Below are 115,343 nucleotides of genomic sequence, written 5' to 3' on the forward strand. Positions count from 1 at the left end.
GTTCCCATTACACCAGTTCCTTCTGGTGAATTAATCCCATATATTTCACTTATTAAACCTAAAGTTGGCTCTCTACATATACTTACTGTAGCTCCAACTGCCTCACGTTTCATGCCTAGCAGCATAGCTATAGGAAGCCCTATGATCATAGTACCTAGATTACCAAACTCTTGTAATATCAAAGCTGGACCTGCAGCAATAAGCTTATCAATATTAGGACCTGCAGATGTTCCTAATTTAACCCCCAATATTAGAAGAATTATCATTATGATATTCTCTGCTAATTTAACCTCTTCTTCACTTACAAGTTTCTTAAGAGATTTAATCTTCTTTCCTAATGCATCCGGTGTTAATAATACTGCTAATATCATAGCAAATATCATAGGTAATATAATGAAATTACCTGGCCCTACTGGGAAGGAAACTGTGCCAATAGTTTCCCCAATAGCACATACCACCCCTAGCAAAGCAAACAGCTTAATGAAAACTGGCCATCTATTTTTCGTACTTAAAACCTGATTAACTTCTGTAGACATAAATCTTCCTCCTATTTTATATGTTTTATATAGTATTATTTTTCAATAATGAATAAACATCTTTTCTTCTGTGAGCTAATAGTGGTAATTCATTTCTAACTCTATCTACGTAATCAAGATCTAACTCAACTATTCTATATCCCTCTTTTTCATCCATATGACAGATCGTATCTCCCCAAGGTGAAACTGCCATAGAATTCCCATAGGATGTATAACATGAACTTTCATCTCTTGCTGGTGCAGTTCCTATTGTATAAACTTGATTATCTAAGGCTCTTGTTCTGAATAAAATGTCCCAGTGTGCTGGCCCAGTAGTCATATTAAAGGCTGCTGGAACTACTATAACCTTCGCTCCCGCTTCTACCATTAAACGAGATAGCTCTGGAAAACGGAAATCATAACAAATAGCAAGTCCCATTTTTCCAAACTCAGTGTCAAATACAGTCACATCTTTGCCAGCTGATAAAGTATCCGATTCCTTAAAACATTGACCGCCTTCAACATTGATATCAAATAAATGCATTTTTCTATGCTTGCCAATTTTGTTTCCTTCACGGTCAAACACATAAGAAGTGTTAAAAACTCTTCCCTCTTCATCTTTTTCTGGAACTGAACCCGCCACTAAATAGATTCCGTGCTCTTTAGCAATACTTGAAAGCATTCTATAGCATGGCCCTCCTTCTGGCTCTCCATATATAGGAAAGTTCTCAGTTTTATAAGGGCAGCAGAACATTTCTGGAAGTACTACCATATCTACATTTTCAGTAACAATTTCATTTATATACTCAGCAGCGATTTCTATATTTCTAAGCTTATCTTCTACAACTCTCATTTGAATCATTGCAACTTTCATCTTACTCATGTATACCCCCCCCTTATTTTAATTGTCCTCTACACTCTATATTTAACTCTTCAAGCACTTCACCATTTGATACTAAATAAGCTTTATCATATAAATTACATACAGGACATATGTGATTTGGAATAATCTCAACCTTATCTCCTATTCTCACTGTATCTCTAAATTCTTTATTATATATAATTGTATGTTCATCATAAACATCATGGATATAAACCTCATTGTAATCCTTGATATATCCTAATCCTCTTGTGGCGCATATTCCCCTGTTTCTTGTTTGTGCTGTTATTCCTTTAGCTCCAACATCTGTAATTACCCTTTCTGAAGTTGGTCTGCTTATTACTGTAGTTAATACTGTAGCTGCACAACGTTCATAACTTCCAATAGCATTTCCTTGTGATGCATCCATTAGAATATATGTTCCAGGTCTTATTTCAGTAACCCCTTCCATTATTCCAAAATCATGCATAAGTGATGGAGTAGAGCCAATGCTTACTACTTCAGCCTTACACCCTAATTCTTCAGCTATTTTAGCAAACCCTAAAGTTCTCTTTACGCTAATTTCATATAAGTCTTTGCACGCTTCTATACTCTCTGCAGCGTATGAGTGCCCATCATGTGAAAATATCCCTTTAAAGTGAACATTCTTGCAATCTTTTATACAGTTTAAAAGAATTTCAAAATCTTTTTCCTCTATAATTCCTGAACGCTCTTCTCCGACTTCAATTTCAACAAGAACTTGAGCTTTTTTAGATGCCCCTTCAAATACCTTCTCGATAACTTCAATCTGCTCTGGGCTATCAACACCAAAAGAAATATTTATAGTTTCAGACAATTTTCTTATGCGCTGAATTTTAGATTCTCCTACTATTTCATTTGCTATAAATATATCATTAATACCATTTTGGGCCATTACCTCTGCTTCTCCAACTTTTGCAACAGCAATTCCTTTTGCTCCGCACTCTTCTTGGATCTTAGCTAGTCTTGGCATTTTATGAGTTTTAGTATGAGGTCGTAATGAAACCCCATACTTATTAGCATGCTCCTGCATAAATTTTATATTATTCATCATAATTTCTTTATTAATAATTAATGATGGTGTATCTAATTCCGTATACTTCATTTTATCCTCCTACTACTTCGCTGCTGCTACTGCTTCTATCTCAACTAAGCATCCAGCATATAGGTTATTTGATGGTACAACCACTCTAGCTGGTTTATGATCTCCAAAGAACTCAGAGTATACTTCATTTAAATCTGGCCAGTACTTTACATCCGGTACATATACTCTACACATGATAACATCTGTTCTTTCTAAACCTGCTGCCTTTAAAACTGTATTTAAATTCTCTAGTGATTGTCTAGCTTCTGCTTTAACTCCACCTTCTGGAATCTTTCCTGTTTCTGGATTAATTGATAATTGTCCAGATATATAAAGTACACCATTGTGCTCCATAGCTGGCACATAGTGACCCCCGTCTCTAGTTGAATAAAGTGTTTCAATTTTTCTCATAATAAATTTCCTCCTAATAGTTATATAAATTTCTTTTACGCTAAATATATATAGCAATAACCGTGCCAACTTTAAAATTACGTAAAAACAAGCTTTTCTGATAGTTTTTTACCATATAAAAGGGATTTTTAATTGTATTGTTCATTTTTAATCCCATTAACCTGAACCCCTTATAATCACTATACTCTCAACAATTACTTCAAATGTAAAATAACTTATTTTTCCTTCACCAGATTGATAATTTATTGATTTTTCTAACTTTTTCAACTATACTTTCTTTATTGGGTTTAAAAAATTATAACTTCGTATAAAATCCCATAAAACTATTAAGGAGGCTATATATTGAAATATAAACTAAGTATAATTTCTAAAAACTACTGGAGTAGTGACTTTTTAAAAATTCAAATTAATGAGATCTTTAATAACCTCTTTCATATAACCTGTCACTCTCCTGATACAACACCAATAATACCTATATATGATGCTGACATGATTCTACTTCATGAGCCATCAGTGCTAATAGAAATGCAAGATTATATAAAGTGTGATTGCCCTGTACTTCTTATGCGAAGAACAATTACCTCAAAAGCATTACAAAAACTAAAAGAAATCCCAGCTGGTTCAACTGCTATAGTTGTAAACTTAAATGACTATATGGCCAAAGAAACCCTTACAAATATTTATCAACTCGGTATAAAAAATATCTCAATGTCAACTTGGAATCCATCTCAAGGTGAAATTCCAAAAACAGATTACATCATAACTCCAAGAGTCTATGACTTTTTGCCAACTTCATCTGTTCCAACCATTGTCCTTGGAAGCAGAATTCTTACAGCAGATATAATTATGGATGTACTTTCATACTTCAATATTGATATTGACATTGCAGATAGCATAATTAAAAACCATATGATAAAAGCTCCAAGCTTTTTCCACGGAGTTAATTATCTTCTAGAGAATAATCGATTCATGTCAATCCAATGGGATATATTATTTAATAAAATAAATAAAGGGATAGCTGTGGTAAATAAGGACAACTCTATAAGTTCGATGAATAAGCTATTTTCACAATACATAGATTCAAATGAAAAACTTTCACTTGAAGATTTATCTTCACTTCACAAAGACTTATCTATAGTTCTGCAAAGTGACAAGCTTACTAATGAACTAGTTTATATTAATAATAAAAAATTTGTTTTAAACACAAATAACATGAAAAACAAATCTCATTATCTTGGAAAAATAATTACAATTGAACCTTATAATCAAATTCAAAGTATTCAACAGTCGGTTCATAAAAAGATAGTTGGAAATGAAAATGTGGCTAAATATCATTTTGATGATATAATTTCAAAAGATAAGAGTATGCAGAAGTGTATAACAATTGGGAAACGTATAGCCAATTCCTCATCACCTATATTAATTTATGGTGAAAGTGGAACTGGAAAAGAGCTAATGGCTAGTTCAATTCACAATTTTTCTGACAGAGCTAGTAAACCTTATGTAGCAGTTAACTGTGCTGGAATACCTAACGAACTCCTTGAATCAGAGTTTTTTGGATATCAGGATGGTGCTTTTACAGGAGCAAAACGTGGAGGAAGCATTGGACTTTTCGAAAAAGCTAATGGTGGAACTATCTTCTTAGATGAAATTTCAGAAATCCCTTATACTCTTCAAGCTCGCTTACTTAGAGTTTTACAAGAAAAAGAAATTCGAAAAGTAGGTTCAAATTACAACATTAGCATAGATGTTAGAATAATCGCAGCTTCAAATAAAAACTTATATGAAATGGTTGAAGAAAATTTATTTAGACGTGATTTATATTACAGACTTAATACATTTCAACTAACTCTTCCTCCACTCAAAAAAAGAACAGAAGATATTCCTATATTATGTGATTATTATCTAAATCAAATCAGTCCTGGCAGAAAAATTACAAAAGAATTTTATGCTTTTGCTTCTAAATATCCATGGCCAGGAAATATTAGAGAATTAAAAAATATAATAGAATTTATGAGTATAATTTCTGACTCAGACATACAAGTAAAAAATCTTCCTGATTACATAAAAAATTTAAAACTTTTGGATACGATGAACTATAATAAAGATATGCCATTTAAAGAAATCTTAATGCTTAAATCAATTTATTCATGCATTAATGATAATCTAAATACAGGAAGAAGAAGCCTTGCAGAATACTTCTCTGAAAACTATTATTCAATCTCAGAAATGGAAACAAGAAAACTTCTTCATACTTTAGAAGAAAAAGAATTTATTATTATCCAAAAAGGAAGAAGTGGTTGTGCACTAACCGAAAAAGGACTATCCTTAATCTCATAATTACAAACCACTTCTTTAATATTATTTTTGATCAATTTATTTTTATTCTTTAAACAAAAAGTGGATTCCTTGAATCCACTTTTTAAAGACTGTTTTATATTACAATATTATACTTTTAATTTTAATTATTTTATTCCGTTAGCTTCCATATACTCTTTCTCATATTGAGTTACATATTCAGTAGCTGTTTTAGAATCCATGTAGTTACTAATTAACTTATTCTTCTCTAAGTAATCATTTTTCCACATATCTGTTTCAGACACTTTACCTAAAACCTCACTCCAGAAAGCTACTGCTTCATCGCTCATTTCAGCTGGTGCAGCAACGCCTCTCCAAATTGGCACTTCAACATCTTCATAGTCTCCAATTTCACTTAACTTAGGAGCATCTGCAAGGTTTCCAGTATATCTTTCAGTTGAAAGAGCTAAAACTGGTATTAAAGATCCAGCTTCAACGTACTCAGTTGCAGCTGCTGGCTTAGATATAACGAAATCTACATGTCCACCAAGTCCTGCTGTAATAGCGTCTCCTGTTGAATCATAAGTTATATATGCCATATTATCCTTTGAAACTCCAATTTCTTCTATCATTGCCTCATAGGTAGCAATATCATCACCTTTAGAACCACCAATAACTACTTTCTTACCACCTTCAGCTGCTTTAATTGCTGCTGCAAAGTCTGCATAGGAAGTATCCTTGCTCTTGAATATAAGCTGCTTATCTACAGCCATTACTGCTATAATTTTAAAGTTTGAAGAACGATTTTTAGTATTTTTAACCATTGGCATTAAGTCACCACTATTAAAAGTTAATAAAGTACAATCAGCCTTATTTCCTTTAGTCATTGCAACTTCATTTCTTCCAATCTCTCCACTACCGTCTGTCTTGTTTGTAACAACAATAGTTTGACCATTTACTAAATCTTCCTTAGTCATTATATCTGAAATCATTCTAGTATAAATGTCACTTCCACCACCTGGACTACTTGTTACTGTCCAGTTTACAGTATCCTTTGGTACAAAGGTACCATCACCACTATCACTGTCCTTTTTTCCACAACCTGTAAAAATCATTGACATTGCTAAAACCCCTGTTAGCATAAGAGCTATCTTTTTTTTCATTTTAAATTCCCCCATTTTCTTATATTAAAAATTAATTTTAATCCTATCAAATTTTAAAATGTTAACCCTTTATCGTCTGTTCCTTAGCTGCCTTTTTTCTCTTAAGAACTGATTTAATCATCGGTGTAGCTACAAGTGCTAAGAAAACTATCATTAACACACAAGTTATTGGTCTTGTGAAGAATATATTCAAGCTTCCACCTGATATAATGAAGGCTTTTCTCATATTAGACTCAAGAAGTGGTGCTAATACAAAAGCTAATAACATTGGTGCTGTCGGATAATCATTTTTACTTAAGAAATATCCTAGTATACCAGATAAAAACATAATTAGTACACCATACATTGAGTTGCTTGAACTATAAGAACCAACAATACATACTATTGTTATACATGGAATCATATATTTTATTGGTACAGATAATATCTTAAGTAAAAAAGGAATTACTAAAATAGCTATAACTAAAGTTAATATATTAGCTAGGAAAAGTGATGCAATAAGTCCCCAAGTAAATTCTGGCTCATTCGTAAATAGTAGTGGTCCTGGACTCAATCCCCACATCATAAGTCCTCCAAGTAGTACAGCTCCTGTACCTGAACCTGGAATTCCAAGTGCTAAAAGTGGTGCAAATGCTCCTGCTGCTGCCGCATTATTTGCAGACTCACAAGCTGCTATCCCCTCAATAGCTCCGCTTCCTAGTGGCTCCTCACTTTTAAATTTCTTTTGCACTGCGTACCCCATAAAAGAACCAGTGGTTGCTCCAGCTCCTGGTAATACTCCAACAAAAGTTCCGAGTACTCCTGAACGTAGTGCTGGAGGTAATAATCTTTTAAAATCATGTTTCGTCAACAAACTTCCTTTAATACTTAACTTCATATCTGAATTCTTCTTAACTTCACTATTTCGATCAAGTACTTGCTTAATAACCTGTGAGAATCCAACTGTACCAATGACAAAAGGAGTAAAAGGTATTCCTCCTAAAAGGTGCATACTTCCAAAATCATATCTTGGTGCACCTGATAATGTATCCATCCCCATACAAGCTAATAAAATACCAAGCATTGTAACAACGACACCCTTAGTAGGGTTTTCTCCAACCAGCCAGCTGATAGACGTCATAGCAATCAATAATAATGCTGTCATTTCAGATGGTCCAAATTTTAAACCTAAGTCAGCAAGAGCTGGACCAGTGAATGTAAGTATAATTATTCCAATAGTTCCACCTATAAAAGATGACATATTAGCAGTAAATAATGCTTGCCCTGGTCTCTTTTTATTAATTGCCATCGGATATCCATCTATAGCCGTCATTATAGCAGGTGAATCGCCAGGAATATTAAGTAATATTGCACTAAAGCTTCCACCATACATATTGGAATAATAAAGAGCACCAAGCATGATAATTGCAGTTGTTGGATTAAATTTATAAGTAAGTGGTAACAGTAACGCAACTCCAGCTAAACTTCCTATACCGGGCATAGCTCCAACAATTAGTCCTAAAATAGCTCCAAGTGCTGCTGCCCCAATATTTTGAATTGATAATGCAACCTGAAAACCGTCTAATAATAGTCCTATATTTTCCATTATATAATTCTCCTTTCTACATCATTGCTTCAAAAATTCCCATAGGGAATTGAATGCCTAGCCATAAGTGAAAAACCCCTATCACTATCACCATAATAACGGCTGTAACTGTTAATGTAGATTTCCATGGGGTCTTTTCAAAAACTTTTAGCCAAACTATTACATATACAAAACAACTCGGTAATAATCCAATAATAAAAGTGGCTGCAATTATTCCTGCAGCTGCTGCTATAACCATAAGTTCATCTTTGTGAAACTTTGGTTTATCAACTTCCTTTAAGGATTGAACAAAGGATAAAATACTTGTAAGAAACATTACTATCGCCATAATAAATGGGAAGAATCCTGGCTGTGGTCCATCGACTTCATGCCAAAAACCTAGCTGAGTAAACCCTATGTATGCAAATACTATGGCAATACCTGCAAGTATAAGAGGCAATATTTGTTTAATTCCAATCTTTTTCATATTTTTAACCCCTCCAAAATTAAAACACTACTCTGCACTTCTAATATGTGAAGCCATTTTAGCTGCCATCTTAACTGCATTTTCAAAAGCAGAAGTTTTAACTATTCCTTTTCCTGCAATGTCATAAGCAGTTCCATGAGCACAGGTTACAATTGGTGCTGGAAACCCACCAGCAATAGTAATTCCCTGATCAAAACCTTTAAGTTTTAAAGCTATCTGACCTTGGTCATGATACATAGTTACAACTCCATCAAAAGCTCCATCAAAAGCTTTAATGAAAAGAATATCCGATGGGTATGGCCCCTTAACATCAATTCCTTCTGCTACAGCTCTCTCTATTGCTGGTGTAATAATATCAATTTCTTCCCTTCCACATTTACCACCTTCACCACAGTGTGGGTTTAAAGCCGCAAGTCCCAGCCTTGGTTTAGCTATTCCAGAATTCTTTAGAGTTGTGTTAGCTAATGTAATAGCTCTCATTATTGTATTTACTGATAAGTTATCACTTACCTTACTTATTGGAATATGACTTGTAGTTCTTGTTGTCCATAAGTCACCTAGCACGTTTATTTCTCCAAATGGTGCTGTATGATTGAAAAGGTTTGCCATATAATGATGTTCACTTTCGAATTTACAGCCTGCCTGTATCATTGCAGCCTTATTTAAAGGCCCAAAGCAGAACCCATCAATTTCTTTATTTTCAAACAATTCAACACCTAGCTTCAATAAATCTAAACAAGCTTTACCACTTTCTAAGCTTATTTTTCCATAAGGAACATCTTCAGGATTTAAATTTTGCTGATCTAATACTGGAATACCATCCTTCCATGTTGCTTCATCAATCTTATTAATTACTTGTACTGGAATATCAAGACCACAAGTCTTTGCTCCTCTTTCAAACACTCTTAAATCGCCTAATATAACTGGCCTGCAGTGTTCTTCATAAAATCCATCTGCAGCTAACTTTGAAATAATTTCAGGACCTACCCCTGCAGCATCTCCTAATATAATTCCTAAAATTGGTTTTGCATTCACTTTATCCATCTCCCTTTACTTTCTAGTTGAAAATTTTCATCTGCAAATATAATAAAGCAAGAACAATGCCAACCTTATCTAAAATCCTCTTCACCCCCTTTTTTTCAACATTCGACTTAATTTCACCTTCTTTTCTGTATACAATTTCATGTTTTTATTTTCAATTCTTTACCTAGTCATGCCATTCTAAATTTTCTTCCAAATTATAAAGCAATTAAATGAAACACTTTAGTTTCACTTTGTTTCATTTAATCATTTTTGTTTCAAAACACAAAATATGTTTCACCCTGTTTATTTTAACAATCTCCCCTTAAAACATTTCTATAAATGTAAAATAATTGTATAATATTCATATAATCATAATATCTTGAGAAAGGATGTGCAGCCTAAGTGAGAAAACTTAGACCAAGCAACTACTGGAATATAGGAAAGATAGAAAGCTGGCTATCGGACATGGCCTTAGAAGGCTATTTTCTTCAAACCATGGACAAAAATTTTTGCGAATTTGAAAAAAGTGCTCCCAAAACCCTTTCTTATCGAATAGAAATCGCTGAAGATGGTAAGGATTTATCTCGCGATCAGCACCTAAAGTACATGAGAGACATTTGGACTAATACAACAAACTTTAATAAGTTTCATGTATTCAGTTGTCCCTATGAATTTGTGAGCCCAGAGCCAAATCCCTATCCTGAAGAATTAGCAAAATCTCTAAAGCCAATTTTCAGAAAGAACCTTTTAGCTTTATTTGGAATAATCTTAGGGTCACTAGCTGCAATATGGTTCTTTCCATACCTTCTTAACGAAATGCTCATTGTTAAAACTTTAAATGGTTCAACGGCAGATATGGTGACACTGCTCATTGTTCTATATGCTGTTTTCACTTTATTAAGGGAACTTTATTTTCAAGGACGATTAATAAGAAAACTCTCTAAAGGAATTCCAATTAATCATCATACACCATGGAGAAAAACCTATTGGACTGCTTATTCCTTCTGGCTTGGCAGAAACCTTCTTATAATAGGTATTTTTCTCTCAAGTTTTTTCCTTTTATTTGCTGATGAAAATGCACTACCTAAGGGTGACTCTAAACTTCCTATCGTGAGACTTGAAACCATTGAAACTGCCGATGGTTCTTCCTTTGATTATTCAAAGCTTGGGACTGCAACCTACTATAAAAGCTTTAGTTTAATTGCTCCTTTGCAATATTCCTCTAAAGAATATTTAGGTACAGATCCATATAAAGTAACCAGTCTTGAAACCGCTACCTATAAATTAGCAATACCTTCTATGAATAAATTTATAGGTACTGCTTTAGTTTCTAATTATGATAGGTATTATGACGAAATATATAGGGATAAACTTACCTTCCCTGAACCTATTACCAATGAATTTTTTGATATCCTAGTTGTACGGGATAACAGCTATGCAAATGAAATTTTTGCTGCTAAAGGCAGATGGGTTATTCATTTAACCTATATCGGTGATAAATCAACCGATGATATGATTAAAGCTGCAGCAGATTTATTAAATAAAATCAAGAAAACTTAACCATGGATAAATACCTTAGTATATCACCGCCTAAACTTATTGATGTCGATAAATCTCAATAATACTAATCCAAAAATTCTTTGAGTATTGTTGAAAAATTTCATAAATAAAAAGACTGCTTAACTTAACAACCATCTGTGAAAACAACAGATGACTGATGAAAATTAAACAGTCTTTTATAATTTCTATATCTTTATTTTAAGCACATGTTTCAGCTTCAGCTTTTACTTCTATATTTTCTGCACCAAGCGTCTTCATTTCAGCAGTAAAAATAATGTGTGTAATTATTACTGAAAGGAAGTCGCTCACCGGACCAGCAAGCCAAACCCCTGTTAATCCTAAAACCTCTCCTGATGGAAGTGGTATTCTTGGAAGAATTAAAAGACATGGTATTAATAAAATAACTTGTCTTAAAAGACTTAACACCATAGATTTTTTTGCTTTTCCTATACAAGAGAAGTAGTTCGTTCTTATGATTTGTGAAGCTACTAGCGGAATCATGAATAAGAAAATTCTCATTCCATGTTCAGTTATCTCAAGAAGAGCTGGATCAGTATTAAAGAATTTAACCAATACATCCGGTACAAACATTATTAACAGGAATCCTGTAGCCGCAATGATAGTTGCGAAAATCTGAGGATATTTTATTGCTTCTCTCACTCTGTCATACTTCTTAGCCCCATAGTTATATCCAACAATAGGCTGTACACCTTGGTTCAATCCAAAAATCGGCATACATATAAACGTGTTTACACTGCTTATAATGGTCATGGCTCCTATTGCCAAATCTCCACCATATGCTTTAAGTGCATTGTTTGATATTACCTGTACTACACTGGCTGCAACCTGCATAGCAAATGGTGACATACCAATAGCAAAAATTGCTAATACAAATTCTTTCTTTAATTTAAAGTTTTTAGCTTTAACTCTTAAATTCGCATTTCCTCTTAAGAAAAAGCTTATTCCCCAGATTGCTGAAGCAATTTGAGCAATAACCGTTGCAATAGCTCCACCCTTTACTCCTAGACCTAACCAGAATATAAAAATTGGATCAAGAACGATATTAGTAATAGCTCCTATGAGCATTGATGCCATTGCAATGTTAGGACTTCCACTTGCTCTTATAGTGTGGTTTAATCCAAAACTAAGCATATTGAAAATTGTTCCAACAAAGATTATCTTCATATAATCTTGCGCGTACACTAAAGTGCTATCACTTGCGCCAAATAATGTTAAAATATTTTTTCCCCATATTAATCCTATGGCTGTAATTATTAAACTTATTATGATAATTAAGGTGAACGCATTTCCTAATATTTTTTCTGCTTCATCCTTTTTATTCTGTCCTAGTCTAATAGATATAGTTGCTGCTGTACCAACTCCCACAAGCATACCAAAGCCTAAAATTATAGTTGATATAGGCATTGTAACTCCTATACCTGTTATTGCTAAATTTCCTACCTTAGGAATATGTCCAATAAACATTCTATCGATAATGTTATACAGAGCGTTAACTAGCATACCAACAATAGCTGGTATAGAAAACTTAAGTAATAACTTCGATATTTTTTCTTCTCCAAGTGCATTTTGTACTCCCATGAAGCTACCCCCTTCTTAAACTCAAAAATATTTTTCCCATAAAAAAACTCTATAGAAACTATAGATTTTATATACTAATCTTCTTATATTAAATATAAACTTACACGAATCAAATAATGCCCATAGAAGAAATTATACTCTATCCTCATAATTTTTTCAAATAAATATTTCGTTCTCCTAAAAGATTTTCCTTGGATAAACCTCATGCAATTCCCACATTTAAAAATTAACTTACTTATTTAAAATATCATATTATTTTGAATAAAATTGAATATTTTTCTATATTTTGACATAAATCTATTGTATAATTAATTCGTCACTTCAAGTTAATTTTTTCCATATTATTATTTTTAGAATTTAACTGTAAGGGGGTAAAGTTATGTTAGAATCAAAAATAAAATCCTTTGACGGCAGAGAATTATATTTAGTAAAAAGTCCTATAGAAACTCCAAAAGCTGTAGTAGTATTTGTCCATGGCTTAGGTGAACACCTTGGAAGATATAATTACTTAACTAAAAAATTTAACGAAGCAGGTTTCTCTGTTTATCGCTTTGACCATAGAGGACATGGTCATTCTGATGGTGCTAGAGCCTTCTATGAGGATTATAATGAATCAATTGATGATGTTAATCATATAGTTGACCTGGCTAAAAAAGAAAATCCAGATTATCCACTCTTTGTTCTTGGTCACAGTATGGGTGGATATGCCGTTGCCTGCTACGGAGTAAAATATCCTGATAAGGTTAATGGAATCATCATATCTGGAGGCTTAACCCGTGATAAGGCAGGCTTGATCACCAGTCTTTCAAGAGACTTAAATCCAATTATGTATCTACCTAATACATTGGGAAGTGTTGTCAGCAGAGATCCTGATGTTGTAAAGTCCTATGGGGAAGATCCATTAGTTTTAAAAGAAATCTCTGTGGGACTTTATTATGCATTATCCGACGGACTTCAATGGCTGCTAGATAACACTGCTAATTTCAATTATCCAGTATTAATCCTTCATGGTGGAGATGACAGAATAGTTTCCTGTGAAGATTCTATCGAATTCTATGATGCCATAAGCTCAGCTGATAAAGAATTAAAGGTATATGATATTCTATTCCATGAAATTCTTAATGAACCTGAAAAGGATGCAGTTATTGGCGATATTCTTAACTGGCTTAATAAAAGGTTATAACTTTTATTAATATAAATTTATTAATATAAATTTATTAATATATAAAAGGCTGTCTATTATTAGACAGCCTTTTATGTGCATATGATAATCTATGATATTTTATATTCTTCTTCAACATCGGTGTTATTTTTCAACTTATTCCAAACCTTTAAAGACATTAATCCTGATGCAATAATTGTTAAAACTATAAATACCGTATTCCAAATTGAATCTTGAAAACTTTCACCTATAAAGCTGTATAAAAATACTGCAGGCAAATTAGATAAAATAAAAGTTGAAATATATTTAAAATAACCAATACCTAAATATGCAGAAAAATAACAAATTGCATCCGTTGGTGCCACTGGACACAAAACTCCTAATGCCAAAAACTTATAATTATATTTCTCAACTAAATTCATAACATCTCCATGTTTTTTTGTGAGTTTCTCTCTAAAGCTCTTAAATAAGCCACTCCTCCCCACTAAAAACACTAAAGAATCACTTAATACTAATCCCATTAGTGACAGCACAACAGCCTCTGCTGGGGAGTACATTAACCCACCCAAAATCGTTAAAGTTACCCCGGGAATAGCTGCAACTAATCTTATCAGCCACAGTAAAATAAATACTGATGGTTTGATAATCCTAGCGTCGATACCGTCCCTTAAATTATTTATATTAGATTCAATTGAAATTCCATCACTAAATACAATGAACAGTAATATTACGGCTGCTAAAATACTAATTCCATATAAAAATTTCTTTCTCATTATTTCTACTATCTCCTTCGTTTAAAACAAAACACCTATTAATACCTGTAATAACTTTAATCAACAAATATAGCCACCTATATATTTACAACTACACTAAAACAACTATAGTAACATATTACCTTTTTATTGTTAATAATTTATATATAAATATATTAAGTTTTCTAAAACTCTTAAACCTATTTTACATTTATATCCATCGCATATATAAAAGAGCTGATAGTTTCTCCTATCAGCTCTTAACTTTATATTCTAAATAGATCTTCAAGCTCATCTTGATTCATTGAAGACAGTGCTAAATCCACATGCTCTTCCCCATCTAAAACCTGTTCAATGATTTCCTTTTTCTTCTCTTGAATGTTATAAATTTTTTCTTCTATAGTTCCTTTGGCAATAAGTTTAATAACTTCTACCGTATTTTTCTGTCCTATTCTATGAGCTCTATCAACGGCCTGTTCTTCTACCGCTGGATTCCACCATGGGTCAAAATGTATAACCATATCAGCAGAAGTTAAGTTAAGTCCAGTACCTCCTGCTTTTAAGGAAATTAAAAATACTCCCGGTTCTCCTTCATTAAACTCTTTTACAAGGTCCATTCTGCTCTTTGATGGTACAGAACCATCCAGATACATGGTCTTGATTCCATTTCTTCTAAGGTTTTCTCTTATGCTTCCAAGAATAGTTGTGAACTGTGAAAATACCAGTACCTTACGATTATTCTCTAGAGCTTCTTCTAAAATATCATAAAGAGCCATATACTTTCCGCTGTCTCCATCATAATTTTCAATAAATGAACCTGGGTCACAGCAAATTTGTCTAAGTCTTGTGATAAGCGATAAGATTTTCATCCTGCTCTTATTAAAGCCTTTTTCCTTAATCTCCTCATCCATTTCCTTCTTAAAGGATTCCACATAGGAATAATATAACTTCTTCTGCTCTGTGGTCATATCCACCACGATTTTATGTTCAATCTTTGGTGGAAGTTCCAAGGCAACATCCTTTTTAAATCTTCTTAGGATAAATGGTCTGATTAGCTTTAAAAGCTCCTGAAGCGCTCTTTCATCCTTTTCCCTTACAATAGTTCTTTCAAAATCCTTTGTGAACTTACCGTGAGTTTTAAGGTATCCAGGCATTATAAAGTCAAAGATTGACCAAAGCTCCGTTAAAGAGTTTTCTATCGGAGTTCCTGTCATTGCAAATTTATTTCTTGCTTTAATATCCTTAACGGATTGAGCATTTAAAGATGTTGGATTCTTGATATATTGAGCTTCGTCAATAATACATAAATCAAAGTTCTGTTTTTCATAAAACTCTATATCTCTTCTTATTAAAGCATAGGAAGTTATGATAACATCATACTCCTCAATGCCCTCCATTAAAGCTTCTCTTTCCTGCTTTCCACCACTTACGGCAATAACCTTTAAGTCTTTAGAGAATTTTTCAAACTCCATTACCCAGTTATACACCAAAGATGTTGGGCAAACTATTAAAGCTTTGTTTGTAAGATTTCCTTCTTCTTTTTCTGAAGTTATAAAGGTTATAGCTTGAAAGGTTTTTCCAAGCCCCATCTCATCTCCAAGAATTCCACCAAAGCCACAAGCTGAAAGAGTTTTAAACCACTTGAATCCTGTAACCTGATAAGGTCTTAACATATCCCTTTGTCCTGATGGTGGTATATATTCATTACTGTTAATATCCTTAATGGTATCTACTAGGTTTTTAAATTTTCTATTCCTACTTACAAAACCAAGACTGCCTCCATTAATTTTTTCATCAATATATAAAGATGCATATTTAGGTATAATAACCTCTCCACCGGCTAGCTTATTACCTGAAATATCAAATTGATCCATTATGGAACTAAGGTCATCTATTTCATTATTCGCTAAAGGAAGAATTGAACCATTTTTAAGCTTATGGAACTTTCTTCTTTGCTTAACTGACATTAGAACGTCCTTTAATTCTTCCTTGGTAACTCCTTCTATTGAGAAATCAAAAGCAAGAAGGTCTGCTTCATTTAGTCTAATAGACGATTTAAACATCTTAGAGTTTAATATTTTAATGCCCTTAAAAGCCTCCGAATAATAAACTTCTCCAAGCTCCATTAGCTCTTCAACTCCATAGGTCATAAACTCAACTAAATCATCTTCATCTTCAATGACAAGAAGATTTCCTTTAACCACAAAGCTTAAATCCCTTACTCTGTTTAAAATAGCAGTCTCTTTAGGGACATTTCTAATAACAACATCCGCTGCCGCTTCATCTTCAGTAAGATTGTTTCTATATTTATTATAGGATTCATCCTTAAATTTACCTGTATCTTCATTTGGAGAATGCTCAAACACCTTATCTCCGTATGTAAATTTGATTTCACAGGAAATTCCTTCTCTATCCTTATCAAGATAGAATTCTGCCCTTAAAGGCTCATCCCTAATTATCTCTTTTACCTTCTCATCCTTCATGACTAAAGGACTTAGCTGATTAAGCTTAGGAAGAAGAAAATTTGCCACATCGCTTATGTCCTTTTTCTTAAAGGATATGGTACTATCATGAGTCTTTTTAAAAGCCTTATATAAAGGTAAAAAGTCTTCCTTTTCTTTATCTGAAAGCATATATATCTTATTATTTAAATAAAATAATCCTGCATTTTCTGCAATAGCCTTTGGTGTATCTCCATTCATATCAATGCTTAGATTATCTCCATTCATAAACATGTAAAAGCTCATTGGCATACTTCCGCAGACAACCTCCACATCCTTAAGGGTTTCATCTACATAGTCCACGTTTATAGTTTTACCATTCTTTATGGTAAGAATCTTTCTCAGCTGTCCCTCCGTAAGAAATACTCTCTTACCACTGAAAAACACAGCTTTATTAGTATAAACCTTATTCATTACCTCTAAATTAAGATCATAAATTTCCTTAACTAAATTAAGAATGTCTAAATCATCTTTCCTAAAGGTATACTTGCTACTCACATACTGCAGTTCTTTTCCAAAGTTAAGAGTTCCACCACTTTTGAACATACACTCAATAAACTCTTTAATGTTTTTTACAACATAATATCTTGAAGCTCCAACCTTAAGCTCCATATGGTATGTATTGGTCTTCTGACCATGACCTACTTCATCTATGATTAAATTAACCTCAAGATTAAGGATTTGCTTATGAAAGCCCTTGGACTCCTTATCAAAGGAAGCTCTATACATATCTAACAGCTCTTCCTCACTAGATTTTTGAATATTTATCCCTCTTCCTCTAATTCCTTCTCTATTAAGCTTAATAAGTACTGCTCCAATATGCTTACACATTTTGTGCTCATGAAAAGCCTCACAGGTACAATTAGGATACAACTTATAATTCTTATTATTAATTAAAAGTGTTACCTTATAATTTTTCACATCATAAGCAGATTCTACAATGGATGTCACTGATAAAACAGTAGCAGAATTCTCATTAACCTTCATGGTTCTAACCTTATTTCTAAGATACATATCCATTGCTCTATTGTAGATTAAATTACCGCAAATCTCCTTAATCTCACTTAACTCTAAATCAAAACTCATAACTTCTCTCCTATATATCTCATGCATATTCCTGTTGTTGAAAAAATACTCTACCTTATATTATATACCTATTTTGCCTTTTAAATAAGCTATTTAATTAATTTGATTAATAATAAGTAATAAGCAAGTTAATAATTAATTTACTTATTATTACCTTGACTTTTTTTATTGCTATGGTAGTATTACCTTAAGAGTAATTAATAACAGTTATTACTAGCTATTAATTATCGATCACGAGATGAATTAAGGAGAAACAAATGAAGAAAAAATTTTTATCAGCAATTATCTGCTCAATGTTAGCAACAAGCATTGTTTTAACTGGTTGTGGCAATGATAGCCCAAATTATGAAGGAACATATACAGGCACAGCCTGGAAAGGACAAGCTGAGGGTGTAACCCTTGAAGAAGCAAAAGATAAAATTACTTCAACAATCACTGTAGACTCAAAAGGTAAAATTACTGATGCAAAGTTCGATTTCTTAGTTAATAAAGACGGAACTTGGATTACAAGAAACAATCCAGAGGCTACAGTTACAGTTGACTTTTCTGTAGACCCAACTGCTGCTACTTTAAATGGTGAGGAATCCACAAAAGGTGCATCAATGTTTGATGTTAAAGCTAATGATGCAATGTCTTTATATTCTGTAGCTGTGAATGAAGATGGAACAGTTTCTGTTATGTTAGTTGATGCTACAACTCGTTATCGATATGAAGCAAAGCTTTCAAAGGATTTCAACTTTGAAACAAAGCTTGCTGATGCAAAAATCGGTGAAACTTGGATTCCAACTGTAAGGGAATCAAGCGGTGGTGCAATGAAAATCACTGATTGGTCTGAAGTAAATGGAAAAACTATATTTGGACTAAGTCCATTCAACCATGTTATGACACGTCGTGGAGTTTTAGAAGGCTTAAGCGACGCTTCAACAATGAAGGAATTAGTTGAAGCTCTTGGAGTTACCTTTGAAAATGGTGTAGCTAAGCCAATGGAAGCTACCTATGGATATCACTCAAATGGTGGATGGGAAGGAAACTATACTGCTATATGTGAATTCTTAGTTGGAAAGAACATCGAAGAAGTAACAGGACTCGTAGATTACTCAGAAGAAAAATTTGCTAAAGCTATCAATGAAGATAACTTTTTTGGTATAGACGTTCCATCTGGTGCAACTAAAACTGTTCAGGATTCCTTTGATACAATCTCTGGAGCAACAGTTCGTATGTCTAGAGAAAACGAAGCTTACCAAAGAGCTTTAGTTGATGCTGGTATACTAAAAGAAGAAGACATTATAAAAGGACGTTTCTAAGAAACTATAAAATTAACTAAAGATAAAGTATAACTAAAGATAAAGTATAACTAAAGATAAAGTATAACTAAAGATAAAGTATAACTAAAGATAAAGTATAACTAAAGATAAAGTATAACTAAAGATAAAGTATAACTAAAGATAAAGTATAACTAAAGATAAAGTATAACTAAAGATAAAAATAAGCTATCCGCAATTAAGCGAGATAGCTTATTTTTATCTTTATAATTGAAGGAATCTAATTTACATTAAGAATCCGAATAAGATACTTCCGATTACAAGAACGATTCCTCCACCAAGTCTTGATGAAAGCTGTGCGTAAGCGATAAGTCCCATTCTGTCCGCAGCTCCAAGAACTGCAAGGTCTCCTGAACCACCTCTGTTAGCCATACAAAGACCAGCAGTGATAGCAGCGTCAACTGGGTAAAATCCTACGAAGTATCCAACAATAGCTGAACCAAGAATAGCTCCGATAACGATAGCTAATGCAATTACAACGTTTGCTGGTGTGATTGCTGCCATTAATTCTCCAAGATCAGTAGATACCCCTACTCCAACCATAATTATTAATATGATGTTTGAAGTAAAGAAAGATTGAAGCTTTTTAGCTCCTGCTCTAACTGGCGCTGGGATTATTCCTAGTGCTGCAGCTATAGCAACAAAGATAATCATATATGCAAATGAGTGTATTGCAACTCCACCGATTGTTGGAAGCAGATATTTACCAAATAAAGTTCCTAATGCATAGAAACCTAATGCTGTGAATAAAGCTGCTCCAAGGTCTTTCATTGAAGTTTTAACTTTTTCATCCTCTTTAGCAAGCTCTGCACTGTTTCTTATTAACGTCTTTCCGTCTCCAGTTAAGCTTGTCTTAACTTCTCCGATTTTCTTTAATATTGCAGCTGTAATTATTGCAAAGATATTAGCAATTGTAAGTACTGCTATAGCAAATGAGTAATAACCTTCTTTTGGAAGACCAGTTACTTGCTCATAGATCTGACTTAAAGGTACAGCTCCAGCTCCGTTACCACCACCCATAATAGGTAGAACATATTTTAAAGCTACTTCAGCTGGGTTTATTCCAAATAATAAACCTGTTAAGCATCCTAAAAGGAATGCTCCAGCAAGACCTCCAAGAATTGCAGGAATGTATCCTACAAATGATTTTATCATTAGCTTTCTATCAAGAGCTAATATAGATCCAGTGATTAATATTACGATGAATAATGTTAAGAAATCAATGTCATCCATTATTACATTAATAGCTCCAACATATTTTTCTGGTAATATGTTAAAGTAAACTAATGCAGCAGTTCCAAGGAAGGCTAATACTATACCCCCTCCAATGTATGAGTTCCAAAATGGAATTCTTTCTCCAATCTCATCAAAAACTATACCGATTGAAAGCATAAGTGCAAAAGTTCCAGCAAAGTCTGTTGGTAAAGCGCCTACAAATGCAGCAAAAATAATTATAACCATGAATCCAAGGCAGATTTTCCAATCAAGACCGAAAGGTTTAAAACTTCTCTTTTCTTCTAACATAATAATCCTCCTAAATGTATTATTTAACGTTTAGTAAAATGTTTACATAATCGTTATAAATTCATTATAAGTTACACCTTGTCCAACGTCTAATACCATATTTTCATGACCTATAACTAAAAAGTTATATTGTATACAATTTGCATGTATATGTATCTAAACTTTCAAAATGAATACAAAAGAACAACTTAAATATAAGCTGCTCTTTCACTATTCTTTATATCATTTATAGTTTCTAAAAACTTTTTTGCTGCTTCACTGGTATATCCATCTTTTCTATACCCTACGCCAGTTTGTATGTCGTATTTCTTTGGGAGATAGTAAAAATCAGGCTTTATGTGATAATCCATACTATCCTTTATACTTTCGTTCACAATGGCTAAACCTACACCTTCAGCACAAAGCTTAATGATTGCATTAATATTTCTCATTTCAAATTTAATTTTTGGATCTAATTCATAATCCTCAAAAATTCCATCTACAATATGTCTCATCTTTTGACCTTGATGCTGTATAATAAATTCTTCATCATTTAAATTATACTTCATATATATATTGTCAAAGGTTTTCTCCTTCCCCTGTAGGTTAAAGTAACCCGGTTGTGTAACTAAATAAAGCTTCTCCTGTTTAATTGGCATAAATTTTATTTTTTTATTTTCAACAGGGCCATTTAATAAAATCAAATCCAAATTTCCTTTAATTAAAGTCTCTTCTAACAAGCTTGTACTTTCTTCAATTATCTCCATTTCAATATTAGGATGCTCTTCAATAAACTTCGGCAAAATATGTGGCAGTTTTTGAGAAGCACCTGTGAAAGTTGTTCCAATTCTTAATAGTCCAGTATCTACATTTTTTATATCTGAAATTCTTCTAATTAAATCATCATTTAAATTTAAGATTTGCTGTGCAGTTTCTATATACGCTTTTCCAAAAGGCGTAAGCTCAATAGGAACAACACTTCTGTCAAAAATTTTCATCCCCAATTGTTTTTCTAAACTTATAACACACTTGCTAAGAGATGGCTGGCTGATAAATAGCTTTTCTGCTGCTTTACTTATTCCACCCTCTTCATATATGGCAAGTATATATTGTAATTGCTTAAAATCCATCTATGTCCTCCCCATATAACTCAATGAATAATTAGCTAAATCATTGCTACAACTAAAATCCTTATGTTCTAAAATTAAATCTTAACAATAAATACATATGTAATTGTATACATAATTCCATATTATTGTACTTATGTATACATTTAATTATATTATAAATTTCTAATATTTCCAATATTATTTTAAGAATTTTTAAAAAGCTACCCCCATGGATTGAGATAGCTTTTTAAATACTTTATTTATTTCTTCTAAAATTCAAATTCTTTAACTTTACGAACCACATCAATGATTGTCCCATCTCTATATTCAACCATGGCAACTACTTTATCCTCAAATTGAACTTCTTCTGGCCTTCCAACCAATCTGTATGCTTCTTCCTTTAGCTTTTCAATTGTCCATACTGGCACATCGATATCCTTTAAAGAATCAATTAAATCTTGTCTTCTAGGATTTATTGCAATACCATATTCCGTTACAACGATATCTACGCTCTCACCCGGTGTTGTAACACTTGTAACTCTATCACAAATAGTTGGTATTCTGCTTCTGAGTAACGGTGCAACGATGATTGTACACTTAGCTCCAGCTGCTGTATCCACATGTCCGCCCGGTGCTCCTCTTAAAACACCATCAGAACCAACAACTACATTTACATTGAAGTCAGTATCAACCTCTAACGCTCCAAGGATAACAAAGTCTAGTTTATTAACAAAGGCACCTTTGTTTAATGGATTTGCATATTGAGAAGTAGAAATCTCAAAGTGTCTTGGATTTGTATTTACAGATGCAATGGAATCCAAATCAAAGTCCTGTGCATCTACAATAGTTTTTATTAAGCCTTCCTTCATCAGTTCTACCATTGGTCTTGTGATTCCACCAATAGCAAACCCCATCTTAATATCTTTTTCCACCATGAATGGCTTTAAGAATCTTGTTACTGCAAGAGATGGACCACCACCTCCTGTTTGGAAGGAGAAGCCGTCTACAAAATATTTTGTATTTGCTAAAGCCTTTGCAGCATATTCTGCAATCATCAGCTCCCTTGGATTTTCAGTAAATCTTAAAAGAGCATTTGCAATCTTCTTAGGATTTCCAACTTCATCAACCACAACCACGTAATCAACATCTACCTGCTGAATACTTGGTGGGAAATTAGGAAAATCCACAAGAGTATCTGTAATAACCACAACTTTATCTGCATATTTTGAATCTACCATAGAATAAGATAAAACTCCGCAGTCAGATTTTCCACCTTTTCCCCTTGCATTTCCATAAGCATCAGAGGTTGGTGCTCCGATAAATGCCACATCTATGTGCACATCTCCAGTTTCAATAGCTCTAACTCTTCCACCATGAGAACGAATAATTGCAGGATTCTTAAGTTTTCCATGAGATATTGTCTCCCCAATTCTGCCTCTTACTCCACTTGTCTGAATTCCTGTTATAACGCCACTTTCAATATGTTTAACAATTGGATTATGTGCATCGCCTAAGGAACTTGCACAAATTGTTATATCTTTTATCCCCATTTCAGCAATAGTCTCAACCACCATGTTAACCACATAGTCTCCATCCCTAAAATGATGGTGGAAAGAAATTGTCATTCCATCCTTAAGTCCACTTTTCTCAATAGCTTCTCTTAAGGTTGGCACAAGCTTTTCTTCCTCTGGCTTCATTATAGCTCTTACAGTTGGACTTGCTTTTGTATAAACCTTGTCATGATAATAATACTGGCCTTGAAATACTTCTTTGCCATTAACTAATAACTCTTCTGGTATATCTCTACCTGCTTTATTTATCATTATAAATCCCCCTTATAAATGCCACATGCCTTTGCCGTAGCTATTACACGCTGAGCACCTTCAAGCATTGCTATATCAACCATTTGTCCATCAATAGTAAACACACCCTTGCCTTCTTCTTTAAACTCTCCAAGAGAAATAATTGTCTTTTCTGCAGTTCTTATTTCTTGCTCAGTTGGTGCAAAAACCTCATGTACTATTGGAATTTGTTTAGGACTTATAACGGATTTTCCATCAAAGCCAAGCTGCTTAATAAGTTCTACTTCTCTTCTGAACCCTTCCCAATCACTTAAATCTGTGTTAACTGTATCAAAACACATAATTCCTGCAGCTCTTGCAGCGATAATAAGCTGAGATCTCGCTCCAAACATCTCCATTCCATCTGGGTATCTTCTTGTCTGAAGAGTTCTCATTAAATCTCCTGCACCCACAGCAACTCCCATCATTCTTTCACTGCTTGAACAAATTTCATAGGCATTTATAATTCCTATTGGACTCTCAATAGCAGCCATTATCATAGTAGTTCCAACTTCTACTCCAAATTCTCTTTCAGCTTCTTCAATTAATTTTTCAGCTCTTTGAACATCTTCTCTTCTCTCACATTTTGGTACTCTTATAACCTCAATGCCGCAGGCAACAGCAACTCTGATATCTTCCTTTATATGTGGAGAATCTAATCCGTTAACACGAACTACTAATTCTATGCCTTTATAATCTATATTTTTTAAGGTATGAAATAAAGTGAATCTTGCTGCATCCTTCTGATTTTCAGCAACCGCATCCTCTAAATCAAAAATAATACAGTCTGGTTTATAGATGTATGCATCCTTTAAAAGGCTTGCATTTTGGGCTGGAAGAAACATCATGGTACGTCTTATTCTTTTTTTCTTCATTATTTTAAACCTCCCCATGGATAATTTTCTTTAACTCCAGCCGCTCTGAAAACAGCACACTGTACTCTAGCTTTTATAATACAATCTAATGCTCCTTTATCAGTAACTGTAACCTTAGCATTTTCAACCTTCATACTTCTTAAAGTTTCTACTACCGTTGCCTTTATCTGCTTTCCATATTGGTTCAATACGCTGCTCGTTATCGAAAGCTCCAATCCATCTTCATTTGGTTCAATAATAATTTGAACATCACTAGACTCTAAGGTACCAGCTGACGCTACATTTTTTAACTCCATTTATACCCCTCCATTTGAATAAACTCAGCCTGCATGAATTTCTGCATCACTCTAATAAAATTATAGGCATAGGAGGTGACTTTAGTCTAATACCCTATTTTCATAGGGGTATACCTTTTAAGCTATAGCCTGCATATTTCTTATTTAAATAAAAATAAAGCTGAAGGAAAAAAGATATTTTTCCCTTCAGCCTTATCACTAATTGCTTAATTTTCTATTTGTTTAACTCAATAAATTTTTTAGCAGCTTCACAAGTATATCCATTCTTCCTGTAAGCAATACCACTTACAATACTATACCTTGATGGCAATTCATAAAAATCTGGCTTAATTACATAATCCATATTTTCCTTAACACTTTCATGAACAATAGTCATTGCAACACCTTCTGCACATAGCTTAACTGCTCCATCTATACTTCTCATTTCCAGCTTGATATTTGGTGTCATATCATAATCCTGAAATACCTTCTCCGTTAAACGTCTGAGCTTCTGTCCATGTCTAAGCACTATAAAATCTTCATTTTTTAAATCATATTTTTCACACAGCTCTTCAAAAGATTTTTCACAGCCCTCAAGATTGTACTTTCCTGGCGGCGTTACTAAATACAGATGATCACTTTTTATTGGAACAAATTTAATTTTCTCCTCATCCACAGGTCCATTTAGAACCAATAAATCCAAATGACCTTTGAGGAGTTCTTCCTCCAAAACCTTGCCCCTTTCTTCAATTAAAGCAATTTCAATACCAGGATACTTTTTCATAAACTCTGGAAGCATCCTCGGAAGTCTTTGTGAGGCTCCGAAAAAGGTTACTCCCAGCCTCAAAAGTCCAGTATCTCCATTTTTCATATCCTGAGATTTTTGAATTACACCTTTGTTTATACTCAAAATCTGCTCAGCAGCTTCAATGTAAGTTTTCCCAAAGGGGGTCAGCCCAATTGGAGCTGTGCTTCTATCAAAAATTTTCATCCCTAGATGTTTTTCTAAATTAATCACACATTTGCTAAGAGATGGCTGACTTATAAACAGTTTTTCTGCTGCTTTGTTAATTCCGCCTTCTTCATAAATTGTAATAACATATTGTAACTGCTTAAACTCCATTATACTCCACCTGCTTATCCATAATATATAATTATAATATAGCCGTTAAGCAATTCCAACTTTTTCACCTTAAACTTTTCAAGGTCGTTACACAACCATTTTCAAGTCTATTTTGTAACGAAATCTACGGTAGTATTATCATTTACCATTGCATTATCAACTTCAACTAATACTGCCCATTCTGCCATATCTGCAGTTCCAAACTCGGGTACAGTTACTTTTATTTGAACAGTTATCTGATCACCATTTTTAACAACCTTGGTTACTTCATGCCTTATAGATCCGCTACCTTCTCTAAGCTGAATTACAATTAGTGACTTTTTCTTAAAAAATTCCTCATCATATTTTGATCCATAATCAATAGTATCAATGGAACCTAAGTCCTTAACACTTCTAAAGAGCCCTATAGTAGGAAACTCCTTTCCACTTGTATAGCTGCCAGTCTTTATAACTCTTGCTTCAAAAGGAATATCTTCACCTTTAATATCACCAATATAGATGCCTTTCCCCTTCAAGCTTTCCTTAAATTTATCCTTAATCATTTTATCCCCCTCTCCCGGAACAACCGTATCCGCTTCACCCTGTGAAGGATTATCATACACTCATCCAGAAGTTTCACATACCCCTGTAGTTTCATTTGCTATAGTTGGTAACTCCTCCTGTGCATTATCTCCCCTTTTATCACTGCACCCTGCACAACCTAGTGTTAATGCTAGAATCAAAGCTGACCAAGTAAACCTTAGTATTGTACCTTTCATTACTTCTCCCTCCTTTTTAAGTGCTTATCATGTCTTTATAAGTATTACGTTCTTATTCTATTATTTGCCATTGAGAACTTTAAAATTCTTTTTTTTAAATAAAATATGAATATATTGCAAATACTATATATTAACTTATAACTAGAAACTTTACTTTACTTATTCCTATTATCACGTAAGGTTTAGTTTTTTATTTAAAATATAAATTAAGGAGGTAAATATGAAAAATAAAATTCTTTTATTTTTAATGAGTGTTTTTCTTATCGTTTTGTCTGTTCAAATAACAGCCTTTGCAGATGAAAGTGACGATTTTATATGGAGAGTTCCCGTAATGTCTGAAGAAACAGAAGAAGTTTATGAAGCTTTAGAAGCAGAACGCTCTTGCCACGAAAGCTATAAAACTTTAGTTGACGCTATGATGAAGGTTAAAGACCAAGGGGGCTTCACTAAAGCTGAAATTAACGCTGTACATAAGTTCTATGAAAGCCAGGTTTCATCTAATTCTCAACTACCTACTGACAGCAAAGAATTATTGAACTTGCTTTATAAAAATAACATCATAACTAAGACTCAACATGATCAAACTTTAGCAGCATTACAATAAAAATAATTAAAGGTACTCTTGAGAGTACCTTTAATTATTTTTTACGATTTTTCTATTGCTAATATTTCAATTCTGAACTTTACTTACCTAAGTATCTAAATTCAACTTTACCTATACAGCCTATTATACAATTTCACACTTTGAAACAACCGCTGCTATTTTTTCTGCTGCAAACTTCAGCTCTTCCTTGCTATGAGAAGCCATTATTGTTATTCGCAGTCTTGCCTTGCCTTTTTCCACCGTTGGATATCTTATTGCTGAAACAAAAATTCCTTCCTTCAGTAATTCTTCAGCTGCTGATAACGCTTTATTTTCATCCCCCATGATTATTGGAATAATTGCACTTTCAGAAGAAACCTCAATACCCATTTGATTTAATAGGTGACAAAAATATTTTATATTCTCCTGAAGATCACTAATCTTCCTATTATCCACTCTTAATATTTCGAGAGCCTTAAGTGATGCTGCAATAGTTGCAGGACTCAAAGCAGTGGAGAAAATGAAACTACGAGCACTGTTTTTTAGATATTCAATCATAACCCTTGAACCACAAACAAAGCCCCCTTCACTGCCAATAGCTTTACTTAAGGTTCCCATATAAATATCAATAAGTCCTTCTACACCATGGTATTCTGCTGTACCTCTTCCATGTCTTCCAAGAACCCCAGTACCGTGAGCATCGTCCACCATAGTTAATACCCTATACTTTTTACTAAGCTTTATTATCTCTGGAAGGTTTGCAATGTCACCATCCATACTAAAAACTCCATCGGTAACAATTAAACCTTTTTTATATGTATTTTCTTTTAACTTCTTTTCTAAATCTACCATATCATTATGCCTATAAATTATAGTTTTAGCTTTAGATAATCTGCAGCCATCAATTATGCTTGCATGGTTTAATTCATCACTAAAAATAATATAGTCCTCATCACAAATTGCTGATATAACTCCAACATTAGCCATATATCCCGTATTAAATACCAAGGCCGCTTCTGTATGTTTCATTTCTGCAAGGATTTCTTCTAGCTTTGAATGAAGATTATAGGAGCCCGTTGTAAGTCTGGAACCACCAGCTCCCGTACCATAAGTATAAATAATCTCCTTAACAAAGTCCTTAACTCTTTTATCACTACTCATATCAAGATAGCTATTAGAACACAGCATAAGCTTTATATTACCATCCACAACAGCTGATGAAGTCTGCTCACTGGAAATTACTTTTAAGTTCCTATATAGACTTCTTTCTTTTAACAAATTTAGTTTTTCTTTCATTTCTAATAGTTCGTTCATACTGTACCTCATCTTGAATTTAATTCAATATTATTTTTAACTAATACATGTTTTTTTTGGATATAATCTATACACCCCTGAACTTGTTCTTCCAACCCATTGAATAAAAATATCCTACCGCCTCTTTCATCCCCTAGGTCCTTTAAATTAGTTATTCTTACATATCCAAATTCCTTTGATGCTATATATCCGGTAGTGTATTCAGGGTCATCAGAAACACATATTTCAGCTAATATATTAGGATGTGATACAACCTTTGTAGCCAGAACCAAAGCTTCCTTGAAATGAATATTAGCACCAATCTCCTTATTTAAACTGTCAATCCTCATATCTTCAAAATCCATATTGGTTGCCCTTATGCCTCTCTTCTTATCTGGTTCAAGCCTCATCATTGTTTTTACATCAAGAAGCATTGCTCCCCTCATATTAAAGGTATACTGAAAATTTTTTAAAATATCTTGTCCTATCTTAACGCCTAATTTACTTAGAATATTTTCAATAACTAACCATCCTTCTTCCTTGCTCTTCGAATCAATGGTTGTAACCTTTAAAGGATTAAGAATGCTTATTTCCTCTTTATTTATCTTTTCTATTTTTATATTTATGAAATCAGGATTACCCTTAGAATGAGTTTGAGCTCTTTTAACTAAACCTGAAATACATACTTCAAGATTTTCTTCACTAACAATTTTCTCTGCTCCTGAAATATGTGTTTCTCCTTCACTTGCTCTCATCTTTACGCTATATAACTTATCCAAAGCAGTTCCATTCCTTTCTTCCTATTTCAACATATAAGACTTTGATTTACTTCCTATTAACACTTTTTTCTCCTCCCAAAGATACTCTTTAAAAGGTGTTTGCTGGATTATTTTTCTAAGAACTACACTTAAAATGTAAGATGACACTGCAGTGTACAACATCCCAGGTAATGCCGCCGCTAATAAAGCTGAAACCTCTGCACCAGTGATTCCAGCTAAAACAAACCGTGCTCCTGCCGTTCCAATTGGTCCTGCTGCTGTTAGCCCAATAGCTCCATTTCCAATAACCATGGCAACTCCACCTGCCACAATTCTGAAGCTCATTGCTGTTACTACATTTAAAACTGTATGAATTCCTGTTATAAAGGTTATTCCACTAGCAACAATTCCAGCCAAAATATATCTTTTAAATCCAAAACATCCCAAAATTGCTACAGCAATCGGTGCTGATAACTGAAATTCTGTCCCGGGAAATATTCCTGGTAATTTAAATAAGCCAGAAACTGCTATAATAGCTGCTAAAATCCCTATTAATGTTAATTCATTTGTTTTAAACCTCATAATTTTACTCTCCCAAAACTTCTATGATACATTCTAAACAAACTTCTACAACATGTTCCATCTCTTTCTCAGTTATAATTAATGGTGGATTAAAATAGATAACATCTCCTAAAGGTCTTAATACAACACCCTTTTCTAAGGCTTTCTTATATACTTCATATCCAACTCTTCTCTTTGAATCAAAGCCTTTCATATATTCCTTATCTTCAACTAACTCAATTGCATTAATAAGACCTAGGCTTCTAATCTCTCCAACATTCTTATGATTTAATAGCTTATCCTTTATGATCTTATTAAAGAAGGGTGCTCTTTCATTAGCTCTTTCAATTATCTTTTCATCATTTAAGATTTTAAGGACTTCCACTGCCGCAGAACAAGCCAAAGGATTTCCACTATAGGTATGGCTATGCATAAAAGCCTTTCCTTCGCTATAATCTGCATAAAAGCCCTTATAAATTTCATCAGTTGTTACTGCTACAGCCATTGGCATATATCCGCCTGTAATCCCCTTTGAAAGACACATAATATCCGGACTTATTCCAGCATGGTCGCAGGCAAACATTTTCCCTGTTCTTCCATAACCTGTTGCAATCTCATCTGCAATAAGATGTACATTATATTCATCACAAGCTGCTCTTAATTTTTTCAAGTAAACTGGAGGATAAATCCTCATTCCTGCAGCTCCTTGAATAAGCGGTTCAACCATAAAGGCACAAACCTCATTTCCAAACTCCTCGAAGCTTTTTTCTGCCGCCTCAAAACACTCTGCATTACAGTTTTCTCTACACTTTCCGTATTTACATCTGAAACAATCCGGTGCCTCAACTCTGACGATTTCCATAAGCATTGGTTTATAGATCTGTGAATACAAATCAACTCCACCTACTGAAAGGGCTCCCACGGTTTCTCCATGATATGCATCTGATAATGCCATAAACCTTTTTTTCTGAGGATTACCAGTTTGATAATGGTACTGAAAACTCATTTTCATTGCTGCTTCGATAGCAGAGGATCCATTATCCGTAAAACAAAATCTAGTTAATCCCCTTGGTAGCACTTTAGAAAGACCTTCACAAAGCTCTATGGCTGGTCTATGGGTAAAATTTGCAAAAATAACATGTTCCAAGTTATCCAGCTGCTTCTTAACAGCTCCGTTAATTCTTTCATTACAGTGACCTAATAAATTACACCACCAGGAACTAACCACATCTACATAAGCTTTGCCATTAACATCATAAAGATTAATTCCTCTTCCTTTTTCTATAACAATTGGTGGAAGCTCCTCATAATCCTTCATTTGGGAGCATGGATGCCATATATGGTTTAAATCCATTTCCACTAAATTTCTTACCTCTATACTTTTATCTTGTGTTTTCTTTAATTCTTTTAGCTTTTCATTACAGATTTGTTGTTCATCGTTCTTCTTTACACTCATTATGTACACTTCCCATCATTAATTATCAATAACACTCATCGTAAACTATTATAATTAACTTAGTTTACAATTGTCAACTTAATTTCACAAATCAGTTTACAATATTAAAAAATAAAAGCCGGCATTACTGCCAGCTTTCTAGATATACCTTTATAAATATTTATTTAAACTTCACAGCTGTTCCGTAACATATTACCTCTGATGTACCATTAAGTATAGAACTTGTAGCATATCTAATATTTACTACTGCATCTGCTCCAAGACTTTCTGCCTCTTGTGACATTCTCTTAGTTGAAATAGCTCTCGCTTCATTCATCATTTCTGTGTAACCTGTGATTTCTCCACCTACAAAAGTTTTTAACCCACTCATGATATCCTTACCAACATTTTTAGACCAAACAACTGACCCCTTAACCATTCCTAACATTTCAAATTCTTTACCTGAAATATAATCAGTATTTACTAATATCATCTTCTTCTCCTCCTTTAATCTCTTTTATTCTTTCTATCATGTTGTAAATTATTGCTCCGCCAACAAATATAACTACACCCATTAATATTATTCCTATTATTTTAGCGGTCATTACTGATTCTGCCGCCAAAATCATTGCAGTCAAAAAGTAAGCCACAGCAACTATCAATAAAAGTCCTGTAATAACAATGGTTAATATTATTTTCCCCAGCTTTCTCATCTCCTTCTATGTATTTATACAACATATATTTAAATTTTATCACGATTTCCATGTTATTTAATCTTAATTTTCTAATTTAATTAAATTAATTTATTTAACTAAAAACTATAAAAATTTCTAATAATCATGTCTGTATCTGCATATACAGAATTTTTATTTTTTTGAGTATATAATCTGCTTAGAGATAACTATATCTTTTTAAAGGAGGATGAACAAATGATTAAATTAATAGGTATCTTAATTGTTATTATTGGATTTACTTTAAAATTAGATACAATCGCTGTTGTACTTTCAGCTGGTGTTTTAACTGGTCTAGTTGCTGGTCTTGACATCAATGAAATATTAACTACTCTTGGATCTACCTTCGTGGCTCAAAGAGCAATCACACTTTTCATCTTAACACTTCCTGTTATCGGAATGTGTGAAAGGTTCGGACTTAAAGAGAGAGCCGCTACACTTATAGGTAAAGCAAAATCTCTTTCAGCTGGAAAACTGTTAACAGTTTATGCTTTAGTTAGACAAATTGCTGCTGCTCTATCAATAAGAATGAGTGGCCATCCTCAATTTGTTAGACCATTAGTTAACCCAATGGCACAAGGTGCTGCTACAAACAGCCTTGGTGAAATAGAAAAGAAAGATCAAGATAAAATTAGTGCTGCTGCAGCTGCTATGGACAACTACGGGAACTTCTTTGGTCAAAACCTATTTATGGCAAGTTCTGGAGTTCTTCTTATTGCAAGCACCCTAAGCGAGCAAGGGTATGCAGTTGAAGGTATGGATGTAGCTATGGCATCAATTCCTGTTGCTGTTATTTTATTCATAATGGTTATAGTTCAAAACCATATGCTAGATAAATCTCTTATAAAAAAATATTCAAAGAAAGATAAATAGAGGAGGAATCATTTATGAATATGCAAGTATTATCTGATTTTTTACTAGATGTATTCTACGCGCTAATAGGATTCTTAATGATTGCCCTTGCAGCTTATACTTTTACAAATAAAGAACATCAAGCTAGAATTGGTACATCTATTTTCTGGACAATCCTTGGTGTAGTATTTGCCTTTGGCGAATTAATCCCTGCAAACCTTGTTGGTGTACTTTTAATTGTTCTTGGATGCTTAACAGCTTCTAAAAAGGTTAAAATGCTTCCAGCTAAGCCTTTAGATGGTGAATTTGCAAAAAATCAAGCTGAAAAGCTAAAAAATAAAGTGTTTATACCACCTGTAGTAATTGCCGTAGTAGCTTTAGCTGTTGCACAATTCACTACAATCAGCGGAACTGCTGCTATCGGTATTGCTGCTGTTATCGCAATATTAATAACTTTAGTTGTTCTAAAAGCTAATCCAAAATATATCATTGAAGATGGAGTTAGAATGGTTGACTCTGTTGGACCTGTAAGTATATTGCCTCAATTATTAACGGCTCTTGGCGCTGTATTCACAGCTGCTGGTGTTGGTGAAGTTATCGCTTCAGGAATTTCTACTGTTATTCCTGCTGGAAACTTATTAATCGGTTCTGCAGCTTACTGCATTGGAATGGCTGTATTCACAATGATAATGGGTAATGCTTTTGCAGCCTTTGCTGTAATAACAGCTGGTGTTGGTGTTCCTTTCGTATTTGCCCAAGGGGCTAACCCTGCCATTGCTGGTGCTTTAGCTCTGACTGCTGGATACTGCGGAACTCTTATGTCTCCAATGGGAGCTAATTTCAACATCATGCCTGCAGCACTTTTAGAGATTGACGATAAAAATGCTATAATTAAGCATCAATTTCCTATTGCTATAATTCTTTTAGTAGTACACATATTCTTAATGTACTTCTTAGCATTCTAATCGCAGTTCAATAAACTTAAATATTAACTTTATTCCATAGAATTTGGTTTTTCTAATTGTTTTTATTAACGAAACAATAGTCTTCTTTAATATTTTGGACATGTTGGAATTGAACTCCTATAGGACAAGTTAAATTTATATAGTATAATTGTATTACCGATAGCATCTACTCTTATCTGCAGACTTTTAAGTTATTTATAGCTTTTTAAATTTGTAGATAAGAGTATTTCTACTTTATTTTCAATAAACATAACTCAAAATTTATTATAGAATGATTATATTTTTAAGGAGGTGAACTTTAATGAAGGTAAATCCTTCATTAAAGGAATACATGAAAGTTTTAATAAGTGGTTTTGATCCATTCGGTGGAGAATCAATAAATCCAGCTCTAGAGGCTGTAAAATTACTTCCTGACACAATTGCTGGTGCTGAAATTATAAAGGTAGAAATTCCTACTGTGTTCAATAAATCTGCTGAAGTCATGGAAAAATTCATAAGTGAACATAGCCCTGATGCAGTAATTTGTGTTGGGCAAGCTGGTGGAAGATTCACTGTAACTCCAGAAAGAGTAGCAATAAACATTGATGATGCAAGAATTAAAGATAATGATGGAAATCAGCCAATCGATATTCCTATAAAGGAAGATGGTTCTCCTGCATACTTCACAACTCTTCCAATAAAAGCTATGGTTAAAAACATGATTGATAATGGATATCCAGCAGCAGTTTCAAACACTGCAGGAACCTTTGTATGTAATCACATGATGTATAACGTGCTTTATCTGGCTGACAAAAAATATCCTGGAATGAAGGGTGGATTTATTCACGTTCCATATATTCCAAACCAAGTTGTGGCAAAGCCAAACATGCCATTCATGAGCCTTCAAGATATATCAAAATGTCTTGAGCTTTGTATTGAAGCACTAGTAAATAATACTGAAGATATTAAAACAGTAGGAGGTACAATCTGCTAATGATAAAACCAACAGAAGAAAAAAAGATATTTGTATATGGAAGCTTAAGAGAAGGCTTTTTCAACTACGACAAATATTTAAATGGTAAAGTTTCAAAGCCGACCTTAGCCAAGGTTCAAGGTAAGCTTTATCACCTGTCTCACAAGGGTTACCCTGCTCTTCTTGATGGTGATGATGAAGTTATCGGTGAAATTATGGAAATGAATGATTTCTATAAAGATATAGTACCTATGGATAAGATGGAAGGTTACCACTCTGCTGAAGATACATCTTTAAATGAATATACTAGAACTGTTATGACAGTTAAAAACTTAGAAACTAATGAAGATGAAGAATGTTATGTATACAAATATGAACAACATACTCATAATGAATTTAACAACCATGCAATTTATCTTCCAATGGGTGACTGGAAAGAATACATGCTAAGTATTTCTCCTAAGCTTACTTCTAAATAATAAATTAGTTTTAAACCCTATCATTCTAAGCAATGGTAGGGTTTTTAGTCTGTTTTTCTTCTAACAAGTGCGCTGATGTTTATTTTTAACTTCATTACATAACATATACACAACAAAGTCTATATAATATTTTATTTTAACTTAAAGGATGATTTATATATGTACGAAGAATATTTTAACCATACACCTCAAACCAAAATGAAAGATTTTTATTTAAATGAAATTGCACCTCTCGGAAATCAAAAAAGCTATAAAAAAAATGATCAGATTGACTACTTTCCTAATTCTAAACTCGCCATTGTTACAGAGGGAAGATTAAAGATTTGCATCTATACTAAAAGTGGTCTTGAAAAAATATTATTTTTCTTAAATCCTGGTGAAATTTATGGAGAAGAGAGTTTATTTTATCCTCATATTGATATAACTCCAGTTCCTCTAGAAGCAACTACAATTTCTTTTATTGATAATGAGGTACTTCAAAACTATTTAATCTCTCATCCAATGGACTATAGATATCTTTTCCAAAGTATCTTAAGAAAGTATCAAATATCTCTTTTTCAAATGGGAGACCTTTTAAAACGATCACCTAAAGCTCAGATTTGTTCTGCCCTTTCAAGATTAATGGCTCAAAGAAGCACCACTAATTCATCTATAGACTTCTATGAACTTGATGTATATCTTACCCATGAAGTCCTAGGTAATATAATTGGCTGTTCTCGAGTAACCGTAACTCGAGTTCTGAACGAATTAAAAGCTGAAGGTATAATTGATACCTCAAATAGACGCATAAAAATATTAGATATTGAAGCTTTAAAAAATTTATCGGAATAACTTCAATTGGAAAAATTTAAACTACATATTTTTTTTACCATAACACAAACTAAGGACGAGTTTTACTAGACTTTATTGAAGCTACGCTTCCAAAGACTTTAAAAATTATTAAAGTCTATTTGTGACATCTAAAAATACCTTTTAGAGTCACATCCCCCTATTTACATAAGGTGGAATTCATATTTATATGCAAAGGATGTGTTATGATGAAAAAATCTTTACTAGTATTAGCTTTAGCTAGTACTCTTGCAGCTTCATCTACATTAGCTTTCGGAATGAACAATAATAATACCTTCTTACCAGAAGAAGTTATTACTGATGCTCCGCAAAAGGAAGATAAACAAAAGAATTGGAACTATCCTAAAGCTAATGAGGAAGGCCAAACTGAACAAAGAAACGATAACCAGCAAAATAAAAAAGGAACTACTAACCAACCTGAAGGTGGTCAGCAACAAAAACCTGGTGAACAAAAACCAGAACAAAAACAACAAAATATAGAACAGAAATCTAAGCAACAGGAAAAACAACCTGGTGGCGGCCAACAACAAGGTGAAACAAAAGGTAAAATGCTAGAAGAAAAATCTAAAAAAATTGAAAAACAATCTGAAGTAAAAGAAGAGAAAAAACTTGAAATTAAAGAAAATAAACAAGAACAAAAATCAAAAGAATCTCAAAAACAACCTGAAAATAAATTAGAACAAAAAGTTCAGCCTAAGGTTGAAGAAAAACAAACTCCTGATAAGGAACAAGTTCCAGCTAAAGAACAAACACCAGCTAAAACTGTAGAACCTAAGCAAGAACAAAAACCTCAGCCAAAAACTGAGCAAAAAGCTCAACCAAAGACTGAAGAAAAAGTAGCTCCACAAACTAAAGAGAAAAAAGGCCCATTCAAATTCTTCCAAAAAACAGAAGTTGAAGAAATTGAAATTAAAGAATATGAACAAGAAAAAACACCATCAAAAGGCAAAGAAAACAAAAAAACTGAATCTGAAAATAAAGAACATAAATCCGAAAATTATCATGATGAAAAGCATCATGACAAAGATCATCATGATAAAAAACATGATGACAAACATCACGACAAACACCATAAACATCATGATAAATCTGATTCAGAAGACTGCGATTAAAACTAATTAAATTTTACTTTTTATAATAATTTAATTATTAACTAATAAAACTCCTTCTACTACTTTGAAGGAATAACTATAAAATTGTACAGTAATTATTCATGTATTGCCTAAATCAATTAAAAATTGATTCCTGCAAACAGAGGTCACACTTTAAGTGACCTCCTTTTTTATTTTAAATTTTATTTCATATTAATTTCTCATGCCATCTTTAAGTTCTATAAATAATATTATCCAAATTTGTTAAGACTAACAGTATAAAGTTGAACGGAGGAATAATATGAAAAATAAATATATTGATGCCATATTCATGGTCGTTCTATTATGTATTCTAACGAGCCTTTCTTTTCTAGGTCCATCATTAGTAAATAAAATGTCTTCAACAGAAAAAACCTCCTTTGAATCACCAACCTTTATGGAGGCAGATGAAGCATCAACTAAAAAATCACTCTTTGAAGAACTTGATACAATGACACAGCAGGAAAAAAATATGATAGCAAGAGAAGCTCATTCAAAATATCCTCACTTAGTTGATGCCATGCTTAATTTAAGAAGTAAAGGATTTTTAACTTATGAAGATATCATGAGCATTCATACCGCTATTGATGATTATGAAGTAGATCAGACAACAGAAGTTCCTTATACCGACAAAGATTTATTAGATTATCTATATGATAATAATATTATTACTAAGGCCCAGCTTGAACAAATATTAGATTTTATGGATGAAGAAGATTGATAAACTTACTTAAATTTTACTCCAAATTTTTTCTATTAAAAGATTTGCAAATCTATTGCAAATCTTTTTTTATATGTATATACTTAAAACATAGTTATTTAGCTAATTAGCTAAATATATAATTTAGGAGTGATTTTATGAATAATTCAAAATTCAAACTTAATAAATCTAATTTAATCCAGTTTACGGCAATTATCAGTACCTTAGTAATTAATCTAGTTTCTTATCCATTTCTTCCTGATAAGGTTGGCATCCAAGTAAATGCTAGTGGAATTTCAAATTCTGCACCAAAACTTCTTTATCTATCTATATCATTTTTAGCTATCAGTCTCTTGGCTTACTTAGGTTCAAAGCCTATAGGACAAAAGAAGAATCAATATACTGGTGTTGCAATTTTATTAGTTGTCTTTAACTTAATTATAATAATATTAAATATTATTTTTCTAACCTAAATATATAACCAGTGAAAGGAGAATAACCTTGAGTAAAGTTTTTAAAGCAATCAGCGATGCCACTAGAAGAGAAATTCTTAGTCTCCTGTCTAAAGGTGATATGACAGCTGGAGAGATTGCTGATAAGTTTAATATGTCAAAGCCATCTATCTCAAAGCACTTAGATATCTTAAGAGAAGCCGAGCTGGTTACTTCAGAAAAAAAGGGCCAATTTGTCATCTATTCAATAAATACCACTGTACTACAACAAGTTCTAGGTGGCTTTCTAGATTTAATTAATGGAGGTAAAAATGATGAAAGTTAAAAATCTTGACTTTACGCGATGTTTCTTTTTAATTGCAAGTTTGACCATCATTATATTAAGTTTCTTTATTTCTGATGCAAAAACCTCAAAGGCTATTTTTATAGGACTACTAATTATAACTTTACTATTACTAGATTTAAATATGCCTAAAGTAGCAAAACTTTCAGAAGATAACCCTAAGGTAAGAACTATGCGTTCCATGAACAGATTGATTATAGCTATATTCATTATTCTTGGAACATACTATCTTATTTCACCTTCTGTTACTATTGCTGCTGAAACTTCTGACAAGTTTCTTATTATATGACTTGCAATTTTTATTATGATTTTTGGTAATATTTCTCCTAAAATTCCTTTTAACAGATATATGGGTTTAAGATTACCTTGGACAATACGAGATGAGGATACTTGGAGAATTGCTCATAGAATTACAGGATATTTAGCTTTTCCAATAGGTATTTTAATGATTATCAGTTCATTTTTCTTCGAATCACAATATGTGGCTGGTGTTGGAATTATTTCTTGGGTACTCATCCCAAGCTTGTATTCCCTATGGTTTTATTACAAAAAGTATAAGATGTAGCTTTTGCTGCATCTATTTTTTTGAATATAAAACTCTTAACTACACAAAATATCTATAACCCTAATTTTTTATAATAAGGAGGTTACATAATGAAATCTAAAAAATTAGCATTAACACTTGTTATATCTGCAATGTGTCTTTTAACCGCCTGTGGTTCTAATCCAGATACAAACACTACAGACAAAACTGCTACTAATAATGGCACCACTACAAATGAAACTACAGGTAAAGATACCATCAATGATGGATCTACAGTATTAGGCACAGATTATGAGAATGGAACGTATAGAGGCTCATATGTTGATGGTGACGTCAACCAAATCTCCATTGAATTCGTTCTAAAGGACCAAAAATTTGAGTCAATCAAATACCGTGCTTTATCTTACAAAGGCGAAAACTACCTTGATGAAGCCGCAACTGGTGTAGTTAAAGCAATCAGAGAACAATATCAACAGGCTGCAGATGCTTTAATTGGCAAAACTATATCTGATATAAATATTCTTTACAAACCTGCTGATGTAGTTAAGGATGTAGATACAGTAACAGGTGCAACCTTAAGAACCGGTAAATTAATTTCAGCTTTATGGGATGGTCTAAACCGTCACCCTTATAAACTACCTTAATCCCTATTTTAAACTGATTAACAATTATTAATTTAAAATAAAAAAGAACTGATTTCAGTTCTTTTTTATTATGTATTTTTAATTATTCACAAATCAATTATTCTTTATGACTCTTTCCCCTCTGCTTCAAGCTTCTTAATATTGGCATTGCTTTTAATAAATATAACTGCATAAATTCCACTTACAATAAAATTAGCTATTGCCAATCTTACATTTTCTGCCGCCATACCCAAACCAGCAATAGCAAATAAAACTGTTGCAGCCATCCACATGGTTCTTCGCTTTTTTAATTTTTCTAAATTCATAACCTTCCCCCCATAAACTCATATACCTATTATAATATATATTAACAACTCTTCCCATATAGTTTTATCTTAAACTAAAAAAAGAAATCCAGCAAAGCTGGATTTCCTCATTAATTCTTCATTATCATTATTCATTTTTCATCATCATGCTTCGATCACTTTATACAGCTTCCTCATGAGAATCCTCAAACTGACTATTATAAAGATTAGAATAGAATCCACCTGCAGCAAGTAAGTCTGTATGAGTACCTTGCTCAACGATATCTCCATCCTTCATTACAAGGATTAAGTCTGCATCTCTGATAGTAGATAATCTATGAGCTATAACGAAGCTTGTTCTGCCCTTCATTAAGTTATCCATAGCCTTTTGGATTAGAACCTCTGTACGAGTATCAACAGAGCTTGTTGCCTCGTCTAAGATAAGAATCTTAGGATCTGCTAAGATTGCACGAGCAATAGTTAAAAGCTGCTTTTGACCAGCTGATACGTTACTTGCTTCTTCGTTTAATATCATGTTATATCCATCTGGTAAAGTTTTTACAAAGTGATGAACGTTAGCTGCTTTCGCTGCTGCTATTACTTCTTCATCTGTTGCATTAAGTCTACCATATCTGATATTTTCTTTTATTGAACCATTAAATAACCATGTATCTTGAAGAACCATACCAAAGATACTTCTTAAGTCATGTCTGTTGAAATCTTGAATATTGTGGCCGTCTATTAAGATTGCTCCACTATTAACATCATAGAATCTCATTAAAAGCTTAATCATTGTAGTCTTACCAGCACCTGTAGGCCCAACAATTGCAACCTTCTGACCTGGTTTAACGTTAGCTGTAAAGTCATTAATGATAATTTTATCTTCTGAATATCCGAAGTGAACATTTTCAAACTGTACACTTCCTTCTATTTCAATAATCTCATCTTCATTAACCACCGCTACTTCTCTTTCTGCTTCTTTATGGTGATGAGACTTCTTGTTACTTTCTTCTTGGAATTCTCTTCCTACAACGCCTGCCATTGGATTATTAATCTTAACAGGGTTTTCAGCAAATTGATCCTCTTCTTCCTCATCAAGGAATTCAAAAACTCTCTCTGCCGCTGCCATAGTAGATTGAACTAAGTTTGCAATCTGAGCAGTTTGTGCTATTGGTTGGTTGAAACTTCTTACATATTGAATGAAAGACTGAATATCTCCAACTGTAATTGAACCTTTAATTGCAAGGTATCCCCCCAGGATTGAAACCATAACATAACCTAAGTTACCTATAAATGTCATGATAGGCATCATCATTCCTGAAAGGAACTGAGATTTCCATGCTGAGTTATATAGTTGGTCATTTAGTTTATTAAATTCACGAATGGCATCTTCTTCACCATTGAAGGCCTTAACTATATTGTGGCCTCCATAAATCTCCTCTACCTGACCATTTACATGTCCTAAGAATTCCTGTTGAGTCTTGAAGAATTTTTGTGATCTTTTAACAACAAATGATATTAACACTGCTGATAAAGGAAGCATTAATATAGTTGCCACAGTCATAACTCCACTTATGGAGATCATCATTATAAGTACCCCGATAAGAGTAGTTACTGATGTGATAAATTGAGTCATGATTTGGTTTAAGCTCTGGCTCATCATATCTACATCATTTGTAACTCTAGATAAAACTTCACCGTGAGTTTTTGTATCAAAATATTTTAAAGGCATTAGATTTATTTTTTCAGAAATTTGTTTTCTTAATCTATATGAAACCTTTTGAGAAACTCCTGACATTACAAAGCTTTGTACAAAGGAGAAGGCTGCACTTACTATATATAATCCTAGTAAGAAAATTAATATCTTACTTACATAAGTGAAATCAATTCCTACGCCTGAACCTGTAACCTTTCCAACTAATCCTTCAAATATAGTTGTTGTTGCTTCTCCTAATATTTTAGGTCCAACAATTGAGAAGGCTGCACTTCCAATTGCAAATAATATTACTGCAAATATCGATATACTATATGGTTTTAGGTACACTAAAAGCTTTTTCATAGTACCTTTAAAGTTCTTGGCTTTTTGTCCACCGCCCATCATTCCATGAGGACCGCCTCCGCCCATTGGGCCTTTTCCCATACCTGGTTTACTCATTATCTAACTCCTCCTTTGAAAGCTGAGAAAGTGCAATCTGCTTATATACTTCACAATTTTTCATAAGCTCTTTATGAGTTCCAATACCAGCTACTTTACCTTCTTCAAGTACAATAATCTGGTCTGCATGAAGAATTGTACTAATTCTCTGAGCAACAATAAGAACTGTACTGTTCTTAGTTTCTTTATTTAGTGCCTTACGTAAAGCTGCATCTGTTTTATAGTCTAAAGCAGAGAAGCTGTCATCGAAAATATAAACTTCTGGAGATTTAGCAATGGCTCTTGCTATTGAAAGTCTTTGTCTTTGACCTCCAGATACGTTTGTTCCACCTTGAGCTATTGATGTTTCATATCCTTGTGGAGTTCCTTCAATAAAATCTTTAGCTTGAGCAATTTCAGCCGCTTTTTTCATGGCTTCATCTGAAAGTTCTTCTTTACCATATTTAATATTACTTTCAATATCTCCAGAGAATAACATACCCTTTTGAGGCACATATCCTATCTTAGATCTTAGCTCATGCTGGCTTACATCTTTGATATTAACTCCATCTAAGATTATTTCACCTTCAGTTACATCATAGAATCTTGGTATTAAGTTTATTAATGTAGATTTACCACTTCCAGTACTTCCTATAAAGGCTGTTGTCTCACCTGGTCTTGCAGTAAAGTTTATATCACTTAATACATCTTCATCCGCATTAGGGTATCTGAATGAAACCCCTTTGAATTTAAGGATACCTTTTTCAGTTTCCTTAAATTTAACTGGTTCTACTGGATCATTAATTGCTAGTTCAGTGTTTAATATTTCATCAACACGTCCTGCTGAAACTGCAGCTCTTGGAAGCATTATTGAAACCATAGAAATCATTAAAAATGCCATGATAATCTGCATTGTATATTGGATAAATGCCATCATATCTCCAACCTGCATTGTTCCTGCATCTACCGCATGGGAACCGTTCCAAACTATTAATATTGTAATAGCGTTCATAATAAGCATCATGATAGGCATCATCATTGACATAGTTCTATTAACAAATAGATTTGTTTTAGTTAAATCTTTATTAGCTTTATCAAATCTCTTTTCTTCATGCTTTTCAGTACTAAACGCACGGATTACAAGCATACCAGTAAGAATTTCACGAGTTACAAGGTTAACTTTATCAATTAAAGACTGAACTCTTTTAAACCTTGGCATTACAACACTAAATAGTACAATTACTACTGCAGATATCGCAACTACTGCTACTGCAATAATCCATGCCATTGAAGTTTCTGTATTTAAAACTTTAATTATACCACCAACTCCTAATATTGGAGCATAGAATACAACCCTTAGAAGCATAACCATTAAGTTTTGTATCTGTTGAATATCATTTGTACTACGAGTAATTAATGAAGCTGTTGAGAATTTATCAAGCTCATTATTTGAAAAACTAATAACCTTGGCAAATACCTGCTGTCTTAATCTTCTTCCTAGACTTGCTGCAACCCTTGCACCTAGGAAGCTTACACTAATTGTAGCTGCCATACTTAGTAATGCTATACCAAGCATTTTAGCACCTGAAGTTAAGATATAATTAGTTTGTAATTTATCAGTATTTACTCCAATACCCTCATACTCATTTTTTACAAAAGTTGTAGCAGCCTGCCCAATCATAGATTCCGGAAGCTGTTCGAATCCCTTATTGAATTCATCCTTCATTGCCACAAGCTGTTCCTTAGGCATAATCTTAATTAAATCTATAAGAGGAGTATTAGGATCAATATTTGCCTGAGGCGGCATTTGAGCTAACATTTTCTCTTTTAGTGCTTGAGTCTTTTCATTAGTTTCATCCTCAAACATTGAAATGATAAGCATTGGTTTTCCAAAGATACCATTTAATTTTGTTATAGTGTCTTCATCTGTAACACTAAGTTCATATAGAGTTTCATTTGCTAAAGAAGGATATTTCTTTAAATATTTATCATATTCCTCTTTTGAAAGACTTGCCTTCTCTAATTTAGAGTAACTAGCTGAAATTTCTTCTATATCAGCATCGCTCATAAACAATTTCAAATTTTCCAGTGAACTTTCTCTTATTACCTTTGGAGCAACCTCCTCAACTCCGCCTTGTTGTATACCAACATTGACGATGTTTGAAGTGTACTCAGGTAAAGAAAGATCACAAGTTGCTTGAATTACTAGTAATCCAACTATCATCATAATTGGTACTATAGACTTTTTTAAGTATTTTATTAACTTAAACATGATTTCCTCCACTCCCTTTAAGTAAGCTAAAGTTATAAAATTAATCATTAAGTAAGCCTCCAAATCTTTGATTTGGTTAAGGCAAACTTACTCCTTTGAATGAATATTGAAAGGAGTTCCCTATTATAATTTCCTAGTCATAGCAAATAATACTCTTGCCAAATTATCTTAGGATTAAGGGTTGATATTTTACCGTTATTATTATAGAATAATTATATATTTATAACTATTCTAAGTCAATAATTATTTTATATAAAACTAATTAATAATATATTAACTAATTGTTTTATTAAATTTGCTTGAATAAGTCGTTGTATGTTATTTTATAGTTAAGGAAATCATCTAAATTAGATAATCTAATTAAACTTTTATTACAACTAATAACCAATCTATGCAATTCCTTTTGCATAGTGCCTATGGCTTTTTTATTTATCCTAAATTGATATAGTTTACATAAGTGAAGAAGTACTTCTTACTAATTTTCAGAAGTGGTACTAAAAAATCTAAATTATAAATTGGATATATTCTTAGTCTTGATTCAACTTAAGCACCTGCATTTTTTCACAATAATTATGTATTAATATATATTTACTCATTCCTTCTAATGAGTAAGCTTGAGAACCTAAATCTAAGATTTTAGTTCTTGCTAAAAATTTTCCACTAATTATACCTTTAGTGGAGTAAGTTCGTGTTTTCAAATCAATAAGTTTGACACTAACTTAAAACACTTTTACGTAAAGGAGACTTCGTTATGGATGAAAAAAATCTAACAAAAGTATCTGAACAATTCTTTGGGTTAGTAATGCTATTGCATAAAAAAATTCTTAAACCTGAAGAGTTTATGAAGGGATTCCCTATTCCACCATCCCATGCCAAGGTAATATTCTTTCTTTCACAAAAAGGACCTAGTCCTGTATCTGCTATTGGAAAAGAGCTCTGCATTTCCAAATCAAATATGACTCCAATAATAGATAAACTCCTTGAAGATGGTTATGTTAATAGGTATGAAGATCCTAAAGATAGAAGAATTTTAAGAATTGAAGTAACTGAAAAAGCTAGAGAAACCTTTAAACTTAAGAGAGATTTTGCAATAAAAGCTTTAATAAATAAACTCTCTGAGCTAAATGATGAAGATATTGCCAATTTAGGTGATGCTCTAGAAACCTTTCATCATATTCTTGATAAATTAAGTTAAAAAAGAGGTATGAAACAAATTCTGTTGTTTCATACCTCTTTAATTTACTCTTGAAAATAGATAGCTTAAATAAAGATTTAAGGATAGGACCCGACCCAGATAATTTTGATTTTTAATTTAGAATAAATTTAATCCTCCCCTTAAATTCAACTTTCATGAAAAATTATAATAGAACCCTAGGCACAGATTACACTTCCTAGGGTTCTATTTTATTGATTACTTTTGCAAAAAATTCTCTAAATCCCTTGCCAATCATATCACTTTCTGTTTCTTCATTCTTAATATCCATGTAATATTCACCAGTATTTTCATCTATAGATATTGAGTCTAGCGGAAAACCTTTAATTCTAACTGGATGTGGCTTATCAGTTAAAATAAATCTTTCTGAACTAATATCCTCATCCATAGATTCATAACTTTTACTATTACTCATTACCAAACAAATAGCATTTTTATACTGTGCTGTCACCTTACCACCAAACTCTTTAGCAATCCCAGCATAATATTTAATCATTTCATCATCGGATAAAGTCTTACCTTTTACACGTCTTGCATAAACCCCTGGCTGTCTTTCCTCATCCAAGCCGTCAATATATAACCCAGAATCACATGAAAATACAGGTTCTTTTAAGACAGAGTAATAAGCTTCAGCCTTAAGCCTTGCATTATCTAAGGGAGAATTTCCACTTTCCTCTACCTCCCCTATTTCAACAGATAATTCATTTAATCCAACCACCTCTATAGGAAGCTCTTTCAGTATCCTCCTCATAGATTCCAACTTAGCTGGATTTTTTGTACCATATATCAGCTTCATATCATCATTCCTCTTTTAAAATATTTTTTCAAAAGCTACTCTTTCGCTTTTATCTTCTAAATAAATAATTCCACAATACTTGTATCCATTTTTAATAAGAGATTTTTGCATTGAAATATTCTCTCTATGAGTATCAATTTTAATACTATGTACATTTCTATCAACACATAAGCTTTCAGCTGAATCCAAAATTTGTGAAGCTAATCCAAGTCCTTTATATTCATTATCAACACATATTCTATGAATTACAGCATATTCCCCAGAACTAAGCCATTCCCCGTTGTAAATTTCATCATAAGTTGGTTCTCCATCAAAAGAAATAGCTGCTGTTGCGACAATTTTATCTTTTTCTTTCCAAACATAACTCCAACCACTTTGAATATCTGCTTTTATTACCTCTTTTTCAGGATATCCATTCTGCCATTGGTCAATGTTTCTTGCCTTAAAATATTCTTGTGCTTGTTTTATAATCTCCATTACTCTAATAACATCTTCATCTCTTGTTCTTCTTAACTTACACTCCATAACCTACTCCTTAACAAACCACATTAATTTCTCTTATGTTTTAATAATATAATTATACCTTCAATTGAATAAATTTACATTACTACTTATAAAAAAATAAAAAGACCAAGGCTTCACCCTAGGTCTTTCTTTAAAACCAATTATATTCTTGAGTTTTTACATCATAAATTATATGAACTGTATTATATTCATCCTTTGCTACAGTTATTTCATAGGTGAGAAACTCATAGTCCTCTGACTTTCCAGTCTCAGGAGCAAAGGTTTCGAATTTTGGTGATGTCTCCCCCGGTAATACACTATCATAAACAGCTAAATAAGTCTTTTCATTTTTATCATTCAATAAAACCGTTATACTTAATCCTTTTATCGGATATTTGGAATCATTTTTATAGGTAGCTTCCATATATCGTGTTCCGATTGAATCTGGTTCTAAAATCTTAACCTCCAGAGGAAGCTCCTCAATTTTAACAATGGGCTCTTTAGATGACTTATCAGGCTTATTTTCAGTAACTTCCTTAACTTCTTCTGGTACAGTTTCAGTTTCGTTTTTATTTTTCTTATTTGAGCTACAAGCTGATAAGCAAAATATTATTATTGCAGTTAATAATAAACATATAAATTTTTTCATATAAAATATTACCTCCCTACAAATATTATCTCCGTTTAACAACATTATTATCTAAAAAATAATAGCTTAAACTCCCTTTAAATAAAAAAGGACAGCTTTCAAAGCTATCCTTATAAATCTATTGAAGTTGTTCCACTTGATCTAATATCGATTTTTCTAACGAAGTATACTCAAGGCCAAGTATCTCTTCACTCTTAGTTGTGTTAACCTTTATTGGACACCCAACATTTCTTTTGACATATTCTTTTGAAACACCTGCTCTTGAAGCACTAAAAGAAACCATCCACTTCGGAATGTTTTTCTTAGGTAATTTAAATTTCTTTGGATATTTTCCTTCTATTATCTTAGCAATATTTAAGAAGGTAGCAATCCCTCCCGAAACAATAAATCGTCCTTTAGCCTCTTCCTTAAAAGCAGCTGAAATATGAGCTTTTGCTGCATCTCTAACATCTACAAAGGCATCAAAAATTTCTGGAGTCCCTGCACCCAATGCACCATTAACCATGTTTCTAACAATAACCGCACTAGGGAACTCTGGTGTATTAGTAACTGACGGTCCTATCAAAATTCCAGTATTTATAACTACAACTTCATATTTATGCTGCTCTTGACATTCATATTCGTCCCAAATAGCCTTTTCTGATAAAGTCTTAGCATAGCTTAATGGCTGATAATCTAATGTACTTGCAGTATTCCAACACTTTTCATCAAAGGGAACATTTCCTCTTTCAGTAAACTCTAATCTATCACAATAAATGGAATCCATTCTTCCTGTTACCACAACTTTTTTTACTGAAGAACTTTTGTTTATAGCTTCAAAAACATTTTTAACACCCTTCACTGCTGGCTGAACTACTTCCTTTTCAGCGTCAACAAAATTACTGAAGGTTTGATAATCAGTATGAATTACTATTTCAGCACCTTCAACAGCTTCATCAAAACTTCCCTCATTCATTAAGTTCCCATCATAAGCTTCAATAGTACCAGTTGTCTGCTCCGATAATTCTAAAAGATATTTATAACTTTCAACTTCTTCTTTATTTTCAACTGTAATTCTTACCTGATGACCATCCTCTAGCAGATACTTAACTATCCATGCCCCTACATAACTGGTCCCATTAGTAACTAAAACAACCTTTTTATCCATACCAAATTTCATCCTTCCTTCATATATCTTCAAAAATTTCTTTGATATAATATATAATTTTACTACATTACAGCCTTAACAAAAATGAATTCTTATTTAACAAATTAAATTTCTTATATCTTATAAGCCATAAGACTACGCCTTCCATGCATGTTACATTAATTGAAAAATGTGGTATAATCCTTTTGAGAACTAATATCTTAGGGGGCCATATTATGGATTTTTATTCAGAGCTATATAATAACTTTAATAAATCAAATACATACACAGCAAAAGTTATTTCCGGAAAACACTTTGGTGGAAAATTGCTATTTCATAATGAAGAGTTAATTTATACAAACCTAAAACCTTTAGATCTTGGATATATTGCTGCTATTAAAGAAGTAACTCAAAATAACAAAGGCCAAGTAATCTCCTACGAAGACTCACGAATCTTCTGTGAACCAATTACCAAGAAACCTGCCATAGTAATTTGTGGAGCAGGACACATCTCTATTGCTTTAATTAAAATTTGCAAACTCATTGGACTTGAAGTAACTGTTATTGATGATAGACCATCCTTTGTAAATGACGGAAGACAGGCTGGTGCAGATCATAGTATCTGTGAACCATTCATATCAGCATTAAGTAAAATTCACAGTGATAGCAGCACCTTTTTTGTAATAGTTACAAGAGGACATCGTTATGACACTGACTGTTTGAGAGAAATCCTTCAAAAGGAAAATGCTTATATTGGTATGATTGGCAGCAAGGTAAGAGTTAAAAGAATAAAAGATACCCTATTAGCAGAAGGTTATAATGAAGAAGTACTTAATAACATCTATACACCTATCGGTCTTAAAATTGGAGCTGAAACCCCAGAGGAAATCGCAGTTTCAATTATGGCAGAAGTAATAGAAGTAAAAAATAGAAGCCTAAAGTGTTCTGAATTTCCTAAAGAAATACTAAATGAAATTATAGGCGAAAGCTTTGAAAATAACCCAACTTCCTTAGCTACAATCATAAGCAGAAAAGGCTCTGCTCCAAGGAAAGTTGGAACCAAAATGCTGATTTGTAATGATGGAAGAACCATCGGCACTATCGGTGGTGGATGTGTAGAAGCAGAGGTTAAACTCTTAGCTCTAGATGTAATAAACACTAAAACACCTTTATTGAAAACCGTGGATATGACTGGCATTGATGCCGAAGCTGACGGAATGGTTTGTGGCGGAGTTGTGGAAGTATTTATAGAACCAATCTTTTAAATACTATTTAAGAGGTATCTGCAATGTCTTACTGTGAGTTACAACTTCCTATAAAGTTTGATGTGGATAATGACTTCAGTGACTCATATACATATCCTCACTGTGGTAAAAAAATAAAATAATAAAAAGGAACTCCTAAAGGAGTTCCAAACATCATTCTAAATTCTTAATAAAAACTATCTTTGATGAGCATATAACAGCTCTATATCAAGCTTTTCTCCTGGTTCAAGATTATATCCTCGAACTTCTAAGATTCCATCAAGAATATTAATTTCTCTTTCAATTCTTTCATATGCCTCTTGTAAAACACTTCTGCTAGTTGCAATATTTAATCGTACAAAGTTAGCTCCTGCCTTACCAAAGCTTTCTCCATTATTAAACCAAACCTTACATTTCTTTATAAAGAAATCATTTAAATCCTCATTAGTCATGTGTAAAGCTGAACAATCGAGCCACAATAAATAAGTTCCTTCTGGTCTTGTAATTTTTATTTTGGGAATTCTTGTTTTAAAGAAATCCATGGTATACTCCAGATTTCCAGTTACATACTCCATCATTTCTTCATACCATTGTTCCCCATGCGTATATGCAGCAGTTTGTGCAATATCCCCTAATACAGTAGGTCCCTCTAGGAAAGCTCTTTCAAATTGAAGCTCATACTGACTTCTTAATTTAGGATTCTTTATTATTATATTTGCTGTTTTAAGTCCAGCAATATTAAATGTCTTATTTGGAGCTGTACAAATAATCGAATTATCTGCAAACTCTTCACTGATTGAAGCAAATACGTTATGAACATTAGGCTTATATGCTAAATCCCCATGAATTTCATCTGCTACAACAAGTATATCATTTTCTAATGCAATATTTCCAAGCTGCATTAATTCATCTTTCGTCCAAACTCTTCCTACTGGATTATGTGGACTACATAAAATTATCATTCTGGTTTTCTTTGTAATGCTCTTTTTCAAATTATCAAAATCCATTTCGTATCTTCCTTTTGCATACTTCAATGGATTTTCAACTATCTGGCAGCCATTATTTTTTATTATACTATAAAATGGATGATATACAGGTGTTTGAATTATAATTTCATCCCCTGGTTTTGTGTATGCCTGCACAATTATATTAAGCCCTGGTACAACCCCTGGTGCAAACTTAATCCATTCTCTTTTAACATCCCAATTATATCTTTTCTTCATCCAGCCTATTACAGACTTATACGATTCCTGTGAACGTCTAGTATATCCAAAAACTCCATGTTCAGCTCTTTCCTTTATTGCATCAACAACCTCCTGCGGAGCCTTAAAGTCCATATCTGCTATCCATAGAGGAATTATATCCTTATCTCCATATGATCTCTCAGCAGTATCCCATTTTATACAATTTGTATTTCTTCTTTCAACTCTTTCATCAAAATTATACTTCATTTTATCCCTTCTCTCTGATTGATTAACCCAAACAATTATATATTAAACCTATTATATTCCATTTTTTGTTATTAAACAATTGAAACTTTCTGATTTTTGATATAATATTATTAACACAAAATAATCTAATTTTCGGAGATGATTTAATGCATAAACAATATATTAACTATTCAGCAGATATGCCACTATATATTTCCTATGAAACTATAAAAAATATACCCATACACTGGCACTACTGTATAGAAATTCTTTTTGTAGTTAAGGGAACTATAAATCTTTTCATTAACACAGAAAAATTTGTCATAAGGGAAAACCAAGTAGAAATTATAAATATAGACGAAGTCCATAGCATAGAAAGTGATGACCCTGATAATAAAGTACTGATCTTTCAAATAGACCCATACTTCTTTCAAAAATATTATAGTGATATTGAGAATATGTTCTTTTATACAAAATCCACTGGAGAAAACTCTCAGCTTGGAGATGAATATGAAGACTTAAGGGTTTTCCTTTCTCAACTTTTATGTGAAACTGTTCAGCATCAAGATAATTATGATGAAGAAATTGAAAATATCCTAATTAAACTTCTTTATCACCTTATCAATAACTTTAACTATCTTATTTATGAACAGGAAGAACTAAGAAATAACAAAGAACAGCTTCAACGTTACCATAGTATTTATAAATATATTTATAATAACTACCAAAACAACATTACTCTTTCAGACATATCAAATAAGGAGTACCTAAGTACTCATTATCTTTCAAAAGAAATAAAATATGCCACTGGGTACTCTTTCACAGAGTTTGTTAACCTTGTCCGTGTTGAAGAAGCAATAAAGCTTCTCCTTGATTCCGATTTAACACTTTCGGAAATCTCTGAAGAAATTGGTTTTTCACATACCCGATATTTTAATAAACACTTTAAACTTCACTATACTTTAACTCCACTTCAATTTAGAAAAAAATATAAATCTACTGAAGCAGAGCTAAAGAAATCTACTAAAGTAAAGGAGCTTACTTTAAAAGACAGTCTTGAAGAATTAATTTATTATATTGATGACTATGATAGATTTAACTATGAAGATAAAATACATCAGCTAAACTTTAATATGGATTTAGATTTAGGTGCCTTTAATAAAGATTTTAACAAAATCATTACCATTGGTGATGCCTTTGACCTGCTTATAGAGGATAATAAAGATACCCTTGAAGAGCTTCAATTGGAAATGGACTTTGAATACGGGCGAATATTAAATTTATTCAGCCCCGATATGGCAATCTTCCCTGGTTCAAGATTTCATAACTGGAATAGAGCAAAAGATGTACTGGAGTTTATTGACTCCTTAGACATACTACCTATAATAGTTATCCACCTGCAGGATGAATTGCTTGAAGAGGATGGCGAAGGAAATACTTTACCAATTCCAGTTGCAAATGCCAGCTCACTTTACAGAAAAGATATGCTGGATACTCTTCACTCCTTCCTAGATTACTTTGATTCTTTAGAAAGCATCGATTATAGAAAGTTTAAATTTCAATTTGACTCCAGCTTTCCTGAAGATTTAAAAGCTGATGTCATAGCACTTCTTGATGAATATAATCTAGAACCTCTTGAGGATAACTTTACAATCAATAATGATATTAATAATATTTATGATACACCTTATATGATTCCTTATATCATTGATAATGTTGTAAATGGCCGTAATGACCTTTCCTTTATTAGAGCTTTTGACGTTCTTGACAAACAGGTGAACTTAACTAACGAAGTATTTTTTGGATATCCGGGTCTTATCAATGACAAGGGAATAAAAAAACCAGCCTTTTATGCTTACTCCCTTTTAAATAAAATGGGAGATACTCTCGTAAGCAAAGGTGATGGATATTTGGTAACAAAAACCCATGACCAATACCAGATTCTTTTGTATACCTACCATGATAAAATTAATAATCTCATATCTATGAGAGAATTTGCAAAGCTAAGAGGTGCAAAAAACGGTATATCTAAAAAGTTATCTTTAAACATTATAAATGTACATTCAGACACCAACATTACAACCTATGAAATTAATGAATCTATAGGTTCATCCTATAATTACTGGGTTGATATGGGAAGACCTACTAGACTTAACAAGGAGGAAAACGGAATCCTGCATAAGGCATCTTATCCAAATATTAAGTTTAAATATTCAAGAAAAAGTACCGTTATAAATATTTTAACTACACTTAAAACTCACGGTGCAGTTCTTATTATTATCAACAAGGTTCAAAAGCCAGTACGTTAAATTCTGAAAATGCATTAACTAAATATTAAATCACTTATTTTTATCATAATTTATTAAAATATTAGTCATTTTTTAATGTGTGAAGCACAAAGGTATACTATTTTAAGTACTTTTGTGCTTTTTGTTATTTTCTTGAAAACCTAAAGTAAACATAAAAGTACTTTTTGATGAACCTCAAAGTGGATGTTTTAATCACTTAATTAGCATATAATAGTATCATAGAAAGAAAATAATCTAAAACATAAATAAAAATTTGATATTCTCTGTAATAAGGAGTGATTAAATTTCAAATCCATAATGTGAATATGCAAATAAGAAAAAGTTTAATATACAGAATTTTCAGAAAAAGAGGTGACGAAAATGGGAATTAACCCTAAAATTTTTTCAGATGAAAAAACATATAGAGTATTGCTTAGGTTTGCAATCCCAGCAATATTTTCATTACTTGTAGCAGAATTATATAACATGGTTGATACAGTATTCGTTGGACAGTGCATTGGACCTAATGCCATTGGAGCATTAACTGTTGCATTCCCAATTCAACGTTTCCTTATAGCTCTAGCATTTCTAATCGCAGTAGGTGCTTCTACCTATGTATCTAGATATTCTGGAGAAAATGAACCTAAAAAAGTAAAACAAACTATAATAAACTCAATAATATTAACAATAATAACTTTAACAATAATACCAGCTATCCTATTCTTATTTAGAGGAACCCTTCTTTATAAATTAGGTGCCAGCGAAGTTACTTTCGGATTAACAAATGACTATATATCAATAATATTTATTGGTGCTATATTCCAAGGTATAACTATCGTATGTTCATACATTATGACAGCTCTTGGAAACTCTAAGATTGGGCTTTACGCAAACTCTTTAGGTGCCTTCCTTAATATTATCGTTGACTACATCCTTGTAGCAGAGCTTAACGTTGGTATCTCTGGAGCAGCAATTGCTACAGTTGGTTCACAGTTTGTTGCAATGTTATTTGTACTTTATAAGTTTAGAGACGTAATTAAACACTTTGAATTAAAATTATCTTTAAAAGACAATATTCCAAAATTAGATACAGCTTTAATTAAAGGAATTGTTGCCGTTGGTTTCTCTACTTTCGTTATAGAAATTTCAGATGCCATCGTTGCCGTAGTTTTAAATAACCTTTTAATTACACGAGGTGGAGATGCAGCCATAATCATTGTAGGGGTTATTACTAAAATCTCTATGTTCATGTTTATAGCAATAATAGGTATCAGTTCAGCAATGCAGCCAATAGTTGCCTTTAACTATGGAGCAAGAAACTTTGACAGAGTTAAGAAAACAGTAAAAGCTTCAATAAAAACTGTTACAATAGTTTCATTAGCCTTCGGAGTATTCTTAATGTACTTTGCTCCGCAAATGATAAGCTTATTCTTAACTGATGCAAATCTTCTTCCTGAAGCCGTAAGTGCTTTAAGAATTGTTATATCCTTATTACCACTAGTTGGTTTCTACTATGTTGGAATCTACTACTATCAAGCTATTAACGAAGCTAAAAAGGGCTTCAGATTATCTTTATTCAGACAGCTGATAGTGTTCATTCCTCTAGCAATTGTCTTTGTTCAAGTATTCGGAATCGTTGGTGCATGGATCGCTTATCCTGTGTCTGATTTAATATCTGCTATAGTAGCATACACTTTATTAAACAGCACATGGAAGGACAAAACAGATATCATTACATCACCAGCCTAACACTTCAAAATTAGAACTTTAAAACTCAAGAATATAAAATATTTTTGACGTATATTTAATACTCATAATCAAAAACCTGAAGCAGTAAAATCCTGCTTCAGGTTTTTTTATCCTTAATCCCTCTTTAAGACTTCCTTTAATACTTCAATAAACTCCATTGCAGACTTAGATAACTCCTTATTCTTCTTAAATGCTACAACAAGTTTTCTCTTCGCTTCGTCATCCTTTATTGAATAATACACAGGATTATGAGCTAAATTTCCATATCTTATTATACTATCAGGGATAATAGAAACTCCAAGTCCTGCTATAACCATTGCAATTGTTGAATCAATAGTTTTATTTTCGATTTGAATTTTAGGATTAAAGCCTGCCTTTTTACACAGTTTTACCGCCATTTTGTGCAAATTCTGCTCTGGTCTTAAAAGTACAAAAGGCTCTTCCTCAACACTCTTTAAATCAATAACAGTGTCTTCTATTAAACACTTTGATGATGGCTTAGATTTTTTCATATACTTTTTATTCATTGAATGATTCGGTGGAACCGCAAGTAATAACCTCTCCTCATCAACAACTTCGTAGGAAAAACTATCACCTATGGGAAGTGAACCAATAAATATATCTATGTTTCCATTTATTGTTTCTACCTCTAACTCTGCAATTGATCCTTCCTTTAATTCAAGGTTAACTCCAGGAAATCGCTCTTTAAACTTAGGCAGAACTTGAGGCATTAGACTTGAGTTTCTAAGATGAGATACTCCCACTATAAGTCTTCCACTTTTTAAGTCCGCCATATCTGCCATAGAATCATCTAGCTGCTTTTTTAACTTTAAAATTTCCTTTGCAGATTTTACAAATAGTTCTCCTGCATAAGTAAGCTTTATAGGATTTACACTTCTATCAAAAAGTTGAACTCCTATATTTTTTTCTATACTGATTATATATTGGCTAAGAGATGGCTGCGCTATATATAGTTTTTTTGCCGCCTTTGAAAAGCTTCTTTCTTCCGCTACAACTAATACATATTCTAATTGTTGAAATGTCATCTTGATATTCCTCCAACTTATAGGCTTTTACCTATATCTCTCATTGTAATATTAATATTGTACCATATTAAACTAATGTGTTAAACTATATATATCGATAAGTGCTAATAAATATAATTTAATAAGCTATTTAGTAGCTCATTAAGTTATATCATTAAACATTAAAGCAAAACTTTCCTTACAAAATTATTCATTCAAAAAAGAGGTTATAGATCCTAAGCTATAACCTCTTTTTTATGTTTAATGGAACCTATTTTGCTAAATGGTATTTTTTATAATTCAAATAATAATTTGGATTTTCACTTAAAATCTCTCTAATAAGCTTCTATTTCTTATTTTCGTTATTAGTATAATATACACCCCTGTTAAATGCATCATGAATCGCTGATATTATCTTTCCTATCTCCACTGAATCATCAACTGTCTTTGGAAGCAAATCTGCTGAATATAAATCACTTAAAGAGGTTCTAATGTCTTTCCCCTCTAAGTGCTTAATAACAGCTTCATACTTTGCTTTTATTTCCTTGAAAACCTCATCACTAAGATAATCCTTATCCTCTAATCCAAGCTTTAAATATTCTAGATTTGAAATTACATTTCCATTAATGGTAAATTGCACTGTAACTTCATTAGGAAAAATATATGCTCCTCGATAAACTCCATCTTTTAAAGTGTTGGATTCAAAGTTAAATCCCCACCAAAATTCATTCATATAATTTGTGTCACTCACACCTTTAGTACTACTTTCCACAACTGTACCTTCTGAACCAGACTCTATATTATTTCTAGTAGTTTGATTGTCGATATTCGTCCCGTTGGAGCTACATCCAGCTAACAAAGTGATTATTAATAAACTCACTAATAAAATGGCTGTTTTCTTCATAATTAACCTCCTACTTATATAAAACTACTATTATACCCATGGTATATTCATAGTATATTCATAGGAATGGTTATTTACCCATCTTAAAACTTGTTATATTGTGCTAAATATACCATAACAGCCATTATTGAAAAAATAACAAAGCATACCGACCCTAGAATAAAACTACCTTTCTTCTTCTTCTGTATACTAAGAAACATATATACTGCTGAAATAACTATAAATATTATCATAAATACTAAATCCAATTTTAACTCCACCTTTTCTAAAAGTTTAATTTTTCTAACCCCTTAATACACTTACGGTTATTCTAACACAATTAAATAAATTTTCATAAAAATTTTACAATAATCATAGTTTCTTTTTATATTTATTATTTGTTTTCCTTATTATTATAACTATTTTATATCATTATTTCTCTTAAGATATGAATGAATCTAAGTGCATAAGCAGGAAGGTAAATCCCTTTTTTATAGGTTACAACACAATCCACAAACACTTTATCATCTACAATAAAATATTTTACTGGATTCTCATAATGAAAATACTTTGCATAGCTCTCCAACGTGAAAGATACCCCATACCCTACAGATGCAAGTTGAGCACACGTTTCTATATTTCTAATCCTCATTATTTCTTCTGGTTTTATGTTTAGATTATCTAAAACCTTATTAATAAAAAACTGTATACTTTGATCTTGATGAGGTAAAATAAATAATTCATCTTTAAACTTATTTAAATTTATCCATGGATAATTATATCCTTCTATGTTAATACCTGAATCTGCCATAGGATGACTTTCAGCTACTGTTAAAAGTAATGTATCTTGACATATAGGTATATATTCAAATTCAGACATATTAACGGTTCTATTACATATTAATAAGTCTATCTCATTTTTAAGTAATAACTCTCCAAGCTTTCCTGCAGCGCCTTCATGAATTATTACTTCAATATGTGGATACTCCTCCTTAAACCTCTTAAGAATAGCAGGCACGACATGCGGACTCTTTCTAATTGGAACTCCTACCCTAAGTCTACCTTTACATCCCGTCCTAATATCGTTTAGTTCCATATTAAAGTTATTTCCTAAAAGCATTATCTTTTTAGCACTTTCAATATATTTCTCACCTGCATAGGTAGGAATAAGTTTTTTACCTATCCTATTAAACAGCTTTACGCCTAATGTATTTTCTAAATTACTAATGTATATACTAAGTGCCGGCTGAGATATATTTAATCTAGAAGCCGCTTTTGTAATACTTTCACATTCTGCTAAAGCTAGTACATACTTTTGTTCCCTTAACTCCATATCATTTCCCCCATTTAGATAAAAATAATAATTTAAACTTATTATAATAATTAAATTAATTAATTTTACAAATCTTTTTTTGTTTATTATAATTGAAAACGTCACCGGTGGTCAATGAGTATCCTAAGTGAACTTAAATATTCCGTTCACTTTAAATTGAAAATAATGAATAAGGAAAAGGAAGGTTTTATTATGTTTTTTAATAAAAATAAAGCTGCTACTACTGGTAAGCAGAAGAGAAAAATGCCTCATACTTATGTAATCATATTTATAATAATTCTATTAGCGGTTGCTCTAACATGGATAGTACCTGCTGGAGAATATTTTAGATTTGAAAATGAACAAGGAATTAAAGTCATAGATCCTCAACAGTTTAGCTACATTGCTTCCTCACCAGTAAATCCATTTTCAATTGGAAGTCATATAGTTGAAGGGTTTATATCAAATATTGATTTATTATTAGTAATATTATTTGCCGGTGGAGCCTTCCACTTAATAACTTTAAGCGGTGCTGTTCAAGCCTCTATAGCTAAAGTGGCTAAAAAGTTCTCTTCAAAACTTGGGGTATTTATACCAATACTCACTACTGTATTTGCCTTAATTTGTACAATGCAAGGTGTTAACTTATTTATTGCTTTTGCACCAATAACGGTAATGATATCGATGGCCTTAGGTCTCGACTCAATAGTAGGAGCTGCCATAATTCTTCTAGGAGGAGCTGTTGGATTTAGTACCGGTACTCTTCAAATTAGTACCACAGTACTTAGCCAAAAAATCGCTGGTCTTCCTTTATACTCAGGTATAGGCTTCAGATGGGTTTGCTTCTTTATCTTCCTAGTTGTTACCAATATATATCTAGTTAGATATGCAAAAAGAATAAAAGAAAATCCAATGCTAAGCCCTATGTATGACTTAGATAAAGATAATGAATTTAGCAAAGAATTATCTTTAGATGATTTTGGTCAAATGACTATTAGACGATGGTTAGTTCTTGCGGCTCTAATTGTAACTGTTATAGCAATCGTTTACGGTGGAATCGCACTTGAGTGGGAACTTGCTGATAATGCAGCTGCATTTATCTGGCTTTCTATTGCTGTAGGTTTCTTAGCAGGCTTCAGTCCTTCTGAAATAGCAAAAGAATTCACTGTTGGATGTAAAAAAATGCTTTCTGCAGCTATAATCATAGGTCTTGCTAGGTCTATCGGCTCTATATTAACAGAAGGCCATATAATTGACACAATAGTTCATTTCTTAGCCACAGCATTAAATTATGTACCATCATTCCTTCAAGGAACTGCAATGTTTATTTCTAACATAATAATAAACTGCTTTATAACTTCAGGAAGTGGTCAAGCATCAGTTGTTATGCCAATCATGGTTCCAATTGCTGATTTAATTGGAATGACAAGACAAACTGCTGTTTTAGCATTTAACTTTGGTGATGGATTCTGTAACTATATTCTTCCAACCTCGACTGCATTAATGGGTATTTTAGGTGCAGCTAACGTCCCATATGACAGATGGATGAAGTTTATGTGGAAGTTATTTGTAATATGGCTTGTATTAGGCTCAATTATGCTAATGATAGCTCAAGCTATCCAATTAGGGCCAATGTAATTTATGTAAATTTTCATTATAGCATTGAAATGTAGCTTATGCTTGTACCATTTATTTTCTTCGATAAGTGTACATATATAATTGGGTTTATATTGCAAGGATTATAAACCCAATTTGCTATGGTAATACATTTACCGTATTACCATAGCAAAACTTACTATCAGGAGGTATTTAATTTGAAAACTAAACTTTTTAATGAAGTTAATATTTTAAATAAAGATCTGCATGCTATGGCAGATTATATATTTGATAATCCAGAGCTAGGAAACGTTGAATTCAAAGCTGCAAAATTATTAACTGACTACTTAGAGGCCAATGGATTTGAAGTTGAAAGAGGAATTGCGAATCTTGAAACTGCCTTCAGAGCTACCTACAAATACGGTGAAGGTGGTCCTTCCATAGGTCTTCTTTGTGAGTATGATGCTCTAGAAAAATTAGGTCACGCTTGCGGACACCACATGCAGGGCCCTGCAATACTAGGTGCAGCTGTTGCCGTTAAAAATATAATGAAGGATAAACCTTATACTCTTGTTGTTTACGGAACACCTGCTGAGGAAACTACCCACGGAAAATTGAGAATGATAGAGCAAAACTACTTTAACGATATTGATATAGCTTTAATGATGCACGGTTCTCCAACTACAACTACAGATGTTAAATCTCTTGCTATGTCTAACTTTGTTGTTACTTTCAATGGTAAAAAAGCTCACGCAGCCTTAATGCCTGAAGAAGGAAGAAGTGCCCTTGATGCTCTTTTACTTTCTTTCAATGGAATAGAGTTCTTAAGAGAGCACGTACGTGATGATGTACGCATGATGTACACTATATTAGAAACTCCAGGACCAGCTAATGTGGTTCCTGACAGAGCTATAGGAAAGTTCTCTCTACGTTCTTATTCAAGAGCTGCTTTAAACGAAGTTGTAGATAGATTTAAGAAACTAATCGAAGGTGCTTCATTAATGGCTGATGTATCTTATCATATCCATGCCGAAGACAGCCTCGATAACAAAATTCCGGTTCTAAAATTAAATGAACTATTAATGAAAAATGCAGAGCTTACTGGTGCACCAAGACTTAGTCCTCCACGTGAGAAAACTGGTTCTTCAGACTTTAGTAACGTAATGTACCTAGTTCCAGGATCATGTATCCGTGTTGCTTTTGTTGAAGTTGGAACATCCTCTCACTCTGATGAGTATATTCAAGCTGGTAAAAGTGAAGCAGCTCATAATGCAGTAACTTATGCAGCTCAAATCTTGGCTGGAGTTACTTATGACTTAATAACCGATGAAAAAAGATTTGAAGAAATAAAAGAAGAGTTTAAAACAAATAAAGCTATCCATAAATAAAAAGTAATTTTGATTAATCTAAGAGGTATTTCTTATGAGTGATAAAAATAGTTTGTTACAAACTATAAAAAATAATTTTATTGAATATTTAATTCTAACAGTCAGTACTCTTATTCTAGTATTAGGCGTATATTTATTTAAATTTCCTAATAACTTCTCCTTTGGAGGAGTTACAGGTCTTGCCGTTGTACTTGCAGAAGTATCACCAATATCTCCAAGTACAGTAACGCTAATAATTAACATGTCTTTATTAGTACTTGGTTTTATCTTTCTAGGAAAAGATTTTGGAGTTAAAACCATATATGTGAGCATATTAACCTCTGTAGCTTTATCAGCTATGGAATTTATATATCCAATGAGCGGCCCTCTAACTAGTGAGCCTCTCTTAGACCTTTTATTTGCAGTGTTTTTGCCAGCTCTTGGTTCTGCCATGCTTTTTCAAAGAGGAGCATCCAGTGGTGGTACAGATATTATTGCAATGATAATGAAAAAATATACAAGTATCAATATAGGTACTGGACTATTTCTAAGTGACATTGCCATTGCTGTGGCAGCCTGCTTTGTATTTGGTATGGAAATAGGGTTATTCTCTTTCCTTGGTTTATCTTTAAAATCCCTTGTGGTTGATAAAGTAATAGAAAGCATGAACCTATGTAAGTACTTTAACGTTGTATGTGATGATCCTAAACCTATATGTGAGTATATAACTAATGAACTACATAGAGGGGCTACTGTGTGCAGAGGAGAAGGTGCATATTCCAATGATACTAAATCAGTTATCATTACAGCCTTAAAAAGAAAGCAAGCAGTTCAACTTAGAAACTTTGTTAAAAGTATTGAACCTAATGCCTTCATGTTGATTTCCAGCACTAGTGAAATTGTTGGAAATGGTTTTCAAAGCTAGTTTCATTTTCTAACAAAATAGATTCCTAAATAAAAGAGCGGATGTTTCCTATCAAAACATCCGCTCTTTTTTACACAAATATATCCGTAATAATTTTAATTGTTCCAGGAAATAAAGCTATAACACTTATTAACCTTGTAACTTGGAACAATGCTACCTGGGAACCTGTAGCTCCTATGTCACTTGCAATCAGTGCCATATCTGAGGCCCCTGCAGGTGTACATGCAAATAACGCTGTAATTAAATCAATATTAAACAACTTGCTTATTAAATACCCTAAGGACATACATAAAACTGTATACAAAATAAGTACTACTATTATAGGTAATACCACAAACCTCAATCCAAGAACAACCTCAAGGGTAATACTACCACCAATAAATGCTCCTGCAAAAACCTGTGCACTCTGTTTCAAAATTAATGGAACATCCCCTTTATCAGTAATAAGCTTAAGCATTGTAACTGCTATCAAAGAAAATAACATTGCTCCTGCTGGTACTCCACTCCATTTCCCTATAGCTCCTGACACAAATGCAACAGCTAAGGTAAGGATAATTTCTCTTACTTTATTTGCATCAATATTCATTGAGCTTTTAAAGTATCCCTTTTTATTACTAATATTATTATTTTCACCCTCTACTTCCACTAAATCAGCAGTAACTTCATCACTGCTCATCTCAAATTTATCTTTATTTATCTTCTTGTTAACAGCTTTTATTATTAATGGAAAAAAGGTTACAACTCCAATTAGTCTAGCTAGCTGAAAAATAGCTGTTCTAGCAGTATCTGCTCCCATGTCCTGACTAATAATACTCACATCTGTCATTCCTCCAGGAACTGTTGAAAATAAAGAAGTCATCAAATCCATGTTAGTCATAAAGTATACAAGTACCCCTAAGGAAATATTAATAAATAAAAGACCTAACACCATAACGATTGCAGGCTTTATTATGCTCTTAAGCTGCTTTACCTTTTCCTTATCCATTGCCATTCCAACATAAGCTCCTGCAATAACTTGTACAAAAAACTTAAGGTATTGTGGTATAGAAACTATTCCCGTAAATATATTTAGTATTCCAGCTGCTAACATGGCTCCCACCATAAGTCCTGCTGGAAACTTCATTTTTTTTAAGAGTAGTCCACCTGCTAATGCAACAATAATAGCTATAAACAAATTCAACGTCATATCTTCCCCCCATTATTTCCTATTGATACTCATTAAACTACAACCATCAATTATATTTTAAGAATGCAGTCACATAACTAATTTCCTTTTTAATTATAGCACACTGTCAATAATCTTTGAATTTATTGTATACAATGTTTTTTATTAAGTACTTTGTACATTATTAATTAAAATAAAAAACAGAGCAGTTCCCACCGCCCTGTTTTCTTCTTTATTGAACTCTGGATAAATCCACTGCAAAGCTTTCACCTTTATACTTCACAATATGACCTGATTCATAATTTCCACCATCTAATGTCATGTAAACATTATTAACGCCATAGTATCTTCCTATGGTATTAACTAAATCATATATTGCAAAGTATTCACCAGCTGTTCCATTTGCCATTTCTGGAACAAAATTTTTAGTTACATCTAGATAAACCATTCCATCATCATTTAAATATAAACTATTAATTCCCACATTGCCCTTTAACATACCATATTCTTCAAACCTATTTTGTAATGTTAAACGAGTTATATCATTAGTTGCGAAAGAAATTGTTACATCCTCATATTTCATGTACTCTGCATTTTCATCTGGAGAGTAAAAACGAATTACTTGATTAAATCTTACGTCCTTTTCAATACTTGATAAAGTGGAAATAACCTTCATATTTTCTGTATCATTGACTTCCTTTACAAGACCTATATTAGGTGCATAATACTTCAAATCCTTTTGACCTGAAACATTTTCTGTAGTAACTTCTACACATTGAAATTCACCTATACTTGTTGATACTACTGTATCGATTGAGGATATATATCTTTTAGCCCCATCTGATAATTTCCATTCAGTTCCTTTTTTAATTGGAGCCTTTAATAAAACTTCACTTTCATTTGAAGGTTTTTTCAAGAAATTTTCCCTATAATCACAACCTCCTCTTCTAAAAACAATTTTTAATTCATTATCAGTTCCTTCTAAAACCATAACTGTTTCTGTTGCACCATTATTTGTTCTTATTTGAAATTTATCTCCTTCAATATATTCTACATATCTAAAATACTCTGCATACTCTGAGTTTTCACCCGAATAATTATATTTCTCATTTGCATTAATTCCAATATAATCACTTATACTATACTTTGAAACTGGAGCTTCAGCTTCATCTTGCTTTTCATTTTCTTTAGCTTTATCCTCAGCCTCTTTAAAAGTATTTTCTGTTTTGTCTTTCTCATCCTGATTTTCTATTATACTACTATCAGCCACCTGATTGTCATTGTCTTTTGCTGTGTCCTCACCTATTGTTGACTTGCATCCAACAGTAAAAACACTAAATACAATTAAAATTACTATCAGTGCCCTTTTCATCAGGTCCCCTCCTACAATTTTACTTTCATTATATATACGGAATCAAACGCCGATAATCCTCCATTTTTTGTAACTTATTTTTCAATTTATTGAATTAATTGAAATTTTATTACTTAATTGCTTAAAGTGTTTATATAACTGAATTCTATTTTTGAAAGTTCAAATCAAAAATCATTCTATCTTCGCCAATAACTACATTTTCAAAAACCGATTTAGCATTATTCAAAAAAACATTTGGTTCCATCATTGATGGACTAAAGTGGGTTAAAAGCAGCTGCTTTACTTTCCCCTCCTTAGCTAAAGTTGCACCTTCTCTAAAGGTCATATGCTTATACTTAATCGCCTTTTCCTTATCTAAATCATCCCCATAGGTACCCTCACAAATAAATAAATCACTTTCACGAATAAACTCTGGTATTTCTTCTAATGGCCTTGTATCAGTAACAATAGCTATTTTTATCCCTTTACGCTCTTCCCCAAGTACAAGAGATGAGTTATATTCTTTTTCTTCATATAATATATTTTCTTCCCTTTGAAGACGACTCCATAGTATCTTTGGAACATTATTTTCTATAGCCTTATCTACATTGAACTTTTTCTCCCTCTTAAAATAAAAATTATAAGCTAAACATGGAGCAGAGTGCTCTACCTTCAGGGTTTTCAACTGAATCTGCCCTCTATTCCTTTTTGATTCTAAGCCATCCTCAATAATCATCCCCTCATTATATAAGCTAATATTTAGCTCTTGTGGATTTTCTATAACCCTAACCTCATAAAGAAGATATTCTGCAACAACCCGAAGCCCATTTACAATTCTACTGATTCCCTCTGGTCCTATTATAGTAATAGGCTCTGTGCGTCCTGAATTTCCAATAGTTGATAATAACCCAGGCAGTCCAATAGTGTGATCCCCATGACTATGAGTAAGGCATATAATATCTATATTTTTAAAGCCCCATCCAACCTGCTTCATTGAAACTTGAGTTCCTTCACCGCAATCAACCAAAATTTTCCTGCCTTTGAAGCTTATAAGTAGTGCTGATAAACTTCTGTAGGGTGTCGGCATTGACCCTCCACATCCTAATAAACATACATCAACCATATCTTTCACCTTTAATTCCTTTTAACTATATATAATTTCTAATATTCCTCTATGAATTATATTTTATTAATTAAATTTCTTAATTTCTGCTGTGCTCTTACTATTATCAAAATATATTTTAATTTCTTGAAGCCAACTTCCCCCTTCTTCATATTATATAAATATAACCAAGAAAAAATCTATGGAGGATACAAATGATACATTTAACTGCAATACACTATATTTATTTATTATTCATTTTTATTATTTTGGGAACAATGGTGAAAAAACGAGACTGCTCCTTAGTCTGTATAATCGGTATTGCTCTACTTGCTATTGTTAGTACTAAATCTCTTCCTTTATCAATCATTAGCATATTTAATAGCTTTATCTATGCAATAACCGAGCTCTTACCGACTATCTTAATTATTTCAATAATAGCTGCCCTTAGCAAACTTTTGCGCTATACTGGAATTAACAGATTAATGATTAGTCCGTTTACTAAACTCATTAAAAATGATATTATGGCATTTTGGGTTATTGGAATAATTATGATGATTATTTCTTACTTTTTCTGGCCGAGCCCTGCTGTTGCCTTAGTTGGAGCTGTACTTGTTCCAGTTGCAATTAAAGCTGGTCTTCCTGCTATTGGTGCTGCCATTGCAATGAACTTATTCGGACATGGAATTGCTTTATCCACTGACTTTATTATTCAAGCTGCTCCGAAAATTACAGCTGATGCTGCAGGCGTTCCTGTTGATGCCGTTGTTAGTGCCAGCATTCCTTTAATCATTGTAATGGGATTAGTTACAACAATTTCAGCTTTCATATTTTTAAAAAAAGATATGAAAAACGGATTAATAGAAGAGAATGTTTATGACAAATATGCTGAAGATGATGAGCCTGTTAACGAGAGTTGCATATCCGAAAAAACAAGATTATTCTTTGCAATTCTAGTTCCTCTTTTGCTTATTTTAGATGTAGTTGTAATGCTTATTCTTAATCTTAAAGGTGGAGATGCAACCGCACTAATTGGTGGTACTGCTCTCTTTATATTAATTTTCATTTCAATTTTCGCTTATAAAAATACATCATTAGAAGAAATCACCAATTACTTAGTTTCTGGATTTAAATTCGGATTTACTGTATTTGGTGTTGTAATTCCAATTGCAGCCTTCTTCTATTTAGGTGATGCAGGCTTTACAACTATAATCGGTAATCATCTTCCTGTTGGTTCCCTTGGTATTGTAAACGATCTTGGGTATGCACTATCTCAAATTGTTCCAATTAACAAAATCTTTGGAGCATTTACTGTAACAGGTATTGGCGCCATTACTGGTCTTGATGGTTCTGGTTTCTCTGGCATATCCTTAGCTGGTTCTACTGCACAATTATTTGGCACTTCTACAGGTGCTTCAATTCCAACTTTGACTGCTTTAGGTCAGTTTGCTGCAATCTGGGTCGGAGGTGGATGTTTAATTCCTTGGGCAATTATTCCAGTATCAGCAATATGCAAGGTTTCACCTTTTGAAGTTGCAAAACGCAATTTTAAACCTGTCGTAATTGGCCTTGTTGTTACAACAATTTTTGCTATTTTTCTCATATAACTTTCTTAAAATTCTTTAAAAAGATGGTTTTTAAACCATCTTCTATTTTTTTTTTAAATTTATTTTAAAAAGGTTGAATTTACATCTAGTGAAAATTATAGAATAACTGTATAATATAGGTATAAAGAGTTTTCACTTTTATTAAAAAAAATTGTGATTCTCATATCAAAAATTCTAATCTTGGCATATTTATGGAGGTAAGTTTATGAAATTTATAGACTTAAGAAGTGATACCGTAACCGAATTAACAAAAGATATGCGAAAATCAATGTACGATGCCGATGTAGGCGACGATGTTTATGGAGATGATCTGACAACCAATGAATTAGAGCGTTATGCTGCAAAATTGGTTGGAAAAGAATCAGCTATTTTTGTTCCAAGTGGTACCTTTGGTAATCAATTATCTCTTTTAACTCATTGCAACAAAGGTGATGAGGTTATCCTAGGAGAAGACTGTCATATCGTCTGTCACGAAGTTGGAGCTGCCGCTGTAATAGCAGGTGTACAGCTTAGAACTTTAAAAAGCAATAATGGTGAGTTATCCCCTATGGATATTGAAACAACTATAAGAAAAGAAGAGGATATACATTATCCTAACACAGCTTTAATTTGCATTGAAAATGCCCATTCAAATGGACGAGTTATCAGCTTAGAAAATATGGCTGAAATTCGTCAAATAGCTGATAAATATCATTTACCTATCCATCTAGATGGCGCAAGGTTATTTAATGCAGCAACTTACTTAGATGTTGACGTAAAAGAAATCACTAAAAACGTGGATTCAGTTATGTTCTGTTTATCTAAAGGATTATGCGCTCCTATCGGTTCAATTCTGGCCGGGAATAATGAATTCATTAACAAAGCTAGAAAGTATAGAAAACTTATGGGCGGTGGCTTAAGACAAAGTGGTGTAATTGCAGCTGCTGGATTAGTAGCCTTAAAAGATATGAGGGACAATTTAAAATCTGATCACGAAAAAGCTCTATATCTTGCAAAAGAACTAGCAACTATTCCTGAAGTATCAATTTTAACTAACAATCTTCATATTAACATGGTTTATTTCAAACCAAGCAACATAGATACTTCAAAATTAGTTGCATACCTTTTAGATAAAGGTATAAAAATCTGCGATGTCGAAGATGGCTTAATGCGATTCGTAACTCACTATTGGATAACTAAAGAAAATATAGACTATGTAATTCATTCAATGAAGGAATTCTTAGCCTGTCAGTAGAATATTTTGTGTAATCTTTAAACTAAAAAACATTTTATTAGCAGATAAATAATATTGGAGGTTTATTTATGGATTTTCTTTTAAACGGTATTATGTCTATAACTTGGCAACAGATTGTTATGATTTGTGGTGGTGGATTACTCATCTGGCTTGCCATAAAAAAAGGCTTCGAGCCAGCCCTCCTTCTACCTATGGGCTTTGGTGCTATCCTTGTTAACTTACCTTTTTCAGGTGCCGTAACTCAAATTATACATGGACAAACTGAAGTAGGGATAATAGATAACTTATTTAATATGGGGATTGCAAATGAACTTTTCCCATTGCTTTTATTCATAGGAATTGGTGCTATGATAGACTTCGGTCCACTACTAAGCAACCCTAAAATGCTTTTATTTGGTGCTGCTGCACAATTTGGTATTTTCTTTACCATTAGCGTTGCTGCTCTTTTAGGCTTCTCCTTAAAAGATGCTGCATCAATTGGTATTATCGGTGCTGCTGATGGACCAACCTCAATATTCGTAGCAAACTTCTTTAAGAGTAATTACATAGGCCCTATTGCCGTGGCCGCCTACTCTTATATGGCGTTAGTACCAATAATTCAACCATTAGCAATAAAACTTGTTACTACAAAGAAAGAACGTCAAATCAGAATGGAATACAATCCAACTGATGTATCAAAAAGAACTAAAATTCTTTTCCCTATAATCGTAACAATAATTGCTGGATTAATAGCACCAACTTCAGTATCCTTAATAGGATTCCTTATGTTTGGTAACTTAATAAGAGAATGTTTGGTTCTTCCAAGCCTTTCATCTTCAGCTCAAAATGAATTAGCAAACTTAATTACTTTATTACTTGGTCTAACTGTAGCTTCTAAAATGAAGGCAGAGTTCTTCGTAACCCCAGAAACAATGTTAATCATTGGACTTGGATTAATTGCCTTTGTATTCGATACAATCGGTGGAGTACTGTTTGCAAAATTACTAAACCTATTCTGTAAGAAGAAGGTTAATCCAATGGTAGGTGCAGCTGGTATATCTGCATTCCCAATGTCTGCAAGAGTAATTCAAAAGATGGGTCAAAAGGAAGATCCTCAAAACTTCCTTTTAATGCACGCTGTTGCTGCTAACGTATCTGGACAAATAGGATCCGTTATTGCTGGTGGATTAATTCTATTCTTAGTTGGAGGTGGCCTATAATGAATGAAGTATTTATAAAAAGTCTTGAAATCATGGTAAAAGGTATGGGCGGTATATTTGTTGTAATGCTCATCATCTTCATAGCAATCAAACTCTTAGCGTATTTTGGAAAACCAAAACTTAATAATAAAGACTAAATAATATAAAAAAGCTCTGCGAATAACTTTTTATTCGTAGAGCTTTTCTGTTTTTTTACTATTTAATAAACATGTCTGTTACCTTCACATTAGGATTTTTATAACGTCCCTTTTTTTCACTATTTTTGCCGTATTGAATAGCTTTAACAGGACAATAGTGAATGCAAGCAAGACATTGGGTGCATTTACCGCTCCAGCTAGGCTTTTCATTTACCTTAATACAGCTGCCATTACACACCCTCTCACAAATTCCACAGCCTGTGCAATTATCATTTACTCGAAAGTCCTTTAAATCAATTGCAAACTTATTGAATAGAGGATTAGCTACAGTAGTAAGTAATCCTGGTACTGGACCTTTAGCTATCTTAAACTTATCCTTTTCTCTATTCATTATAGCTTTATTTATTTCAGCAAGTTCTAACTCTAAGTTTTCAAGCTTGTGCTTTTCACCCTCTTTAGAATCTACATCACCCATTATAATATAGTTGTTAGGTGTTACCACCGAAAAACCACTGAAAAGCTTCATTCCCTTTTCACCTAAAACCTTATTAACCACCTTAATCGTATTTCCTATGTTTTCACCACAAACTGCTACGGTAGAAATATAATTTTCCTTATAGTTTACAAAATTGATTTTTTTCATAAACTCTACGACCATGGCAGGTGGAGCCCATGCATATATAGGATAAACAAATATAATCTTTTCATCATTTTGAAGTTCATATTCGTACTTGTCTTTATTTAAATTCAATTCCTTAGAAATAGAAATAAGTCTTTCTCCTTGAACCTCACCAATATTTGCTGCAACATATCTCGAATTCCCTGTTCCTGAAAAATAAAATATCATGCTTTTCCTCCTAAAAGTCTCTTCTTTATAGTACTAATTCTCCAACAAACTTCTTCATTATAACAATACCAATTATAAACAATATTACTGTCATTGTAGCTGCCACATAAATCTTCTTACTCCAATTATTCTCCCCTGCAGCCTCTTCATGATTTCTCTCACCTTTTTTATGAATGAGAATAGAACCTAATAAAAATGCAAACGGTGCTGCGCTGGCAACAATAAACCAAGACCCGACAGATGCCATAGGTATCTCCATCCCACTAACAGAATTTGCCATATCCTGAACTGGAAGAAGAAATGACGCCAAAGTTGATAATCCATTATTTATAAAATGTAAAAACATTGGCAGCACAAGGTTTTTCGTTTCAAACATTATATATGCCATAGTACCACCAAGAATTGCTGTTGGGAAAAACCTAATAAAATCCAAGTGGAAAATTCCAAAGATAATACCAACTAAAATAATAATAGACCACTTGCTCTTAAAGGAATGAAAAGTTGCCTGTATAAAACCTCTTGTCAAAACCTCTTCACAAATTGCAGGCATTATTGCAACAATAAAAAAAGAAATCAACATAGGTATACTAGTTATTACCTCATTCAAACCTGTACTAACTTGATTTAAGCTTTCTGGAAAAAAGTATCCTATAATTAAAGTTATAAGTGTTATAACTAAGTAAGTAGCTCCCCACATAATTAAGGTTCCAAATAATTGTCTTAAAGCAGGTATTTTAACTGGAAAAACTTCCTTTAAATCTGCTTTTAGTATTATTGCAGGAATGATTCCCATAGCCAAAACTATAAGTTCAGTAATAGCTACTCCATACATACCAAACCTCATTTGTATTGGTGTTGCTACAAATAGCATCATTAACACAAATAATATTGCTAATCCGATTCCATGATAAGCCTTTAAAGACCTTAATCCATTATTATTTCTTTCCTTCACGACCATTCCCCCTAAATAATTTTTAAATGTTTATTTCCATTCCATCATATGCAAATCTAATTCCGGTATAGTTCTTTTCCAGTCTCAAATAGTCATCATAGGATTTTCCCCAGTCTTCTTCTAAGTGAATCATAACTACCTCTTTTATATTATATTTATCTTTTAAAGCTACTATGTCCTCCATTACAAATAACTCCCTTTTTAAAGGATTATTCTCCTTTAATATAAAGCCATCCTTTAAATCTTCACCAATAATTGTGTTTCCAATAATCATCACATCTGCATCCATAAAAATTGCTTTATCTGGGAATGGTTTCACATCACAAGGAGCATAAATAAGCTTCTTATCTCCTTCTTCAAAAACAAATATTGTAGCACTTCCCACCTCAACAAAAGTTATTCTTATACTATTTATTTCTATAGAATCATTTGCAATCCTTCTTTTTATTAATTGTCTTACACCTTCATAATAATCCAAATAGCTACCTAAACAGAATCTTATGGAGTTTAATTCCTCCATGACCTTCTCTCTAGCCATAACCTCTATTGGATCTTCACACTCATGACCTTCTGAAACCTTCAGCCAATCAAGCTTGAGCTGTTCAAAAACTCTCATCCCCAGAGTGTGGTCTGGATCAACATGACTGTATAAGACTTTGTCTATTTTATCAATGCCACTACAGTTAATACTTTGTACTATATCCTCTGGTGTATCAATAATCATGTTTAGCTCCTTGAGAAATAAACAGCATCCAAATCTTGAGTAAGGTCTTCCTTTTTCTCTAGCCTCCGCACAAACTCTACAATTACATAAAGGTCTTGGTAATGCTGTACATCCACCACTTCCTATAACTTTAAATTCCATTTTATCCCCTCCTTAAGTGCGCCTCCAGAAGTTCTGCTAACCAAATCTCTGATTTGGTTAGCAGAACTTCCACAGCATGCATATTTGATTTAGCTAAGGCGAACTTACTCCTTCGACTATATTTAAGAAGGAGCTTCAAATTAATTTTTCTAAACCTTACCATAAAATAAGGAGAAAATCTAATATTTTCTCCCTTTCAAGCTTTTAATCATCAAGATATGAAGCAATATTTAATAGGTTCAACAGGATATTAATAAAATCCAAATAAAGATTTAATACATGAATTGATAAGTCATTTTTATCTTTGATAAATCTGTTTTCAACACTATATTTTATAAGACTAATATCATATAAAATATATCCTGTGAAAATTAATAAGCTAATAGCGCTAATAACCAGATTAAATCTCGCTCCGCCAAAGAAAATATTTATTAACCCTAAAACCAAAAGTCCAACTAAGCCTGCAAATAAAATATTCCCAAGTCCTAAGTAGTAGCCTCCACTCTTTCTTGAAGATACCATAGATAACACTCCAAATAATACTGCTGTACCAAGTACTATAGATACAAATAAACCTATACCTAAATCATATAAATAATATTGAAATAAAGGATACATTAAAATTCCATCAATAAAGGTGAATAAATATACATAATTCATGGAAAATCTACTTGGTATTATCCTCTTCCTTGAGAAAATAGCCAGTAATACAAATAATACTCCTAAAATTGCTATGATTCTATTTGCATAGTATATATACTCCTGTGGTATGAATCTTTGTCCAACAAAGAATCCAAAAACCATAAACACAAGGGAAATAGCTAGGTACTTGAATATCTGCGAGATTACATTCTTATATTCTCTGCTCATTTCTTACGCTCCTTCGTAAACTTAAATTTACCTTTAGTATAGCCTATAAATGGAATTATCATCTTAACTTCGTGTAAATTTAAATTGAACTTACTTCATTTAATTTAAAAAGTCCAACACTACTTTCTCAATATCTTCTTTTTTCATACAAGCAATATGTTTAAGGTCATACTTTTCACTTAGACCTTTAATTAACTCCGCCCCTAAAAAGTATCCTGCATCACTTATTCCTAGCACCTGAAACCAATCTCCAAAAAAATCATTGGTTCCTCTCTCGTCATTCTTTAGTGCCTCTAAATACAATTTTTTAAGTTTATCCTTATTTTCATTGCAAATAGATATCCAACCTTCACCTCTTGAATCAACCTTTGCGTAGCTTAATTTATGTTGAAAAAATTGTGCAAAGCCTTCTTCGTAAATATTCCAAATTCCATTGTTATATTTATTTTCCTCTGCCCACTTAGGTATAACTTCATTTCTTATGTAATAATGAACTACATGACTAAGTTCATGACATACCAAAGAATCTAGCTGATCCGTAGTCTGCCATCTCAACTCTGCTATTTTATCAATTCCAAATATTATTGCTCGCTTTCCTTCGTATTCATCAACCCATCCTGCTGCATGTCCTAAGCTTGAATACAAAACAATATTTATATCAATTTCAACATGAAAAACTTTAATTACTCTTTCTTCTATATCTTTAAGTACCTTCAATAAGTTTTCATGAGCTTCAATCATAAAGCAAAAATCTTCTGCTACTCTGTTGAATACCTTATTAACTGCAACCTCTTTCCAGCTATATCCATCCTTTTCATAGTCACATGTACACTTTTCTTTCAACTCTGGATAATTCTTTTCATAATACTTTATCCAAAGCTGAAGTTTGTCTTCTGTACTTTTATTTAAATTTTTTTCTAGAATATTTTTAAACTCTCCAAAGGCATCTATGACATTTACCACTTATCTCTCCCCCCTTTTAAAGTGCCTTTCCTTACTAGGGTTTACTCCAAATATAAATCCATTAATATTTCATGAAAATATTTACCGTCAATATTAAAGAAATTCCTGTGGACTCCAACTTTTTCAAAGCCCATCTTTTCATAAAGCTTTATTCCTTTTTCGTTGTCACTCTTTACTCCAAGGCTTATATTTTTTATTACACTGGTACTTTTTGCAAAGTCAATAAGTAGCTTCATCATCTCTGTTCCAACACCCATGCTCCAGTATTCCTTCTTAACTGAAATGGCTAGTTCTCCGTTATGAGCAATTCTCTTTCTTGGTGGTGCTGCAACCTGTGCAATGCTGATAATCTGTCCATCAATAACACCAATCGCCATAAGAGCATTGTCATTTTCCCTCATGCTCTCTATATAGTTTTTCTCCTGCTCCACTGTAAGACAGAACTCATTGGCACCAAATAGAAGATTGTCACTCTCTCCTCCAACTATATTTAAGTACTGAAGCATGGCCTCTGCATCATTTATATTTACCTCTCTAAGTACCAAATCACTTCCATTTTTAAGCTTCGTACTTCTTATTATTTCGTTCACCCTTCTCACCCCTTCATTATATAATACTATTGAATAATCTATTACACAGTATTCTACTTATTAATCTTCTCTAAATTTTTCACCTTAAAATCAAAGAGACGTCCACAATTCAAGCAGACCTTTACTACAACAGGCGATTCTTTTGATTTTAAAAACCTTGATGACTCCGCTCTAAAATTAAATCCATAAGGAGTAATTAATTCTCCATCTTCACATTTATCATATCCACAAAATGGACATACCATATCTTACCCCTCCTTAACTATTCTATAGTCGTAATTATCCTCTAGAATCTTATACCCAATCTTCTTATAAACTCCATTAGAAATAGGGTTTTTCTTATCCACGAAAAGACTGCAGAATTTATTACCTCTTGATAAATATTCCTTACTTAAGTTATAAACTACAGCAAATCCATAACCTTTTCCTCTGGCCTCATTACAAGAGTAAACTAAGCTTACTGAAATTCCATTAACTAACTGCCTTGTAGCAGCTGCCATTGCCATTGGTTTCTGATTTTCATCTTCAAAAATATAAAGGCAACTACTTTTAACCTTAGCTTCTAAATAAGCCTTAGCTTTCTCGATGAGTACCTCTTCGTTTAAAGCTTCTTTTGCAAATTTATTATACCAATCTATAAGTAAGTCCATATCCTCCAAATTAGCCGTTCTGAAATTACCCTGTGGCAGCTTTACACTATGGTTTATCTCCCTTAACTCCATGATATCCATAGATAAATATTCTTTAAAATCACACCCTGTTTTATTTCTATAACATTCAATAAACTCCTTACAAATTATATTGTTAGCATTAATTCCTCTTAAAGCAACTTCTTCCTTCTTGAGATAATCTACTAAAGATTGAATTTCTCCTAAAGACTCCTCATCTAAATTATAAATTAAAAGATTATATGGACTTACATTTGCAAATATAAGCTTAATAACTCCTGCTTCATCTTCTACTCTTCCAAATAACATTTCCTTATTAATCCCTTTATCCCTATTAACGAAAGCATTGTTAAGTATTAATTGTGTTATTGCTTCTTTTTCTAAAAGTATTACTTCATTCTCCTCTAAAAACTGCTGTACAGTCTCATATATCTTTACAACCATTGTAACAGCCTCCTAATTTAAACTTCTTTTCAAGGAATACACTACCATCTATATACAAACCTATAATCTTCTGGATAAATCCCTAGGTTTCAAGCCACTCTTCTTAATCATCTGCTTCCATCCAAAATTTCCAGATATCTTATATAAAAACTTTGGAAAGTTTGCCGTAATACATAGGTTTTCCCCACTATTTCCATTTGAAATATTGTCTCCTAGCACTTTAAATGCTTCTCCTAAATTTTTCTTTGGCCCATGCCCTGGTGGAACATTTATAACACTATGCATCATCATACCCGCGCCTATGCATAACCCTTGTCCCCAAATGAGCCCTGCCTTATGACACCAATTTTCCATCATCTCTATGGCTAGTTTATTTTGCTCTCCTTCATAAAAACCTGAGTTCACCATGGCATAAACTTTAATATTAGATTTGTCCGCCCCTTTAAAATACTCTTCCAATTGAATAAGACACCCCAGTAAATGGGAAGGGATTCCATCTACATAAAGAGGGAATGCGAAAACTAAAGCATCACTTTCTGATAACTTTCTCAATTCATCTTCAGTTATATATGGCTTTTTAAAAGAGTGCTCTGAAATCCTTGAAGGCTCCTTTATGAACTTTTTTAAATCCTCCAATATTAAACCAGATGCACTATCCTTAACCTTTGGGCTCCCATTGATAAAAGCTATCTTCATAGGACTTTACCCTCCATTTCATCAATACTTCTTACAAAAGATACATTGCTAATTTGACTATCATAATTTACTTCATTTCCTTTAATAAGCTTTCTAGCTGTTTCTTGCTCTTTTTCTGTGATATCCTCACCATAAAACCATATATTCATAATAAACTTATTATCATATCTTCTTTTATGATGCATTTCTCCATTTCTCATAACTAAATCTGGATGAACATAAGAAATTGCTCTATCAAGGACATTCTTTACAAAAGGGCTATAACCTCCATAACAACATCTGCTGATAATAGTAATCTCCTCACACTTTGAAAAAGATTTCCCAATATCTCCATAATTATCACGAATTACGCAAGCTCCAGGTGTTTTAATCCAACAACCGAAGCAGCCTATACAATTTTTAATTGTACCGTCATTGGAAATCACCTTAGCATCTTTTACTCCTTTAGGAAACAGTCTCTGAAACTCTTCATTTCTTAAATCATGTATTATTAACTTCATATCTTGTATCCCTTCAAATATATTTTTATATCCTGAAAATCTCTTCTTATATACTTTTAATCTATTTAACTCCAGATTCTAAAATACTGAATTTATTTTCATCACAATTTATTTCTGCCATAGCACCATAAGGCAGAATCATCATTGGGGCAGTATGCCCAAAATTCATATTTAACATAATCGGAAACTCCTTTAATCCAAGTTCCTCTCTAATAACTTTTATAATTACCTTCTTATAATCCTCATAATACTCATTGTCATAAGGCTTACCAAAAACAATTCCATTTATTTTATTGAAAATCCCTTGAGATCCATAATTTCTTAGCCAATACTCCACATATTTAGGACTAGGCTTATCCTCTGAGGTTTCTAAGAATAGAATAGCATCCTTCCATATATTCTTTTCAGGCCATAGCTCTGTACCTTTAGCCATTTCCAGGACCTCTATACACCCTCCCACAAGGTGTCCTGACACTTTCCCTTTACCTTGTAAAAGTTCATAACCTTCATTTTGTAATACACTTCTCTTTATATTTTTATTAAACTCATCCCAGCTTAAATACTCACTTGTCCAAATATCCGATGGCTCAATTTCTCCAATAGCTTCATTACTAAATAACACCTTATTAACCCAATGTGAAGTATATTTAAACATCTCCACATTTTCTGCAAACTCTGCTAATATTGATGGACCATAAAAGCTTGAAATTCCAGCTTTTAAACAAATTAAATGTGTAATTGTTGTATCAGAATACCCCATAAAAATTTTAGGATTCTCTTTTATAACTTGAAAATCAATATAAGGTAACATTCTGATACTTTCCTCTCCACCAATACATGAGAAGATAGCTTTAATAGACTTATCCTCAAAAGCCATCATCAAGTCCTTTGCTCTACTCTCTGGGTTATTATAGATATAATCAGTTCCCTTTAATGTATTAGGCATTTCTACTACTTCAAGTCCAAACTCCTCTTTAAGCCTCCTCTTTCCTTGGTTATATCTCCATAAAATATCACTATCTCCAGCTCCACCCCAAGATAAGCTTACCGTTGCCACCTTATCTCCTCGTTTTAGCCTCTCTGGCTTTATCAAATTCATATTCATCCCGCCTTTACCATTTTTATGGACCTTTATGGTACTTTTACTGTACCTTCTAAATCCTTTCTACAGTTATCTTATTTTTTTACTTTCCTTGAATAGAGCTCTGCCCAAACTGGATAAAATCCAGCTTTTATTGCAATATTCTGAGAATATATATTAGATTCTATTGTACTATAAAAAGGTACCTTTCCGCGCCTTAATAATTCATTTTTTAGTAAAATCACTAAATTTGTTCCAATTCCTTTTCCTCTATATTTCTCAACGACATTAATTCCAATCTGCCACATTACCGCTCCATCACAGCTAGCACCTGCCATACCAACAATTTCATCTCCATTTACAGCTGCAACAGCTAGCATATCTGGATGCTTTTCATCAAAAGCAAAAGCTTCATCAAATCTCTCATCATCTTTAAACTTAAGAATCTCCGATTGCTCATACCATCTAATTTCAGTAATAGGCTCCACCTCTTCTATATCTCCCTTTGGAAGATAATAATGGTGAACATCCACTATCTCATGCCCAGTTTCCATTAGCTTTTTATCAATACTTTTTAGTACAGTATATAAACAAAGCCAGTTAGCATCAAAATTCTTCAACTTTTCTTGGAACCATGGAATAAGCTCTGGAGTTGTTGAAACTACTGCCCTATTTCCAAAGCATAATATCTTTAAAGCACAGCCATCACTTCCATAAAGCCTTCGGCCATCCTTAAGGATATTCTCAACTATTGTATTTTCATTTTTATCTAAATCCTCTACTTTGCAACTGAAATCCAAAGCTAACTGATTTTTAGCAATATCTAATATTTCTTGCTTTGTATACATAAGTATCACTCCTTATTTCCAAATACTTGGACCTTTAATGTCCTATTTTTTATAGCTTTAATTCCAATGCTTTATTAATAGTTTCTTGAATGATTGGACCACAACATCTCCCCAAAGGATTATTTAAATCATACTTTCCATTCTTCATAGCTCCTGTAAGTCTAATTATATCCTTTATATCTTTTGCTCCATCATTAATAACGGCATTTATAATATCTTGCTCTGTAACTCTGTTACAATAGCATATATATTTAGGATTTGCGTCTTTTTTAAACCATATTGGAACTTTAATCTGCTCCTTGCTGTAGGATACCTTTAAATCTGAACTAAAATATACAATATTGCACCCTTCATCCATACAAACAAAATATGTATGCTCCTTTACTTGATTTACAAACTCATCATCAACTAAATGTTTAACTGTAATATTTTTTACTTCTATACCTTTGCTCTTACACTTAGGACACAAGACGTCTTTCTCTACTACACGAGTATTTTTTTCTTTACCCTCTCAACATGATCTTTTTATTTTTTGATTTCCCATAAAATATGTGACCTCCTTAAACATTATTTATAGCTTCAAATACTATCTAACTTCCCTTCAAAAATCCAAGAAAATGGACAAGAAATTTGTATACTATTAAATTTAGTTCCTTCTTTACTATTTAAAATCACTGCAAATATTCTTATTGGATAGGTATAAACTTCACCTGCAGTGCATTCCTTCAGTGCGTAAGATATATTACGTTGAATTGCAAATATCTTATCCTTTGAACTTAATTTAGAATCAAATAGATTATTTATTTCATTTAAAGACATTTCCATAAATTCAGACTCTGAAAAATGCTGATTTAATTTACCTGTGGCTGTAATCCAGCTAACGTCCTCAACTGAAGATACTATATATTGATCTATCTCTAAAGACATATTACGCCCCTCATTCTCCTTTAGAAACTGTTCAATTTTTTCAATACCTTCATATAATTTATTATCTAAATCAATGAAATATGGAGTATCACTTTCAGTAAAATACTTTCTTACTAGACTAGATAAATTATTAGTTCCCTTGATATCTTTTTCAAAACTTCTTAAGAATCCATCTATAACTGAATTAGTCTCATCTTTATATTCTTTTAAAAGATTATTTTGTTCATTATAGCTATCAATGTAAGATTTATCATTTTCAAATCTCTCGTCTGGATAATTAGGTTTTGGTATAGAAAAATTAATGTGTGAAATTTTCCACTTACTATTTTTTCTTATTAATATACCACTTAAGCGTAATGGCCATCTATACTCTCGTTTTTCATCTTTGCGTTGATGAAAGGTTAATGCTAACACCCAATTTATGAACGTAAGTTTTTGCTTTATTGAAATATCTGTGCTATGCAGTTTATCTTTTATAAAATTTATATAGCTGTTATACCTCTCTTCACTATCCTCAAATGATTGATTTACAGAACCCTCTACCGAAAACCACACTGTCTCTTTTTTTATAGAAGTATGTGCATTTTCATAATCTAATTTTACATCACCCCAATATTTCCAATCACCAGATATTAACTCCTTTACTTTTTCACTGCCTAAAAATACCTCTGTAGTTCCTGTTCCAACTGCATAGGTACTATCTCCTATAATAAAAAGATCCGCCATAAAAGCATCAATATTTTCTAAATTTCTTTTTGAATATCCACTTTGAAACCTTTTTATCGTCTCGATTACCTCATTAAAAGTGTCTTTCATGTTTAACCTTTTCATGATAAAGTCCCCCTTAGTTATCATATATAGTACAGTAATTCACTTTTCTTATAACCTTTTTGTTAGAAAATACTCCTTATGACCCATAGGACTATCTTCTAAAACTCCAAACACTTCATAGCCATTTTTTTTATAAAAATCTGGCCCTTGAAAATCAAAGGTATCAAGATGTGCCATATGGCACCCAATATTTTTAGCCTCATCTTCAACTTTCTTTAATAAAATAGAACCATAGCCTTTGCTTCGATATTCTTCTTTAACCCATAGCGTATCAATGTAAAGTATATGCCACATAACAGAGTATGCTAATATTCCTGCAATGACTTGTCCTTCTAAATCCTTAACACACCTCTTTATACTTATAAAAGCTTCCTTCTGCTCAAATGGCTTTGATAATTTATTGTGTTCCATGAGCATATCATCAATATAATCTGACTCTTCCTCATTTGGTATTTCTATGATTAAATCTTCTTTTTTCATAACACTCCACCTAATTTCCAATTTTCTGGACATCCCTGGTCCTATTCTTTACAGTGTATTAATATGTAAACCCATAAGAAATTACCCATGTTATTCCTATAATAAGAGTTATAGCAATCTCCAACGAACTTCTTTTAATGCTGCTTTTTTTCAACTTATTTTTTGACTTCATATTAAAATAATTAACCCCTATACTTCCAAATAAAACTAAAATAAAACATATCTGAACTGGATCTCTTGAAATCTTGTCCATATAATACAAAACATTGGCTATTGTACTGACTAGCATCAGCATTAGCTCTATAATTATAAACTTGTTAATTTTCTTTTCCATGCCTTCCCACTCCCCCTAATTAATCTTCATTATCATAATTAAACAAGGATTATACTCTCCCAAATTTCAGGTATACACTCAAGTTCTTTAAATCCAATAGCTTTATAAAACTTTCTCGTCTTAGCATAATTTTTATCTGAACTAGATTCATCTACCGTTTTAACCTGTAAGAACTCTACGCCATTTTCCCTACAATAGTTATAACAGTATTGAAATAAGGCTTTCCCTATGCCCTTTCTATTCTTTTAATCACCATTATTTATCTCTCCGTATAAATCTTATATAAATTAATGCACCCTAATATTTCTTTATATATTTAAATCCATATCTTTTATTTCATACTTAAACATTAACTCGTCATTACTAGGATCCTTCTCATTCATATCTTTAAATCCAATGCTAGTATATAATTTATATGCAACTTTATTTTCTTCAACTATACTTAAGTATAAGGTATCTACATTATATGTTTGTGAAACTACCTTAATAAGTTTCTTCATTGCAGCTTTACCAAATCCTTTATTTTGATGTTTTTCATCTATAAGTATTCTATCAATCCATGTATGTCTATTAGGCCCAAATGAACCATACATAGCAAATCCAATAACTTTGTCGTGATTATATATAGCTACGGGATGCCATTCTTTGCATATACTTGCTTCCTTTAAACACTCATCTACACTTTCAATAAAACCTTCTTGATTCCTCTTTATCTTTAACGCATTAACTTTATCTAAATTTTCATTATCTATATCCTTAAAAGTAACGTTCATAATATTATCCTCACCTTAAATTTAATAATTTTACTTCTTATACTACACTGCTATAGGATAAATCTACAATATCTTCAACCCACTCGTTAGATGTATAGCAAAATGCCCTTCCATATTTTTTATTAAATCCACACTTTTCATGGGTTCTCTGCGAAGCAATATTCTCCTTTAAAGTCATGCTCTTCATTTCGAAGCTCCCTTGCACCTTTAGGTCCTCAATTACGCTGCTCATCAATTTCTCTGCAAAGCCTTGTCTTCTATATTTAGGATGTGTTGCTAGAGCTTCTATATAATATAAATTTTTATTGATTTTATAAACTCTCATAGCACTGATCCATATGCCATTTTCTTCCCAAACATAATATATATTCCCATCATTTATAAGGAACTCATTTTTTATATAATCTATAAAATTTTCCTCCACCTTTTTCTTTCCAACTTCTATATCTTCAATATCAGGATAAAAATATGATGCATTTTTAATATTACCGTCTTCATATAAATCCATCAGAAGCCTTTGCTCTTTGTCATTTAATTCATTAACTTTTACTAGCACTGTAATTTTCCCCCTAGATTTCCCTTAATTCTATAAATCAAGCCTATAAGTATACTCATCATATACAATATCTGTTCCACTCTTTTTAAAACTTCCTTCTTTTTCCACATAGAACCCCAGCTTTCTAAGTACTGCATTAGAACCTGGATTTTCCTGTGCTACATCAGCAGTTATTTTCCTTCCACCCTTTGCATAGGCAAAATCAATTAATGCCTTTATCATCTCCGTTGCATATCCCTGCCGCCAATATTTTTTCTGGATGGCATAGCCTAAATACCAACGTACTTCGTCCTCACTTGGCACAATACTACATGTCCCAATACGCTCTCCTGTATCCCTTGAAACTGCAATAAAATAATAGCACCCATGGTACTCCTCTACAGTTTCTTTCCACTTCAAATAACCTTCTCCAGCTTTTTCCCTAGGTGGGTCAGATAAATATTTTCCCATTTCATCGTCAAGCCAGATATCCAAACAAAAATCAGCATCTTCCTTTTTAGTTCTTTTAATTAATAATCTCTTAGTTTTTAAATCCCTTATCTCCATAATCAATCACCATTATTATCCTTTTATTATAATGTAGTTTCATAAATCCTAGATTCTTCACCCCATGGATGATATCCTTGAGCTAAATATTTAAAGCCATATTGCTCATAATACCCAACATGATCTGTACATAAATAGATACTTTTAAATCCAGCTTTCTTCGCCTCCTGCTTTGCCTGTTCTAATAATAATTTTCCATAAGAATTTCCTCTATTTTTCTCCTCAATGTATAAAGCACATATCCAAGGATATAAATCCATTCTGCTGATAAAATCATTTGTGATCAGTCCCGCACATCCTATAATCTCATCCTTATCATATAAAAGATACCACTGCGGCAGCGGTGATTCTGAGGTTATACAGTTCATTATGCAATCCTCATATATCATTCTGCTTTCTTCACTTGCCCACTTATCTTGAAAATATTTTATTGCAGCCTTTGCATATTCAGGCTGTTTTCTTACTGATACTATATTCATTTGTTTCTCTCCTTCACTTTGTAGTCACGATTACTTAGGCTTACTAATCTCCAATTCATACAATGCCATTTCTTTTCCATTATCAAACTTAATTACCTTAATAATTTCAAAACCTACATTTAAATAAATTTTCTTCACGACTTCTTCATCATAAGAGGTATCCAGTCTTATATACCTTGCGCCAAACTTACTACATTCTTCTTTAATAGCCTCAACCACTTGACTTGTCATATATCTATGAGCATATTTTCTTCGAACACAAAATTTATGCAAATATGCTGCTTCATACTTTGGTGCACCTGGCCACCATTCTGAATCCTCCCATTGCAGAATAAAGCTACAGACATCCTCATCATCTATACTTCCAACATAAAAATTTTCTAGCTGAGCCTCCCTTGTAACTAGCTCTTCCTTGGTCAACCACTCATCTAACCATACTCGCAAGCCCTTAGCTCGTCCACAAGCAGCTACTTCCCTCATTATTTCAATAGCCTTTTCAACTTCATTATTCCGTATTTTTAACATAGATTTATACCTCAACTACTTTATATAGTCTTCTTTAAAAAGCTCATAATCCACTGAAGATTGTAATTCTCCTAACTGATCTTCCCATGAATCTTCTCTTATACAAACCTTTTTAAATCCAAGTTTCTCATATACATGCTGCGCTCTAGTATTCCTAAGATTTGTATCAAGTACAATTTTTTCCACAGATTTTTCATTAAATAAGTAACTTATTAACACATTTAGAATTTTAGTCCCAAAACCTTTTTCTTGATAGCTAAAATCACATATTTTAATGCCTATCTCAGCAGTGCCATTCTCTATTCTAAACATCATTTCACCAACTGCCTTATAGTCTATTTCTATCATAAGTCTTTTATAAAATTCATTATCCTTTTCCTTCTCCAAACTCTCTTGAAGCTTAATAATATCTGTCTTTAGTCCATTTGGAAAGCCTGCATGAGCCATAACAGCTCCATCACTCCACCAATTACAAAGACACTCTGCATCCTCTGAAGTTGCTGATCTAATTACCAAATTATCTTGTTTTAAATACATAAATACCCCCTAAATCCTTTACCTTAATGGTTTTTACTATTTAATTCCCATTCATCTTTTAAAACCCCATATTCATAGGTATCCTGCCAAATTGTATTACCTTCATTATCCTTATAAAAATAGATATTTCTTATCAAATGACCTTCTAATCTCATTCCTAACCGCTCAAGTAACTTCCAGATTAATACATTGCACTTCTTACTAGCTCCTCTATAATGACTAGGTTAGTTCCATCAAACTCAATGCAAACCACCCAAGGCATTATATCTTTTATTCTTTCAAAATCAATATAATTAAACTCTTTATTAAAATAATTGATTATCATGCTTAATGCAGTTCCATGAGTTCCAATGACTATGTCACCTTCTCTATGTTCTTCAAGAATTATCTTAAGCGCCTTTATATTTCTGTCCTGAACTTCCTTTAAGGCTTCTCCTCCAGTAAGCTTATAATTGAAATCCTCCCACTGACTTTTAGCAAAACCATTAAAATCTTCTATCCATCCATCAGTTATTTTTCGCTCTCTGAAGTCCTTTACCAGCTCTATGTCTAAATTAAATGCATCTGCAATTCCTTTTACGGTATCTATAGATCTTTTATATGGACTTGAATATATTTTTGTTATATTTTTATCTTTAAAGAAGTTAATAAGCTTTTCACTGCTCTTCCTTCCCTCATCTGTAAGAGGCCTTGTTAAATCATCATGAACAGAAAAATCTGGCTTAGCATGTCTTATAAAGTATACTTTATTCATCTATATTCCCCCATTTTAACTCTATAGCTCAATCCAATACCTCTGAACTATTTCTTCACCATCTGGAATTTCATTTTCAAAAACTCCACCATTTTTTATAATAACTTTTGCAGAGGCTATATTACTTTTATTACAAGTTATAAGAACCTTTTTTATACATTTTTCTCTGCAAATATCTAATCCCATTCTTAACATTTCTGTGGCATAGCCTTTTTTGCGCTCAGATGGACGGATGCTATAACCGATATTTCCTCCTATTGTAAATAGATAATCATTTAATCCATATCTAATATCAATAGCTCCCAAAATTCTCTTTTCACCCTCATAGATTAAGAAAAACACCCCTGCTGGAACTCTTCCTTCTGGTATATTTTCACCTTTTAAATATCTGCATGCATTCTCAAGATATTTTTCATAATTATCAAGTGGCCCTTTAAGCGCAAATGGCTTTACTTTTTCTTGAGTTTCTTCAAACTCTTGAATAATAGACTTCCATTCTTCTTCAAACTCTTCTGTTGGAAATATTAATTTTAACCTCATACTTTTCTCCACCCCTAAATTACTTCGATTTTATTTTTCCATACAATAGGCATGAACTGAAAAAGATTCGTTTCCCGGCATTACCCCTTCCGCTATTTGAACAACTTTAAATCCAAGTTTTTCATATAGTTTTCTTGCTGGTTCATTTCCAACTAACACCTCAATGTTAATTGAACCCTCAGAATTATTTTTAATGACATGTTGCACTAGTTTTGTTCCAATCCCCTTACCCATATACTCTGGATGAACATAAAGCCATCCTATCTCATCCTTGGTATATGCTATAAATCCAACCGTTTTATCATCAATGACAGCCACATCCACCACATAATCAAAAAGCCCTTCATTGTATGCTGCTTTTTCTAATGGAACAAAGGCCTCTTCAAGATTCGCTAACTTCAGTTCTATATACCTGGCTTTATCATGTATGTCTTCAATTGATATCCAATCATGCTCTTCATAAGAACAAATTTCAATTTTTCTCATAATCCACTTTCCTCTTTCCTACAATTTCAAATCCTCACGAGTAAGTTCTTTATAAATCCATCTAAGCATAGAATCAAGATACTGTGTTTCTCCCTTTTCAATTGCGCCTATAAATAAGGAAATATTAGGAAATCTAAATGGTGCAACTATATTGTATAAGGTCAAAAAAGCTTTATTTTCTTCCTGCGTAAAGATATAATGTTTCTTTATACAAGCCATAGCTTTATTAAAATGCGAATCATATTTTTCAGCAGTCTCAATAGAATCTAAGATTTTCAAATCATCATAATTTAGATAATATAAACTTTCACAAATTGCATAATTTAAAATGGTCTCTGTACCAGAGATATTAAAATCAATAAATCCACTGAAGTTTAATTCTTCATCAATAAGCACATTACTAGAATTTAAATCACTCTGAAATACAGCTTTGGTATAATTCAATCCAATAACGCTGAGTAATTTCCTCTCCATTTTCAACTTCATTTTCAAGAATGGCACCGTTGTTAACCATAGTTTTAGCTGAACCTAAATTATTCTTATCACAAGTTATAAGTACCTTTTTCAAGCCTTTTTCTCTACAAATATCAAGTGCCAGCTTTAACATTTCTGTAGCATACCCATTTTTTCTTTCCTTTGGACGAATACCATATCCTATATGTCCACCGTACTTCAAAAGATAATCATTTAATTCATATCTAATATCAATAGCTCCTAGAATTCTTTTATCACCTTCATTAACTAAAAAGAAAATCCCTGATGGTACTCTATCCTTTGGTATTCCAACTCCAGTTGAATACCTGCGTGCATTTTCAAGATAATCCTCATACTTTACTGCATCACCCTTTAAAGCATAAGGTACTATCTTTTCGCCTGCTTCTTCCATTTCCTGGATGATATCCTTCCATTCTTGTTCATGTTCCTCATTTGGAAATACTAATTTTAAAGTCATTTCACATCCCCCTTGCTATTTGCTGTTGCTCGGTTTAACTACCCTCGTTGCATAAAAAGTTGGTACATTAAATTCATGTAACCTTCCTGCTCCATTTGTATCTTGGTATATATCTGTTAACATAAAGCCAGCTTTTAGCTGTCCGCCAATCTGCTCTTCAATAGTATGTGAGAATTGAATCCCCCAATCATTCTTTACTGAAGCTTCATAAAGCTCTTTATCCTTCAATGGATTAAATGGCAGCTTTTGCACCACTTTTGTTTCATTCTCATCAAAGAGATAATTAAATCCATTATCTAAACCTGATAATAATATTCCACCTTTTTTTAGCACCCTAAAGCACTCCTTCCAAATAGGAAGCACATCCTCCACATAGCAGTTTGAAACTGGGTGAAAGATTAAGTCAAAAGACTCATCCTCAAAAGGTAGTGGCTTTGTCATATCAGCTCTCACAGTTTCTATTTCATAACCTTCTCTTTCAGCCACCATTCTTTCACTTTTCAGCTGTGACTCTGAATAATCAAGAACAGTACACTTTGCGCCAAGTGCTGTGAAAATTGGCATCTGCTGCCCACCTCCTGATGCAAGTCCAAGAACCTTTGCACCCTTCATATAACAAAACCAATCCTTAGGTACTGGCTTTGTAGGTGTTAATAACACAAACCACTCATTGTTTTTAGCTTTTTCAAAAATCTCATGGGTAATAGGTTGTCCCCATTCCCAACCTTCCTCTATCCATTTATCTATAAAACTTGAATTTACTTCTGTATATTTTTGTTCCATTTAAATCACGTCCTAACTTATTCTTTATTTGTCTTCATAAATCATATTTAATTAATCCCACTGTCCTGGGAACCTCAATTTCTGTAGTTTAGGAAATTTTTTATTATATTCTTCCACTTCTGCCTTTTGAAGATTTTCAAAAATTTCCGATTCAAAGAACTTTCCTTTTATACCTTTCATACTACCCTCTGACAATTCAATTCCCATAAATACATCAAAATTTTTTCCATCAGCAGTTGTAATATTGAAATTGTCACAGGTTTTAAATCCTATTCGAGGATAATAATCTGGTTCTCCAAAAATCACAATACCTTTATACCCTTTATTTTCAGCTAAGGTCATTGTTTCCCTTAATAAAAGCTCCCCAACTCCACATCCTTGCCACTTAGGCTCTACACAAAGAGGCCCAAAGGTTATAATTTCATGTGTATCTAACTCATCAACAACTCGTGCTTTGGAATACATTATGCATCCTATAACCTCTCCATCCTTTACTGCTATTCTACTTAACTCTGGTAGATAGTCTTTACTTTTACGTAGTTTATGAACAAGATAATGCTCATCACATCCAAGATGATGTTTATTCCAAAATGCATGCTGTGTCATTAACTCAACATTGTACCAATCCTCTTTTGTTTCCATTCTAATTTCTATTTCTTCACAGTTTAATAATTTCTTCTCTTCTGGAAACCATCCAAATTCTAATCTTACTTCTTTCCTTTGCAAATCATTGTTCTTGTAACAACAAGTATCCATACCTATCAAGGTAAAACCTTCATGCTGATAAAAATCTACTGCATTAACATTACAGGATTGCGTTTCTAATATAATAGCTCGACGACGTTCTCTTCTCGCTTGTTCCTTAGCCATTTCAATTAAAGCATGACCAATTCCTTGCTTTTGATATAGTTCTATTACCCAAAGCTCTGTAATTCTTAAACGATTAGACCATAATTCTTGATCCGTTTCAATTGCAGCAATTAATTCATCATTAACTACCACGCCCCAAGCATAGGCATTCTCCCAATGCTCTTCATATAACTTATCAGGAAAATCATACTCTTCTGGTGTATGAGTAACTGACTCTGCAAAATCTTTCTTTTCTATTTCAATGGAAAATCCTTTACAAGTTTTATTTACTATAACATCGTAATATTTATCAGTTTTATACCTTATTGGAATTATAGTTCCCTTCCACTTGTCTTTTGGTAAATGTATAATTTCATATTTCATAATATTTACCCTCACTATTAAATTTCTAATTTAATGACTGTACTACTAAAAGGTGTAATAATCCTTAATAATTATATTCATGATTACCTACAATTATTTTTTGAGATAACACTTCATTTTCCCTTTGCTTTCTTATTTCAATTAGATTTAAAACATCATATCCATTTTTAGCTAAAAATTTTATTATCTTATCATTATTAGGATGAACCCAATTATAAACTGTATCCCCACCAAGTTTAGTGGCAAGTTTCTCTGCTTCTTTATATAAATCTGATGCTATACCTTTTCTTCTTTTATTAGTGTCAACAAATAGTGACTCAGCCCACACTAAGTTATCCTCAACTCTGCAAACTAAATATCCTACTATCTCTTTGTTAATATCTTCAGCAACAAAGATAGGATATTCTGCCTCTATGTACTCATTAAATTCTTCCTTTGCCTGATCTATTTTAGGAGTTGACTTAATCCTCTTAAGTCCTCTCAATTCAACTCTAAAATCTGCAATTAGTTTTGCTACGCTTTCTTCATCATTAATTTTAGCTAAACGTATAATCATTGTTTTCACCTCTCTACAACTCATTATTCGCACAGAGTACACAACCATTTTCAATAACTATAGCTGCTGCTCTGTATCTAAAACATCCATCGACCTTTGTAAAACAACAATCCATTTCAATCCTCCTAATTTAGTAGAAGCTCTCTAAAAGCTACTAATAATTTTATGCGTTATCTCCATACAAACTCTTGCAGATTCATCTACTGCATAAAAAAATTCTTCAGCTCCACCTGAAATACTGTCAGAAACAGTTTTTATAAGTAAACATGGCACCTTATTTCTATTGCAGGTTAACACAATTCCAGCTGCCTCCATCTCACATATGTCTGCCTTAAATATATTATGAAGTGCTCTTTTCTTTTTTTCACTTCCTACAAATTTATCTGCTGAAGCACATATTACAGATTTTAAATCTGGCTCTATGGTAAGAGCTTTATCTAATATTTCTTTAGTAGTTGGAATATAAACCGTTGGATACTCAAGATATCTTCCAACATCAGTGCCATCAGCTTCGGATGTATCAAAATCATAATGAACAACACTTTCCACAATACAAGTTCTCGCTAGTGCCATCTCTTCTGTAAGTCCTCCAACAACTCCAAAATTCACAATGAACTCTACCTGAAGCTGTGAAATTAAAAATTGTGTTGCCATAGTAGCTGCAATCTCACCCGCTCCACTATGAATAACATATAAATTTTTATCCTCTATTTCATATTGATATACACTAAATCCTGGATACTTCAATTCACTTGGTTTGCCATATTTATTTAAAACTGCTTCAATCTCAACAGCCACAATCATTCCTATATTTTTCATACTCTCACCTCTGTTTATTTTTTCCACTTTATTTAATTACTTTTCCACGGTCTAACTTTCTGTGTCCATCCTTGACTTACCCACCAATCTTTATCCTTAGGATTCCATGCAGATTTCTCTGAGGACTGCATCCCTTTAAATATATTAAACATAGCTATTCCTCGAATACCTACATGTGGATGAGCTACCCTAGACTTTGCTCTAATAGAAATACGTTTAGCCCTTTTCTCTATTTCAGCTAGTTTCACAGCTTTTAAATCACTTACACCCATGGCATTTGACATTAAGCCAAAGTGATAAACCTTAGGAACTCCCATCCATTTAAGCTGTCTTCCCATTGATTTTAATACACCTCTGGTAGGTGCACCTGCTGATGAACAAACTGTTATTCCTACCTTCTTAAACATGGCTCCATGAGGTCTATGAGTAATCCACCTATATGCAAGGTGATCCATAAGATTTTTCAAGGCACCGCTCATCTCCATCACATAACATGGACTATCTAAAATGATTACATCTGCCCATTCCATTGCTCTTACTATGGGCTGTACTTTATCTGCGCTTGGGCATTTTTCCTCACCTTTAAGAAAGCAGTTATTACACCCATAACAAAAATCTGGTCCATCCTTTGGTAAAAAGAACTCTCTAACCTCTTCACCCTCAAGATATTTCAATAAGGTATTTGACATTGTATAAGTAATGCCCTTATGTGATTGCCCATGAATTATTGTCACCTTCATCCTCTTCACCCTCTTCAAAATCCATTTATGTTACCTTGAATAATTAACTCATTAATTTATTTAGATATTTTGTTTTGCTACCTCATAAACCATATCAATTTGAACCTCCTCTTTACTTGGTACAAATCCAATACTTTCATAAAGTTTCTTTGCATTGTAGTTACACTCATCTGCCATTAAAAAGGCTCTCCTAGCACCATGTTCAACTCCATAGGTTAAAGCTTGCTTTAATAAACTCCTACCAATGCCTTTTCCTTGAACCCTCGGCGTTACTGCTAACTCTCGAACCCAAAGTATTGATCCTTTTTCGCTCTTGTGCCCATACACTGCAACACACACAATTCCAACTACTTCATCATTTTCTCGATGAACTAAAATAGACATATCTTTAGCATTTACTAAACCACCTAAAGTTCCATCTATCCATGACCTTACCCACTCTGGACTCTCACCATGAAAACCTCGGCTCTGACCCCTACACTCCATAGTTACTTGTGCTGCAATATCTATTTCTACGTTCTCAATTAATGAATATTCACAACTTTCTTGGTGTGCCTTTGAAATATCACTAATCCAATACTCTCGAAATATTGCATATTCTTTTAAACCTGCACTAATAAAATTATCCTTCCACTCCTCTGGAACAAAGGTTATCAGTATTGGATTTTTTTCCTTTTGTACTGCTTCAACTAGCTCTGTCCAATTATTGGCTGCCCAATGAAATTTCTTAATTTCATTCTCTTCATCATAGCCAACTGCAATAAATAAATCTTCGCTATTGACATTTACTTCATAATTTTTAAGCTGGTCGTAATCGTAATACTCCATGGAATTAAATCTAAAATTTTTTAACTTATCTTTTATATTTTCAAATTCTACTTGCTTCATATCATACTTACCTTCTCAGCCTTACCATCCTTTAATAAGTATATTTCTCCATAATAATTACACTTATCATCTCGGATAATGATGGCACTTTCATCACACATTCCATATATTAAATGGTCATAAGACAATGACTTTAACTCCTCACTAAAATTATCTAAACTAAAGTGAGGTTCTACACTTTCATCTACAAGTCCGATTCCATTATAAATCTCCTGCTTTTCATGTTCACAGGTAACTGTTAAAATTGAGGTTTCTGCCATATTTATTGCTCCTGCACTTAACCCCATAATTAAACATTGAACTTCTCTTAATGACTTAACTAAATCATTGTCTAATAAAAACTTCATTTGTAAATCTGTTGTTCCACCCATTAAGTAAATCAAGGATGCTCTATCGATTGCCTCAACCATAGCTCTATTTTCTAAACGATTGTCCAAAACAACTTTGCTTTCAAAGTTAATCCCTATCCTATCAAACCATTCCATGTATCTTTCTACATATTTATCTGTTACCATACCAATGTCTGGATTAGATGCAATGAACACAATTTTTTTATAATCTTTAAGATCTCTCTTGAAATCATCCTCCACTAAAGAGAGACCGCTCTCTTCACTGAAATCACTAAATAAATAATATTTCCCCATTTTACCCACCTCCCACAAAAGCTTATTCAAATTAGAGTTAGCTTTTATTTTTTACTTCTAAGCTTTAAATACCACCTTGAAATCCTCAAATACTACAGGCATATCCTGCGAAAACTCATATCCAAGAGCCTTACCATCCTCAGTAAAGAACTTCTCATGCCCTCTCTGCCAAGACTCTAAGCAATCATCCTCACCTTCTCTACTGCATATATCAAAGGTTATTTCCTTATAGTTCAGTATAGTAACTGCTGTTGTTTCGATTACACATCTAGGAGTTCCCTCCCAGTCAGTGATAATACTATAATCTCCCACCTGTGGAATTCTGCTTCTTTCAACTTCATAAGCAAGTAAGCTGCTGCACGTTGCTCTCTTTTGTCCTGTTAAAACTAGCTCCAATAGTTCATTTGCCAGCTTCTCTGTTAATTCAAAGTGAAAGCAATCTATATACTCAGTAGCTCTATCTTTATTAGTTGCTTTTAAAAATTCTTTCCAGAATTTATTTATATTCATATTTCTTCTCCCTTAGTATCTATTTCTTCCCGTACCATCTCGGTATCAACAATTTGAACCCATCATAATCATTGAAAATTCTTTCACATATCCTAATCATATTATCAATATCCTTTTGTCCAAACTTCACAGCCCATTCTATTGAATATAGTGCTGCATGAGCTACATATACAGCTTGCACCTTCCAAAATTCTGTGGGAGGCTCTCCATTAAAATATCCATGAATCTCTCCAATTGCAAAGGGTATGCTCTCTTCTACAGTAAAACTTTGAAGCTTATAAAATTCTTCATAAGGGTCACCACATTCCCATCTGTTAAAATCGATGATTCCAACCTGTCCATCTGGTGTATAAATTAAGTTTCCTGGATGAAAATCTCCATGTTTATATACTGGCTGAGTCTTACACATTAAATTAATGTTTTTCTTAACATAAGCAATAGCTATCTCGTCCTTAGGAACCCTATACTTAGACTTCTCATAAAGCTCTAGCTGTCTCAGTTTTTTCTCAATCTTATTCACTTTAGGAAAGTGACCTTTCTCAACTTGAATACTATGAATTTCACTAAGAATTCTTCCTGCTTCTATTCCAAGGCTATACTGCTCTTCCTGTGAAAGTCTGCTCAAGACCTCCTCCATAGATTGTCCATCTACCCAACTGAGAAGCATATATACATTTTTACCTTCATTACATATTCCTATCTTAATAGCTTTTGACATTGGAAAACCTAGCTTGTTAAACTTTTCTATAATAGCAAATTCCGTCTTCTTACTATCATAAGTTTCTATTCTACTGATTCTAAGCAAGAGTTTTTCTTTATCTTTATCCTCAATATAATACTTTTCATCACTAGACCATCCATAGTTTATTTTTTTAATTTTAATCCAAGACTTATATTCTGGAATATCATTAAACCTCATCGTATCCATATTAGCTTCTCCTAAAACTATACTTATTTAGCACATTAGTACCTTCTCTCTTCACCCTAAATAATAAACTAATCCCTAAAGTCTCTTATGATACTTCCAGAAATCTATTGTCTCTTGTAAATCCCTTTCATCCTTGAATAACTCCAATTCTCTAGCAACTTCAATAGCAAAATCTACATAGGCATTTGCTCTCGCTGTAATTATCCTCTTATCTCTACAAACTTCCACATCTTCAGAATGTGTTGATTTAATATTCTTTAAAACTCCAGCATCATCAAGGACATCTACCCCTGCACAAATTGCAGAAACTATTGCCCTTTTCTCAACTAAGCTCTTAACGAACTCATGAACCTGAGTATTATTAATAGTTGATATATCTCCCCCCGGAATTGTCATACATCTTACTTCATTAATATCCACATTCTTCAATGCCCTATCTATATTTACCGAATATCCCTCCATGCACTTTTCTCGTAATAATTTTCTATATCTGTGTACAAATAAGCTTCTTTGAAATTTAGTGATGAACAATAATTTAATGCATATTGCTGGAGTACTTTTCCTATACCTTTATTTCTGTAATTCTTATGAACCACTAAAGCTGAAATCCATGGATATAAATCCTGCCTTGAAAGCAAATCTCCTCTCCACACTCCAACTGTTCCAACAAGTTCATTGTTTTCAATCGCAACAAATGTAATTGGTAAATATTTATCTCTTAAGCTATTGTTAATAATCCCTTTATAGAATTCTCTACTGTTTTCTCCACCAAATCCATCATTAAGCCACTCAATTACTTTTTCCTTGAATTCAAGGTGATTAACTAATAAATCAATCTCCACTTCTTCTACCTCTCTATTCCTGAAATAATTTATCAAACTCCAGTGCCTTATCGTTATCCCCTTCATACAATGGACTCTCATAAAATTTACCTTCAGCTCAGCTTAAGTAACCTTCAATAAACTCAATTGCCATTAATCTAGAAATTTGAATCTAGTTATTCCATATTCTTTTACTTATATAATATTCATCTACAAAACGCCACATATATTAACTTATTAATTTATCCATTAATTGAGTTGCTTCTCTTCTATTTCTCACTACAAATACTTCTATATTCGCTTCCTTTGATAATACCTCATAATACTTTTCTCTATTTGCTTCATTAAACGTCCAAATATATTTTATAAAGTCCAAATCAAACCGTTCAGGACAACTACTCCCCATGTCCTCTCTTGACTTACCGTAATTCCTAACTACACGTTTTAAAGCTCCTAATATACAAGTGATTTTTGAATAATCCATATAAACTACCACATCAGCATACTTCAATCTCAACGGTATGGTTCTCCCGTAATTACCATCAATAATCCATCTCTCACAACTAACTTCTTTTAATAGCAGTTCATCAAAAGTCTCTCGAGAAACTGGAGTCCAGTTATCTCTCCAATTTAAAACATCTAAATGTACTACTGGTAATTTAAGCCGTTTACCTAATTCATTAGAAAAAGTAGTCTTTCCTGCTCCTGGACAACCAATTACCATAATTCTATTTCTACTCATACTAATCCCCTTACAATTGGTATCTTTTAAACTGTTGCGTTAGTATTACCTCGTTAAGTCTATTTATCTAGAATTTCTAAAATTCCCGCACAAGAAGAAATTTGTTTATAGCTACAGTTAATCTCTTTATCTCTCAAACTTTTAATAAGCTTATCTGCCACCATATAAATTTCATCCTCATCCCAGCTGTCTCCGCTGACCTCTTTACAAGCATTCAAATCCTGCTGATTTTCAAAAGCAACATCGGCAATAATTATTTTCCCATTAGGATTAAGTAATTGCTTCAACTCTCCTATAAACTCAACCTTTTTCTCATCATTCAAATGATGAATCGCATATGACGATACAATATAATCGAATTTCATATCCTTTAACATGGGTGGGACTCCATCATTGAAATCCCACTTTATAAAGGTTCCATCTAGCATTTTTGACTTTGCAATATCAATCATTCCCTGGGAAAAGTCCATTCCATATATCCTTGCTCCCTCTTCATAAAGCTTATTAGTCAAAACCCCAGTACCAAAGCCAACATCTAAAATTCTTCTTCCAGCTTTACACTCTATAGAATTATAAACATGGTTTAGCACCTCATAATATCCATCAAAAGGATACTCCCTTGAACTAGCCTCAACACTTTTATCATAATCCTTTGACCAAATGTCAAATCCCTCTTTATCTAACATTCACTTACCCCACTTCTTCATCTTTCATAATTTTCTCTTAGTAAATGTGAATCAAAGCTTCTCCGAACACAGTGGGGAGAAGCCTCCTACATTCTACATTCTTAATTCTTAATTAAGATGAAACTCCCCCTCATATTCATTCGGGTGAGTAAGTTCCACTAACCAAATCATAGATTTGGAGTGTCACTTAGGCTCCTTCACGAAGGAAACTATATTGAGCCATATACAATTTGTAATAAGCTCCTCTTAAGTTTAATAACTCCTCATGAGTTCCTGCTTCAACAATTTCACCATCATCAATTACCATTATTCTATCGCAGTCACGTATAGTTGAAAGTCTGTGTGCGATAACAAAGGAAGTTCTTCCTGATAAGAGCTTGTTGATTCCTTTTTGAACAAGAATCTCTGTAGCTGTATCAATATTGGAAGTTGCTTCATCTAGAATTAATATCCTTGGATTAGCAAGGAGTGCCCTTGCAAAGGATATTAGCTGTCTTTGTCCTACTGAAAGCCTTGAACCTCTTTCATTAACCTGAGTATCATATCCCTTTTCCAGCTTCATGATAAAGTCATGTGCACTAACAGCCTTTGCCGCTGCTATAATTTCTTCATCAGTAGCATCTAACTTACCATATCTTATATTTTCCTTAATTGAATCTGAGAATAAGAAAGTATCCTGAAGCATTACCCCCATCTGGCTTCTTAAAGAATTAAGATTTACCTTTGATACATCCTTTCCGTCAATTAAGACTCTTCCTTCAGTGGTATCATAGAATCGGCTTATTAAGCTTGTAATTGTAGTCTTACCTGCTCCCGTTGGACCAACTAAAGCGATATTTTCTCCTGGTTTTACCTTAAAGCTTACATTGTGTAGAACTTGAGTATCTTTCTCATATGCAAAGGATACATTTTCAAACTCAACACGGCCTTTGATTTTAGGCATTACATCTGCACTTTCAAGTTCATCAATGCCAGGCTTAACATCCATAATCTCAAAGATTCTCTCTGCTGCTGCAAAGTTTGTAATTAAAGTGTTATAGTATGACGCTATATTTAAAATCGGTCTCCAGAACATGCTGGTGTACGAAATAAACGCTGTAATTGTACCAATTGATACTTCTGCACTTCTTGCAAGGTTTGCTCCAACTAAAAATACTATTAAAGTACTTGCTCCAAAGGATACCTCTACTATTGGCCATAACCAGTCATTTAACTTAACCGCGTTGATAAAACCGCTTCTCATTTCTCCAACGGAATTTTTAAATCTCTTGCCTGATTCCTTCTCAAAGGTAAAGTTTTGAATAATCCTCATTCCTGAAAAAGACTCATGAGTAAAACCATTAAGGTTAGAACGTTTTTGTCTGAATACCTGCCAACGCTTTCTTGAAATAATCTGTATTCCTGCAAGACCAACACATAATGGTGGAAGCATTGCCATAGAAACTAAAGCTAGTTTTACATTCATCGAAAACATTATTATTGTAACGAATACTAAGGTTAAAACCTGTGGTATTACCGTTGTAACTGATTTATTAAACAGCTCTGAAAGAGAGTTTACATCCCCTACAACTCTTGCTAGTATCTTTCCTACTGGTCTTTCATCAAAGAAAGCAAATGAAAGTTTTTGAATGTGCTCATATAATTCCTGTCTTATAGTTCTTAAAATGTTATGAGTTGTTTTATTCATATTAAAGGTTGCATATTTACTTGCATACATACTGATTAAATTTAGTCCTATGAGCCCTGCTCCAATGAGTGCAAGCCCCTTAACATCCTTTGCACCAATAAAATCATCAATAGCTATTTTTAGAAGCATTGGACTCAAAAGTCCAACTCCTGTAACTATCAGCATCAAAAGCAAAACTGCTGCTATTTTTACACCGTAAGGCTTCATGTATTTAACAAGCCTGAAAAGAATATCTTTTCCCTTAAGGGCAATAACCTTTTCATCTTGATTTACCGTGTTCTTTGCCATTAATTTTCACCGTCCTTAAATTAGTATTAATTTTTTGATTTAAATCGCCTATCTTAATCCTTGATCACTCTACCAAGAACCTGTGAGACATAGCTTCCTAAATGAGAGTCTGAAGCTTTGCTTCAGCCCCTCGAACTTACTCCACCGAATGTGATGAGGCGGAGTTTACTTTAAAAATTTGCTGCTTTATCATCTGATAAATCTAAGAAATCCTTAAATTGAGTTTCATAAATTTCAAAGTACTTACCTTTTTTATCAAGAAGCTGTTGATGATTGCCTTGCTCAACAATTACTCCATCCTCCATGTAAAGAATTAAGTCTGCATTCTTTACAGCTGAAATTCTATGAGCGATGATAAAGGTTGTTTTCTTATCTTCCTCTTCATATAAGTTCTTCAAGAGCTGATATTCAGTATCCATATCAAGCGCTGAAGTAGAGTCATCTAAGATTAATATTTTTGAATCTCTTAAAAGGGCTCTTGCTATACATAATCTCTGCTTCTGACCACCTGATAAGCCAACACCTCTTTCTCCAATTAAAGTGTCATAGCCCTCATCTAATTCATCCACAAATTCCTTTGCACAAGCAAGCTCTACTACTTTTTCCATCTCCTCCATAGAGGCATCCAGCTTTCCATACTTCAAGTTACTTTCTACTGTGTCTGAGAACAAGAATGAGTCCTGTGGAATTAAAGCAATATTATCTCTTAAAGATTTAACTTTAAGGTTTCTAATATCCTCACCATCAATCTTTATGCAGCCTTTTGTAACATCATAGTTTCTTCCTAAAAGACTTATTAAAGTTGACTTTCCAGAACCTGTAGTTCCCATAACTGCAACTGTAGAACCAGTTGGAATATTTAAATTAATATTCTTTAAGACATCCTTTTCTCCATAATTGAAGGATACATTTTCAAATACAATACCTTCATTAATTCCTTTTAATTCCTCTGAATTTTCGCAGTCAGCCACTTTAGGCTCTATTGCTAATATTTTATTTATTTTTCCAATAGATGCCTTTCCTCTTGATAAAAGGTTAATTAACCAGCCTAAATCTCTCATTGGCCAAGTAAGCATCCAAAGATAACTTGTAAATCCAACTAATTGCCCTACTGTAATTTGATCATAGATGGCAAGAATTCCTCCTATGCTTATAACAAGTACTGTTGATAAATTAGTTAAGAACTCCTCTAATGGGAAGAATTTAACCCATATTTTATTATGATCCATCTGTAAATCATAGTTCTTTGAGTTATATCTTAAAAACTTTAAGATCTCATGCTTTTCTCTTCCAAAAGCTTTAACAAGCTTAACTCCTGCAATATTCTCTTGGGCTGTTGTGTTAAGCTCTGCAATGTGGTCACTGATTCTTTCATAAACATCATTAAGCTGCTTCTCTGACTTTAGCGCTAATACTGCAATGATTGGCATTGTAGCTAATGCTACTAAAGTAAGAGGTACACTGATTCTAAATAAAAGCACTGCTGCCATTATGAAATAAATTCCGTCCTCAATGGTAAGTCTAAGTCCAAAACCCATAATTTCTAAAATATTATCAGCATCTTCACCTACCCTTGACATTAATTCTCCAGTATTCACTTTATCAAAATATGAAAAAGATAAACCTTCAATATGATTAAATAATTCCTCCTTAATCTTTCTAGATATTGTAATCCCTAAATAGTCAAATAAAAACTCTCTTAAAAATCCAAATGCAAACTTTATGGCAGTAATACCAACTACAATCCAAATAATTGTAGTTAAGATTTCATACTTACCTGCTGTTAATACATCATCGATAAATATTTCCGTGATATACGGAACAACTAGATCTGCTGAAACACATAAAAGCATTGAAATTGCTCCCATGATGGTAACGAATTTGTGCTGTTTTGTGTAACTAAAAATTTTCTTCACTTCTTTTCCCTCCTTAAGTGAGCGTCCAAATCTTCGATTTGGCTTACGCGAACTTACTCATTCGGACGCATGTGAGAATGAGTTTCCTAAATTTAATCCAAATCTTTGATTTGGTCAAAGTTAATGCAATCATACCTACCTCAATAGAAATGCCTTCTCCTTACTGTCAAAGGAGTAAGTTCGATTTACTAAATCGAAGATTTAGAATCTCACTTATAAGTTTAAAAGCATAAAATAAAGCCGTAATCCATACCTAACAAAGGTATAGATTACGGCTATTTAACATCGGTAAGCCATGACTGCTGCCATGAGTTATATATAAAGGCATAATGAAATTCCTTCTCTCTTTTGCAGAAAATTTAAAATGTCATTAAGGAAGCTCCTTCTCTCATTTGGGAAGGAGTAAGTTCCACTTGTAAAATCAAAGATTTTGAGTGTCACCTATGCCTGAATAAATATAAAAAAGTCCTAAGTTACCCTAGGACTTTGCTCACAAAATAGTTAATTAAACGAATTTAAAAATCTATATCTTGAGGTAGGGTAATATTTTTAATTCTATTAAATTGATTATTAAAAATGGACGCACTCCTGCCATTGACAAATAAATTGCCTGTAAGTTGTCTATTACAAATTGCCATGCCATTTAATCTTTTCTTATTTAACATAATTCCTACCTCCTTTTCTTTCTAAATTTGTATAGTAATTCTAAATTTTTACTATAATTTATTATAACCATTTTTTACAAAAGGTGTCAACATATTTTTAGATAATTCTTGAAATTATTTTTATTGCCTAAAATTCTTTAGCTAAATTAGTTAATGCTTCATCGCAAACTCTATATACCGTCCATTCATCCATGGGTATTGCACCTAAGCTCTTATAGAATTCTATCGACGGTTCATTCCAATCTATGCACCACCATTCAAATCTGCCGCAGTCTCTTTTCACTGCTAAATGAGCTAAAAATGATAAAAGGGTCTTACCTAGTCCTCTTCCTCGCATCTCTGGTCTAACATATAAATCCTCTAAATATAAGCCTGGTTTTCCTGTGAAGGTTGAAAAATTGTGAAAGAAAAGTGCAAATCCAACTGGCTCGCCTTCATATTCTCCAATAATAACCTCAGCCCCCTTACGTATAAACAAAGAGTTCATCAAGATTTCTTCTGTAGCATGAACCTCATGAAGCAGCTTTTCATAATCTGCTAATTCCTTAATAAATCTTAAAATTAATGGTACATCCTCCTCAGTGGCAAATCTTAAATTAAACCCTTGAATTTTAGTATTTATAACCTTAGTCATATTTAATTTCCCCCTTTATTATATCCTCACTTTACACGCCTGTGTAAACATATACATATGTTATTGTATTACATACTTAATTTATAACGCAACCTTTTGAATTAATATCCTTATTTTTTTCCATACCTTTCTTGCAAATAACTTAAACTTTTTGTTGACTCTCACATTACGTCATAGTTTATTATGAAATTAAGGGAAAGCTAAAGAACTGGAGTGATATGTATGAATAATAATTCAAAAACTAAACTTTATAAAATCAAGGAAGTATCAAACCTTGCTGGAGTTACAGTGCGCACTCTCCATCATTATGATGATATTGATTTACTAAGACCATGTTATATCAGTGATTCAGGCTATAGATTTTACGGTAATGAGGAATTAGAAAAGCTGCAGCAGATTCTTTTCTTTAGAGAATTAGATTTTTCATTAGACGAAATAAAAAATATATTAAATAGCCCGGACTTTGATAAAGCTCACTGCCTTGGAGTTCACCGACAGCTGCTTATAGAAAAAAGACAGCGACTAGATAATATAATAGCTTCCCTAGATAAAACACTAATATCCCTTGAAGGAGGAAATGAAATGAGTAAAAAAGAAATGTTTAAACCATTTGATATGAAAAATATAGAAGATCATAAAGCCAAATATGCACAGGAAACAAAAGAACGTTATGGCAATAGTGATGCCTACAAAGAATCTCAAAATAAAACTACTAAGTACAGCAAAGGTGATTGGGAAAATATTATGGGTGAAGCTGGTGAAATATACAGCAGCTTAGCTAGCTTAATGGACAGAGACCCAAGTGATAGTGAAGTTCAAAGTTTAGTTGAAAAATGGAGAAATCATATTACAAAGAACTTTTATAACTGTACTCCTGAAATCTTCAGAGGTCTTGCCTTAATGTATACTGCCGATGAACGTTTTACTGAAAATATTGATAAATATGGTGAAGGACTAGCACAATTTTTAAGTGATGCCATGATAGTTTATTGTGATAGCATTCTATAATTTAGAATGCCCAAATGTAGAATTAAAAATGGTGGATGCTTCTCCTCACTACGTTTGGATAAGACTTAATTGATTATTAAATAAAACCAAGAAATTCCACAGGAATTTTCTCCACCATTCAAAAATTTAAATAAAAAAGGATACTTCAGTTTCATCACCGAAGTATCCTTTTTTATTTAGAAATTAATAATTAAAATTATTATTTTCTGTTTCTCTTTTTAAGCATTAATACTCCAAATGCCGCAGCAACAACTCCGCCTAAGCCCATTAATCCAGTTCCAACCATTCCACCTGTTTGTGGTAATGTGTTTCCTGATGATGGCATAGTTAACTTAGAAATTTCACTTACATTTCCTGCACCATCAATAGCTCTAGCATACATTGTTTTCTTAGCTGCAAGCTTAACTGGATCCTTGTACTCTGTCCAAGTTTCCTTATCTAAGCTGTATTCAATCTTAACGACATCCTCATCTTGAGCTGTTATTGTTACCATATTCTTGTTAGCAGACATCTTAGGAGCCTTAGGAGCAGTTCTATCTGGAACTGTATATTTAACTACATCACTAATTGACGCTTTATCTCCTTCAACATTTATTGCTCTAACTTCAATTGTAACTTTTTCATCAACTTTAACTGGCTCAGTATATGGAACCCAAGTCTTACCATCTAAGCTGTACTCTAGCTTATCCGTAACTTCATCTGCAGCAGTCACAGTTACAACTCCGTCCTTTTCAGTTACTGTTGGAGCTACTGGTTTTTCTGGAGCATTTGGATCTACAGTTGCTGGTACCTTATATACCTTAACTTCACTAATATTACCAGCTGCATCTATAGCTCTTACATGAATTAAATCATTGTCTGCAACCTTAACTGCTTCTGTATAAGCAATCCATTCCTTACCATTTAAACTATACTCAATTTTAGCTGTATCATCATCTGAAGCTTCTATAGTTAATATACCATCTTCTATAGTTACCTTTGGTGACAATGGTGCTGTTGTATCCGGTATAATAAGTTTTGGAATTTCAACCTCTACAATCTCACTTGGGTTGCCAGCAGCATCAACTGCTCTTACATATACGACTGTTTCAGGCTCGCCTTTAACAGGTTCAGTATACTCATTCCAAGTTTCCTTATCAAAGCTGTACTCTAACTTAGCTGTATCCTTATCAGTTGCTACAACAGTTACAACTCCATCTTTTTCATATACATAAGGTGCACTTGGTGCTGTTGTATCAGGCATAGTAAACTCTTCAACCTCTTCACTTACATGCCCTACTCCATCCACTGCTCTAAAGTATACTGTTTGACCTTCAGCAATTTGAAGTCCTTCAGTATATCTTGCCCAGCCATTTCCATCTAAGCTGTACTCAATATATGATGTATCTTCATCAGCTGCTTCAGCAACAACTAATCCATCTACAAGGTTAGCTACCGGTTTAGCTGGTGGAGTTAAATCTTCAATAATGTAAGGAGTAGCCTCACTTCTATTATTAGCTGCATCTATAGCAACAGCATAAATAGTTGAACCTTCCTTAGCTTGAATTGGCTCAGTATATACTTCCCAAGTTTCTTGGTCATAGCTATATTCTATTCTCGCAGCATCTGCAGGGTCAACTGCAGTTATTACAATTTTATCTCCATCTCTTGTTACTGTTGGAGCTGCTGGTGCTGTAGTATCAACTACGTCTTCTACCTTATTAACAGTTATAATCTTAGCTGCCTTATGCCCCATTGCATCTACTATTTCAACATTAATAGTGTTTTCTCCATCAACTAGAGGCACTTCATAATTATCAAAAGTATAACTTGCTGGTTTTTGCTGATCAAAGTACTCCCACTCTCCAACAATTTTTTCAACTAAATTGCCATTAACAAAGATTTTTAAATCTGGGAAGTTATCTGTAGCTGTTCCATTTATAAATACAGCCCCCTCAGTTGTTTGTGCTGGAATATCTTCAAGATTTAATACTGGTGGTTCTGCGTCAACAAATAGTTTGTGAGCAAATTCTAACTCATTACCAGCAGCATCCTTTGAATAAACCTTAACACTGTGATATCCATTCTCTATATTTAAATTAATAGAGAAATCATATGCACCAGTCTTTTTATTATAAGTTAATGGAACTTCTTCACCATTAATCTTAACAAGTTCTACTGCAGATTTATCAGTAACTGTACCTGCAAAATTTACAGTATTGCTATCATAATTTCCAAAGAATTCTGGGCTTGTTAATTTAACTACTGGCGCATCTTTATCTCCAGGTACTGCACCTATTGGAAGTCCTAAATCATATACACTCATATTTTGAGCATAGTCAGATACTCCTGCTTCAAAATTCTTCACTGTATATCCAGCATCTAATTCCTTACTAATATCAAATACGCCTGTAGGACTAATATAAACGCCTAAAGGTGTAGATAAAAGATATGCATACACGTGGCCTTCAAAATTATCTGTTCCTACCATTGTTAAAGTTTTCTTATTCGTATCAACAGAAGTATTCTTTAACTCTGGAGCTGTTAAATCAACATTAATCTTATAGTCAAAATTCTGCCAATCAGCATCTTTATAATCTACCTTAGCTTTGATTCTATAAGTGTAAGTTCCATCTTCAACAATCTTACCATTAATAGTTCCATCCCACTGAGCATCATTCAAGAAGCTTCTTACATTTTTACCACCATTATAGTAATGCTTTCTTGCATTTTCTATCTTATCAAGAGTTCTAATTACCTTTCCTTCTGAATTAAGAATTTCAACTATAACTTCCTTACTATTCCTTAGGTAAGACAACATTGGAAGTACTGAATCATTATATCCATCACCATCTGGTGAGATATCTATAAAGTTTCCATTTGCTTGTGCTGTAGAAGTTGCACCATATGGTAATCCCATATAAGAAACTGTTCCTTCTTCATCAGTAGGTGTCATCATCGCTGTATATCCATAATATGATTTTCTATCTTTATCATAGATTGAAGCATCAATGATTGGCGCCTTATCCCATTCGCCTTTGAAACCAACATATGGAATACTTAACTCTGGTACTGAATCATCTACTGATGTTAAAGTAACAAAGCCTTCTACATATCCACCATTAACAAACAATTCTGATATTGGTTTCTCCCATATTGCAGATACTGCATTGCTTAAATCCACTCTAACCATTATATCCTTAGTACTCTTAGGTGCAACTGTAACTGTGTCTGAATTAAAGCTGATTGGGAATTCACCAGTTGTAGCATCAACTATATTATCTGCTTCTAATAAAGTATTTCCCTGATATGCTATATCTGTTTGAACTGTTCCACCTAAGTTATAAGTTAATTCCTTATCTCCAAAGTTTTCAACAGTTATTGTAAATGTCGCAATATCTCCATTAATCTCTTTTAGATTAACCTTTGATATTCCTGTTGAGGTATCTGTAACAATTGCATTAGTTTCAGTAGCTCCTGCAAGATTCATTACTCCAGCACCCTGTCTTCTAGGAGATGTGTAATTACTTCCATCTTGATTTAACCCCTTATCAACATGAGGAAGAGCTGTGCTCATTAAAATATTTTTAGCCATTTGAACTCGTTCTTCGCCAGTTAAATCAAATAATTTATCCACTCTTTGAAGTACTAAAGCTGAACCTCCAGCAACATTGGGAGATGCCATTGAAGTTCCACTCATATTTCTATATCCGTTATTTTGTGCTAATGACCAAACATTTCCTCCAACACCTGTAATCTCTGGTTTAAATTCTAAATCCGGAGTTGTTCCCCAAGAAGATGAATCTGCCATTTTACCAGCATTTGGGTTATGAGCTGAAGTTGCATTACCATTAAAGGAAACTGTAAATCCATCTACTTTTAGATTTTCTTGAATTAAAACTCCACCGGAATGTCCCATAAATATTGCAGGTATCTTACATCCTTCTGGATATGCCATATTTAATAGAGCATCACCATTTGCAGCATTATTATATACTATAACTGCAATAGCTCCTGCTTTCTCTGCATTAGCTATCTTAGTTGCAAAATCATAGGTTCCTCTTTCAATTAATGCAACATTGCCCTTAACTGCTGCTGGGAAATGCTCTGGAAGTCCACCTAGACCACAATCTACAGCCTTTAATTGTTGGCCCTTCAATACAGTTAAAATATCTTCCCCTGCAGTTGTATATGGATAGATTTTCTCTTCTCCATTCACAGTAAACTCTATACCATCTCCAGTTGTAATATTATTTTCTATAGATGCAACTTGTATTGACTTAGTTGCAAGTCCTGGAGAACCAACCACTCCATAATCAGGGTTCTGAGCATATGGGGTCTTAAGTCCATATCCAAAAGTACCAGAGTTACCTGATGAAATAGCTACTACAACGCCATTGTCAACAGCTCTATTAACAGCCATTTGCTCTGGATCATTATCATCCACAAATGATGCAGTTGAGCCTAAGCTCATATTGATAACATCTGCTCCAAGAATAACAGAGTCATCAATAGCTTTAATAATTACATCACCAAAAGTAGATGACATTGCTGGGTTGTTCCCAAATACTTTCATTGCTAAGATTTGTGCTTCTGGTGCAGTCCCCTTAATTCCACCATCTTTAACATCCCCATTAGCTCCAGCTATACCTGCAACGTGCATTCCATGCTCACTTGCATCAGGCCCAATATCAAGAATTTGATTATTTTCATCCATGTAGTTGTATCCATAAGGAACCTTTTCTGTATAATATTTTCCTGGCAAAGATTTTTCTGAAACAACGCCCTCAACCTCAGCCTTATCTAACTCAGCCTTGCTTCCATCAGTAAGGACCATATCCTTATGTGATGGGTCAACACCAGTATCAATAATTGATATAACTGTCCCCTCTCCTGTATAACCATTTGCCCAAGCTACTGGAGTTTCTGTAATATCCCCACTGTTATTCATATCTGGTTCTGGTCTTTCATACTCATTAGCAATAGTAACAGACTTAACACCTGAAATAGCTTCTAACTCTTTAGCTCCTCCTAAAGTAGTACTAATACTAAATCCATTAGTTACATTTGTAAATGAATTGATTATGTCAAATTTAATACCCTTAGATTTAATTTTACTTTGAATTGATGATTGTTCTTTTAAAATAGATTTCTGTAAACTTTTAACTTCTGATTTACTTATTTCAGAAACATTTACACCTCTAACTGTAGCCTTTTCAATTACAGCATCACCTTCTAATTCAACAATTACTCTTACCTTGTCTGAGTCTTTTAATCCTTGCAAGCTACTCTCTTCAGCTAATTGGCTATCTAGAACCATCTCTCTCTCTTTTTGCTCTTGAAGTGCTTGTCTAAATTTATCTAGCGCCGTAGCTGTATTAGAGTCCTCTGCAAATGCTGATGCAGTAGTTCCTGTTACTATTGAAAGAGCAATTCCAATAGCCATAACCTTTTTTAGATTCATTCTATTCCCCCCTAATCTTAATTAATAAAATGCATTACATTTATTACCATTTTATTAATGTTATATTAACTATGTTTCAAAGATTTTTCAATAAAAAATATCTGTCATAAAATATTATATTTTTACATATACTTTATCCATTTTCAGCATATGATTTATTTTGCAAAATCAGTTCTTTGTAAAACGTATACTCTATCAAAATAGTCAAAAATCGCCACTTCAACATGTCATAATAAAGCACAAAAAACCTTTTATAAAATAACAAAAATTTCAATATTACCTATACCTACTTATGTCATCATGCTATCTATGGTATGTTGGTATAAGACCTATTAAAACTTAAAATTATTGACAGATATTTTAGAAAGTGATAGATTATTTATTAAGGAAACTCCTTTTCATGTTCATTCTAAGGAGTAAGTTCGCGTAAACCAAATCGAAGATTTGGATGTTCACTTATAGGAGATGATTATAATGATAACTTCAATAAACGAATTACATATTCATCATCATAGATTAACGGCCTTATAATTATGGTTTAAAAATGAAACCATAGATATAGGCCTATTTGCATGTGGCAAGGTATCTATGGAGATTATAGAAGTTTAAATCTCTAAGGATATCAGTCTTTAGAGATTTTTTATTTTTACATACAAATTTCAAACATAGCTTAATTAAGTATAATTTGCTCCTTGCAATAAATAAGGAAACTCCTTTTTATTTCATTTAAGTGAGTAAGTACGTGTTATACAAATCATAGATTTGAACACTCACTTACGGTAAGGATTTTCAAATAATACAGCTTCTATTACTAATAGGAAGAGGAGAGATAAACATGAGTATAAAAATTACTAAACCTAGCATACTGCCTGGATTTATGGAGCTTACTCCAAAGGAGCAGGTAGCCTTCAATCACGTTTCTGATGTTATTAGAAGAAACTATGAATCCTTTGGATTTCTACCTATAGACACTCCAATTATAGAAAAAAGTGAAGTTTTACTAGCTAAAACTGGTGGCGATACTGAAAAGCAGATCTATACTTTAACTAAAGGAAGCACTGACATGGCTTTAAGATTTGACCTTACAGTGCCGTTAGCTCGTTATGTTTCTCAACACATGGAAGAGTTAGCTTTCCCATTTAAGAGATATCAAATAGGTAAGGTTTATAGAGGTGAAAGAAACCAAAGAGGTCGTTTTAGAGAATTCTATCAATGCGACGTTGACGTAATTGGAAATGGTTCTTTAAGCATAGTTAACGATGCTCAAATTCCAAGCATCATCTACAAAATCTTTAAAGAATTAGGTTTTGAAAACTTTAAAATAAGATTAAACAACAGAAAAATATTAGATGGATTCTTAAGAAGCTTAAATATCGAAAGCTACATAGAGGTTCTTAGAATCGTTGATAAAATTGAAAAAATCGGTGAGGAGAAAGTTAGGGAAGAGCTAAAAGAATATATTTCTTCTGAGGAAGCAATGGATTCTCTAATAAGCTTTATAACAACTACAGGAAGCAACGATGAAAAAATCGAGATGCTTAAAAACTTAGGTGTTACTCATGAAAAATTTGTTGAAGGTGTAGAAGAGCTTGAAACAGTAAATAAGTATATTAAAGTTCTTGGAGTTCCTGATAAAAACTACATCATCGACTTTAAAATTACAAGAGGCTTAGATTACTATACTGGAACAGTTTATGAAACTTTCCTTGATGATTATCCAGAGTTTGGTTCTGTTTGTTCAGGTGGAAGATATGACAACTTAGCACAATACTATACTGAAAAGAAACTTCCTGGAGTTGGTATCTCAATAGGATTAACAAGATTATTCTGGAGCTTCATGGAAAGCAACATAATAGACTTAAACAAAAATTCTGTTATGGACGCAATGGTTATACCTATGGATGAAGACTTTGAATATGGTATTGAGATTTGCAGTAAGCTTAGAGAAGCCGGACTTAAGGTTGATATATATGTTGAAGGCGGCAAATTCCCTAAGAAAATGAAATATGCTAATAAGCTTTCTGTTCCAAATGTTATCATTATAGGTGAAACTGAAAAATCAGAAAATAAAATATTAGTTAAAAACATGGTTACTGGAGATCAAACATTAGTTACCATTGAAGAAGGAATAGATATATTAACTAATAAATAGAATATATTAAAATTAAATAAATAAGCTTTTTTCTTTATCGCCGGATAAGGAAATTATAAAAGCGTTCGGATTTCATACTATAGGCCTTTGAAGGTATGAAATATCCGGACGCTTTTTATTTTTGGGAGGGAAATAGTAATGAAACAAAATAATATCTTTTATACTTTTATGAAATATTCATCATTAAACGTATTAGGAATGATAGGACTTTCCTGCTATATTCTAGCTGATACGTTTTTTGTTGCAAGGGGTTTGGGGGTTAATGGTTTAACTTCCTTAAATCTTGCTATTCCAATATACAGTTTTATTCATGGACTTGGTTTAATGATCGGTATGGGCGGTTCAACACGTTACTCTATATCTAAATCAACTCATAGGAAAAATAGTTCATCAGCAATCTTCACTCAAGCTCTTCAATTTACCATAATCCTCTCACTAACCTTATTGGTCATTGGATTATTTTTTTCAAATGATATTGCAAGATTACTTGGTTCTAGTGATGCTACGCACACAATGACAAATACATATTTAAAGACTATTTTATTATTTTCACCTATGTTTATGCTAAACAATCTTTTTATTTGCTTTGTCCGTAATGATAACAATCCAAAGCTTTCTATGTATGCGATGCTTATTGGCAGTTTTTCAAATGTTATACTTGATTATATTCTTATATTCCCTTTGAATATGGGAATATTTGGTGCTGTTTTAGCTACATCAATTGCTCCAATGATCAGCTTGATGGTTTTATCTCTTCATTTTCTTAAGAAGAAAAACTCATTTGTATATATAAAATCTAGGCTTAATATTGAATCTATTAAAGATATATTTATTCTAGGTATCTCTGCTTTAATCACTGAGGTTTCATCTGGTATTGTTATGATTATTTTTAATAGCATTATATTAAGTCTTCTAGGAAATGTTGGGGTAGCTGCTTACGGTATCCTTGCTAATATTGCGCTTGTTATAACATCAATATTTACTGGTATTTCTCAAGGTGTCCAACCAATCCTAAGCCAAAACTATGGAACCTCAAATAAGAATAACGTTAGAAAAATCTACTCCTATGGAATTATAACTGCATTAATCTGTGCTCTTATTACCTATATCATAATATTTACTTTTTCTAAGCCAATTGTATCTATATTTAATGGAGAACACAATGTAGCCTTAGAAGGGATTGCAATAAGAGGGATGCATATATATTTTACTGCATTCTTCTTTACAGGTGTAAATATTGTTACTTCAATCTACTTCAGCTCTATAGATAATCCCAAACTCTCCTTTATAATCTCTATACTTCGTGGGCTTATCTTAATTATACCAATAACCTTATTATTAGCTTCACTTCTAGGAATAAATGGAGTATGGCTATCATTACCGATAACTGAATTTATCGTTTCATTAATTATCTTGTACATGTTTTATTCTCTGCCCCATAAAAATAAATAAGGAAAAAGCTCCAATAAAATGGAGCTTTTTTATACAAATTATATCAAAATTTTATTCTTCAATAAGGCCTCTCAGCTCCTCATCAAATATCTCTAAATCACCATTCTTCTTACAAACATAAACAGGTATCTTTGTAAAGTCACCTATAACCTCAAAATTATCCCTATGAATTAAATTCTCTGCATCATAATTATTTAGAATAATTCCTTTTACACCAATGTTAAGCATTTTAGCATACTCTACTGTGAGCATAGTTGAATTAATTGTTCCTAATCCTGCATCTGCCACAATAATTATATCAAATCCTAAAAATTTAATTATGTCTGTGAGCATTATTCTTTCATGCATTAAAGAAATTGGACAGATTATTCCACCACTTCCTTCAGCCAAAATAAAATCAAATTTCTTACGGTGATTTTCATAGTGTTCAGATATATCTTTCATAGATATACTTATATCTTCTAGCTTTGCTGACAAATGCGGTGAAGCAGGTTCCTTTAAAATGTATGTAACTGCTTCATTTGGATTTCCCTTAAGCTCAGCTTTATTATATACATGTTGTGCATCTCCAGCTATAAGTTCTCCACCAGCTTCATCTATTTCTGCTCCACTTAAAGCAGCTTTATAATATCCAGCTTTTATACCAAGACTTCTTATTTTTTTTAACAGTTGTCCACTTATATAAGTTTTTCCTACATCTGTCCCTGTTGCAGTAATAAAAATTCCACTACTCATTTTCTTTCACACTATAGCCTAGTTCTTTAACCATAGCTATATCCTCCGCAGTAGAAATTCCTGCCGTTGTCAATAAGTCTCCTGATATTGCTGAATTTGCTCCACTCATAAAAGCTCTTCTTCCTTTATCTCCTAAGAGAGCTCGCCCACCTGCTAAACGGATAAATTTATCTGGCATAATAAATCTATAGATAGCTATTGTCCTTACTATTTCATCATAAGTTAGTGATTCATTCCCCCGCATTGGTGTTCCTTCTATAGGGTTTAGAATATTTACTGGAACTGAATCAACTTCTAAGTCCCTTAATTCAAAAGCCATCTCTATTCTGTGATGCATATTTTCTCCTAATCCAAATATACCTCCACTGCAGACCTCTAAGCCAGCTTCTTTGGCATCCTTTATAGTTTGTACCTTCTCATCATAACTGTGAGTAGTACAAATATTTTCAAAGAAACTTCTAGCTGTTTCTAAATTATTATGATAACGAGTTACCCCTGATTCCTTCAGCTCTCTTAATTGATTTAAAGATAAAAGTCCATGAGAGCCACATAATTCTATAGAACAAGCCTTAGAAATCTCTTTATTTATTTCGCAAACTTTTTTTAACTCAAAATCTGATAGCCTCTTTCCTGAGGTAACGATAGAAAACCTATGTACTCCATCCTTAAAATTTGATACTGCATTTTTTACTACCTTCTCTGGGGCAAGCAATGGATAAACTTCTACATTTGTATTAAAATGTGCTGATTGAGCACAATATTTACAATCCTCTGAGCATCGTCCACTCTTACCATTTATAATGGTGCACATATGAAACTCTGATGTACATAGCTTTCTCCTAATTTCTTCAGCTCCTTCACATAACTCATCTAAGGGAACATTAATTAACTCTTCTGCCTCTTCTCTTGAGATATACTCACCCTTTAAAATCTTTTCCTTTAATTGCTTTACCATTGAACAATCCTCCTGAATATTAGCTCGTTTATGTATATGCCAACCTTAAACATATTTTAAATTTATCATTCAACTTCCACATTGTCAACTAATTTTATTATATCGGTTTACAATTTATCAATTTCTTTAATCTAATAAAAAAAGAACTCCCCGTTAAGAGAGTTCTCATTATCATTGTAAATTCTAATTTATTTCATAATGTCTTCCATAAACTGTTGTACATTTATGGATTTCTTAGAAAG

General features: G+C 32.9%; 120 protein-coding genes (2 of these 120 cut by a window edge). 31 read left to right on the forward strand and 89 right to left on the reverse strand.

Annotated elements, in window-relative coordinates; translation table 11 throughout:
* The 4 genes in view from BN1075_RS04195 to BN1075_RS04210 are tightly spaced (at most 25 nt apart) and all read right to left on the reverse strand, a layout consistent with a single transcriptional unit that may run on beyond the window.
* Positions 1-536, reverse strand: the 5' portion of a protein-coding gene (locus tag BN1075_RS04195; protein ID WP_081911487.1) for a DUF3100 domain-containing protein. It extends 337 nt beyond the left edge of the window; the window shows 536 of its 873 coding nt (coding positions 1-536); its start codon is at positions 534-536; its stop codon lies off the left edge, out of view.
* A 25-nt stretch (positions 537-561) separates the two neighbouring features.
* Entirely contained in the window at positions 562-1,398 is an 837-nt protein-coding gene (locus BN1075_RS04200; RefSeq protein WP_040191844.1) for a carbon-nitrogen hydrolase family protein, read from the reverse strand.
* Positions 1,399-1,411: 13 nt separating this feature from the next.
* The gene (locus tag BN1075_RS04205; RefSeq protein WP_040191845.1) at positions 1,412-2,518 is read right to left on the reverse strand and encodes a D-TA family PLP-dependent enzyme; all 1,107 of its coding nucleotides are present in this window, start codon (positions 2,516-2,518) and stop codon (positions 1,412-1,414) included.
* Positions 2,519-2,530: 12 nt separating this feature from the next.
* The gene (locus BN1075_RS04210) at positions 2,531-2,908 is read right to left on the reverse strand and encodes a RidA family protein (RefSeq protein WP_040191846.1); all 378 of its coding nucleotides are present in this window, start codon (positions 2,906-2,908) and stop codon (positions 2,531-2,533) included.
* Positions 2,909-3,250: 342 nt separating this feature from the next.
* Between BN1075_RS04210 and BN1075_RS04215 the strand changes: the two genes are divergently transcribed.
* Positions 3,251-5,248, forward strand: coding sequence for a sigma 54-interacting transcriptional regulator (locus BN1075_RS04215; protein ID WP_040191847.1), 1,998 nt, complete (start codon positions 3,251-3,253; stop codon positions 5,246-5,248).
* 125 nt (positions 5,249-5,373) lie between these two features.
* On the opposite strand, the gene BN1075_RS04220 is transcribed toward BN1075_RS04215, so the two are convergent.
* The 4 genes from BN1075_RS04220 to BN1075_RS04235 all read right to left on the reverse strand — a co-directional run bounded on the left by BN1075_RS04220 (position 5,374) and on the right by BN1075_RS04235 (position 9,464).
* Positions 5,374-6,369: a Bug family tripartite tricarboxylate transporter substrate binding protein gene (locus BN1075_RS04220; RefSeq protein WP_040191848.1), complete on the reverse strand. Its 996-nt coding sequence runs from the start codon at positions 6,367-6,369 to the stop codon at positions 5,374-5,376.
* A 61-nt stretch (positions 6,370-6,430) separates the two neighbouring features.
* Positions 6,431-7,954: a tripartite tricarboxylate transporter permease gene (locus tag BN1075_RS04225; RefSeq protein ID WP_040191850.1), complete on the reverse strand. Its 1,524-nt coding sequence runs from the start codon at positions 7,952-7,954 to the stop codon at positions 6,431-6,433.
* Between the two features lie 16 nt (positions 7,955-7,970).
* The gene (locus tag BN1075_RS04230; protein ID WP_040191851.1) at positions 7,971-8,420 is read right to left on the reverse strand and encodes a tripartite tricarboxylate transporter TctB family protein; all 450 of its coding nucleotides are present in this window, start codon (positions 8,418-8,420) and stop codon (positions 7,971-7,973) included.
* 27 nt (positions 8,421-8,447) lie between these two features.
* Complete coding sequence (locus tag BN1075_RS04235) at positions 8,448-9,464, reverse strand: PdxA family dehydrogenase (RefSeq protein WP_404987956.1); 1,017 nt, start codon at positions 9,462-9,464, stop codon at positions 8,448-8,450.
* Positions 9,465-9,845: 381 nt separating this feature from the next.
* On the opposite strand from BN1075_RS04235, the gene BN1075_RS04240 reads away from it, so the two are divergent.
* The gene (locus tag BN1075_RS04240; RefSeq protein WP_040191854.1) at positions 9,846-11,003 is read left to right on the forward strand and encodes a DUF2812 domain-containing protein; all 1,158 of its coding nucleotides are present in this window, start codon (positions 9,846-9,848) and stop codon (positions 11,001-11,003) included.
* Positions 11,004-11,201: 198 nt separating this feature from the next.
* Here the strand turns inward: BN1075_RS04240 and BN1075_RS04245 are convergent, their stop codons facing one another.
* Positions 11,202-12,602: an MATE family efflux transporter gene (locus BN1075_RS04245; protein WP_040191855.1), complete on the reverse strand. Its 1,401-nt coding sequence runs from the start codon at positions 12,600-12,602 to the stop codon at positions 11,202-11,204.
* Positions 12,603-12,981: 379 nt separating this feature from the next.
* On the opposite strand from BN1075_RS04245, the gene BN1075_RS04250 reads away from it, so the two are divergent.
* Positions 12,982-13,785, forward strand: a complete 804-nt coding sequence (locus BN1075_RS04250; protein ID WP_040191856.1) for an alpha/beta hydrolase — start codon at positions 12,982-12,984, stop codon at positions 13,783-13,785.
* 89 nt (positions 13,786-13,874) lie between these two features.
* On the opposite strand, the gene BN1075_RS04255 is transcribed toward BN1075_RS04250, so the two are convergent.
* On the reverse strand, positions 13,875-14,537 hold the full coding sequence (locus BN1075_RS04255) for a TVP38/TMEM64 family protein (RefSeq protein ID WP_052406379.1): 663 nt from the start codon (positions 14,535-14,537) through the stop codon (positions 13,875-13,877).
* Positions 14,538-14,782: 245 nt separating this feature from the next.
* A complete protein-coding gene (locus BN1075_RS04260) occupies positions 14,783-18,103 on the reverse strand; it encodes a DEAD/DEAH box helicase (protein WP_052406380.1) in 3,321 nt (1,106 codons plus the stop codon).
* Positions 18,104-18,360: 257 nt separating this feature from the next.
* Between BN1075_RS04260 and BN1075_RS04265 the strand changes: the two genes are divergently transcribed.
* Positions 18,361-19,407: a hypothetical protein gene (locus BN1075_RS04265; RefSeq protein WP_040191857.1), complete on the forward strand. Its 1,047-nt coding sequence runs from the start codon at positions 18,361-18,363 to the stop codon at positions 19,405-19,407.
* A 243-nt stretch (positions 19,408-19,650) separates the two neighbouring features.
* Here BN1075_RS04265 and BN1075_RS04270 read toward each other — a convergent pair whose 3' ends face one another.
* The 8 genes from BN1075_RS04270 to BN1075_RS21460 all read right to left on the reverse strand — a co-directional run bounded on the left by BN1075_RS04270 (position 19,651) and on the right by BN1075_RS21460 (position 26,909).
* Complete coding sequence (locus BN1075_RS04270; RefSeq protein ID WP_040191858.1) at positions 19,651-20,949, reverse strand: 2-hydroxycarboxylate transporter family protein; 1,299 nt, start codon at positions 20,947-20,949, stop codon at positions 19,651-19,653.
* A gap of 188 nt (positions 20,950-21,137) precedes the next feature.
* Positions 21,138-22,058, reverse strand: a complete 921-nt coding sequence (locus BN1075_RS04275; protein WP_040191859.1) for a LysR family transcriptional regulator — start codon at positions 22,056-22,058, stop codon at positions 21,138-21,140.
* 248 nt (positions 22,059-22,306) lie between these two features.
* Positions 22,307-23,860 carry a citrate lyase subunit alpha gene (gene citF, locus BN1075_RS04280; RefSeq protein ID WP_040191860.1) on the reverse strand — a complete coding sequence of 518 codons (1,554 nt, stop codon included), beginning with the start codon at positions 23,858-23,860 and terminating at the stop codon, positions 22,307-22,309.
* Positions 23,860-24,753, reverse strand: coding sequence for an aldolase/citrate lyase family protein (locus BN1075_RS04285; RefSeq protein WP_040191861.1), 894 nt, complete (start codon positions 24,751-24,753; stop codon positions 23,860-23,862). The genes citF and BN1075_RS04285 overlap by 1 nt, the downstream gene beginning before the upstream one ends.
* Positions 24,753-25,049, reverse strand: a complete 297-nt coding sequence (citD, locus tag BN1075_RS04290) for a citrate lyase acyl carrier protein (protein WP_040191862.1) — start codon at positions 25,047-25,049, stop codon at positions 24,753-24,755. Before citD ends, BN1075_RS04285 begins: the two co-directional genes overlap by 1 nt.
* Positions 25,050-25,263: 214 nt before the next feature.
* Positions 25,264-26,151: a LysR family transcriptional regulator gene (locus tag BN1075_RS04295; protein ID WP_040191863.1), complete on the reverse strand. Its 888-nt coding sequence runs from the start codon at positions 26,149-26,151 to the stop codon at positions 25,264-25,266.
* 107 nt (positions 26,152-26,258) lie between these two features.
* Positions 26,259-26,693, reverse strand: a complete 435-nt coding sequence (locus tag BN1075_RS04300; RefSeq protein ID WP_148315455.1) for a hypothetical protein — start codon at positions 26,691-26,693, stop codon at positions 26,259-26,261.
* Positions 26,694-26,753: 60 nt separating this feature from the next.
* Positions 26,754-26,909, reverse strand: a complete 156-nt coding sequence (locus BN1075_RS21460) for a hypothetical protein (RefSeq protein WP_156132754.1) — start codon at positions 26,907-26,909, stop codon at positions 26,754-26,756.
* A 220-nt stretch (positions 26,910-27,129) separates the two neighbouring features.
* Here BN1075_RS21460 and BN1075_RS04305 point away from each other — a divergent pair, with 220 nt between their 5' ends.
* Positions 27,130-27,513 carry a hypothetical protein gene (locus tag BN1075_RS04305; RefSeq protein WP_040191865.1) on the forward strand — a complete coding sequence of 128 codons (384 nt, stop codon included), beginning with the start codon at positions 27,130-27,132 and terminating at the stop codon, positions 27,511-27,513.
* A 123-nt stretch (positions 27,514-27,636) separates the two neighbouring features.
* Here BN1075_RS04305 and bioF read toward each other — a convergent pair whose 3' ends face one another.
* The 6 genes from bioF to BN1075_RS04335 form a co-directional block, all read right to left on the reverse strand.
* Positions 27,637-28,806: an 8-amino-7-oxononanoate synthase gene (gene bioF / locus BN1075_RS04310; protein ID WP_040191866.1), complete on the reverse strand. Its 1,170-nt coding sequence runs from the start codon at positions 28,804-28,806 to the stop codon at positions 27,637-27,639.
* Between the two features lie 8 nt (positions 28,807-28,814).
* A complete protein-coding gene (locus BN1075_RS04315) occupies positions 28,815-29,540 on the reverse strand; it encodes a 6-carboxyhexanoate--CoA ligase (protein WP_197072270.1) in 726 nt (241 codons plus the stop codon).
* Positions 29,541-29,585: 45 nt separating this feature from the next.
* Positions 29,586-30,125 carry a hypothetical protein gene (locus tag BN1075_RS04320; RefSeq protein ID WP_040191868.1) on the reverse strand — a complete coding sequence of 180 codons (540 nt, stop codon included), beginning with the start codon at positions 30,123-30,125 and terminating at the stop codon, positions 29,586-29,588.
* 4 nt (positions 30,126-30,129) lie between these two features.
* On the reverse strand, positions 30,130-31,560 hold the full coding sequence (bioA, locus tag BN1075_RS04325; RefSeq protein ID WP_081911488.1) for an adenosylmethionine--8-amino-7-oxononanoate transaminase: 1,431 nt from the start codon (positions 31,558-31,560) through the stop codon (positions 30,130-30,132).
* A 160-nt stretch (positions 31,561-31,720) separates the two neighbouring features.
* Entirely contained in the window at positions 31,721-32,032 is a 312-nt protein-coding gene (locus tag BN1075_RS04330; RefSeq protein WP_040191869.1) for a YbjQ family protein, read from the reverse strand.
* Entirely contained in the window at positions 32,013-32,252 is a 240-nt protein-coding gene (locus tag BN1075_RS04335) for a hypothetical protein (protein WP_052406381.1), read from the reverse strand. Before BN1075_RS04335 ends, BN1075_RS04330 begins: the two co-directional genes overlap by 20 nt.
* A 219-nt stretch (positions 32,253-32,471) precedes the next feature.
* Here BN1075_RS04335 and BN1075_RS04340 point away from each other — a divergent pair, with 219 nt between their 5' ends.
* The 12 genes from BN1075_RS04340 to BN1075_RS04390 all read left to right on the forward strand — a co-directional run bounded on the left by BN1075_RS04340 (position 32,472) and on the right by BN1075_RS04390 (position 40,180).
* Complete coding sequence (locus BN1075_RS04340) at positions 32,472-33,143, forward strand: DUF969 domain-containing protein (protein WP_040192354.1); 672 nt, start codon at positions 32,472-32,474, stop codon at positions 33,141-33,143.
* 14 nt (positions 33,144-33,157) lie between these two features.
* Positions 33,158-34,087: a DUF979 domain-containing protein gene (locus tag BN1075_RS04345; RefSeq protein WP_040191870.1), complete on the forward strand. Its 930-nt coding sequence runs from the start codon at positions 33,158-33,160 to the stop codon at positions 34,085-34,087.
* Between the two features lie 331 nt (positions 34,088-34,418).
* Entirely contained in the window at positions 34,419-35,060 is a 642-nt protein-coding gene (gene pcp, locus BN1075_RS04350; protein ID WP_040192355.1) for a pyroglutamyl-peptidase I, read from the forward strand.
* On the forward strand, positions 35,060-35,518 hold the full coding sequence (locus BN1075_RS04355; RefSeq protein ID WP_040191871.1) for a gamma-glutamylcyclotransferase family protein: 459 nt from the start codon (positions 35,060-35,062) through the stop codon (positions 35,516-35,518). The genes pcp and BN1075_RS04355 overlap by 1 nt, the downstream gene beginning before the upstream one ends.
* 198 nt (positions 35,519-35,716) lie before the next feature.
* On the forward strand, positions 35,717-36,349 hold the full coding sequence (locus tag BN1075_RS04360; protein ID WP_197072271.1) for a Crp/Fnr family transcriptional regulator: 633 nt from the start codon (positions 35,717-35,719) through the stop codon (positions 36,347-36,349).
* A gap of 206 nt (positions 36,350-36,555) precedes the next feature.
* The gene (locus BN1075_RS04365) at positions 36,556-37,479 is read left to right on the forward strand and encodes a hypothetical protein (RefSeq protein ID WP_040191873.1); all 924 of its coding nucleotides are present in this window, start codon (positions 36,556-36,558) and stop codon (positions 37,477-37,479) included.
* A 280-nt stretch (positions 37,480-37,759) separates the two neighbouring features.
* Positions 37,760-38,218, forward strand: coding sequence for a hypothetical protein (locus BN1075_RS04370; protein ID WP_040191874.1), 459 nt, complete (start codon positions 37,760-37,762; stop codon positions 38,216-38,218).
* 137 nt (positions 38,219-38,355) lie between these two features.
* Positions 38,356-38,670, forward strand: coding sequence for a hypothetical protein (locus tag BN1075_RS04375; protein ID WP_040191875.1), 315 nt, complete (start codon positions 38,356-38,358; stop codon positions 38,668-38,670).
* A gap of 28 nt (positions 38,671-38,698) precedes the next feature.
* Complete coding sequence (locus BN1075_RS04380) at positions 38,699-38,974, forward strand: autorepressor SdpR family transcription factor (RefSeq protein WP_040191876.1); 276 nt, start codon at positions 38,699-38,701, stop codon at positions 38,972-38,974.
* Entirely contained in the window at positions 38,961-39,281 is a 321-nt protein-coding gene (locus BN1075_RS04385; RefSeq protein WP_148315457.1) for a hypothetical protein, read from the forward strand. The genes BN1075_RS04380 and BN1075_RS04385 overlap by 14 nt, the downstream gene beginning before the upstream one ends.
* A 60-nt stretch (positions 39,282-39,341) precedes the next feature.
* The gene (locus BN1075_RS21075) at positions 39,342-39,557 is read left to right on the forward strand and encodes an SdpI family protein (protein ID WP_197072272.1); all 216 of its coding nucleotides are present in this window, start codon (positions 39,342-39,344) and stop codon (positions 39,555-39,557) included.
* An 89-nt stretch (positions 39,558-39,646) separates the two neighbouring features.
* A complete protein-coding gene (locus tag BN1075_RS04390; protein ID WP_052406382.1) occupies positions 39,647-40,180 on the forward strand; it encodes a hypothetical protein in 534 nt (177 codons plus the stop codon).
* Between the two features lie 104 nt (positions 40,181-40,284).
* On the opposite strand, the gene BN1075_RS04395 is transcribed toward BN1075_RS04390, so the two are convergent.
* From BN1075_RS04395 to BN1075_RS04405, 3 genes are all read right to left on the reverse strand, one after another.
* Entirely contained in the window at positions 40,285-40,485 is a 201-nt protein-coding gene (locus BN1075_RS04395; protein ID WP_040191879.1) for a hypothetical protein, read from the reverse strand.
* Positions 40,486-40,645: 160 nt separating this feature from the next.
* Positions 40,646-42,604 carry an ABC transporter ATP-binding protein gene (locus BN1075_RS04400; RefSeq protein ID WP_040192357.1) on the reverse strand — a complete coding sequence of 653 codons (1,959 nt, stop codon included), beginning with the start codon at positions 42,602-42,604 and terminating at the stop codon, positions 40,646-40,648.
* Positions 42,605-42,611: 7 nt separating this feature from the next.
* A complete protein-coding gene (locus tag BN1075_RS04405; protein WP_040192358.1) occupies positions 42,612-44,870 on the reverse strand; it encodes an ABC transporter ATP-binding protein in 2,259 nt (752 codons plus the stop codon).
* Between the two features lie 751 nt (positions 44,871-45,621).
* On the opposite strand from BN1075_RS04405, the gene BN1075_RS04410 reads away from it, so the two are divergent.
* The gene (locus BN1075_RS04410) at positions 45,622-46,065 is read left to right on the forward strand and encodes a MarR family winged helix-turn-helix transcriptional regulator (RefSeq protein WP_040191880.1); all 444 of its coding nucleotides are present in this window, start codon (positions 45,622-45,624) and stop codon (positions 46,063-46,065) included.
* 196 nt (positions 46,066-46,261) lie between these two features.
* Here the strand turns inward: BN1075_RS04410 and BN1075_RS04415 are convergent, their stop codons facing one another.
* The 4 genes from BN1075_RS04415 to BN1075_RS04430 all read right to left on the reverse strand — a co-directional run bounded on the left by BN1075_RS04415 (position 46,262) and on the right by BN1075_RS04430 (position 49,179).
* The gene (locus BN1075_RS04415) at positions 46,262-46,879 is read right to left on the reverse strand and encodes a non-canonical purine NTP pyrophosphatase (RefSeq protein WP_040191881.1); all 618 of its coding nucleotides are present in this window, start codon (positions 46,877-46,879) and stop codon (positions 46,262-46,264) included.
* A gap of 15 nt (positions 46,880-46,894) precedes the next feature.
* On the reverse strand, positions 46,895-47,404 hold the full coding sequence (locus BN1075_RS04420) for a GNAT family N-acetyltransferase (RefSeq protein ID WP_040191882.1): 510 nt from the start codon (positions 47,402-47,404) through the stop codon (positions 46,895-46,897).
* A gap of 130 nt (positions 47,405-47,534) precedes the next feature.
* A complete protein-coding gene (locus BN1075_RS04425) occupies positions 47,535-48,032 on the reverse strand; it encodes a hypothetical protein (protein ID WP_040191883.1) in 498 nt (165 codons plus the stop codon).
* Positions 48,033-48,150: 118 nt separating this feature from the next.
* The gene (locus tag BN1075_RS04430) at positions 48,151-49,179 is read right to left on the reverse strand and encodes an NAD-dependent epimerase/dehydratase family protein (protein ID WP_052406383.1); all 1,029 of its coding nucleotides are present in this window, start codon (positions 49,177-49,179) and stop codon (positions 48,151-48,153) included.
* Between the two features lie 215 nt (positions 49,180-49,394).
* Between BN1075_RS04430 and BN1075_RS04435 the strand changes: the two genes are divergently transcribed.
* Positions 49,395-50,423 (forward strand): XdhC family protein, encoded by a 1,029-nt coding sequence (locus tag BN1075_RS04435; protein WP_040191885.1) that lies wholly within the window; start codon positions 49,395-49,397, stop codon positions 50,421-50,423.
* A gap of 176 nt (positions 50,424-50,599) precedes the next feature.
* Here the strand turns inward: BN1075_RS04435 and BN1075_RS04440 are convergent, their stop codons facing one another.
* On the reverse strand, positions 50,600-51,853 hold the full coding sequence (locus BN1075_RS04440; RefSeq protein WP_081911491.1) for a MalY/PatB family protein: 1,254 nt from the start codon (positions 51,851-51,853) through the stop codon (positions 50,600-50,602).
* Positions 51,854-51,999: 146 nt separating this feature from the next.
* On the opposite strand from BN1075_RS04440, the gene BN1075_RS04445 reads away from it, so the two are divergent.
* Both BN1075_RS04445 and BN1075_RS04450 read left to right on the forward strand, forming a co-directional pair.
* Entirely contained in the window at positions 52,000-54,141 is a 2,142-nt protein-coding gene (locus tag BN1075_RS04445) for a helix-turn-helix domain-containing protein (protein ID WP_040191886.1), read from the forward strand.
* 360 nt (positions 54,142-54,501) lie between these two features.
* Entirely contained in the window at positions 54,502-55,869 is a 1,368-nt protein-coding gene (locus BN1075_RS04450) for an MATE family efflux transporter (protein ID WP_040191887.1), read from the forward strand.
* A 113-nt stretch (positions 55,870-55,982) separates the two neighbouring features.
* On the opposite strand, the gene BN1075_RS04455 is transcribed toward BN1075_RS04450, so the two are convergent.
* The 4 genes from BN1075_RS04455 to BN1075_RS04465 all read right to left on the reverse strand — a co-directional run bounded on the left by BN1075_RS04455 (position 55,983) and on the right by BN1075_RS04465 (position 59,110).
* Positions 55,983-56,915, reverse strand: coding sequence for a LysR family transcriptional regulator (locus tag BN1075_RS04455; protein ID WP_040191888.1), 933 nt, complete (start codon positions 56,913-56,915; stop codon positions 55,983-55,985).
* Between the two features lie 325 nt (positions 56,916-57,240).
* Positions 57,241-57,798: a hypothetical protein gene (locus BN1075_RS04460; RefSeq protein ID WP_040191890.1), complete on the reverse strand. Its 558-nt coding sequence runs from the start codon at positions 57,796-57,798 to the stop codon at positions 57,241-57,243.
* Positions 57,799-57,881: 83 nt separating this feature from the next.
* Positions 57,882-58,046, reverse strand: a complete 165-nt coding sequence (locus BN1075_RS21465; RefSeq protein WP_156132756.1) for a hypothetical protein — start codon at positions 58,044-58,046, stop codon at positions 57,882-57,884.
* A gap of 155 nt (positions 58,047-58,201) precedes the next feature.
* Positions 58,202-59,110, reverse strand: a complete 909-nt coding sequence (locus tag BN1075_RS04465; protein WP_040191891.1) for a LysR family transcriptional regulator — start codon at positions 59,108-59,110, stop codon at positions 58,202-58,204.
* Positions 59,111-59,302: 192 nt separating this feature from the next.
* Between BN1075_RS04465 and BN1075_RS04470 the strand changes: the two genes are divergently transcribed.
* The 3 genes from BN1075_RS04470 (at position 59,303) to BN1075_RS04480 (ending at position 62,977) form a co-directional block, all read left to right on the forward strand.
* Entirely contained in the window at positions 59,303-60,727 is a 1,425-nt protein-coding gene (locus BN1075_RS04470; protein ID WP_235777756.1) for a YfcC family protein, read from the forward strand.
* Between the two features lie 176 nt (positions 60,728-60,903).
* Positions 60,904-62,073, forward strand: a complete 1,170-nt coding sequence (locus BN1075_RS04475; RefSeq protein WP_040191892.1) for a M20 family metallopeptidase — start codon at positions 60,904-60,906, stop codon at positions 62,071-62,073.
* A 34-nt stretch (positions 62,074-62,107) separates the two neighbouring features.
* Positions 62,108-62,977, forward strand: a complete 870-nt coding sequence (locus tag BN1075_RS04480; protein ID WP_040191893.1) for a YitT family protein — start codon at positions 62,108-62,110, stop codon at positions 62,975-62,977.
* A gap of 70 nt (positions 62,978-63,047) precedes the next feature.
* On the opposite strand, the gene BN1075_RS04485 is transcribed toward BN1075_RS04480, so the two are convergent.
* From BN1075_RS04485 to BN1075_RS04495, 3 genes are all read right to left on the reverse strand, one after another.
* Positions 63,048-64,163, reverse strand: coding sequence for an AbrB family transcriptional regulator (locus BN1075_RS04485; RefSeq protein ID WP_040191894.1), 1,116 nt, complete (start codon positions 64,161-64,163; stop codon positions 63,048-63,050).
* Positions 64,164-64,374: 211 nt separating this feature from the next.
* Positions 64,375-65,514, reverse strand: coding sequence for a GerMN domain-containing protein (locus BN1075_RS04490; protein ID WP_052406384.1), 1,140 nt, complete (start codon positions 65,512-65,514; stop codon positions 64,375-64,377).
* Positions 65,515-65,659: 145 nt separating this feature from the next.
* Positions 65,660-66,616, reverse strand: a complete 957-nt coding sequence (locus BN1075_RS04495; protein ID WP_040191895.1) for a ribonuclease Z — start codon at positions 66,614-66,616, stop codon at positions 65,660-65,662.
* Between the two features lie 194 nt (positions 66,617-66,810).
* Here BN1075_RS04495 and BN1075_RS04500 point away from each other — a divergent pair, with 194 nt between their 5' ends.
* The 4 genes from BN1075_RS04500 to BN1075_RS21875 all read left to right on the forward strand — a co-directional run bounded on the left by BN1075_RS04500 (position 66,811) and on the right by BN1075_RS21875 (position 70,772).
* Positions 66,811-68,202, forward strand: a complete 1,392-nt coding sequence (locus BN1075_RS04500) for a transporter permease (RefSeq protein ID WP_040191896.1) — start codon at positions 66,811-66,813, stop codon at positions 68,200-68,202.
* Between the two features lie 205 nt (positions 68,203-68,407).
* Positions 68,408-69,436: a low-specificity L-threonine aldolase gene (gene ltaE / locus BN1075_RS04505; RefSeq protein WP_040191897.1), complete on the forward strand. Its 1,029-nt coding sequence runs from the start codon at positions 68,408-68,410 to the stop codon at positions 69,434-69,436.
* A 68-nt stretch (positions 69,437-69,504) separates the two neighbouring features.
* On the forward strand, positions 69,505-70,635 hold the full coding sequence (locus tag BN1075_RS04510) for a sodium ion-translocating decarboxylase subunit beta (protein ID WP_040191899.1): 1,131 nt from the start codon (positions 69,505-69,507) through the stop codon (positions 70,633-70,635).
* Positions 70,635-70,772, forward strand: coding sequence for an OadG-related small transporter subunit (locus BN1075_RS21875; protein ID WP_197072274.1), 138 nt, complete (start codon positions 70,635-70,637; stop codon positions 70,770-70,772). The genes BN1075_RS04510 and BN1075_RS21875 overlap by 1 nt, the downstream gene beginning before the upstream one ends.
* Positions 70,773-70,830: 58 nt before the next feature.
* Here BN1075_RS21875 and BN1075_RS04515 read toward each other — a convergent pair whose 3' ends face one another.
* The 45 genes from BN1075_RS04515 to BN1075_RS04730 form a co-directional block, all read right to left on the reverse strand.
* A complete protein-coding gene (locus BN1075_RS04515) occupies positions 70,831-71,619 on the reverse strand; it encodes an EFR1 family ferrodoxin (protein WP_040191900.1) in 789 nt (262 codons plus the stop codon).
* Between the two features lie 25 nt (positions 71,620-71,644).
* Positions 71,645-72,571, reverse strand: a complete 927-nt coding sequence (locus tag BN1075_RS04520; RefSeq protein WP_052406385.1) for a CPBP family intramembrane glutamic endopeptidase — start codon at positions 72,569-72,571, stop codon at positions 71,645-71,647.
* A 22-nt stretch (positions 72,572-72,593) separates the two neighbouring features.
* On the reverse strand, positions 72,594-73,436 hold the full coding sequence (locus tag BN1075_RS04525) for an MBL fold metallo-hydrolase (protein WP_040191902.1): 843 nt from the start codon (positions 73,434-73,436) through the stop codon (positions 72,594-72,596).
* 204 nt (positions 73,437-73,640) lie between these two features.
* Complete coding sequence (locus BN1075_RS04530; RefSeq protein ID WP_040191903.1) at positions 73,641-74,306, reverse strand: Bax inhibitor-1/YccA family protein; 666 nt, start codon at positions 74,304-74,306, stop codon at positions 73,641-73,643.
* A gap of 99 nt (positions 74,307-74,405) precedes the next feature.
* Positions 74,406-75,269, reverse strand: coding sequence for a hypothetical protein (locus tag BN1075_RS04535; RefSeq protein ID WP_040191904.1), 864 nt, complete (start codon positions 75,267-75,269; stop codon positions 74,406-74,408).
* Positions 75,270-75,310: 41 nt separating this feature from the next.
* Positions 75,311-75,859 carry a GNAT family N-acetyltransferase gene (locus tag BN1075_RS04540; protein WP_235777757.1) on the reverse strand — a complete coding sequence of 183 codons (549 nt, stop codon included), beginning with the start codon at positions 75,857-75,859 and terminating at the stop codon, positions 75,311-75,313.
* Between the two features lie 53 nt (positions 75,860-75,912).
* Positions 75,913-76,104: a hypothetical protein gene (locus BN1075_RS04545; protein WP_040191906.1), complete on the reverse strand. Its 192-nt coding sequence runs from the start codon at positions 76,102-76,104 to the stop codon at positions 75,913-75,915.
* Positions 76,105-76,107: 3 nt separating this feature from the next.
* Positions 76,108-76,971 (reverse strand): GNAT family N-acetyltransferase, encoded by an 864-nt coding sequence (locus tag BN1075_RS04550; protein WP_040191907.1) that lies wholly within the window; start codon positions 76,969-76,971, stop codon positions 76,108-76,110.
* Between the two features lie 60 nt (positions 76,972-77,031).
* On the reverse strand, positions 77,032-77,667 hold the full coding sequence (locus BN1075_RS04555; RefSeq protein WP_040191908.1) for a flavodoxin family protein: 636 nt from the start codon (positions 77,665-77,667) through the stop codon (positions 77,032-77,034).
* Positions 77,664-78,167 (reverse strand): flavodoxin family protein, encoded by a 504-nt coding sequence (locus BN1075_RS04560; RefSeq protein WP_040191909.1) that lies wholly within the window; start codon positions 78,165-78,167, stop codon positions 77,664-77,666. The genes BN1075_RS04555 and BN1075_RS04560 overlap by 4 nt, the downstream gene beginning before the upstream one ends.
* A gap of 61 nt (positions 78,168-78,228) precedes the next feature.
* Complete coding sequence (locus tag BN1075_RS04565; RefSeq protein ID WP_040191910.1) at positions 78,229-79,266, reverse strand: S66 family peptidase; 1,038 nt, start codon at positions 79,264-79,266, stop codon at positions 78,229-78,231.
* A 77-nt stretch (positions 79,267-79,343) separates the two neighbouring features.
* The gene (locus BN1075_RS04570) at positions 79,344-80,096 is read right to left on the reverse strand and encodes a GNAT family N-acetyltransferase (protein WP_040191911.1); all 753 of its coding nucleotides are present in this window, start codon (positions 80,094-80,096) and stop codon (positions 79,344-79,346) included.
* 49 nt (positions 80,097-80,145) lie between these two features.
* Complete coding sequence (locus BN1075_RS04575) at positions 80,146-80,640, reverse strand: Csac_0668 family 2Fe-2S cluster-binding (seleno)protein (RefSeq protein ID WP_349632929.1); 495 nt, start codon at positions 80,638-80,640, stop codon at positions 80,146-80,148.
* A gap of 35 nt (positions 80,641-80,675) precedes the next feature.
* Entirely contained in the window at positions 80,676-81,854 is a 1,179-nt protein-coding gene (locus BN1075_RS04580) for a nuclear transport factor 2 family protein (protein ID WP_040191913.1), read from the reverse strand.
* A gap of 48 nt (positions 81,855-81,902) precedes the next feature.
* Positions 81,903-82,334 carry a GNAT family N-acetyltransferase gene (locus BN1075_RS04585; protein ID WP_040191914.1) on the reverse strand — a complete coding sequence of 144 codons (432 nt, stop codon included), beginning with the start codon at positions 82,332-82,334 and terminating at the stop codon, positions 81,903-81,905.
* 58 nt (positions 82,335-82,392) lie between these two features.
* Positions 82,393-82,668, reverse strand: a complete 276-nt coding sequence (locus BN1075_RS04590) for a hypothetical protein (protein WP_040191915.1) — start codon at positions 82,666-82,668, stop codon at positions 82,393-82,395.
* A 38-nt stretch (positions 82,669-82,706) separates the two neighbouring features.
* The gene (locus BN1075_RS22485; RefSeq protein WP_407637967.1) at positions 82,707-82,898 is read right to left on the reverse strand and encodes a hypothetical protein; all 192 of its coding nucleotides are present in this window, start codon (positions 82,896-82,898) and stop codon (positions 82,707-82,709) included.
* A 78-nt stretch (positions 82,899-82,976) separates the two neighbouring features.
* Positions 82,977-83,441, reverse strand: coding sequence for a GNAT family N-acetyltransferase (locus BN1075_RS04595; RefSeq protein ID WP_197072275.1), 465 nt, complete (start codon positions 83,439-83,441; stop codon positions 82,977-82,979).
* 37 nt (positions 83,442-83,478) lie between these two features.
* The gene (locus BN1075_RS04600; RefSeq protein ID WP_040191917.1) at positions 83,479-83,997 is read right to left on the reverse strand and encodes a GNAT family N-acetyltransferase; all 519 of its coding nucleotides are present in this window, start codon (positions 83,995-83,997) and stop codon (positions 83,479-83,481) included.
* A 30-nt stretch (positions 83,998-84,027) separates the two neighbouring features.
* Positions 84,028-84,543: a GNAT family N-acetyltransferase gene (locus tag BN1075_RS04605; RefSeq protein WP_040191918.1), complete on the reverse strand. Its 516-nt coding sequence runs from the start codon at positions 84,541-84,543 to the stop codon at positions 84,028-84,030.
* 26 nt (positions 84,544-84,569) lie between these two features.
* Positions 84,570-85,022: a GNAT family N-acetyltransferase gene (locus BN1075_RS04610; protein ID WP_040191919.1), complete on the reverse strand. Its 453-nt coding sequence runs from the start codon at positions 85,020-85,022 to the stop codon at positions 84,570-84,572.
* Positions 85,023-85,052: 30 nt separating this feature from the next.
* A complete protein-coding gene (locus BN1075_RS20575) occupies positions 85,053-85,547 on the reverse strand; it encodes a GNAT family N-acetyltransferase (protein WP_052406386.1) in 495 nt (164 codons plus the stop codon).
* A 15-nt stretch (positions 85,548-85,562) separates the two neighbouring features.
* A complete protein-coding gene (locus BN1075_RS04620; protein WP_040191920.1) occupies positions 85,563-86,084 on the reverse strand; it encodes a GNAT family N-acetyltransferase in 522 nt (173 codons plus the stop codon).
* 181 nt (positions 86,085-86,265) lie between these two features.
* The gene (locus BN1075_RS04625; protein ID WP_040191921.1) at positions 86,266-86,838 is read right to left on the reverse strand and encodes a histidine phosphatase family protein; all 573 of its coding nucleotides are present in this window, start codon (positions 86,836-86,838) and stop codon (positions 86,266-86,268) included.
* A 21-nt stretch (positions 86,839-86,859) separates the two neighbouring features.
* Positions 86,860-87,378, reverse strand: coding sequence for a GNAT family N-acetyltransferase (locus BN1075_RS04630; protein ID WP_040191922.1), 519 nt, complete (start codon positions 87,376-87,378; stop codon positions 86,860-86,862).
* A gap of 30 nt (positions 87,379-87,408) precedes the next feature.
* Entirely contained in the window at positions 87,409-87,864 is a 456-nt protein-coding gene (locus BN1075_RS04635) for a GNAT family N-acetyltransferase (RefSeq protein ID WP_040191923.1), read from the reverse strand.
* Positions 87,865-87,882: 18 nt separating this feature from the next.
* Positions 87,883-88,308 carry a hypothetical protein gene (locus BN1075_RS04640; protein ID WP_040191924.1) on the reverse strand — a complete coding sequence of 142 codons (426 nt, stop codon included), beginning with the start codon at positions 88,306-88,308 and terminating at the stop codon, positions 87,883-87,885.
* The gene (locus tag BN1075_RS04645) at positions 88,277-88,816 is read right to left on the reverse strand and encodes a GNAT family N-acetyltransferase (RefSeq protein WP_040191925.1); all 540 of its coding nucleotides are present in this window, start codon (positions 88,814-88,816) and stop codon (positions 88,277-88,279) included. Before BN1075_RS04645 ends, BN1075_RS04640 begins: the two co-directional genes overlap by 32 nt.
* Positions 88,817-88,831: 15 nt before the next feature.
* On the reverse strand, positions 88,832-89,599 hold the full coding sequence (locus BN1075_RS04650; RefSeq protein ID WP_040191926.1) for a class I SAM-dependent methyltransferase: 768 nt from the start codon (positions 89,597-89,599) through the stop codon (positions 88,832-88,834).
* A 51-nt stretch (positions 89,600-89,650) separates the two neighbouring features.
* Entirely contained in the window at positions 89,651-90,832 is a 1,182-nt protein-coding gene (locus tag BN1075_RS22100) for a GNAT family N-acetyltransferase (RefSeq protein ID WP_235777758.1), read from the reverse strand.
* 64 nt (positions 90,833-90,896) lie between these two features.
* Positions 90,897-91,388 carry a GNAT family N-acetyltransferase gene (locus BN1075_RS04665; protein WP_040191927.1) on the reverse strand — a complete coding sequence of 164 codons (492 nt, stop codon included), beginning with the start codon at positions 91,386-91,388 and terminating at the stop codon, positions 90,897-90,899.
* 144 nt (positions 91,389-91,532) lie between these two features.
* Positions 91,533-92,207 (reverse strand): 5'-methylthioadenosine/S-adenosylhomocysteine nucleosidase, encoded by a 675-nt coding sequence (locus tag BN1075_RS04670; RefSeq protein WP_040191928.1) that lies wholly within the window; start codon positions 92,205-92,207, stop codon positions 91,533-91,535.
* A 32-nt stretch (positions 92,208-92,239) separates the two neighbouring features.
* Positions 92,240-92,947: a flavodoxin family protein gene (locus BN1075_RS04675; protein ID WP_040191930.1), complete on the reverse strand. Its 708-nt coding sequence runs from the start codon at positions 92,945-92,947 to the stop codon at positions 92,240-92,242.
* Positions 92,948-93,007: 60 nt separating this feature from the next.
* Positions 93,008-93,835: a GNAT family N-acetyltransferase gene (locus BN1075_RS04680; protein WP_040191932.1), complete on the reverse strand. Its 828-nt coding sequence runs from the start codon at positions 93,833-93,835 to the stop codon at positions 93,008-93,010.
* Complete coding sequence (locus BN1075_RS04685) at positions 93,832-94,479, reverse strand: Type 1 glutamine amidotransferase-like domain-containing protein (RefSeq protein WP_040191933.1); 648 nt, start codon at positions 94,477-94,479, stop codon at positions 93,832-93,834. Before BN1075_RS04685 ends, BN1075_RS04680 begins: the two co-directional genes overlap by 4 nt.
* Before the next feature lie 57 nt (positions 94,480-94,536).
* Positions 94,537-94,989: an ASCH domain-containing protein gene (locus BN1075_RS04690; protein WP_040191934.1), complete on the reverse strand. Its 453-nt coding sequence runs from the start codon at positions 94,987-94,989 to the stop codon at positions 94,537-94,539.
* A gap of 19 nt (positions 94,990-95,008) precedes the next feature.
* Complete coding sequence (locus BN1075_RS04695; RefSeq protein ID WP_040191935.1) at positions 95,009-95,917, reverse strand: aminoglycoside phosphotransferase family protein; 909 nt, start codon at positions 95,915-95,917, stop codon at positions 95,009-95,011.
* 75 nt (positions 95,918-95,992) lie between these two features.
* Positions 95,993-96,379 (reverse strand): DJ-1/PfpI family protein, encoded by a 387-nt coding sequence (locus tag BN1075_RS04700; RefSeq protein ID WP_052406387.1) that lies wholly within the window; start codon positions 96,377-96,379, stop codon positions 95,993-95,995.
* On the reverse strand, positions 96,361-96,759 hold the full coding sequence (locus BN1075_RS04705) for a GNAT family N-acetyltransferase (protein ID WP_042387016.1): 399 nt from the start codon (positions 96,757-96,759) through the stop codon (positions 96,361-96,363). Before BN1075_RS04705 ends, BN1075_RS04700 begins: the two co-directional genes overlap by 19 nt.
* Before the next feature lie 208 nt (positions 96,760-96,967).
* The gene (locus tag BN1075_RS04710; RefSeq protein ID WP_040191936.1) at positions 96,968-97,480 is read right to left on the reverse strand and encodes a P-loop NTPase family protein; all 513 of its coding nucleotides are present in this window, start codon (positions 97,478-97,480) and stop codon (positions 96,968-96,970) included.
* A gap of 59 nt (positions 97,481-97,539) precedes the next feature.
* Complete coding sequence (locus tag BN1075_RS04715; protein ID WP_040191937.1) at positions 97,540-98,166, reverse strand: class I SAM-dependent methyltransferase; 627 nt, start codon at positions 98,164-98,166, stop codon at positions 97,540-97,542.
* 187 nt (positions 98,167-98,353) lie between these two features.
* Positions 98,354-100,141 (reverse strand): ABC transporter ATP-binding protein, encoded by a 1,788-nt coding sequence (locus tag BN1075_RS04720; RefSeq protein ID WP_040191938.1) that lies wholly within the window; start codon positions 100,139-100,141, stop codon positions 98,354-98,356.
* Between the two features lie 170 nt (positions 100,142-100,311).
* Entirely contained in the window at positions 100,312-102,057 is a 1,746-nt protein-coding gene (locus tag BN1075_RS04725; RefSeq protein WP_040191939.1) for an ABC transporter ATP-binding protein, read from the reverse strand.
* Between the two features lie 515 nt (positions 102,058-102,572).
* Entirely contained in the window at positions 102,573-102,722 is a 150-nt protein-coding gene (locus tag BN1075_RS21470; protein ID WP_156132758.1) for a hypothetical protein, read from the reverse strand.
* A gap of 127 nt (positions 102,723-102,849) precedes the next feature.
* Complete coding sequence (locus BN1075_RS04730) at positions 102,850-103,356, reverse strand: GNAT family N-acetyltransferase (protein ID WP_040191940.1); 507 nt, start codon at positions 103,354-103,356, stop codon at positions 102,850-102,852.
* A 222-nt stretch (positions 103,357-103,578) separates the two neighbouring features.
* On the opposite strand from BN1075_RS04730, the gene BN1075_RS04735 reads away from it, so the two are divergent.
* Positions 103,579-104,364 carry a MerR family transcriptional regulator gene (locus BN1075_RS04735; RefSeq protein WP_040191941.1) on the forward strand — a complete coding sequence of 262 codons (786 nt, stop codon included), beginning with the start codon at positions 103,579-103,581 and terminating at the stop codon, positions 104,362-104,364.
* 199 nt (positions 104,365-104,563) lie between these two features.
* On the opposite strand, the gene BN1075_RS04740 is transcribed toward BN1075_RS04735, so the two are convergent.
* Positions 104,564-109,807: an OmpL47-type beta-barrel domain-containing protein gene (locus BN1075_RS04740; RefSeq protein ID WP_052406389.1), complete on the reverse strand. Its 5,244-nt coding sequence runs from the start codon at positions 109,805-109,807 to the stop codon at positions 104,564-104,566.
* A gap of 835 nt (positions 109,808-110,642) precedes the next feature.
* Between BN1075_RS04740 and hisS the strand changes: the two genes are divergently transcribed.
* Positions 110,643-111,959: a histidine--tRNA ligase gene (gene hisS, locus BN1075_RS04745; RefSeq protein ID WP_040191942.1), complete on the forward strand. Its 1,317-nt coding sequence runs from the start codon at positions 110,643-110,645 to the stop codon at positions 111,957-111,959.
* Between the two features lie 138 nt (positions 111,960-112,097).
* Positions 112,098-113,411 (forward strand): MATE family efflux transporter, encoded by a 1,314-nt coding sequence (locus BN1075_RS04750; RefSeq protein WP_040191943.1) that lies wholly within the window; start codon positions 112,098-112,100, stop codon positions 113,409-113,411.
* Between the two features lie 51 nt (positions 113,412-113,462).
* Here the strand turns inward: BN1075_RS04750 and bioD are convergent, their stop codons facing one another.
* The 3 genes from bioD to BN1075_RS04765 all read right to left on the reverse strand — a co-directional run.
* On the reverse strand, positions 113,463-114,146 hold the full coding sequence (gene bioD / locus BN1075_RS04755) for a dethiobiotin synthase (protein WP_040191944.1): 684 nt from the start codon (positions 114,144-114,146) through the stop codon (positions 113,463-113,465).
* The gene (gene bioB / locus BN1075_RS04760; RefSeq protein WP_040191945.1) at positions 114,139-115,101 is read right to left on the reverse strand and encodes a biotin synthase BioB; all 963 of its coding nucleotides are present in this window, start codon (positions 115,099-115,101) and stop codon (positions 114,139-114,141) included. The genes bioD and bioB overlap by 8 nt, the downstream gene beginning before the upstream one ends.
* Positions 115,102-115,289: 188 nt before the next feature.
* On the reverse strand, positions 115,290-115,343 hold the 3' portion of the coding sequence (locus tag BN1075_RS04765; RefSeq protein ID WP_040191946.1) for a Gfo/Idh/MocA family protein. 1,242 nt of this gene lie beyond the right edge of the window; 54 of the gene's 1,296 nt are visible here — the last part of the coding sequence; its start codon lies off the right edge, out of view — the gene reads right to left on this strand; its stop codon occupies positions 115,290-115,292.

The sequence above is a fragment of the Clostridium culturomicium genome (assembly GCF_000821305.1).
Classification (GTDB): Bacteria; Bacillota; Clostridia; order Clostridiales; family Clostridiaceae; genus Clostridium_J; species Clostridium_J culturomicium.

Excerpts from the sequence above, each read along its gene's own strand:
- BN1075_RS04260 (WP_052406380.1), bottom strand. The coding sequence starts at position 18,103 with ATGAGTTTTGATTTAGAGTTAAGTGAGATTAAGGAGATTTGCGGTAAT.
- BN1075_RS04500 (WP_040191896.1), top strand. The coding sequence starts at position 66,811 with ATGATACATTTAACTGCAATACACTATATTTATTTATTATTCATTTTT.
- BN1075_RS04365 (WP_040191873.1), top strand. The coding sequence starts at position 36,556 with ATGAAAAAATCTTTACTAGTATTAGCTTTAGCTAGTACTCTTGCAGCT.
- BN1075_RS04400 (WP_040192357.1), bottom strand. The coding sequence starts at position 42,604 with ATGGGAAAAGGCCCAATGGGCGGAGGCGGTCCTCATGGAATGATGGGC.
- BN1075_RS04420 (WP_040191882.1), bottom strand. The coding sequence starts at position 47,404 with ATGGAGTGTAAGTTAAGAAGAACAAGAGATGAAGATGTTATTAGAGTA.
- BN1075_RS04250 (WP_040191856.1), top strand. The coding sequence starts at position 12,982 with ATGTTAGAATCAAAAATAAAATCCTTTGACGGCAGAGAATTATATTTA.
- BN1075_RS04740 (WP_052406389.1), bottom strand. The coding sequence starts at position 109,807 with ATGAATCTAAAAAAGGTTATGGCTATTGGAATTGCTCTTTCAATAGTA.
- BN1075_RS04375 (WP_040191875.1), top strand. The coding sequence starts at position 38,356 with ATGAATAATTCAAAATTCAAACTTAATAAATCTAATTTAATCCAGTTT.
- BN1075_RS04265 (WP_040191857.1), top strand. The coding sequence starts at position 18,361 with ATGAAGAAAAAATTTTTATCAGCAATTATCTGCTCAATGTTAGCAACA.
- BN1075_RS04335 (WP_052406381.1), bottom strand. The coding sequence starts at position 32,252 with ATGAGAAAGCTGGGGAAAATAATATTAACCATTGTTATTACAGGACTT.
- BN1075_RS04450 (WP_040191887.1), top strand. The coding sequence starts at position 54,502 with ATGGGAATTAACCCTAAAATTTTTTCAGATGAAAAAACATATAGAGTA.
- BN1075_RS04300 (WP_148315455.1), bottom strand. The coding sequence starts at position 26,693 with ATGATTAAGGATAAATTTAAGGAAAGCTTGAAGGGGAAAGGCATCTAT.
- BN1075_RS04625 (WP_040191921.1), bottom strand. The coding sequence starts at position 86,838 with ATGAATAAAGTATACTTTATAAGACATGCTAAGCCAGATTTTTCTGTT.
- BN1075_RS04670 (WP_040191928.1), bottom strand. The coding sequence starts at position 92,207 with ATGAAAAATATAGGAATGATTGTGGCTGTTGAGATTGAAGCAGTTTTA.
- BN1075_RS04665 (WP_040191927.1), bottom strand. The coding sequence starts at position 91,388 with ATGATTATACGTTTAGCTAAAATTAATGATGAAGAAAGCGTAGCAAAA.
- BN1075_RS04635 (WP_040191923.1), bottom strand. The coding sequence starts at position 87,864 with ATGAGAAAAATTGAAATTTGTTCTTATGAAGAGCATGATTGGATATCA.
- BN1075_RS04345 (WP_040191870.1), top strand. The coding sequence starts at position 33,158 with ATGAATATGCAAGTATTATCTGATTTTTTACTAGATGTATTCTACGCG.
- BN1075_RS04710 (WP_040191936.1), bottom strand. The coding sequence starts at position 97,480 with ATGAGTAGAAATAGAATTATGGTAATTGGTTGTCCAGGAGCAGGAAAG.
- BN1075_RS04480 (WP_040191893.1), top strand. The coding sequence starts at position 62,108 with ATGAGTGATAAAAATAGTTTGTTACAAACTATAAAAAATAATTTTATT.
- BN1075_RS04360 (WP_197072271.1), top strand. The coding sequence starts at position 35,717 with ATGAAAGATTTTTATTTAAATGAAATTGCACCTCTCGGAAATCAAAAA.
- BN1075_RS04510 (WP_040191899.1), top strand. The coding sequence starts at position 69,505 with ATGGATTTTCTTTTAAACGGTATTATGTCTATAACTTGGCAACAGATT.
- BN1075_RS04595 (WP_197072275.1), bottom strand. The coding sequence starts at position 83,441 with ATGAACGTTACTTTTAAGGATATAGATAATGAAAATTTAGATAAAGTT.
- BN1075_RS04430 (WP_052406383.1), bottom strand. The coding sequence starts at position 49,179 with ATGGATAAAAAGGTTGTTTTAGTTACTAATGGGACCAGTTATGTAGGG.
- BN1075_RS04680 (WP_040191932.1), bottom strand. The coding sequence starts at position 93,835 with ATGAAGCAAGTAGAATTTGAAAATATAAAAGATAAGTTAAAAAATTTT.
- hisS (WP_040191942.1), top strand. The coding sequence starts at position 110,643 with ATGAGTATAAAAATTACTAAACCTAGCATACTGCCTGGATTTATGGAG.
- BN1075_RS04585 (WP_040191914.1), bottom strand. The coding sequence starts at position 82,334 with ATGAAAAAAGAAGATTTAATCATAGAAATACCAAATGAGGAAGAGTCA.
- BN1075_RS04410 (WP_040191880.1), top strand. The coding sequence starts at position 45,622 with ATGGATGAAAAAAATCTAACAAAAGTATCTGAACAATTCTTTGGGTTA.
- BN1075_RS04720 (WP_040191938.1), bottom strand. The coding sequence starts at position 100,141 with ATGGCAAAGAACACGGTAAATCAAGATGAAAAGGTTATTGCCCTTAAG.
- BN1075_RS04355 (WP_040191871.1), top strand. The coding sequence starts at position 35,060 with ATGATAAAACCAACAGAAGAAAAAAAGATATTTGTATATGGAAGCTTA.
- BN1075_RS04330 (WP_040191869.1), bottom strand. The coding sequence starts at position 32,032 with ATGATATTAGTAAATACTGATTATATTTCAGGTAAAGAATTTGAAATG.
- BN1075_RS04590 (WP_040191915.1), bottom strand. The coding sequence starts at position 82,668 with ATGGAAAAGAAAATTAACAAGTTTATAATTATAGAGCTAATGCTGATG.
- BN1075_RS04440 (WP_081911491.1), bottom strand. The coding sequence starts at position 51,853 with ATGAAGTATAATTTTGATGAAAGAGTTGAAAGAAGAAATACAAATTGT.
- BN1075_RS04565 (WP_040191910.1), bottom strand. The coding sequence starts at position 79,266 with ATGAATTTGATAAAGCCAGAGAGGCTAAAACGAGGAGATAAGGTGGCA.
- bioD (WP_040191944.1), bottom strand. The coding sequence starts at position 114,146 with ATGAGTAGTGGAATTTTTATTACTGCAACAGGGACAGATGTAGGAAAA.
- citF (WP_040191860.1), bottom strand. The coding sequence starts at position 23,860 with ATGATAAATAAAGCAGGTAGAGATATACCAGAAGAGTTATTAGTTAAT.
- BN1075_RS04630 (WP_040191922.1), bottom strand. The coding sequence starts at position 87,378 with ATGAGGTTAAAATTAATATTTCCAACAGAAGAGTTTGAAGAAGAATGG.
- BN1075_RS04320 (WP_040191868.1), bottom strand. The coding sequence starts at position 30,125 with ATGAGGTTTAAAACAAATGAATTAACATTAATAGGGATTTTAGCAGCT.
- BN1075_RS04395 (WP_040191879.1), bottom strand. The coding sequence starts at position 40,485 with ATGAATTTAGAAAAATTAAAAAAGCGAAGAACCATGTGGATGGCTGCA.
- BN1075_RS04560 (WP_040191909.1), bottom strand. The coding sequence starts at position 78,167 with ATGAAGTTAATAATACATGATTTAAGAAATGAAGAGTTTCAGAGACTG.
- BN1075_RS21875 (WP_197072274.1), top strand. The coding sequence starts at position 70,635 with ATGAATGAAGTATTTATAAAAAGTCTTGAAATCATGGTAAAAGGTATG.
- BN1075_RS04545 (WP_040191906.1), bottom strand. The coding sequence starts at position 76,104 with ATGGTATGTCCATTTTGTGGATATGATAAATGTGAAGATGGAGAATTA.
- BN1075_RS04620 (WP_040191920.1), bottom strand. The coding sequence starts at position 86,084 with ATGTATTTAAAACAAGATAATTTGGTAATTAGATCAGCAACTTCAGAG.
- bioB (WP_040191945.1), bottom strand. The coding sequence starts at position 115,101 with ATGGTAAAGCAATTAAAGGAAAAGATTTTAAAGGGTGAGTATATCTCA.
- BN1075_RS04690 (WP_040191934.1), bottom strand. The coding sequence starts at position 94,989 with ATGAATATAAATAAATTCTGGAAAGAATTTTTAAAAGCAACTAATAAA.
- BN1075_RS22100 (WP_235777758.1), bottom strand. The coding sequence starts at position 90,832 with ATGAAATATGAAATTATACATTTACCAAAAGACAAGTGGAAGGGAACT.
- BN1075_RS04650 (WP_040191926.1), bottom strand. The coding sequence starts at position 89,599 with ATGGAACAAAAATATACAGAAGTAAATTCAAGTTTTATAGATAAATGG.
- BN1075_RS04465 (WP_040191891.1), bottom strand. The coding sequence starts at position 59,110 with ATGGAGTTAAGGGAACAAAAGTATGTACTAGCTTTAGCAGAATGTGAA.
- BN1075_RS04605 (WP_040191918.1), bottom strand. The coding sequence starts at position 84,543 with ATGGAGATAAGGGATTTAAAAACTAAGAGATTATTAATTAAAAGAACT.
- BN1075_RS04715 (WP_040191937.1), bottom strand. The coding sequence starts at position 98,166 with ATGTTAGATAAAGAGGGATTTGACATTTGGTCAAAGGATTATGATAAA.
- BN1075_RS21470 (WP_156132758.1), bottom strand. The coding sequence starts at position 102,722 with ATGTTAAATAAGAAAAGATTAAATGGCATGGCAATTTGTAATAGACAA.
- BN1075_RS04405 (WP_040192358.1), bottom strand. The coding sequence starts at position 44,870 with ATGTTTAAGTTAATAAAATACTTAAAAAAGTCTATAGTACCAATTATG.
- BN1075_RS04235 (WP_404987956.1), bottom strand. The coding sequence starts at position 9,464 with ATGGATAAAGTGAATGCAAAACCAATTTTAGGAATTATATTAGGAGAT.
- BN1075_RS04305 (WP_040191865.1), top strand. The coding sequence starts at position 27,130 with ATGAAAAATAAAATTCTTTTATTTTTAATGAGTGTTTTTCTTATCGTT.
- BN1075_RS04550 (WP_040191907.1), bottom strand. The coding sequence starts at position 76,971 with ATGGTTGTAAAGATATATGAGACTGTACAGCAGTTTTTAGAGGAGAAT.
- BN1075_RS04525 (WP_040191902.1), bottom strand. The coding sequence starts at position 73,436 with ATGGAATTTAAAGTTATAGGAAGTGGTGGATGTACAGCATTACCAAGA.
- ltaE (WP_040191897.1), top strand. The coding sequence starts at position 68,408 with ATGAAATTTATAGACTTAAGAAGTGATACCGTAACCGAATTAACAAAA.
- BN1075_RS04750 (WP_040191943.1), top strand. The coding sequence starts at position 112,098 with ATGAAACAAAATAATATCTTTTATACTTTTATGAAATATTCATCATTA.
- BN1075_RS04415 (WP_040191881.1), bottom strand. The coding sequence starts at position 46,879 with ATGAAGCTGATATATGGTACAAAAAATCCAGCTAAGTTGGAATCTATG.
- BN1075_RS04610 (WP_040191919.1), bottom strand. The coding sequence starts at position 85,022 with ATGAATATAGTATCAGTAAGAAAACAGCCTGAATATGCAAAGGCTGCA.
- BN1075_RS21460 (WP_156132754.1), bottom strand. The coding sequence starts at position 26,909 with ATGAAAGGTACAATACTAAGGTTTACTTGGTCAGCTTTGATTCTAGCA.
- BN1075_RS04200 (WP_040191844.1), bottom strand. The coding sequence starts at position 1,398 with ATGAGTAAGATGAAAGTTGCAATGATTCAAATGAGAGTTGTAGAAGAT.
- BN1075_RS04315 (WP_197072270.1), bottom strand. The coding sequence starts at position 29,540 with ATGAGAGCAAGTGAAGGAGAAACACATATTTCAGGAGCAGAGAAAATT.
- BN1075_RS04270 (WP_040191858.1), bottom strand. The coding sequence starts at position 20,949 with ATGTTAGAAGAAAAGAGAAGTTTTAAACCTTTCGGTCTTGATTGGAAA.
- BN1075_RS04470 (WP_235777756.1), top strand. The coding sequence starts at position 59,303 with ATGTTTTTTAATAAAAATAAAGCTGCTACTACTGGTAAGCAGAAGAGA.
- BN1075_RS04445 (WP_040191886.1), top strand. The coding sequence starts at position 52,000 with ATGCATAAACAATATATTAACTATTCAGCAGATATGCCACTATATATT.
- BN1075_RS04435 (WP_040191885.1), top strand. The coding sequence starts at position 49,395 with ATGGATTTTTATTCAGAGCTATATAATAACTTTAATAAATCAAATACA.
- citD (WP_040191862.1), bottom strand. The coding sequence starts at position 25,049 with ATGGAGTTAAAAAATGTAGCGTCAGCTGGTACCTTAGAGTCTAGTGAT.
- pcp (WP_040192355.1), top strand. The coding sequence starts at position 34,419 with ATGAAAGTTTTAATAAGTGGTTTTGATCCATTCGGTGGAGAATCAATA.
- BN1075_RS04275 (WP_040191859.1), bottom strand. The coding sequence starts at position 22,058 with ATGGATTTTAAGCAATTACAATATATACTTGCCATATATGAAGAGGGT.
- BN1075_RS04695 (WP_040191935.1), bottom strand. The coding sequence starts at position 95,917 with ATGGATACGATGAGGTTTAATGATATTCCAGAATATAAGTCTTGGATT.
- bioF (WP_040191866.1), bottom strand. The coding sequence starts at position 28,806 with ATGAACGAACTATTAGAAATGAAAGAAAAACTAAATTTGTTAAAAGAA.
- BN1075_RS04700 (WP_052406387.1), bottom strand. The coding sequence starts at position 96,379 with ATGGAGGGATATTCGGTAAATATAGATAGGGCATTGAAGAATGTGGAT.
- BN1075_RS04205 (WP_040191845.1), bottom strand. The coding sequence starts at position 2,518 with ATGAAGTATACGGAATTAGATACACCATCATTAATTATTAATAAAGAA.
- BN1075_RS04490 (WP_052406384.1), bottom strand. The coding sequence starts at position 65,514 with ATGAAAAGGGCACTGATAGTAATTTTAATTGTATTTAGTGTTTTTACT.
- BN1075_RS04245 (WP_040191855.1), bottom strand. The coding sequence starts at position 12,602 with ATGGGAGTACAAAATGCACTTGGAGAAGAAAAAATATCGAAGTTATTA.
- BN1075_RS04370 (WP_040191874.1), top strand. The coding sequence starts at position 37,760 with ATGAAAAATAAATATATTGATGCCATATTCATGGTCGTTCTATTATGT.
- BN1075_RS04570 (WP_040191911.1), bottom strand. The coding sequence starts at position 80,096 with ATGTATACAAAGCAAGAAATATTAGATATTGCTAAAAATCAGTTAGCT.
- BN1075_RS04460 (WP_040191890.1), bottom strand. The coding sequence starts at position 57,798 with ATGAAGAAAACAGCCATTTTATTAGTGAGTTTATTAATAATCACTTTG.
- BN1075_RS04255 (WP_052406379.1), bottom strand. The coding sequence starts at position 14,537 with ATGAGAAAGAAATTTTTATATGGAATTAGTATTTTAGCAGCCGTAATA.
- BN1075_RS04285 (WP_040191861.1), bottom strand. The coding sequence starts at position 24,753 with ATGAAGAAAAAAAGAATAAGACGTACCATGATGTTTCTTCCAGCCCAA.
- BN1075_RS04530 (WP_040191903.1), bottom strand. The coding sequence starts at position 74,306 with ATGAGCAGAGAATATAAGAATGTAATCTCGCAGATATTCAAGTACCTA.
- BN1075_RS21075 (WP_197072272.1), top strand. The coding sequence starts at position 39,342 with ATGGGTTTAAGATTACCTTGGACAATACGAGATGAGGATACTTGGAGA.
- BN1075_RS20575 (WP_052406386.1), bottom strand. The coding sequence starts at position 85,547 with ATGTTAAAAATACGGAATAATGAAGTTGAAAAGGCTATTGAAATAATG.
- BN1075_RS04515 (WP_040191900.1), bottom strand. The coding sequence starts at position 71,619 with ATGATATTTTATTTTTCAGGAACAGGGAATTCGAGATATGTTGCAGCA.
- BN1075_RS04230 (WP_040191851.1), bottom strand. The coding sequence starts at position 8,420 with ATGAAAAAGATTGGAATTAAACAAATATTGCCTCTTATACTTGCAGGT.
- BN1075_RS04210 (WP_040191846.1), bottom strand. The coding sequence starts at position 2,908 with ATGAGAAAAATTGAAACACTTTATTCAACTAGAGACGGGGGTCACTAT.
- BN1075_RS04425 (WP_040191883.1), bottom strand. The coding sequence starts at position 48,032 with ATGAAAAAATTTATATGTTTATTATTAACTGCAATAATAATATTTTGC.
- BN1075_RS04455 (WP_040191888.1), bottom strand. The coding sequence starts at position 56,915 with ATGACATTTCAACAATTAGAATATGTATTAGTTGTAGCGGAAGAAAGA.
- BN1075_RS04580 (WP_040191913.1), bottom strand. The coding sequence starts at position 81,854 with ATGAAAAGGTTAAACATGAAAGACACTTTTAATGAGGTAATCGAGACG.
- bioA (WP_081911488.1), bottom strand. The coding sequence starts at position 31,560 with ATGAGTGTAAAGAAGAACGATGAACAACAAATCTGTAATGAAAAGCTA.
- BN1075_RS04220 (WP_040191848.1), bottom strand. The coding sequence starts at position 6,369 with ATGAAAAAAAAGATAGCTCTTATGCTAACAGGGGTTTTAGCAATGTCA.
- BN1075_RS04735 (WP_040191941.1), top strand. The coding sequence starts at position 103,579 with ATGAATAATAATTCAAAAACTAAACTTTATAAAATCAAGGAAGTATCA.
- BN1075_RS04730 (WP_040191940.1), bottom strand. The coding sequence starts at position 103,356 with ATGACTAAGGTTATAAATACTAAAATTCAAGGGTTTAATTTAAGATTT.
- BN1075_RS04645 (WP_040191925.1), bottom strand. The coding sequence starts at position 88,816 with ATGACTTTAAAATTAGTATTTCCAAATGAGGAACATGAACAAGAATGG.
- BN1075_RS04390 (WP_052406382.1), top strand. The coding sequence starts at position 39,647 with ATGAAATCTAAAAAATTAGCATTAACACTTGTTATATCTGCAATGTGT.
- BN1075_RS04385 (WP_148315457.1), top strand. The coding sequence starts at position 38,961 with ATGATGAAAGTTAAAAATCTTGACTTTACGCGATGTTTCTTTTTAATT.
- BN1075_RS04555 (WP_040191908.1), bottom strand. The coding sequence starts at position 77,667 with ATGAAGATAGCTTTTATCAATGGGAGCCCAAAGGTTAAGGATAGTGCA.
- BN1075_RS04675 (WP_040191930.1), bottom strand. The coding sequence starts at position 92,947 with ATGAAGGTGACAATAATTCATGGGCAATCACATAAGGGCATTACTTAT.
- BN1075_RS04225 (WP_040191850.1), bottom strand. The coding sequence starts at position 7,954 with ATGGAAAATATAGGACTATTATTAGACGGTTTTCAGGTTGCATTATCA.
- BN1075_RS04495 (WP_040191895.1), bottom strand. The coding sequence starts at position 66,616 with ATGGTTGATGTATGTTTATTAGGATGTGGAGGGTCAATGCCGACACCC.
- BN1075_RS04295 (WP_040191863.1), bottom strand. The coding sequence starts at position 26,151 with ATGGAGTTTAAGCAGTTACAATATGTTATTACAATTTATGAAGAAGGC.
- BN1075_RS04685 (WP_040191933.1), bottom strand. The coding sequence starts at position 94,479 with ATGGGGAAATATTATTTATTTAGTGATTTCAGTGAAGAGAGCGGTCTC.
- BN1075_RS04485 (WP_040191894.1), bottom strand. The coding sequence starts at position 64,163 with ATGACGTTGAATTTGTTTATAGCTATTATTGTTGCATTAGCAGGTGGA.